102 protein-coding genes and 3 pseudogenes (1 of these 105 running past the window's edge) are annotated in these 115343 nt (G+C 56.8%); 50 read left to right on the forward strand and 55 right to left on the reverse strand.

The window, feature by feature from the left end; all coding sequences use genetic code 11:
• The 3 genes and pseudogenes from ACT3IC_RS20265 to ACT3IC_RS20275 form a co-directional block, all read left to right on the forward strand.
• Positions 1-378: pseudogene (locus ACT3IC_RS20265) on the forward strand (T6SS immunity protein Tli3 family protein); the annotation flags it as partial.
• A gap of 88 nt (positions 379-466) precedes the next feature.
• The gene (locus tag ACT3IC_RS20270; protein WP_409454962.1) at positions 467-649 is read left to right on the forward strand and encodes a PAAR domain-containing protein; all 183 of its coding nucleotides are present in this window, start codon (positions 467-469) and stop codon (positions 647-649) included.
• Complete coding sequence (locus ACT3IC_RS20275) at positions 649-2031, forward strand: hypothetical protein (RefSeq protein ID WP_168192018.1); 1383 nt, start codon at positions 649-651, stop codon at positions 2029-2031. The genes ACT3IC_RS20270 and ACT3IC_RS20275 overlap by 1 nt, the downstream gene beginning before the upstream one ends.
• 134 nt (positions 2032-2165) lie before the next feature.
• On the opposite strand, the gene ACT3IC_RS20280 is transcribed toward ACT3IC_RS20275, so the two are convergent.
• The gene (locus tag ACT3IC_RS20280) at positions 2166-3062 is read right to left on the reverse strand and encodes a LysR family transcriptional regulator (RefSeq protein WP_103179665.1); all 897 of its coding nucleotides are present in this window, start codon (positions 3060-3062) and stop codon (positions 2166-2168) included.
• A 129-nt stretch (positions 3063-3191) separates the two neighbouring features.
• Here ACT3IC_RS20280 and ACT3IC_RS20285 point away from each other — a divergent pair, with 129 nt between their 5' ends.
• The 4 genes from ACT3IC_RS20285 (at position 3192) to ACT3IC_RS20300 (ending at position 7687) form a co-directional block, all read left to right on the forward strand.
• On the forward strand, positions 3192-4499 hold the full coding sequence (locus ACT3IC_RS20285) for an MFS transporter (protein WP_156654522.1): 1308 nt from the start codon (positions 3192-3194) through the stop codon (positions 4497-4499).
• A 16-nt stretch (positions 4500-4515) separates the two neighbouring features.
• The gene (locus ACT3IC_RS20290; protein WP_473478988.1) at positions 4516-5583 is read left to right on the forward strand and encodes a tartrate dehydrogenase; all 1068 of its coding nucleotides are present in this window, start codon (positions 4516-4518) and stop codon (positions 5581-5583) included.
• 3 nt (positions 5584-5586) lie between these two features.
• Positions 5587-6849: a glycerate kinase type-2 family protein gene (locus ACT3IC_RS20295; protein ID WP_473478991.1), complete on the forward strand. Its 1263-nt coding sequence runs from the start codon at positions 5587-5589 to the stop codon at positions 6847-6849.
• 391 nt (positions 6850-7240) lie between these two features.
• The gene (locus ACT3IC_RS20300) at positions 7241-7687 is read left to right on the forward strand and encodes a hypothetical protein (RefSeq protein WP_263950811.1); all 447 of its coding nucleotides are present in this window, start codon (positions 7241-7243) and stop codon (positions 7685-7687) included.
• Positions 7688-7836: 149 nt separating this feature from the next.
• Here the strand turns inward: ACT3IC_RS20300 and ACT3IC_RS20305 are convergent, their stop codons facing one another.
• From ACT3IC_RS20305 to tssD, 3 genes are read right to left on the reverse strand one after another with little or no spacing between them, the layout of a single operon-like run.
• Positions 7837-8073 carry a hypothetical protein gene (locus tag ACT3IC_RS20305; RefSeq protein WP_103179660.1) on the reverse strand — a complete coding sequence of 79 codons (237 nt, stop codon included), beginning with the start codon at positions 8071-8073 and terminating at the stop codon, positions 7837-7839.
• A complete protein-coding gene (locus ACT3IC_RS20310) occupies positions 8073-8549 on the reverse strand; it encodes a DUF2778 domain-containing protein (protein ID WP_473478994.1) in 477 nt (158 codons plus the stop codon). The genes ACT3IC_RS20305 and ACT3IC_RS20310 overlap by 1 nt, the downstream gene beginning before the upstream one ends.
• Entirely contained in the window at positions 8546-8953 is a 408-nt protein-coding gene (tssD, locus tag ACT3IC_RS20315; protein WP_473478996.1) for a type VI secretion system tube protein TssD, read from the reverse strand. Before tssD ends, ACT3IC_RS20310 begins: the two co-directional genes overlap by 4 nt.
• 142 nt (positions 8954-9095) lie before the next feature.
• Between tssD and fusA the strand changes: the two genes are divergently transcribed.
• Positions 9096-11198, forward strand: coding sequence for an elongation factor G (fusA, locus tag ACT3IC_RS20320; RefSeq protein WP_473478999.1), 2103 nt, complete (start codon positions 9096-9098; stop codon positions 11196-11198).
• 16 nt (positions 11199-11214) lie between these two features.
• Positions 11215-11832 (forward strand): serine protease family protein, encoded by a 618-nt coding sequence (locus ACT3IC_RS20325; RefSeq protein WP_103179657.1) that lies wholly within the window; start codon positions 11215-11217, stop codon positions 11830-11832.
• Positions 11833-11973: 141 nt separating this feature from the next.
• On the opposite strand, the gene ACT3IC_RS20330 is transcribed toward ACT3IC_RS20325, so the two are convergent.
• On the reverse strand, positions 11974-12546 hold the full coding sequence (locus ACT3IC_RS20330) for a flavin reductase family protein (RefSeq protein WP_159338841.1): 573 nt from the start codon (positions 12544-12546) through the stop codon (positions 11974-11976).
• Positions 12547-12682: 136 nt separating this feature from the next.
• Between ACT3IC_RS20330 and ACT3IC_RS20335 the strand changes: the two genes are divergently transcribed.
• The 4 genes from ACT3IC_RS20335 to nhoA all read left to right on the forward strand — a co-directional run bounded on the left by ACT3IC_RS20335 (position 12683) and on the right by nhoA (position 16951).
• Positions 12683-13375 (forward strand): ABC transporter ATP-binding protein, encoded by a 693-nt coding sequence (locus tag ACT3IC_RS20335; protein WP_103179655.1) that lies wholly within the window; start codon positions 12683-12685, stop codon positions 13373-13375.
• A complete protein-coding gene (locus ACT3IC_RS20340) occupies positions 13372-14340 on the forward strand; it encodes an ABC transporter substrate-binding protein (protein ID WP_156654517.1) in 969 nt (322 codons plus the stop codon). The genes ACT3IC_RS20335 and ACT3IC_RS20340 overlap by 4 nt, the downstream gene beginning before the upstream one ends.
• Before the next feature lie 38 nt (positions 14341-14378).
• Positions 14379-16034: an ABC transporter permease gene (locus ACT3IC_RS20345; protein ID WP_159338846.1), complete on the forward strand. Its 1656-nt coding sequence runs from the start codon at positions 14379-14381 to the stop codon at positions 16032-16034.
• Positions 16035-16105: 71 nt separating this feature from the next.
• Positions 16106-16951, forward strand: a complete 846-nt coding sequence (gene nhoA / locus ACT3IC_RS20350) for an N-hydroxyarylamine O-acetyltransferase (RefSeq protein WP_159338848.1) — start codon at positions 16106-16108, stop codon at positions 16949-16951.
• A gap of 97 nt (positions 16952-17048) precedes the next feature.
• Here the strand turns inward: nhoA and narI are convergent, their stop codons facing one another.
• The 6 genes from narI to ACT3IC_RS20380 all read right to left on the reverse strand — a co-directional run bounded on the left by narI (position 17049) and on the right by ACT3IC_RS20380 (position 25932).
• Positions 17049-17729: a respiratory nitrate reductase subunit gamma gene (gene narI, locus ACT3IC_RS20355; protein WP_103179651.1), complete on the reverse strand. Its 681-nt coding sequence runs from the start codon at positions 17727-17729 to the stop codon at positions 17049-17051.
• Positions 17726-18421 carry a nitrate reductase molybdenum cofactor assembly chaperone gene (narW, locus tag ACT3IC_RS20360; RefSeq protein WP_473479002.1) on the reverse strand — a complete coding sequence of 232 codons (696 nt, stop codon included), beginning with the start codon at positions 18419-18421 and terminating at the stop codon, positions 17726-17728. The genes narI and narW overlap by 4 nt, the downstream gene beginning before the upstream one ends.
• Complete coding sequence (gene narH, locus ACT3IC_RS20365) at positions 18421-19965, reverse strand: nitrate reductase subunit beta (RefSeq protein WP_473479005.1); 1545 nt, start codon at positions 19963-19965, stop codon at positions 18421-18423. Before narH ends, narW begins: the two co-directional genes overlap by 1 nt.
• On the reverse strand, positions 19962-23702 hold the full coding sequence (locus ACT3IC_RS20370; protein ID WP_473479007.1) for a nitrate reductase subunit alpha: 3741 nt from the start codon (positions 23700-23702) through the stop codon (positions 19962-19964). The genes narH and ACT3IC_RS20370 overlap by 4 nt, the downstream gene beginning before the upstream one ends.
• 66 nt (positions 23703-23768) lie before the next feature.
• Complete coding sequence (locus ACT3IC_RS20375; protein WP_103179647.1) at positions 23769-25160, reverse strand: NarK family nitrate/nitrite MFS transporter; 1392 nt, start codon at positions 25158-25160, stop codon at positions 23769-23771.
• 196 nt (positions 25161-25356) lie between these two features.
• A complete protein-coding gene (locus tag ACT3IC_RS20380; RefSeq protein WP_473479010.1) occupies positions 25357-25932 on the reverse strand; it encodes a TetR family transcriptional regulator in 576 nt (191 codons plus the stop codon).
• Positions 25933-26047: 115 nt separating this feature from the next.
• Between ACT3IC_RS20380 and ACT3IC_RS20385 the strand changes: the two genes are divergently transcribed.
• Positions 26048-27541: an MFS transporter gene (locus ACT3IC_RS20385; RefSeq protein WP_103179645.1), complete on the forward strand. Its 1494-nt coding sequence runs from the start codon at positions 26048-26050 to the stop codon at positions 27539-27541.
• On the opposite strand, the gene ACT3IC_RS20390 is transcribed toward ACT3IC_RS20385, so the two are convergent.
• Together ACT3IC_RS20390 and ACT3IC_RS20395 are read right to left on the reverse strand one after the other, a co-directional pair.
• The gene (locus ACT3IC_RS20390) at positions 27538-28566 is read right to left on the reverse strand and encodes a LacI family DNA-binding transcriptional regulator (protein ID WP_159338855.1); all 1029 of its coding nucleotides are present in this window, start codon (positions 28564-28566) and stop codon (positions 27538-27540) included. The two genes, ACT3IC_RS20385 and ACT3IC_RS20390, sit on opposite strands and share 4 nt — an antisense overlap.
• Positions 28563-29321, reverse strand: coding sequence for an MBL fold metallo-hydrolase (locus tag ACT3IC_RS20395; RefSeq protein ID WP_159338857.1), 759 nt, complete (start codon positions 29319-29321; stop codon positions 28563-28565). Before ACT3IC_RS20395 ends, ACT3IC_RS20390 begins: the two co-directional genes overlap by 4 nt.
• A gap of 150 nt (positions 29322-29471) precedes the next feature.
• Between ACT3IC_RS20395 and ACT3IC_RS20400 the strand changes: the two genes are divergently transcribed.
• Genes ACT3IC_RS20400 through ACT3IC_RS20415 form a run of 4 tightly spaced genes read left to right on the forward strand, consistent with a single transcriptional unit; the run spans position 29472 to position 33337 of the window.
• Positions 29472-30455 (forward strand): ABC transporter ATP-binding protein, encoded by a 984-nt coding sequence (locus tag ACT3IC_RS20400; protein ID WP_103179642.1) that lies wholly within the window; start codon positions 29472-29474, stop codon positions 30453-30455.
• A 34-nt stretch (positions 30456-30489) separates the two neighbouring features.
• On the forward strand, positions 30490-31635 hold the full coding sequence (locus tag ACT3IC_RS20405) for an ABC transporter substrate-binding protein (protein ID WP_159338859.1): 1146 nt from the start codon (positions 30490-30492) through the stop codon (positions 31633-31635).
• A gap of 53 nt (positions 31636-31688) precedes the next feature.
• Positions 31689-32516, forward strand: a complete 828-nt coding sequence (locus ACT3IC_RS20410; protein WP_473479016.1) for an ABC transporter permease — start codon at positions 31689-31691, stop codon at positions 32514-32516.
• A complete protein-coding gene (locus tag ACT3IC_RS20415) occupies positions 32516-33337 on the forward strand; it encodes an ABC transporter permease (protein WP_473479018.1) in 822 nt (273 codons plus the stop codon). Before ACT3IC_RS20410 ends, ACT3IC_RS20415 begins: the two co-directional genes overlap by 1 nt.
• 75 nt (positions 33338-33412) lie before the next feature.
• Here ACT3IC_RS20415 and ACT3IC_RS20420 read toward each other — a convergent pair whose 3' ends face one another.
• The 7 genes from ACT3IC_RS20420 to ACT3IC_RS20450 are packed head-to-tail and all read right to left on the reverse strand — an operon-like array spanning position 33413 to position 39863.
• On the reverse strand, positions 33413-34639 hold the full coding sequence (locus tag ACT3IC_RS20420; protein ID WP_214421977.1) for a Zn-dependent hydrolase: 1227 nt from the start codon (positions 34637-34639) through the stop codon (positions 33413-33415).
• A complete protein-coding gene (locus ACT3IC_RS20425; RefSeq protein ID WP_473479023.1) occupies positions 34636-35118 on the reverse strand; it encodes an L-2-amino-thiazoline-4-carboxylic acid hydrolase in 483 nt (160 codons plus the stop codon). Before ACT3IC_RS20425 ends, ACT3IC_RS20420 begins: the two co-directional genes overlap by 4 nt.
• Positions 35119-35135: 17 nt before the next feature.
• Positions 35136-36293, reverse strand: coding sequence for a branched-chain amino acid ABC transporter substrate-binding protein (locus ACT3IC_RS20430; protein WP_473479026.1), 1158 nt, complete (start codon positions 36291-36293; stop codon positions 35136-35138).
• 27 nt (positions 36294-36320) lie between these two features.
• Positions 36321-37040 (reverse strand): ABC transporter ATP-binding protein, encoded by a 720-nt coding sequence (locus ACT3IC_RS20435; RefSeq protein ID WP_159338865.1) that lies wholly within the window; start codon positions 37038-37040, stop codon positions 36321-36323.
• Complete coding sequence (locus ACT3IC_RS20440) at positions 37033-37800, reverse strand: ABC transporter ATP-binding protein (protein WP_103179634.1); 768 nt, start codon at positions 37798-37800, stop codon at positions 37033-37035. The genes ACT3IC_RS20435 and ACT3IC_RS20440 overlap by 8 nt, the downstream gene beginning before the upstream one ends.
• Positions 37797-38903, reverse strand: coding sequence for a branched-chain amino acid ABC transporter permease (locus ACT3IC_RS20445; RefSeq protein WP_103179633.1), 1107 nt, complete (start codon positions 38901-38903; stop codon positions 37797-37799). The genes ACT3IC_RS20440 and ACT3IC_RS20445 overlap by 4 nt, the downstream gene beginning before the upstream one ends.
• Positions 38904-38912: 9 nt before the next feature.
• On the reverse strand, positions 38913-39863 hold the full coding sequence (locus ACT3IC_RS20450; protein WP_103179632.1) for a branched-chain amino acid ABC transporter permease: 951 nt from the start codon (positions 39861-39863) through the stop codon (positions 38913-38915).
• Positions 39864-40034: 171 nt separating this feature from the next.
• On the opposite strand from ACT3IC_RS20450, the gene ACT3IC_RS20455 reads away from it, so the two are divergent.
• A complete protein-coding gene (locus tag ACT3IC_RS20455) occupies positions 40035-40967 on the forward strand; it encodes a LysR substrate-binding domain-containing protein (protein ID WP_103179631.1) in 933 nt (310 codons plus the stop codon).
• Between the two features lie 42 nt (positions 40968-41009).
• On the opposite strand, the gene yddG is transcribed toward ACT3IC_RS20455, so the two are convergent.
• Positions 41010-41897: an aromatic amino acid DMT transporter YddG gene (gene yddG, locus ACT3IC_RS20460; RefSeq protein ID WP_420193429.1), complete on the reverse strand. Its 888-nt coding sequence runs from the start codon at positions 41895-41897 to the stop codon at positions 41010-41012.
• A gap of 221 nt (positions 41898-42118) precedes the next feature.
• Between yddG and fdnG the strand changes: the two genes are divergently transcribed.
• From fdnG to fdnI, 3 genes are read left to right on the forward strand one after another with little or no spacing between them, the layout of a single operon-like run.
• Positions 42119-45166, forward strand: coding sequence for a formate dehydrogenase-N subunit alpha (gene fdnG, locus ACT3IC_RS20465; protein WP_473479033.1), 3048 nt, complete (start codon positions 42119-42121; stop codon positions 45164-45166).
• Positions 45167-45177: 11 nt separating this feature from the next.
• Positions 45178-46062, forward strand: a complete 885-nt coding sequence (gene fdxH / locus ACT3IC_RS20470; protein ID WP_159338875.1) for a formate dehydrogenase subunit beta — start codon at positions 45178-45180, stop codon at positions 46060-46062.
• Positions 46055-46711 (forward strand): formate dehydrogenase-N subunit gamma, encoded by a 657-nt coding sequence (gene fdnI, locus ACT3IC_RS20475; RefSeq protein ID WP_159338876.1) that lies wholly within the window; start codon positions 46055-46057, stop codon positions 46709-46711. The genes fdxH and fdnI overlap by 8 nt, the downstream gene beginning before the upstream one ends.
• Positions 46712-46952: 241 nt before the next feature.
• On the opposite strand, the gene ppk2 is transcribed toward fdnI, so the two are convergent.
• Complete coding sequence (ppk2, locus tag ACT3IC_RS20480) at positions 46953-47771, reverse strand: polyphosphate kinase 2 (protein ID WP_156654500.1); 819 nt, start codon at positions 47769-47771, stop codon at positions 46953-46955.
• Between the two features lie 200 nt (positions 47772-47971).
• Here ppk2 and araJ point away from each other — a divergent pair, with 200 nt between their 5' ends.
• Positions 47972-49147: an MFS transporter AraJ gene (gene araJ, locus ACT3IC_RS20485; RefSeq protein ID WP_156654499.1), complete on the forward strand. Its 1176-nt coding sequence runs from the start codon at positions 47972-47974 to the stop codon at positions 49145-49147.
• A gap of 108 nt (positions 49148-49255) precedes the next feature.
• Here araJ and ACT3IC_RS20490 read toward each other — a convergent pair whose 3' ends face one another.
• The 3 genes from ACT3IC_RS20490 to adhP all read right to left on the reverse strand — a co-directional run bounded on the left by ACT3IC_RS20490 (position 49256) and on the right by adhP (position 51776).
• Positions 49256-49855, reverse strand: a complete 600-nt coding sequence (locus ACT3IC_RS20490) for an NAD(P)H-dependent oxidoreductase (RefSeq protein WP_103179624.1) — start codon at positions 49853-49855, stop codon at positions 49256-49258.
• 74 nt (positions 49856-49929) lie between these two features.
• Positions 49930-50523, reverse strand: coding sequence for a TetR/AcrR family transcriptional regulator (locus ACT3IC_RS20495; RefSeq protein ID WP_473479040.1), 594 nt, complete (start codon positions 50521-50523; stop codon positions 49930-49932).
• Between the two features lie 242 nt (positions 50524-50765).
• Positions 50766-51776, reverse strand: a complete 1011-nt coding sequence (gene adhP / locus ACT3IC_RS20500; protein WP_420193437.1) for an alcohol dehydrogenase AdhP — start codon at positions 51774-51776, stop codon at positions 50766-50768.
• Positions 51777-52043: 267 nt separating this feature from the next.
• Here adhP and ACT3IC_RS20505 point away from each other — a divergent pair, with 267 nt between their 5' ends.
• The gene (locus ACT3IC_RS20505; protein ID WP_159338881.1) at positions 52044-52643 is read left to right on the forward strand and encodes an inorganic diphosphatase; all 600 of its coding nucleotides are present in this window, start codon (positions 52044-52046) and stop codon (positions 52641-52643) included.
• A 36-nt stretch (positions 52644-52679) separates the two neighbouring features.
• Here ACT3IC_RS20505 and ACT3IC_RS20510 read toward each other — a convergent pair whose 3' ends face one another.
• On the reverse strand, positions 52680-54389 hold the full coding sequence (locus ACT3IC_RS20510) for an ABC-F family ATP-binding cassette domain-containing protein (protein ID WP_473479045.1): 1710 nt from the start codon (positions 54387-54389) through the stop codon (positions 52680-52682).
• Between the two features lie 349 nt (positions 54390-54738).
• On the opposite strand from ACT3IC_RS20510, the gene ACT3IC_RS20515 reads away from it, so the two are divergent.
• A complete protein-coding gene (locus ACT3IC_RS20515; RefSeq protein ID WP_473479048.1) occupies positions 54739-55941 on the forward strand; it encodes an MFS transporter in 1203 nt (400 codons plus the stop codon).
• A 52-nt stretch (positions 55942-55993) separates the two neighbouring features.
• On the opposite strand, the gene ACT3IC_RS20520 is transcribed toward ACT3IC_RS20515, so the two are convergent.
• From ACT3IC_RS20520 to bdm, 3 genes are all read right to left on the reverse strand, one after another.
• Entirely contained in the window at positions 55994-57691 is a 1698-nt protein-coding gene (locus ACT3IC_RS20520) for an NAD-dependent malic enzyme (protein ID WP_103179618.1), read from the reverse strand.
• Positions 57692-57868: 177 nt separating this feature from the next.
• Complete coding sequence (gene sra, locus ACT3IC_RS20525; protein ID WP_103179617.1) at positions 57869-58006, reverse strand: stationary-phase-induced ribosome-associated protein; 138 nt, start codon at positions 58004-58006, stop codon at positions 57869-57871.
• Between the two features lie 80 nt (positions 58007-58086).
• A complete protein-coding gene (gene bdm, locus ACT3IC_RS20530; RefSeq protein WP_139565102.1) occupies positions 58087-58302 on the reverse strand; it encodes a biofilm-dependent modulation protein in 216 nt (71 codons plus the stop codon).
• 364 nt (positions 58303-58666) lie between these two features.
• Between bdm and ACT3IC_RS20535 the strand changes: the two genes are divergently transcribed.
• Complete coding sequence (locus tag ACT3IC_RS20535; RefSeq protein WP_103179616.1) at positions 58667-59095, forward strand: OsmC family protein; 429 nt, start codon at positions 58667-58669, stop codon at positions 59093-59095.
• Positions 59096-59120: 25 nt separating this feature from the next.
• Here the strand turns inward: ACT3IC_RS20535 and ACT3IC_RS20540 are convergent, their stop codons facing one another.
• Positions 59121-60026 carry a LysR family transcriptional regulator gene (locus ACT3IC_RS20540; protein WP_473479051.1) on the reverse strand — a complete coding sequence of 302 codons (906 nt, stop codon included), beginning with the start codon at positions 60024-60026 and terminating at the stop codon, positions 59121-59123.
• A 125-nt stretch (positions 60027-60151) separates the two neighbouring features.
• Between ACT3IC_RS20540 and ACT3IC_RS20545 the strand changes: the two genes are divergently transcribed.
• From ACT3IC_RS20545 to glgX, 6 genes are all read left to right on the forward strand, one after another.
• On the forward strand, positions 60152-60901 hold the full coding sequence (locus ACT3IC_RS20545; RefSeq protein WP_159338888.1) for an SDR family oxidoreductase: 750 nt from the start codon (positions 60152-60154) through the stop codon (positions 60899-60901).
• A 217-nt stretch (positions 60902-61118) separates the two neighbouring features.
• Positions 61119-62351 (forward strand): diguanylate phosphodiesterase, encoded by a 1233-nt coding sequence (locus tag ACT3IC_RS20550; RefSeq protein WP_156654489.1) that lies wholly within the window; start codon positions 61119-61121, stop codon positions 62349-62351.
• A 198-nt stretch (positions 62352-62549) separates the two neighbouring features.
• Entirely contained in the window at positions 62550-64100 is a 1551-nt protein-coding gene (locus tag ACT3IC_RS20555; RefSeq protein WP_473479055.1) for a methyl-accepting chemotaxis protein, read from the forward strand.
• A gap of 263 nt (positions 64101-64363) precedes the next feature.
• Complete coding sequence (treZ, locus tag ACT3IC_RS20560; RefSeq protein WP_156654487.1) at positions 64364-66148, forward strand: malto-oligosyltrehalose trehalohydrolase; 1785 nt, start codon at positions 64364-64366, stop codon at positions 66146-66148.
• Positions 66148-68664: a malto-oligosyltrehalose synthase gene (treY, locus tag ACT3IC_RS20565; protein WP_473479058.1), complete on the forward strand. Its 2517-nt coding sequence runs from the start codon at positions 66148-66150 to the stop codon at positions 68662-68664. Before treZ ends, treY begins: the two co-directional genes overlap by 1 nt.
• 26 nt (positions 68665-68690) lie before the next feature.
• On the forward strand, positions 68691-70766 hold the full coding sequence (gene glgX / locus ACT3IC_RS20570; RefSeq protein WP_473479061.1) for a glycogen debranching protein GlgX: 2076 nt from the start codon (positions 68691-68693) through the stop codon (positions 70764-70766).
• On the opposite strand, the gene ACT3IC_RS20575 is transcribed toward glgX, so the two are convergent.
• The gene (locus tag ACT3IC_RS20575) at positions 70763-71047 is read right to left on the reverse strand and encodes a VF530 family protein (protein ID WP_103179608.1); all 285 of its coding nucleotides are present in this window, start codon (positions 71045-71047) and stop codon (positions 70763-70765) included. The genes glgX and ACT3IC_RS20575 overlap by 4 nt on opposite strands.
• 116 nt (positions 71048-71163) lie before the next feature.
• Entirely contained in the window at positions 71164-71391 is a 228-nt protein-coding gene (locus tag ACT3IC_RS20580; protein WP_103179607.1) for a hypothetical protein, read from the reverse strand.
• Between the two features lie 147 nt (positions 71392-71538).
• On the opposite strand from ACT3IC_RS20580, the gene ACT3IC_RS20585 reads away from it, so the two are divergent.
• Complete coding sequence (locus tag ACT3IC_RS20585) at positions 71539-72159, forward strand: LysE family translocator (protein WP_103179606.1); 621 nt, start codon at positions 71539-71541, stop codon at positions 72157-72159.
• Positions 72160-72225: 66 nt separating this feature from the next.
• Positions 72226-72636: an ASCH domain-containing protein gene (locus ACT3IC_RS20590; RefSeq protein ID WP_214421964.1), complete on the forward strand. Its 411-nt coding sequence runs from the start codon at positions 72226-72228 to the stop codon at positions 72634-72636.
• Positions 72637-72684: 48 nt separating this feature from the next.
• Here ACT3IC_RS20590 and ACT3IC_RS20595 read toward each other — a convergent pair whose 3' ends face one another.
• A complete protein-coding gene (locus ACT3IC_RS20595; protein ID WP_473479499.1) occupies positions 72685-74022 on the reverse strand; it encodes a glycoside hydrolase family 10-like protein in 1338 nt (445 codons plus the stop codon).
• A 267-nt stretch (positions 74023-74289) separates the two neighbouring features.
• Here ACT3IC_RS20595 and ACT3IC_RS20600 point away from each other — a divergent pair, with 267 nt between their 5' ends.
• The gene (locus ACT3IC_RS20600) at positions 74290-77547 is read left to right on the forward strand and encodes a DEAD/DEAH box helicase (protein WP_473479066.1); all 3258 of its coding nucleotides are present in this window, start codon (positions 74290-74292) and stop codon (positions 77545-77547) included.
• Positions 77548-77602: 55 nt separating this feature from the next.
• Here the strand turns inward: ACT3IC_RS20600 and ACT3IC_RS20605 are convergent, their stop codons facing one another.
• Positions 77603-81394 (reverse strand): NAD(P)-binding protein, encoded by a 3792-nt coding sequence (locus tag ACT3IC_RS20605; protein WP_156654483.1) that lies wholly within the window; start codon positions 81392-81394, stop codon positions 77603-77605.
• An 814-nt stretch (positions 81395-82208) separates the two neighbouring features.
• Here ACT3IC_RS20605 and ACT3IC_RS20610 point away from each other — a divergent pair.
• The 5 genes from ACT3IC_RS20610 (at position 82209) to ACT3IC_RS20630 (ending at position 88258) form a co-directional block, all read left to right on the forward strand.
• The gene (locus tag ACT3IC_RS20610) at positions 82209-82460 is read left to right on the forward strand and encodes a helix-turn-helix domain-containing protein (protein WP_103179602.1); all 252 of its coding nucleotides are present in this window, start codon (positions 82209-82211) and stop codon (positions 82458-82460) included.
• Between the two features lie 3 nt (positions 82461-82463).
• Positions 82464-83771, forward strand: coding sequence for a type II toxin-antitoxin system HipA family toxin (locus tag ACT3IC_RS20615; RefSeq protein ID WP_103179601.1), 1308 nt, complete (start codon positions 82464-82466; stop codon positions 83769-83771).
• A gap of 105 nt (positions 83772-83876) precedes the next feature.
• Entirely contained in the window at positions 83877-84938 is a 1062-nt protein-coding gene (yncE, locus tag ACT3IC_RS20620; protein WP_473479070.1) for a 7-bladed beta-propeller protein YncE, read from the forward strand.
• Positions 84939-84948: 10 nt separating this feature from the next.
• Positions 84949-86943: a TonB-dependent receptor domain-containing protein gene (locus ACT3IC_RS20625; RefSeq protein ID WP_473479073.1), complete on the forward strand. Its 1995-nt coding sequence runs from the start codon at positions 84949-84951 to the stop codon at positions 86941-86943.
• 133 nt (positions 86944-87076) lie between these two features.
• The gene (locus tag ACT3IC_RS20630) at positions 87077-88258 is read left to right on the forward strand and encodes an aminotransferase-like domain-containing protein (RefSeq protein WP_473479076.1); all 1182 of its coding nucleotides are present in this window, start codon (positions 87077-87079) and stop codon (positions 88256-88258) included.
• A 47-nt stretch (positions 88259-88305) separates the two neighbouring features.
• Here the strand turns inward: ACT3IC_RS20630 and ACT3IC_RS20635 are convergent, their stop codons facing one another.
• Both ACT3IC_RS20635 and ACT3IC_RS20640 read right to left on the reverse strand, forming a co-directional pair.
• Positions 88306-89142 (reverse strand): alpha/beta fold hydrolase, encoded by an 837-nt coding sequence (locus ACT3IC_RS20635; protein WP_156654477.1) that lies wholly within the window; start codon positions 89140-89142, stop codon positions 88306-88308.
• A 92-nt stretch (positions 89143-89234) separates the two neighbouring features.
• On the reverse strand, positions 89235-90644 hold the full coding sequence (locus ACT3IC_RS20640) for an MFS transporter (RefSeq protein ID WP_473479502.1): 1410 nt from the start codon (positions 90642-90644) through the stop codon (positions 89235-89237).
• 116 nt (positions 90645-90760) lie between these two features.
• On the opposite strand from ACT3IC_RS20640, the gene ACT3IC_RS20645 reads away from it, so the two are divergent.
• Together ACT3IC_RS20645 and ACT3IC_RS20650 are read left to right on the forward strand one after the other, a co-directional pair.
• Entirely contained in the window at positions 90761-91666 is a 906-nt protein-coding gene (locus ACT3IC_RS20645) for a LysR family transcriptional regulator (protein WP_159338909.1), read from the forward strand.
• Positions 91667-91847: 181 nt separating this feature from the next.
• Positions 91848-92133, forward strand: a pseudogene (locus tag ACT3IC_RS20650) (ISNCY family transposase); the annotation flags it as partial.
• Between the two features lie 86 nt (positions 92134-92219).
• On the opposite strand, the gene ACT3IC_RS20655 reads toward ACT3IC_RS20650, so the two are convergent.
• Positions 92220-92687 (reverse strand): MarR family winged helix-turn-helix transcriptional regulator, encoded by a 468-nt coding sequence (locus ACT3IC_RS20655; RefSeq protein WP_325939820.1) that lies wholly within the window; start codon positions 92685-92687, stop codon positions 92220-92222.
• 150 nt (positions 92688-92837) lie between these two features.
• Between ACT3IC_RS20655 and ACT3IC_RS20660 the strand changes: the two genes are divergently transcribed.
• The 4 genes from ACT3IC_RS20660 (at position 92838) to catA (ending at position 96629) form a co-directional block, all read left to right on the forward strand.
• Entirely contained in the window at positions 92838-93659 is an 822-nt protein-coding gene (locus ACT3IC_RS20660) for an alpha/beta fold hydrolase (RefSeq protein WP_156654474.1), read from the forward strand.
• 73 nt (positions 93660-93732) lie between these two features.
• Complete coding sequence (locus ACT3IC_RS20665) at positions 93733-94500, forward strand: alpha/beta fold hydrolase (RefSeq protein WP_159338912.1); 768 nt, start codon at positions 93733-93735, stop codon at positions 94498-94500.
• Positions 94501-94832: 332 nt separating this feature from the next.
• On the forward strand, positions 94833-95789 hold the full coding sequence (locus ACT3IC_RS20670) for a sensor domain-containing diguanylate cyclase (protein WP_159338915.1): 957 nt from the start codon (positions 94833-94835) through the stop codon (positions 95787-95789).
• Between the two features lie 177 nt (positions 95790-95966).
• Positions 95967-96629 (forward strand): type A chloramphenicol O-acetyltransferase, encoded by a 663-nt coding sequence (gene catA / locus ACT3IC_RS20675; protein WP_103179593.1) that lies wholly within the window; start codon positions 95967-95969, stop codon positions 96627-96629.
• Positions 96630-96803: 174 nt separating this feature from the next.
• On the opposite strand, the gene ACT3IC_RS20680 is transcribed toward catA, so the two are convergent.
• On the reverse strand, positions 96804-97121 hold the full coding sequence (locus ACT3IC_RS20680) for a YebG family protein (RefSeq protein WP_103179592.1): 318 nt from the start codon (positions 97119-97121) through the stop codon (positions 96804-96806).
• Between the two features lie 113 nt (positions 97122-97234).
• A complete protein-coding gene (grxB, locus tag ACT3IC_RS20685; protein ID WP_156654471.1) occupies positions 97235-97870 on the reverse strand; it encodes a glutaredoxin 2 in 636 nt (211 codons plus the stop codon).
• Between the two features lie 164 nt (positions 97871-98034).
• Between grxB and ACT3IC_RS20690 the strand changes: the two are divergent.
• Both ACT3IC_RS20690 and ACT3IC_RS20695 read left to right on the forward strand, forming a co-directional pair.
• A pseudogene (locus ACT3IC_RS20690) lies at positions 98035-98412 on the forward strand (GNAT family N-acetyltransferase); the annotation flags it as partial.
• Positions 98399-98593, forward strand: coding sequence for a hypothetical protein (locus ACT3IC_RS20695; RefSeq protein WP_473479526.1), 195 nt, complete (start codon positions 98399-98401; stop codon positions 98591-98593). The pseudogene ACT3IC_RS20690 and the gene ACT3IC_RS20695, both read left to right, overlap by 14 nt.
• A gap of 9 nt (positions 98594-98602) precedes the next feature.
• Here the strand turns inward: ACT3IC_RS20695 and ACT3IC_RS20700 are convergent, their stop codons facing one another.
• From ACT3IC_RS20700 to ACT3IC_RS20720, 5 genes are all read right to left on the reverse strand, one after another.
• On the reverse strand, positions 98603-99016 hold the full coding sequence (locus tag ACT3IC_RS20700; RefSeq protein WP_214421957.1) for a DUF6691 family protein: 414 nt from the start codon (positions 99014-99016) through the stop codon (positions 98603-98605).
• Positions 99017-99025: 9 nt separating this feature from the next.
• The gene (locus ACT3IC_RS20705) at positions 99026-99457 is read right to left on the reverse strand and encodes a YeeE/YedE family protein (RefSeq protein WP_420193457.1); all 432 of its coding nucleotides are present in this window, start codon (positions 99455-99457) and stop codon (positions 99026-99028) included.
• Entirely contained in the window at positions 99447-99749 is a 303-nt protein-coding gene (locus tag ACT3IC_RS20710) for a metalloregulator ArsR/SmtB family transcription factor (RefSeq protein WP_420193514.1), read from the reverse strand. The genes ACT3IC_RS20705 and ACT3IC_RS20710 overlap by 11 nt, the downstream gene beginning before the upstream one ends.
• A 153-nt stretch (positions 99750-99902) precedes the next feature.
• On the reverse strand, positions 99903-100262 hold the full coding sequence (locus tag ACT3IC_RS20715) for a hypothetical protein (RefSeq protein ID WP_139156342.1): 360 nt from the start codon (positions 100260-100262) through the stop codon (positions 99903-99905).
• Positions 100263-100326: 64 nt separating this feature from the next.
• Entirely contained in the window at positions 100327-101082 is a 756-nt protein-coding gene (locus ACT3IC_RS20720) for a DeoR/GlpR family DNA-binding transcription regulator (RefSeq protein ID WP_473479085.1), read from the reverse strand.
• 86 nt (positions 101083-101168) lie between these two features.
• Here ACT3IC_RS20720 and ACT3IC_RS20725 point away from each other — a divergent pair, with 86 nt between their 5' ends.
• On the forward strand, positions 101169-101753 hold the full coding sequence (locus tag ACT3IC_RS20725) for an NUDIX hydrolase (RefSeq protein WP_420193459.1): 585 nt from the start codon (positions 101169-101171) through the stop codon (positions 101751-101753).
• Between the two features lie 87 nt (positions 101754-101840).
• A complete protein-coding gene (gene tam / locus ACT3IC_RS20730) occupies positions 101841-102599 on the forward strand; it encodes a trans-aconitate 2-methyltransferase (protein WP_103179583.1) in 759 nt (252 codons plus the stop codon).
• Here the strand turns inward: tam and ACT3IC_RS20735 are convergent, their stop codons facing one another.
• From ACT3IC_RS20735 to ACT3IC_RS20785, 11 genes are all read right to left on the reverse strand, one after another.
• A complete protein-coding gene (locus ACT3IC_RS20735; RefSeq protein ID WP_156654467.1) occupies positions 102600-103790 on the reverse strand; it encodes a cytochrome c biogenesis protein/redoxin in 1191 nt (396 codons plus the stop codon).
• A 397-nt stretch (positions 103791-104187) separates the two neighbouring features.
• Positions 104188-105489, reverse strand: coding sequence for an ATP-binding protein (locus tag ACT3IC_RS20740; protein ID WP_473479088.1), 1302 nt, complete (start codon positions 105487-105489; stop codon positions 104188-104190).
• Positions 105486-106226, reverse strand: a complete 741-nt coding sequence (locus ACT3IC_RS20745) for a response regulator (RefSeq protein ID WP_114387091.1) — start codon at positions 106224-106226, stop codon at positions 105486-105488. Before ACT3IC_RS20745 ends, ACT3IC_RS20740 begins: the two co-directional genes overlap by 4 nt.
• Before the next feature lie 48 nt (positions 106227-106274).
• Positions 106275-107270, reverse strand: coding sequence for an alpha/beta fold hydrolase (locus ACT3IC_RS20750; protein WP_103179580.1), 996 nt, complete (start codon positions 107268-107270; stop codon positions 106275-106277).
• Positions 107271-107421: 151 nt separating this feature from the next.
• Positions 107422-108336: a bestrophin family protein gene (locus tag ACT3IC_RS20755; protein ID WP_103179579.1), complete on the reverse strand. Its 915-nt coding sequence runs from the start codon at positions 108334-108336 to the stop codon at positions 107422-107424.
• Between the two features lie 232 nt (positions 108337-108568).
• Positions 108569-110020 (reverse strand): tagaturonate reductase, encoded by a 1452-nt coding sequence (locus ACT3IC_RS20760; RefSeq protein WP_473479092.1) that lies wholly within the window; start codon positions 110018-110020, stop codon positions 108569-108571.
• 166 nt (positions 110021-110186) lie between these two features.
• Positions 110187-111152 (reverse strand): sensor domain-containing diguanylate cyclase, encoded by a 966-nt coding sequence (locus ACT3IC_RS20765; protein WP_103179577.1) that lies wholly within the window; start codon positions 111150-111152, stop codon positions 110187-110189.
• A gap of 51 nt (positions 111153-111203) precedes the next feature.
• Entirely contained in the window at positions 111204-112196 is a 993-nt protein-coding gene (locus tag ACT3IC_RS20770; RefSeq protein ID WP_156655470.1) for a sensor domain-containing diguanylate cyclase, read from the reverse strand.
• A gap of 181 nt (positions 112197-112377) precedes the next feature.
• Positions 112378-113829 carry a GGDEF domain-containing protein gene (locus ACT3IC_RS20775; protein WP_156654464.1) on the reverse strand — a complete coding sequence of 484 codons (1452 nt, stop codon included), beginning with the start codon at positions 113827-113829 and terminating at the stop codon, positions 112378-112380.
• A gap of 162 nt (positions 113830-113991) precedes the next feature.
• On the reverse strand, positions 113992-114918 hold the full coding sequence (glsB, locus tag ACT3IC_RS20780) for a glutaminase B (RefSeq protein WP_159338930.1): 927 nt from the start codon (positions 114916-114918) through the stop codon (positions 113992-113994).
• Between the two features lie 63 nt (positions 114919-114981).
• Positions 114982-115343, reverse strand: partial view of a methyl-accepting chemotaxis protein gene (locus tag ACT3IC_RS20785; protein WP_103179573.1) — the 3' end only. It continues 1216 nt past the right edge of the window; the window shows 362 of its 1578 coding nt (coding positions 1217-1578); its start codon lies beyond the right edge, outside the window; it ends in the stop codon at positions 114982-114984.

Genomic DNA, 115343 nt, shown 5'->3' on the forward strand with positions numbered 1-115343 from the left:
CATAATGAACCTAATGGTGATAACAGAGCGCCCGCAGAAGACGTGGTGTCTTTTACCGTCGTCAACGATCAGGGTTTTCTGCAGACCAAACACCGGCTGTATATGTCTTCAAAACCGTTTGAAGATCCGCGCATTCTGCCTGGTGGCCCAGGGATTGAATATACCGTGGATAACGGTATGGGAAGCAAAGTAAATGGGAAAATAGAACCCCGTTTCCCAGGGCCAGCCTGGGGGATGGATTACATCACCAAACAAGCACTGAAAGATAATACAGCCCAATTTAAAGCAAACTATCAGGATTTACCCGACAAAGTCCCCGAAGTGAAGGGTTACACCGGCTGGGATCGGATGCGCTGTGATATGGATGCAGGACGATAAGGAGATAGAAATAATGAAAGGTGTCATTCGATTAAACGACCCGCTGGTAAGCGGTGGAAAAGTAACGACAGCTTCCGGTGCGCCCTTTATGGGCAAACCCGTGGCCCTCAGGGCCGATCTGGTGACGTGCCCTTTGCACAGAGGGACATTTCCAATAAATGAATGTCATCCCACCTGGACTATGCGCGGCAGGGGGGTTGTGGTGGATGGTTGTCACGCGGCCTGTGGTTGCGAAATCAAAAGTACCTTGCCTGTCGCGGGGGCTGCGTGATGAAAGAGTGGTGGTTATTCAAGAAACAGCCAGATGCAGATACCGATGTGCCAGTCGCGGTTATTATTGTCCTGTATGTTGTCGCCATAGGAGCGAGCCTGCTGATCAGAGCTTTAACCTGGCCTGAAAAGGAACAGGTTACTGCCATTTTTTTTGTGCCTTCAGTTATTTTACCCTTTTGCCTTGTCTCTGTGATTGTTTATGTAGCGTTCATGTTTCATGACGCCAATATTCACTATTTTGAAACTCGTAAATTCATTGCAAAAGAGCGGGAAATTCATTTAAAAGCTTATGCTCGAAAAAATGTGGCTATTGCAGCATGGTCTGCCATCACTCCGCTGGAGCAACCGGCACTGAACATGTTGAAGCTGGAAGGGGAGTTTCCACTGGCGCCGAAAACACCGGTAAAAATTCTGCTGGAAGCGCTTTTCGACCAGACGCGCAATGAACAGGTATTTTGCCGCCTACTGGCTCCGATGGCCGAAAAGCTGAAGGGATACAATTACCGGGTTTTTGAAACCATTGTCTGGGTTCGCGGAGGGAATGAAAATTGTATAGAAGAGCTGAGGCGCTCGCTGGACCGATTAGGTGTGGTTCATGCCAGTACCTGCAAAATTGAATACAGCACTGAATGTCCCGATTATGCACTTATCAGCAAATGGACCAAACTGTCAGATTACAGGGTTGAAAACCGATTATTGGTTATCGTTGATTTACATGAAGAAGAAAATGAATCAAAGAACATGGAAAATGCTTGTGCATTCCTGCTGACCAACCATTATGTCCGGGAGGAAGGTGAAAAACCGGTTTATCTGTATCAGCCCATGGCCGGTGTGACAGATGTTGAGGCAAAAATGCCGATCTATCTGGAGGCAGGCTCGGTACTTACACCGAAAACGCTCTGGCATACCGGGCTGCCCCGTACTGAGAAATACCCGTTAATGCAGGTTCTGGATGAAAGGGGGCTGGCATCGGAGCGGCTGGATGTAGATGCCTCTTTCGGCGAAAAGAGTGCCGGGTATCGGTGGCTGGCGCTGGCTTTGGCGGCAGATGCGGTGAAATATGCCCAAGGGGAGCAGTTGGTGGCCTGTTCAGAAAAAAACAAATTTTGTATTACTGCACTCTCTTCCCAGAAAACCAGTATCCCGGCAAACCTTGAATGGGGAAGCTGGAGTAATCCACTTATGCCTTCGGTTATGGCTGCATTTTTCTGTGTAATTTCATTCTTTGCATATCAGATTACTTTCTCAGATAAAAATGCCCCGCTATCTCTTTGGGGGCTTATTGCGAGTATCTTTATCCCTTTCGTCGGGTTTATTAGCATAGGCTGCTTAGCGTTAGTTATAAAAACCAATGAAGCATATAGGGACATGGGATATTAGTGTGCAGCTGAATCAAAAGATCTGTTTCCCGAATTCAGACCGTCATCAGGATTTGCCGGGCGGCGCTGCGCTTGCCCGGCCTACGGCTTCTGTACCCTTGTAGGCCGGGTAAGGCGCAGCCGCCACCCGGCGATTCATACATACAGCTCCGGATGCGCTTCAAGCATCGCCAGCATATTATCCCGAATCTCATCCTGCGCCCCGGCCATCCACACCGCCTCCAGCGGCATCCCCATCTGCTCCGCACCGTTCAGCTGCACAAATTTCACGCCCGGCATCAGATAGCGGCTACTCCAGGCGGGCACAATCGCCAGACCAATACCCGCTGCCACCAGGTTGATAATGGTCTGCTTCTCGTCCGCCATCTGTGACACTGTCACTTCTATCCCGGCGTGATGGAAAAGATTCATGGTCAGGTCGTGGCTGTGCGGGCGCGAGCGCCGCTCCGGCAGGATCATCGGCATCCCTTCCAGCTCCGCGATATCGACCTTCTCCCGGTCAGCAAACGGATGGCTGGCGGGCAGGGCGAGAATTCCCGGCTCATTGCATAAAAATGCCCGGCCAAACTGGGCGTCGAGCTGGGCAGGCGGGCGGATAAAGACCAGATCCAGCCTGCCGCTTTTCAGCTTCGGCAGGAGGTGTACGGTCTTATCTTCGAAAAGCTGAATCTCCACATCCGGGTAGTGCTGGCGGAAGAGATGCAGCAGTCCGGGCAGCAAACCGATGGCCGCGCTGTCGATGGTGCCGACGCGCAAAAGCGGCTGCGCCCGGCGTGGATTTTGACGAAATTGCAACATAATCGCGTCGGCATGGGCGAGCAGCTTACGTGCCTCTTCCCGCAGCAAGACGCCATTCTCCGTCAGCGCCACCCGGCGGGTCGAGCGGGTAAACAGCCTCGTGCCAAGTGCCTCTTCTAAAAGACGAATATTTCTTCCCAGGGCGGAGGGCAGCATATCCAGGCGCTGGGCCGCCTGACCGAAATGCAGGGTTTCGGCTACCGCCAGGAAACAGCGCAGGTGTTGTAGTTCCATTCTGGCTCGCTCTCGATTATTGCATTTTTTTGTATAAACCGATGCGCATGATCATGCAAGAAATATCAGCATACTCATCAAGGCAGCCCGACTGCGTACCCTACAAAATAATTATGAGGAACACCTCACATGACCTGCACAATCGAACAACGGGTAATGCGCAAAATCACCTTGCGCATCGTACCCTTCATCATGCTGTTGTACTTCATCGCCTTCCTCGACCGCGTGAATATCGGTTTCGCGGCGCTCACCATGAACGCCGACCTCGGCTTCTCCCCGGCAGTGTTTGGTTTCGGTGCCGGGATCTTCTTTCTCGGCTACTTCCTGTTTGAGGTGCCCTCCAACCTGATCCTCCACAAGGTCGGGGCGCGTATCTGGATTGCCCGGGTGATGATCACCTGGGGGCTGGTCTCCGGCGCCATGGCTTTCGTGCAGGGTACGACCAGCTTCTACACCCTGCGTTTTCTGCTCGGCGTGGCGGAAGCGGGCTTCTTCCCGGGGATCATCCTCTACTTAAGCTACTGGTTCCCGGCGCAAAAGCGCGCCCAGGTGACGGCCATCTTTATGGCGGCAGCACCCATCTCCACCGCCCTCGGCTCGCCGATATCCGCGGCGCTGCTGGAGATGCACGGCATGATGGGCTTCGCCGGCTGGCAGTGGATGTTTGTTCTCGAAGCGGTGCCGGCGGTGATCCTCGGCGTGGTGGTGCTGTTCTGGCTCACCGATCGCCCGGAAAAGGCGAAATGGCTCAGCGAAGAGGAGCGTGGCTGGCTGATTGCCACCCTGCAACGCGAGCAGGCGGCGAAACAGGCCACGGCCCAGCACAGCGTCTGGAAAGGGTTGCTGGATAAACGCGTTCTCGCCCTGTCGCTGGTCTACTTCGGCACCTCCGCCGGACTCTATACCCTGGGCATCTGGTCCCCGCAGATCATCAAAACCCTCGGCGTCTCCTCCATGACCGTTGGCCTGCTGAATGCGATCCCGGCGGTGCTGGCGGTAGCGGCCATGGTGCTCTGGGCGCGTCATTCCGACAGAACCGGCGAACGCTCCTGGCACGTAATTGCCGCCTGCATTGTGGCTGCGGCAGGGCTGTTTATGGCGGGCAGCACGGCAAGCATCGTTGGGGTGATCCTCGCCCTGACCATCGTTAACTGCGGCATCAGCGCCTCCAAGCCACCGCTGTGGAGCATGCCAACCCTGTTTCTTTCCGGTTCGGCGGCGGCGGCGGGGATCGCCACCATCAACTCCCTCGGCAACCTGGGCGGCTTCGTCGGTCCGTTCATGATTGGCCTGATCAAGCAACAGACCGGCAGTTACGCCTGGGGGCTGTGGTTTGTCGCCGGGCTGCTGATCCTCTCTTCACTGGTTGTGCTGTGGCTCTCGGCATCCAGCCGTAAAACGCAGGCCAACGAAACATTAATTCAGTCAAAACATTAATTTTAGGAAAAAAACTATGAAAGATTACGCCATTGCAGCCATCCCCGCAGACGGTATCGGCCCGGAAGTGATCACCGCAGGGGTTGAGGTCTTACACGCCCTGGCCCAGCGTCAGGGAGATATGCGTTTCTCAGTACATACCTTCGAGTGGGGCTCGGACTACTACAAAGCCCACGGCGTGATGATGCCGGAGGACGGGCTGGAGCAGTTAAAAGCCTTTGATGCCATCTACTTTGGCGCGGTGGGTGCTCCGGACGTGCCGGATCACATCACCCTGTGGGGGCTGCGTCTGCCGATCTGCCAGGGCTTCGATCAGTATGCCAACGTGCGGCCAACCAAAATCCTGCCGGGCATTCAGTCCCCGCTGCGCAAGGCGGTACCCGGCACCCTCGACTGGGTGATCGTGCGTGAGAATTCGGAAGGAGAATATTCCGGCCACGGCGGTCGCGCGCACCGCGGCCTGCCGGAAGAGGTAGGCACAGAGGTGGCGATCTTCACCCGCACCGGGGTGACGCGCATTATGCGCTACGCCTTCCGCCTGGCGCAGTCGCGTCCGCGTAAGCTGTTAACCGTCGTCACCAAGTCCAACGCCCAGCGTCACGGGATGGTGATGTGGGATGAGATCGCCGCCGACGTCGCCCGCGAATTCCCGGACGTCACCTGGGACAAGATGCTGGTGGATGCCATGACCGTGCGCATGACCCTGCACCCGGCGTCGCTGGATACCATCGTGGCGACCAACCTGCACGCCGATATCCTCTCCGACCTGGCCGGGGCGCTGGCGGGCAGTCTGGGGGTCGCGCCGACCGCCAATATCGACCCGGAGCGTCGTTTCCCGTCGATGTTCGAACCGATCCACGGCTCGGCCTTTGATATTACCGGCAAGGGTATCGCCAACCCGGTCGCCAGCTTCTGGACCGCGGCGCAGATGCTGGAGCATCTGGGAGAAGGGGAAGCTGCCGCGCGCCTGATGGTGGCGGTGGAGCAGGTCTGCGCCGAAGGGATCATGACCCCGGACGTGGGCGGCACGGCCAACACCCGCGAGGTCACCCAGGCGGTGATCCGCGCCATTGCAGAAGGCTGATCTATGGCACAACACGACGATAGCGCCCTGCGAGGGGCGCTTACTGAGATCTTTATGGCGGCGGTGAAAAGCGCCGACCCCCATGAGGCGCTGATTAACGCCCTGCCGGCGAAACCGCGCGGGCGCTGCATTGTAGTCGGTGCCGGGAAAGCCAGCGCCGCCATGGCCGCCGCGCTGGAGGCCGCCTGGCCGGATGTCGATCTGCAGGGCGTGGTGGTGACCCGTTATGGCCATGCCGCCTCGACGCAAAAAATTCGTATCGTCGAGGCGGCGCACCCGGTCTCCGATGCCATGAGCGAAGTGGCCTCAATGCTGATGATGGAGCAGGTCAAGCACCTCACCGCCGACGACTGCGTGATCGCGCTGATCTCCGGCGGGGGATCGTCCCTGCTGGCCCTCCCGCGCCAGGGCATTACCCTGGCCGATAAGCAGGCGGTAAACAAAGCGCTGTTGAAGAGCGGGGCGACCATCAACGAGATGAACACCGTGCGCAAGCAGCTGTCGGACATCAAAGGCGGACGTCTGGCGCTGGCGGCGCTGCCTGCCAGGGTGATGACGCTTATCATCAGCGACGTACCGGGTGACGATCCCCAGAGCATTGCCTCCGGCCCGACGGTGGCGGACAGCTCCACGCCAGAAGAGGCGCTGGAGATTATCGCCCGCTATGGCCTGAAACTGCCGGAGCCGGTAATGCGGGTGCTACGCACCCCGCGTGCCCCGGTGACGACAGCAGAGATTGACGAGGATATCCGCCTGATCGCCACCCCCTCCGGCGCGCTGGCCGCTGCCGCAGCCGTGGCGCAGAAGATGGGATACACCCCGCTGATCCTGGGGGATGCCCTGGAAGGGGAAAGCGCGCAATTAGGTATCGTGATGGCCGGGATTGCGAAATCCGTGAAACAGCACGGCCTGCCGGTAAAAGGCCCGGCGGTGCTGCTGAGCGGTGGAGAGACCACGGTGACGATTGGCGATACGGGATGTGGCCGCGGCGGGCGCAACACCGAGTTCCTGCTGGCGCTGGCCTGTGCCCTGAAGGGCGAGGCGGGGATTTACGCCATCGCCGGGGACAGCGACGGGATTGACGGCACCGAGGATGCGGCGGGAGCGATAGTGACGCCGGATACGCTGGCTCGCACCGCCCTGGATGCTAAGGCGATGCTGCGCGGGCATGACAGCTATAGCTACTTTGCCGCCGCAGGCGATCTGGTGGTGACCGGCCCGACATTAACCAACGTGAATGATATCCGGGTGATAATGATCGCCTGACAGGAGCAGTGCCGGGCGGCGCTGCGCTTGCCCGGCCTACAACGGCACCGGCCCCGTAGGCCGGGTAAGGCGCAGCCACCACCCGGCGTTTTTTCAACAATTTGCGAGGCTGCTTCCGGGAATGCCTCTTGCCGTCTCGTCTGTATCGCAGTATCTTCTTGTTGCGCTTGCAAAATCAGGCGTCGGGATTAGCCTCCTGCAACCTTAGTGACGGCGCAAAGCTTCATTTGCGCCGTGCGACCTGCTACACCTCAATGGTGGGCTGGACGGGGGCGCTGCAAAGCGCGCCGGTGTCACTAAGGCCGGTAAGGCTAACTCCGTTCAGTTCACCACCAGCGAGATTAGCCTCTCCTGTGGTGATGTAAATTAATCACTTAGTGAGGTTGCCAATATGGCTACGACCCTAACCCCAATTCACGCATTAATTACCAGACCCTTCAACCATCTTACCGATTTCATCGAGCTTGCAGATAACTGCGAACGCTACGTTGAAGCGATGGCAGAAGCCGACGATCCCCGAGATAAACTGGCTCTGTGCGGACGGCTGTCTACCAGCCTCTCTCTGCTGATGCCGACGCTTAACGAGCCCATTCCTCCGGAAATGGTGGATGTGTTGACCATTGATACGCTGCCCACTCATCTCCCCGTGTTCGAGCCGGAAACCGATACTCTGTGCCGGTACTGTCAGGAACTCACTCAGTTGACAATGAGTGGCATGCTGACAAGCGAGCAGCAGCGCGTTATCGAAGATTTGCTGTTTGACCTAGTGAGTTATTTTACTTACAGGCTGAAAGCTCCGCGCTGGCTGAGGACAGAGCAGGGCGATGTATTACTTTGAAAACGATAAAATTTACTTCTTAATGCTTAGAGTATCTGGCATGAAAATGAATCTCTGAATTTAATTCGGCCAACATGTATATCGAAGAGTCGTTAGGTTGTGATATTCACGAAACACCCTTACAGTTATTATCTATAAGGGTGTTGATTTTATCTCTTTTTCAGTGATGCAGTTATATAAACGATGATGGCTACGATGAGTAATGATAAAATGCAGAGGGAAAGGAAATAATATTTATCCCATGTATCACCAGGGATGACATCTGTAAAGATTCTCACCAAACTATAGGCTTTCATTTCTGGTATCAGTAAAAATAAGGCCGCTAACACCAGGGTGTATAGCAGCGCTTCCCCAATCCATAATAACACGTAATGCAGTGGCTTCATTAATACACCTGTATAGTACCGAAAGCAGTTAATGAGGACGTTACTTGTATGGTTGGCGTTTTAAGCAAAGCATCGCGTAACAGCATAAAATCTGATAGACGCGGCAAGGTAATACAACCTTCGCTTACGCCTTTATAACCAGCGGGATGCAAGCGAAAGTGTCCTCTTTCTACCTGTCCTGTGAACGTAATATCATCAATCTGTGCGTCATGTCTGTACAAAGCAAACCATACAGACCTGTCCGAACCGGATACGAACGATGCAAAAGCATCACTCAACCCTGTTAGTGCACCACCTGTACCACGTGTAACAATGTAGTATAAACCTGGCGGTAGCGTTCCGATAGAAGGGATTGCAATATCCTTAGCATTGTTGCGTGATGTGCCTGTACCAGAATAAGCCGGAAAAAAACCTATCCCGGGGCAGCTCAGATTACTTAGTTGATTCCCATTTAGATGGAAAGTGCATTGGATCATCGTTCATTCCAGCTATCGGAGAAAATGACATTCCCATCACAATACTTCCATGTTATTTTCTCATATCGTAAGGATACTGCTTCCAGATGATTATGCTTTTCAGTTGCTGGATTTTTACAATCGTGCATCATGGGGCAAATTGAAATAACCTTAACGTTCTCAAGTAACATATTGAAGTACTCTTCCTCTTGTCCTGAGTGATTAATTTTATACCATTTCAATTCTACGCTTTTTAGTGTCTGCCCCTGAGCTACAGCCTTGTATATATATGGGCTTGAGGAATCAAATTCTTTCTGAAATGTTAATGGCGCATGTAAGCGCGTTCCGGTGATTTTGCCTGTGCTATTTAAATAAGGTTTTTTTATTCGTTTAAACAAAGTTGATTCATGCGGGCTAGCCTGCATCGAACTCCTGGAGTTGAAATGTTCTCAGTACATTCACCGCAGAATCACCCGTCCCCCCTTTGACAGGGCACTACACTGATCTACATACCTGCGCGCGCTAACCCAGCGCGTGTTTGTCATGTCCATTAAATAAGGATGCATCATGATCCGGCCTATTCCTCTCGAGCGTTATCGCAATATCGGTATCTCGGCGCATATTGATGCCGGTAAAACCACCACCACCGAGCGCATCCTCTTCTATACCGGGGTGAGCCATAAGATGGGGGAGGTCCACGATGGTGCGGCGATCACCGACTGGATGGCGCAGGAGCAGGAGCGGGGGATTACCATCACCTCGGCGGCGGTAAGCTGCTTCTGGTCCGGCATGGATCGCAGCTATGAGCCGCACCGGATCAATATCATCGACACCCCCGGCCACGTCGATTTTACCATCGAGGTGGAGCGCTCCATGCGGGTGCTCGACGGGGCGGTAATGGTCTATGACTCGGTAGGCGGGGTACAGCCGCAGTCGGAAACCGTCTGGCGGCAGGCCAATAAGTACCGGGTGCCGCGCATCGCCTTCGTCAACAAAATGGACCGTCCGGGGGCCGATTTCTTCCACGTGGTGCAGATGATGATCGACCGGCTCAAAGCCCACCCGGTACCGATTGTCATCCCCATCGGCGCGGAAGAGAATTTCACCGGGGTGGTGGACCTGATCCACATGCGGGCCATCATCTGGGATGACGCTACCCAGGGGATGAACTTTACCTATGCCCCGGTGCCGGATGATTTACAGGCCACTGCCCGGACCTGGCGGGATAAAATGGTCTCTGCGGCGGCGGAGGCCAGCGACGAGCTGATGGATAAATACCTCGACACCAATGAGCTCGACGAGGCAGAAATTATCCGCGGCTTACGTAAACGGACGGTGGCTGGAGAGATCCAGCCGATGCTCTGCGGCAGCGCCTTTAAAAACAAAGGGGTGCAGCGAATGCTCGATGCGGTGATCGAGCTGATGCCGTCCCCCCTCGACGTGCCCGCTATCGACGGCGTGGATGAAAAAGGCCAGCACGCCGAGCGCCACCCTAATGATGACGAACCCTTCTCGGCGCTGGCGTTCAAGCTGATGTCCGACCCCTACGTCGGGCAGCTGACCTTTATCCGCGTCTACTCCGGGGTGCTGAAAAAGGGCGACGCGGTCTTTAACCCGGTGAAAGGCAAGAAGGAGCGCATCGGGCGTATCGTCCTGATGCACGCCAACGACCGGCATGACGTGGAGGAGCTGCGCACCGGGGATATCGCCGCCTGCGTCGGGCTGAAAGATGTCACCACCGGCGACACCCTGACCGACCCCAACGCGGTGATCACCCTTGAGCGGATGGAGTTCCCGGACCCGGTGATCTCCCTCTCCATCGAGCCAAAAACCAAAACTGACCAGGAGAAGATGGGCATCGCCCTGCATCGTCTGGCGGCGGAAGATCCCTCCTTCCACCTGCATACCGATGAAGAGTCCGGTCAGACGATCATTTCCGGGATGGGCGAACTACACCTGGAGATCATCGTCGACCGCATGAAGCGGGAGTTTGGCGTCGAGGCCAACATTGGTCGCCCGCAGGTGACCTACCGGGAAACCATTCGCAAAGCGGTGAGCGACGTTGAGGGCAAGTTTGTCCGCCAGTCCGGTGGGAAAGGACAGTATGGCCACGTGGTGCTGAGCCTTGAGCCGCAGGCGCCGGGCAGCGGCTTTACGTTTGTCGATGCCACCAAGGGCGGGGTGGTGCCCCGGGAGTATATTCCGTCGGTTGAGAAAGGGCTGCGGGAAGCGATGAACAGCGGGGTGCTGGCGGGCTATCCGGTGGTGGATATCAAAGCGACCCTGACTTTCGGCTCTTATCACGATGTCGACTCCTCGGAGATGGCCTTCCGCATGGCGGCGATCTTTGGCTTTAAGGACGCAGCGCGCAAGGCCGACCCGGTGATCCTGGAGCCAATGATGCATGTGGAGGTGGAAACCCCGGAAGAGTATGCCGGGAACATTATGGGCGATCTCTCCTCCCGGCGCGGGCTGGTGCAGGGGATGGAGGAGCGGTTCGGCAGCCAGATTATTCGCGCCGACGTGCCGCTGGCGGAGATGTTCGGCTACGCCACCACGCTGCGCTCCATGTCCCAGGGGCGAGCCACCTACAGCATGGAGTTCCACCACTACGCCGAAGCGCCGCGTATCGTGGCCGATGAGATCATCGCCGGGCGGTCGAAAAAGTAGGCCCGTGGGGTGAACCATGAAGCGTCTGCATTATGCTCTCGCCGCACTCATGGCACCCCTGTTACTGCTGGGGTGTGTGGTGATGTCTGGCACCAGCAAAACCGACTTTGCCGCCACCCGGCAGGCGGATCTCGTTTTTATCGGCCTGCCGGCACCGCTGAACTGGCTTGCCGCCGGGATGCAGGGCACCACATTCCCGGTTTCAAGCCAGCTGTCGCTCACCGCCGCGCACGTCGCGGTGCCGCTGCTCAAGCCGGTCAGAGCCCAGCATCCCACCTGTGATGTCGCGGTAATTGGCGATAACAACCGCGGCAAGATCGTCCATCAACTGGCCTGGGCCCGGGCCGGACGCAACGTTACGCTGTTTGGCTATAGCGCCATCAACAGTTTGCCCAAATCCAGCCGGGGCAAAATCGACGGCTTTGTGAAGCGCAACGGCTGCTACTACGGCATCATTACCGGGGCGGGGGCGGTATCGGGCATGTCCGGCGGACCGGTAATAGACAGCCTGACCGGGGAGACGGTGGGGATCATCACCAACGTCATCCCCGGCAAGGGCGCGGTGGCCTTTGTGGCGGTGCAGGACTTTACCAACCTGCTGGACCGCATGCGGATCCCTTATAAGACCTATTAGACGATATTGACTACAGTGCAGGACCTGCGACGCCGGGTGGCGGCTGCGCCTTACCCGGCCTACGTGTCCCGTGCTCGTGTAGGCCCGTGCAAGCGAAGCGCCGCCGGGCAAAATCCGGCATCTGAATAAACACCGGTTATTTCACTCAGGCGCTTTCACCTGCTTCCCGCTGGTCACAAAGGTGCCTGCGCCCAGGTGGTGCAGGGTGTTGCGCTTATCGTCGTCAAACTGCCAGCGTCCGGCCGCGAACGCCCGTTCATCGGCGGCGGCTGAGACCACCTCGCCAAACAGGGTGTCATATTTTTCTGCCGCGGAGGTGGCGGGCAGCAGACGGCACTCCATCCACGCCAGGCACTTCTCTTCAATTACCGGCAGCCCCAGCACCGGGCCGTTAATCACCGGAATCCCGTAGCAGTTGAACTTATCCTCATCGCGCCCGCTAACGCTGCCCACGGCATAGGTCCAGTTGGTGGCCGCCACGCCGGGAATGACAATCCCGAACATGCCGCTGCGCTCAATCAGCTCCCGCGACCAGGCGCTTTTATCCACCACGATGGCGATCCGCGGCGGCTCGAACTCCACCGGCATCGACCAGGCGGCGGCCATGACGTTGCGGCGGTCCAGGGAGTCGTCGCGGCTGGTGATCAGGATGGTCGGGCCGTGATTTAACAGGCGGCTGGCGTGCATTAACTCAACGGGGCGGAAGTGGCTCATAGAAATTCCTCATCAATAGCATCAGAGCATTAAACGTCTGAAAGCCATCGGAAATCAATACGCAACAAAGGTGTCATGTTTTCGCAACACAAGCTGCCTACAGTGGCGGGCATCAAATCCCAAAGAGGATAACAAGATGCTCACTTCCATATCGCTCAAAGGCGTGTCGTACGCTTTTGGCGCGAATACCGTATTGAATCAAATCGATCTGCATATCGAGCCGGGTAGCGTGGTTGCGCTGCTGGGGCCGTCGGGCTGCGGCAAAAGCACCCTGCTGCGTCTGCTGGCGGGGTTAACCCAGCCTGCACAGGGTGAGATCCATTTTGGCGATCGCCTGGTGGCGAAAAGCGGATGGGCGCTGTCGCCGGAAGCCCGGGACATCGGCATGGTGTTCCAGGATTACGCCCTCTGGCCGCACATGACCGTGGCGCAGAATGTGATGTTCCCGCTGAAGATGCGCCATGTTCCGCGTCAGGAACGCGAAAGCCGCGTGGCGCAGGCACTGGATCGCGTCGGCTTAAGCGCTTTTGCCGATCGCAAGCCGGCGGGGCTCTCGGGCGGACAGCAACAGCGCGTGGCGCTGGCCCGGGCGATTGTCGCGGAACCGAGAGTGCTGCTGTTTGACGAACCGCTCTCTAACCTCGACAGCGAGCTGCGTAGCGCCTTATGTCACGAGATGGCGTCACTGCTGCGCCAGCTCGGCACCACCGCCGTCTATGTTACCCACGACCGCCGGGAGGCTGAAATCCTGGCCGATCGCATCGTGCATTTGTCTGCTGGCAGCGTCGCTGCCGATCGTTTGATTACCACCTCAGGGGAGTTCGCATGAAAGCTACAATGTCCGTTAGAAAAGGAGTGCTGTTAGCCATGGCGTTATCGTCCGTTATGATCTCCAGCGCCCACGCGCTGACCGTCTACACTGCCGGGCCCGGGTCGCTCGCCAAAAACCTGGCCAGCGGCTTTGAAAAGAAAACCGGCGTGAAGGTGGATATCTTCCAGGCCACCACCGGCAAAGTGATGGCCCGCCTCGAAGCGGAGCAGGCTAACCCGCAGGCCGATATTCTGATCTCCGCTTCCTGGGATACCGCGGAAGATCTGCACAACCGCGGCTGGCTGTTGCCGTACCAGAGCGCCAATGCGGCTAACGTGCCTGCGGATCTGAAATCAGAGGACTTTGTCGCCCAGGGCGTCTCGGCGCTGGGCATCGTCTGGAACACCAAAAGCGGCACCCCGGAACCGAAAGAGTGGCGCGATCTGACCACCGCCGCCTTTAAAGACAAAGTCACCACCCCGGACCCGGCGCTGTCCGGTGCTTCTCTCGATCTGCTGATCGGGTTGCAGAATGGTATGGGCGACAAGGCCTGGAGCCTGTTTGATGAGCTCAAAAAGAACGGCATGGTCGTCAGCGGCCCGAACGCGCAGGCGGTCACCCCGGTGATGCAGGGAGCCAAAGCGGCGGTGTTCGGCGCGGTGGATTATGTCTCGTATGGCAACATCAGCCAGGGCGAATCACTGAAGGTGATCTTCCCGGCCAGCGGCACGGTGATTGCCCCGCGTCCGATGATGATCCTCAAATCCACCCAGCATGCGGATGACGCTAAAGCCTTTGTGGATTACGTTCTCTCCCCGGAAGGTCAGGCGATGGTGGCCGACGCCTGGCTGATGCCCGCCCGCGGCGACGTGCAGGCCAAACGTCCGCTGCTTAACGACCTGAAAATTCTGCCGACCAAAAGCGATGGCAACAGCGAGCGCAGCGATATCCTCAAGCGTTTCAACACGCTCTTCACCTTATAATCAGGCGACGGGGGCAACCCCGTCTTCAGGACGGCTTCGTGAATCCTAAATATTTATCGGTAACGACGCTGGGATTATTGCTGATCCTGGTGGCGTTTCCGCTCACCTTTATTCTGCTCCAGGCGGTATTTCCGCACTTCAGCGCCGGACAGTTCTCCGGGGCGTTCAGCGGCATCAGCCAGCTACTGGCGGAGCCGCAACTGCCGGGCATGTTGGGCGGTACGCTACAAATTGCCCTTGGCGTCGCGCTGGTCAGTGCGCTCATCGGCTTTCCCCTCGGCGTGGCGCGCGGGCTGTTTAACCTGCCGCTGCCGAGGCTGTGGGATCTGCTGTTTCTGATCCCGTTTTTAACCCCGCCCTATATCGCCGCGCTCTCCTGGATGCTGGTCCTGCAAACCAACGGCTATCTGCAACAGATCACCGGAGTCAACCTCAACGACCTGCTGTTCAGCAGGAGCGGGATCGTGCTGGTGATGGCGCTGAATATCTTCCCGGTGGTCTATTTTGCGGTGTCGCGCAGCCTTCTGGCGAGCGGCCAGCGTCTGGCGCTGGTGGCCCGCGTTCACGGTGCCAGCCCCGGCCGGGCGTTCTGGCATATCACGCTGCCCATGCTTTCGCCGTCGCTGGCGGCGGGGATGCTGCTGGCCTTTACCCTGGCGATTGAAGAGTTTGGCGTGCCTGCCGCTCTCGGCACGCGCGCTGGCGTGGTGATGCTGACCACCGATATCGAGAAAAAGCTGGCGGACTGGCCGATCGATCTTTCGGGCGCATCGATGCTTTCCGTGGTGCTGGTAGTTATCGCCCTGAGTGCCTGGTGGCTGCAGAAAAAGCTGACCGGGCATCAGGATGTGACCAGCATTACCGGCAAACCGACCGAGAATATGGGCGCCAGCGCCGGGATTTTTACGCTGCCGGTTATCGCTGTTTTTGCGCTGACCGGGTTTATCGCGGTGATCCTGCCGGGGGCGTCGATGGCGCTGTCCGGGGTGCTGGGAACCCTGTCTGGCGGGGTGACGCTGGATAATCTGACCGGCGGGCACTATGCGGCGCTTTTCAGCCAGCAGGGGGATGCGCTGTCGGCGCTGGGCACCAGCCTGTCGCTGGCGCTGGGGGCGGCCTGTATTACCGGCGTGCTGGGCCTGCTGGCCGCGTGGCTGGTGGTGGTGCAGAAGATCAAAGGGCGCGGCGTTCTGGATGCGCTCTCCCTGATGCCTGCCGCCTTGCCGGGCGTGGTGGTCGGGGTGGGGCTGATCCTGCTGTGGAACCGTCCGTTCTGGCCGGTCTCGCCCTATAACAGCTGGGCGATATTGCTCCTGTCCTACTGCTGCCTGTTGTTGCCGTGGCCGGTGCGCTATGTCGGCAGTGCGCTGCGCCAGCTGGGAGGGAATCTTGAGCCTGCCGCGCGGGTGCATGGCGCCTCGGCGTTGCAGGCGCTGCGCTTTATCGTGTTGCCACTGGTCTCCCCGGCGATGCTGGCGGCGATGCTGATGGTGTTTGCCATCGCCTCACGCGAGCTGGTCACCTCGCTGCTGCTCGCCCCTGCGGGCACGCAAACCGTGTCGGTGTTCATCTGGCGGCAGTTCGAACAGGGATCGGTCGGGCAGGGAATGGCGATGGCGACCCTGACGCTGCTGACCGGGCTGGTGCTGATGTTAACGGCGCTGGGGATCATGCAGCGCTCGGCGCGGGGATAAAAAGCACGTTTCACACCGTGAGCGGGGAAAAATAGTTTATAAACAAGGAAACTGTAAAAAGGAAACTGATTATGACCCCGTTTTTGACCGCTTATCTCGCCCGTACCGGCTGGCAGCAGCCGGTTTCTGCGGACATCGCCACCCTGCGGGGCCTGCACCTGCATCACAACAGCGCCGTCCCGTTTGAGAATATCGATGTGGTGCTGCCGCGTGAAATCCAGCTCGACGAGCAATCCCTGGTGGATAAGCTGGTCACCGCCCGCCGCGGCGGGTATTGCTTTGAGCAGAATGGGTTATTCGAGCGGGCGCTGCGTGAGGTGGGATTCCATGTGCGCAGCCTGCTGGGGCGGGTGGTGCTGGCGAATCCGGCCCAGATGCCGCCGCGCACCCACCGTCTGCTGCTGGTGGAACTGGAGGGCGAACGCTGGATCGCCGATGTCGGTTTTGGCGGGCAGACCCTGACCGCGCCCATCCGTTTGGTCGCCGAAGAAGAGCAGGCGACGCCGCACAGCCTGTACCGGCTAATCAACGACGGTTGCGACTGGGTGCTACAGTTCCGCCACCATGAGCACTGGCAGTCGATGTATCACTTCGATCTCACCGCGCAATACCAGGCCGATTACGTGTTGGGCAACTTCTGGTCAGCGCACTGGCCGCAATCCCATTTCCGTCATCATCTGCTGATGTGCCGCCATCTGCCGGACGGCGGCAAACTGACCCTTACCAACTTCCACTTCACCCACTGGCAGGACGGCCACGCCCTGGAGCAGGTTAACCTGCCGGATGCAGAAGCACTTTATCAGGTGATGCAGGAGCGATTTGGGCTGGGGGTGGATGATCCGAAGCACGGCTTTACGCTAGCGGAACTCACGGCAGTGATGGCCGGGTTTGAAACCCATCCGCAGGCGGGGAAATAGCCTGCAACGCCGGGCGGCGCATGCGCTTGCCCGGCCTACGGTGTGGTGCGCTTTTCAGGCCGGGTAAGGCGCAGCTGCCACCCGGCGTGGCTGGGGGCTACCTTCGCGACCGCACCAGCTGATAACGCCGCGTAATGTACTCAAACGGCGCGCTCCAGACGTGTACCAGCCGGGTGAAGGGGAAGATCAGGAAAATGGTCATCCCCAGCACCAGATGGACGCGGAAAATAAAAGCCACGCCGCTCAGCATCTCCGATGAACCGCCGCGGAAGGTGACAATCCCCTGGGCCCATCCCACCAGCTTGAGCATCTCACTGCCGTCAGGGTACTGCGCCGAGAACGGAATGGTCGTCAGGCCGAGCACGCACTGGGTCAGCAATATACTCATAATGACGATATCCGGCGTGGTCGACGTGGCCCGCACCCGCTGGTTAAACAGGCGGCGGTAGAGCAGCATCGAGCCGCCAATCAGCGTCAGCACCCCGCAGATCCCCCCGGCGATCATCGCCAGCTGCTGTTTCACCGCCATCGGCAAAAACCAGGCGTACATCCAGTGCGGGGTTAACATACCGAACAGGTGGCCGAAGAAAATTCCCAGAATGCCGATGTGGAACAGATTAGAGCCCCAGTTCATGCCGCGCTTATCCAGCAGCTGGCTGGAGGAGGCGCGCCAGGTGTACTGGCCGTAGTCATACCGCAGCCAGCTGCCGAGGAAAAAGACCGCGGCGCAGATGTAGGGGTAAATATCGAAGAAAAAGACGTTCAGATGGTGTGTCATTTTGGGCCTCCGGCGCTGACGTCCACGTACTGAGGTGCGACGTCCTGGCTAAAGCGTCGTTGATACTGCTGCATCGGCGAGCTGTCGCAGGCCGTGGCGTTATCTTCAATAAACTTCACCTGTTCCTCTTCCCAGACCGCATCCAGTGCCTGGCGGGTGTCATCCCGTTTTTCGCCTGCCACCTGCTGCGTGACACTGTCACTTGATAGCTTGCTGCCTGCGAATTTCAGCAGGGCGTCGAACAGCTGATACTGCATCACCTCCCGCTGTTTTAATCGCCCGCCAATCAGCGCCAGGATCGGCGCCACGTTTTGCAGTCCCTCTTGCGCCTGCGCCTCGGGCAGGATGCTCAGATATTCCAGATAGAGCGGCAGATAGTCCGGCAGTTCGCGGCAGTCGAGCTGCAAGCCGGCCTGCTCGTACTGGTTCATCAGGTCGACCATCGCCTGGCCGCGATCCCGGGATTCAGCATGAACATGCTCGAACAGCAGCAGCGAGGTGGCACGCCCGCGCTCGAATACCTCGCACCACTCGGCCTGCCGGTCAAGCAGCGGGGCATCGAGATAGTGCTCTGCAAACGGCATCAGCCTCGGCGCGTCCTGCGCCACCAGGGCGAGGGCTTCGTCGCGGCTCTCCCACAGCGCCTCGTCCGGGTACTCAATCAGCAGGGCGATAATTTTGAGGATCTGCATTACTCTCCCTCCCCATGTTCGCGCACCTCGGTGATGTTGATAGCGTCGATGCGGCTGCTGTTGAACAGATTGAATTTGGTGTCGGAGCCGTGGCAGCCGTCACCGAAAGTAAAGCCGCAGCCGTTGCGCTCCGGGAAGGCGTCCCGGGCCATTTCCCGGTGGCTGGTCGGGATCACGAAGCGATCTTCGTAGTTGGCGATGGCGAGATAGCGGTACATCTCCTCCACCTGTTCCACGCTCAGACCCACCTCTTCGATAGCGCGGGTATCGGTCACCCCCTCTACGGTCTGGGAGCGCTTATAGTGGCGCATCGCCATCATGCGTTTCAGGGCGCGCAGTACCGGGCCCGTATCGCCCGCGCTGAGCATGTTCGCCAGGTACTGGACCGGAATGCGCAGGCTTTCCACCGCGGGGAGGATGCTGTCGGTCTGCGGCAGGCCACCGGCATCGGCGTAAGACTGGATCGGTGACAGCGGGGGAACATACCAGACCATCGGCAGGGTGCGGTATTCCGGGTGGAGCGGCAGGGCCAGCTTCCAGTCCATCGCCAGTTTGTAGACCGGGGAGCGCTGGGCAGCATCAATCACGTTCTGGGGGATGCCCTGTTTCAGCGCCTCTTCAATCACCGCCGGATCGTTCGGATTGAGGAACACGTCGCACTGACGTTCGTAAAGATCGGTTTCATGCTCGGTGCTGGCCGCCTCCTGGATACGGTCTGCGTCATAGAGCAGGACGCCGAGATAGCGGATGCGCCCGACGCAGGTCTCCGAGCAGACGGTCGGCTGGCCCGATTCGATACGCGGATAGCAGAAGATGCATTTTTCCGACTTGCCGCTCTTCCAGTTGAAGTAGATTTTTTTATACGGACAGCCGCTGATGCACAGGCGCCAGCCGCGGCATTTGTCCTGGTCGATCAGCACAATGCCGTCCTCTTCACGCTTGTAGATGGCGCCGCTCGGGCAGGTCGCCGCACAGCTTGGGTTCAGGCAGTGTTCGCACAGGCGGGGGAGATACATCATGAAGGTATTTTCGAACTGGCCGTACATCTCCTTCTGCATCCGGTCGAAGTTGCGATCCCGGGCGCGTTTCTCAAACTCGCCGCCCAGCAGCTCCTCCCAGTTTGGCCCCCACTTGATTTTATCCATGCGCTTGCCGTCAATCAGCGAGCGGGGACGGGCGGTAGGGAGATGTTCGCTCTCTTTGGCCCGATGCAGATCCTGGTAGTCGAAGGTAAAGGGCTCATAGTAATCGTCGATCTGCGGCATTTGCGGGTTAGCGAAGATTTTGGACAGCACCCCCAGCTTGCCGCCCAGCCGCGGGGTCAGCTTGCCGGAAATGCCGCGGATCCAGCCGCCTTGCCACACCCCCTGGTCCTCCCAGTTTTTCGGGTAGCCGATGCCCGGCTTGGTTTCGACGTTGTTAAACCAGGCGTACTCCATCCCTTCGCGCCCGGTCCAGACGTTTTTACAGGTCACCGAGCAGGTATGACAGCCAATACATTTATCGAGATTTAACACCATGCCGACCTGTGAGCGTATTTTCATTTTTTCGCCTCCTGTACCTGGTCGTTACCTTCGCCATCCAGCCAGTTAATGTTTTTCATTTTGCGGATCATGATGAACTCGTCGCGGTTAGAACCTACGGTGCCGTAGTAGTTAAAGCCGTAGGCGAGCTGGGCGTAGCCGCCAATCATATGGGTGGGTTTCGGGCAGACGCGGGTCACGGAGTTATGAATGCCGCCACGCCGTCCGGTCACTTCTGAGCCTGGAATGTTCAGAATGCGCTCCTGGGCGTGGTACATCATGGTCATGCCCGGCGGCACGCGCTGGCTGACCACCGCCCGGGCGGTGAGCGCCCCGTTGGCGTTGAAGGCTTCTATCCAGTCGTTATCCTCAATGCCCAGCTCCCGGGCGTCGGTTTCGCTCATCCAGACGATGGGCCCGCCGCGCGACAGGGTCTGCATCAGCAGGTTTTCGCTGTAGGTGGAGTGGATGCCCCATTTCTGGTGCGGCGTCAGGAAGTTGAGCGCCTTCTCCGGGAAGCCGTTCGGCGGGATCGCGCGCATATGGCTGACGCTGCGGGTATCAATCGGCGGACGATAGGCCACCAGGCTCTCGCCGAAGGCGCGCATCCAGAGATGATCCTGATACAGCTGCTGACGCCCGGAGAGGGTGCGCCACGGGATCAGCTCGTGGACGTTGGTGTACCCGGCGTTATAGGAGACATGCTCGCTCTCAATGCCGGACCAGGTCGGGCTGGAGATAATCTTGCGCGGCTGGGCCTGAATATCGCGGAAGCGGATCTTCTCGTCCTCCTTGTTCAGCGCCAGATGGCTGTGTTCGCGCCCGGTGAACTCCGCCAACGCTTCCCAGGCTTTGACCGCCACCTGGCCGTTGGTTTCCGGGGCGAGGGCGAGAATGACTTCCGAGGCGTCAATGGCCGTCTCAATGCGCGGCCGACCTTTCGCCGGGCCGTCGAGCTTGACGTAATTGAGCTTGCCGAGGAAATCGACCTCATCCTGGGTGTTCCAGGAGATGCCTTTCCCGCCGTTGCCGAGCTTGTCCAGCAGCGGGCCGAGGGCGGTAAAGCGCTCGTAAGTGTCCGGGTAGTTACGCTCCACCACGGCGATAGTCGGCGCGGTTTTGCCGGGGATCAGATCGCATTCACCTTTGCGCCAGTCGGCGATGTCAAACGGCTGGGAGAGCTCCGCCGGGGAGTCATGCTGTAACGGCTGCAACACCACGTCGGTTTCAGTGCCCAGGTGGCCGACACAGACCTCAGAGAAGACTTTGGCGATGCCCTTGTAGATCTCCCAGTCGCTGCGGGACTCCCATGCCGGGTCGACGGCGGCGGAAAGGGGATGAATAAACGGATGCATATCCGAGGTATTCATATCGTCTTTCTCATACCAGGTGGCGGTGGGCAGGACGATATCGGAGAAGAGGCAGGTGCTGGACATGCGGAAATCGAGCGTCACCAGCAGATCCAGCTTGCCCTCAATGGCGGCGGTCTGCCACTCCACCTCTTCCGGCTTCACCTCATCGGTGGTGCCCAGATCGTCGCCCTGAATGCCGTTTTCGGTGCCCAGCAGGTACTTGAGCATGTACTCATGCCCCTTGCCGGAGGAGCCGAGCAGGTTCGAGCGCCAGACAAACAGGTTGCGCGGGTGGTTATTGCCGTTGTCCGGCTGCTCGCAGGCCATACGGATATCGCCCGATTTCAGCGCCTGGGCGGTGTACTCCTGGGGCGACATGCCAACCGCATCGGCCTGAGCCTTGATGTGCAGCGGGTTGAGGTTGAGCTGGGGGGCGGAGGGCAGCCAGCCCATCCGCTCGGCCCGCACGTTAAAGTCGATCAGGTGGCCGGTGAACTTCGAGGCGTCCGCCAGGGGGGAGAGCAGCTCCCGGGCGGTGAGTTTCTCATAGCGCCACTGGCTGGCGTGGTTGTAGAAGAACGAGGTGCTGTTCATCTGCCGTGGCGGGCGGTTCCAGTCGAGGGCAAAGGCCAGCGGCAGCCAGCCGGTTTGCGGGCGCAGCTTCTCCTGGCCGACATAGTGCGACCAGCCGCCGCCGCTTTTACCCACGCAACCGCAGAAGACCAGCATGTTGATCATCCCGCGGTAGTTCATGTCCATGTGATACCAGTGGTTGACCCCGGCGCCGAGGATAATCATCGACCGGCCATGGGTTTTATGGGCGGTGTCGGCGAACTCCCGGGCGATCTGCTCGATATGACGACGCGGTACGCCGGTGATCTGCTCTCCCCACGCCGGGGTGTAGGCTTTGATCTCGGCGTAATCTTTGGCCGCGAGGTTATCCTCCAGCCCGCGGTCGAGGCCGTAATTCGCCAGGATCAGATCGTAGACGCTGGCGACCTGCAGCTGGCGGCCATCGGCAAGGGTCAACGTTTTCACCGGCAGCTGGCGCACCAGCACCGGCTCCTGCTTCACGCTGCGAAAATGCGGGTTCTCATTGCCGCCAAAGTAGGGGAAGGCTACCCCGGCGACGCTGTCGTGAGTGCCCAGCAGAGAGAGCGCCAGTTCGGTCTCCTGGCCTGCCGCCAGCGGCTCGAGGTTCCATTTGCCTTTTTCACCCCAGCGGAAGCCGATAGAGCCGTTCGGCACCACCAGATCGCCGGTGGTGGTATAGGCGACAGTTTTCCACTCCGGGTTGTTGGTTTCACCCAGCCCGTCGGCGAGGTCGGAGGCGCGCAGCATCCGACCCGGCACCAGGCTGCCATCCTCCCGCGGATCGAGCATCACCAGCATCGGCATGTCGGTGTAGCGGCGGCAGTAGTTAAGGAAGTAGTCGCTCGGGTTGTCGAGGTGGAACTCTTTCAGGATCACGTGGCCCATCGCCATGGCTAAGGCGCTGTCGGTGCCCTGTTTCGGCGCCAGCCACTGGTCGCTGAGTTTCGCCACTTCTGAGAAATCGGGGGTGATGGCGATGGTTTTGGTGCCCTTGTAGCGCACTTCGGTGAAGAAGTGGGCGTCCGGGGTTCGGGTCTGGGGCACGTTCGATCCCCAGGCGATGATATAGCTGGAATTGTACCAGTCGGCGGATTCCGGTACGTCGGTTTGCTCGCCCCAGGTCATGGGTGACGCAGGCGGCAGGTCGCAGTACCAGTCGTAGAAGCTCAGGCAGGTGCCGCCCAGCAGGGAGAGATAGCGGGTGCCTGCGGCGTAGGAGACCATCGACATCGCCGGGATGGGCGAGAAGCCCGCCACCCGGTCCGGGCCGTAGTGTTTGATGGTCCAGACGTTAGCGGCGGCGATAAGCTGGTTCAGCTCTTTCCAGTTTGAGCGGACAAACCCGCCGTGGCCGCGGGCCTGCCTGTAGCTCTGGCGCTTTTGCGGATCGTTCTGGATGGCGTTCCAGGCCAGCACCGGATCGCTGTGCTGCGCCAGCGCCTCGCGCCAGAGCTCAATCAGATTTTTGCGCACCAGCGGATACTTCAGGCGGTTGGCGCTGTAGAGATACCAGGAGTAGCTTGCCCCGCGCGGGCAGCCGCGCGGCTCGTGGTTCGGCAGGTCGGGGCGAGTGCGGGGATAGTCGGTCTGCTGCGTTTCCCAGGTCACCAGCCCGTTCTTGACGTAGATTTTCCAGCTACAGGAGCCGGTACAGTTTACGCCATGGGTGGATCGCACAATTTTGTCGTACTGCCATCGCTGGCGATAGCTGTCTTCCCAGTCGCGGTTGGTGTGCATCACCTGACCGTGTCCATCGGCGAAGGTGTCGCCTTTGAGTTTGAAATAACGAAAGCGATCCAACAATTTACTCATGACATTTCTCCTGACGGGGCGACGCACCACCCCGGGGTTACACTGCTCACAAAATATTGAATATCGTTATGATTTGACGTGCTTTTGCCGACGGCCATACACCAGCCAGGTGACGAACACGCAGACGATGTAGAACACCAGGAAGACCTTCATCGCCCCCACCGGGGAGCCGGTTAACGCCAGCGAGGTGCCAAAGGCTTTGGGAATGAAGAAGCCGCCCACGGCACCAATCGCCGAGATAAAGCCCAGCGCGGCCGCGGTGTCGGTAACAGCCTCTTTCTGCGCCTGTTCTTCCGTGCCGCCGCGCAGTTTCACTCTATAGACGGTGATTTGCCGGAAGATGACAGCGATCATCTGGAAGGTCGAGCCGCTGCCGAGCCCGGCGGTAAGGAACAGCCCCATAAACACCAGATAGAAGGCGGTAAAGCTGCCAGAACCGGAGCCTGGAAGGGTAAGGAAGAGCAGGGCGGTAAACACTGCCATAAAGATGAAGTTCACCAGCGTGACGCGCACGCCGCCGAGCTTGTCGGAGATCACCCCGCCAGCGGAGCGGGCCAGCGCGCCAATCAGCGGGCCGAAGAAGGCCAGATGCAGGATGTTAACGTCCGGGAACTGGGTTTTCGACAGCATGGCGAAGCCCGCAGAAAAGCCGATAAACGAGCCGAACGTCGCCAGATAGAGCAGGCTCAACAGCCACAGATGAAGGCGCTTGAGCACCGGCAGCTGGCTGGCGATGGTTGCTTTTGAACTGGCGATATCGTTCATGCCAAAAAAGGCAGCAACGGTTGCCAGCAGCAGCAGCGGGGCCCAGATCCAGGCGGCGTTCGCCAGAAACAGGGACGAGCCATCCTCCTGCGGCACGCCATGTACCCCGAGAAAGGTAAACATCGGCAGGAAGATCACCACCGGGGCCACCATCTGCATCACGCTGACGCCGAGGTTGCCCAGCCCGCCGTTAATACCCAGCGCGCTGCCCTGTTTCGATTTGGGAAAGAAAAAGCTGATGTTGCCCATGCTGGAGGCGAAGTTGGCGCCGGCAAAGCCGCACAGCAGGGCGATAATAATAAATACCGAATAGGGGGTAGCGGTATTTTGCACCGCAATACCCAGCCAGACGCAGGGAATAATCAGAATGACGGTACTTAATACCGTCCAGTAACGGCCACCGAATATAGGCACCATAAAGGAGTAGGGAACCCGTAATATTGCGCCGGAGAGAGATGGCAGGGCAGTTAACATAAAGAGCTGGTCGGTGGTGAAATTAAAACCGACCTTATTCAGATTGACCGCCACCGCGCTAAATAACATCCAGACGCAGAATGCCAGTAGCAAACAGGCCACGGAGATAACCAAATTTCGTCGCGCAATCGGCTTGCCTTTATTTTCCCAAAAAGCAGGATTTTCCGGTTTCCAGTTACTTAAAAGATAATGATTATTCTTCTCAGTTTGTTGCGACATATTATCCTCTTGCTTATCCGAACGGCAGAAAGAGAAGTACAATCAGACGGAAGTCTGAAATTTTGATGAAGGTTGTAGGAAGTTTTTGGGAGTCTTCTGAAAAGAATAGATAAAAAAAGCGAGCTACTGCCCTGGGAGGGGAAAAGTGGGCTCGCTTAATGTGTTACAAATCGTAACAGTTAAACGAAATTAATCATTAATAGAGTTCGAGGGTGATTAATTTTTCCAGATGCTGATTAAATGCGGTCTTATCCATCTCCGGCATGGATAACACGTAAAAGCTGTCCAGGCCGCAAACCAGGCCTATTAAGCGCCAGGCAATATTTTCGGGCCGATCTTTTAACGTAAAGGCTTGCGCTTCTGCCCCGGCGCGAATAATCGCCACCGTCTCCTGATGCCACATCTCCATAGTTAATACGTAAGCGCCTTTTATTTCCTCGTCCCGGGTGGCTAACAGCTGCGCCTCGCGCCACAGGCGAATATAGGGCTCAAAACTGCGATCGTCGCTGCCGAGCATGGAATGCAGGCGTTCGCGCCAGCTGGCGTTTTCTGCCACCACGTCGGCATCCAGCAGGGTGCGGATCAGGCGGATAAAAGCCTGCGCCTTAAGTTCGCCTGCGGAGGAAAAGTGGTGGTGGACCTGGCCGGTCGCCACCTGTGCCTCGGTCGCGATCCGCCTGACGGTCATCGCCGTAAAGCCTTCGCTCAGCGCCACGCGCATGGCCGCCTGCAGGATCGCTTCCCGCCGTTCATCCTTGCTCAGATAGCTCATTTTTTTCACTCTCAACTGGGGGATCACGAGTGTAACAAAAAGCTGGACATGCGTTCAACTTTCCGTAGGATCGCAATCTGGACATGTGTCCAGTTTTGGTCAAATAAGGAAAATTATGATTCGTCAGTGGGTAGCGTTAGTGATTATTGTGCTCGTTTATATCCCGGTCGCAATTGACGCCACGGTGCTGCACGTTGCCGCCCCGACGCTGAGTATGACCCTGGATGCCAGCGGCAATGAACTGCTGTGGATCATTGATATCTACTCGCTGGTGATGGCCGGGATGGTGCTGCCGATGGGGGCGCTCGGGGATCGTATCGGTTTTAAACGCCTGCTGATCCTGGGCAGTAGCCTGTTCGGCCTCTCGTCGCTGGCGGCGGCGTTTGCGCCCTCCGCCGGGTGGTTGATTGCGGCGCGGGCGCTGCTGGCCATCGGGGCGGCGATGATCATTCCCGCCACCCTCGCCGGGATCCGCACGCTCTTTGCCGATGCGCGCCAGCGCAATATTGCCCTCGGCGTCTGGGCGGCGGTGGGATCTGGCGGGGCGGCCTTCGGCCCGCTGATTGGCGGCATATTACTGGCGCACTTCTACTGGGGCGCGGTGTTTTTAATCAACGTTCCCATCGTGCTGCTGGTGGTCTCCCTGGCGGCGCGTTTTGTGCCCGCCCAGCAGGGCCGACCCGAGCAGCCGCTTAACATCACCCATGCCCTGATGCTGATTGTGGCGATTTTGCTGCTGGTCTACAGCGCCAAAACCGCGCTTAAAGGGGCGATATCGCCGTGGTTGGTGGCGGGGACACTGCTGACCGGGGCAATGATGCTATTGGCATTTATCCGCATTCAGCTTCGCGCCCGCACGCCGATGATCGACCTGCGGCTGTTCGGCCATCGAATTATTTTAAGCGGGGTGGTGATGGCGATGACGGCGATGATCGCCCTGGTGGGCTTTGAGCTGCTGATGGCCCAGGAGCTGCAGTTTGTCCACGGCTTCACCCCCTTTGACGCGGGCATGTTTATGCTGCCGGTAATGGTCGCCAGTGGATTCAGCGGGCCGATCGCCGGGGTGCTGGTCGGGCGTCTGGGGCTGCGGATCGTGGCGACCGGCGGCATGGGCCTGAGTGCGCTCAGCTTCATTGGCCTGTCGATGCTCGACTTCAGCACCCAGCAGTGGCAGGCCTGGAGCCTGATGGTGCTGTTGGGGTTTAGCGCCGCCAGCGCGCTGCTGGCCTCGACCTCGGCCATTATGGCCGCCGCGCCAAAAGAGAAAGCCGCCGCTGCCGGGGCGATTGAAACCATGTCCTATGAGCTGGGGGCCGGGCTGGGGATCGCGATCTTTGGCCTGCTCCTGACCCGCAGCTTCTCGGCGTCTATTGAATTGCCCCAGGGGCTGAATGCCAGCCTGGCGGATCACGCGTCCTCCTCCATCGGCGAGGCGGTGAAGGTCGCGCAAGATCTGCCGCCAGCCCTTGCTGAATCGGTGATTGAGGCAGCGAAAACAGCCTTTATCACCTCGCACAGCGTGGCGCTGGGCAGCGCAGGCGGGATGCTGCTGCTGCTGGCCGTCGGGATCTGGTTTAGCCTGGCGAAGGTACCGCGCGACGGGGGCTAAGCCCCTTCGGGCCGGGGGGAGGTGAGCCGGTAAACCAGCTCCACCTTCACCCACTCCACCTGCGAAGGCTGGTGCGGGTTTTGCGCCCGCGCCAGCAGCCGCGTCAGGGCGCGGCGCGCGATCCCGGCGACATCCTGATGCAGCGTGGTCAGTTGATAGCTTAACTGACCGCTTTGCGGCGTGTTATCGAAGCCAATCAGATGAAAATCATGCGGGGCCGATTTGCCCCGCTGGCGCATCCCATCCAGAAACCCGCAGGCCAGCTGCGCATTGGCGCAGAAAATTCCCTCCGGCAGCTCGGCCTGATAATCCAGGGCTGTGGCCAGCCCGCCATCGTAACCCTCCGTCGGGGCGGCGAGCCAGCTGAGCTGGCGCAGGGTGTCGACCCCCAGCTGTTGCAGCGCATGGACAAATGCCTCGCCCCGCATCACGCCCGCCCAGGTGGAGGCCGGGTGATTAAGCCAGCCGAAGCGACGGCACCCGGAGTGCCAGAGCTGTTCGGCAGCCAGCTGTGCGCCGCGCTGGTTATCCGAGCAGATAAAATCCACCCACGGCATGTCGGGAGGGCGGTTGATACCGACCACCGGGATCTGCTGGCTGACGCACTCATTCACGATAGCTTCCGGCGGCCTGCCTGAGGTGACTATCACCCCGGAGACGCGAAACTGGGTGAAGCGTCGCAGAGTGTTAACCAGATCCTCCTCGCCGGTGATCTCGCTCACCAGAGCCTGGTAGCCGCGCCGCTGGATCTCATGCAGTAATCCCTCCAGCAGACTGCTGCGAAAGGGATCGCCAATGCGGGCGACGATCACCCCAATCAGTTGGCTCCGCTGGCGGTTCAATCCCTGGGCGAGAAAATTCACCTGATAGCCGAGCTCCCGGGCGGCTTGTAATACCTTTTCCCGGGTGGCGGGGGAGATGCTGCCGTTGCTGCTCAGGGCGCGGGAGACCACGGCGCGGGAAACGCCCGCTCTTCTCGCCACATCCTCGGCGGTCACCGCCTGCTTGCGAGGGGCGTCGCTCACAGCGTTTCTCCCCGGCGAAGGGGCAGCTCGAAGGTCATGCCCTCTTCGCTGACGAACAGACCAGGGTGGGGCTGACAGGCCTGCGCCAGGATGGGGCGGGCGCTGTCGTGGCAATGATAGAGGCCCAGCGCAGGCAGTTTGAGCCGGGTAAAGAGCGCCAGGCAGTCGGGGAAATCGCCATGCGAGGCATCGCCGGGCAGCGCTGTTGCCGAGGCGCACTCCTGAAAGGCCAGATCGGCTCCCGCCATCAGGGCAATACTTTCCGGGGTCGGGCGGCCATCGCCGCTGTAAAACAGGGTGGCGCCCGGCGCCTCAATCCGCAGGGCCAGGTTCGGGATTTCGTGATGGGTAAAGGCGGTCCGCAGGAGCCAGTTCCGCCAGCGCCACTTCGGCGTGCTGTCGCGCCAGTCGATAGCAAAGCAGAGCCCGGTATCCGGCCAGTTCGCGAGGTTTGCCAGCTCAAGCAGTGCCGGGCGGTGGGCAGGCTGTGACCAGATAATCAGCGGTTTCGTTCGCTGAAAACTTTTCCAGTGGTTAAGGAGCGCCGTCAGCCCGGTGCAGTGATCCGGATGGATATGGGTGAAAAAGAGGGCATCAATGTCGTTTACGTCCAGTCCCCGTTGCCATAAGGCGCGGGGAATGGTTGGCCCGCAATCAATCAGCAGCTGATAGCCCGCGTTATCGATGACCCGGATTGCCGACGTATTATTCAGCAGGGAGAAAGCACTGCCGCAACCCAGAATATCTATTTTCATTTCGCCTCACCAAAATTTTTGCGGACTTAATCAAATTGTCACAAACAGACGACACAGTAGGCGCACATAATGGCGCTGGAACGTTGCGTTTTTTTTACAAAGAAATGAACACGTGTTCATCGGCGACGTGAAAGAATTAAGGGATCGTGCGTGAGTTATTTGCAAATAGATAAACTGAAAGTTGCCTACGGGAATAATATTGTCCTTCACGATATCCATCTGGCGGTCGGTAAGGGCGAGATGATCGCGCTTCTCGGCCCCTCTGGCTGCGGAAAGACGACACTGCTCAATGCGTTATGCGGTTTTTTACCCGTGCACTCCGGTACCGTGGCGATTAATGGCCGGGATATCACCCATAGCTCCCCGGAACAGCGAAATATCACCATGGTGTTTCAGAGTTATGCCTTGTGGCCGCATTTGACGGTCGCGCAAAATATCGGTTACGGATTAAAAGTCCGTCGCGTTAAAAAAGAGGAAATAACCCGTCGGGTGCAGGCGCTATTAAAAATAATTAACCTCGAAGGTTATGCGGAAATAAAGGTAACGGCCCTTTCTGGCGGTCAGCGTCAGCGGGTTGCCCTGGCCCGGGCGCTGGCAATTGAACCCGATGTGCTGGTGCTCGATGAGCCCCTGTCGAACCTGGATGCCAAAGTGCGCCTCAATGTGCGCCATGAGATCAAAGCGCTACAAAAGAGACTCGGCTTCACCTCGCTGATCGTCACTCACGACCAGCAGGAAGCGCTGGTGATGGCCGACAGAATTGCCGTGCTCAATAACGGTCGCATCGAACAGATCGGCACCCCGGAGGCAATTTACCACCGCCCGGCAACGCCTTTTGTCGCCGATTTTATGGGGGCGGATAACTGCATCACACCTGATGAGGGGCAGGGGAGAACGCTCTATTTTCGCAGCGCCGATATCGCCATGCATGCCGCACTGCCGTCCGCGCCGGGAGGATTAACCCTCGAAGGGATTGTTGAGGAGAGTGCCTTCTTAGGTCATCACTACCGGCACAGCGTGCGCTGTGGTGGAAAGATCTTACTCGCAGACTCAGCAACATGCTGGCCTGACCGTTCGCCAGTGGTGCTGCATGTGCCTGATGCTGCGCTCCATGCCTTTGAACCTGCTTTGTAATGCCAACCGACACACACTTTTCTGGGGATCAATCATGTCCGTAAAAACAAAAATGGCTATCACTGCCGCACTTTATCTGGGCTGCCTGCACGCTGCGCATGCCGAAACGGTACTTAACGTTGCCACCGCCGGGGACCAGAATATGGTGGATTACGTCAAAACCTGGCTGGGGCCGAAATTTGAAGCCACCCATCCGGGAGTAAAAGTGCAGGTGGTCGGCACCGGGCCCGGCGATGCCGGATCAAATAAGATCGTTGAAAAGCTGACGGCGCAGGCGCAGAGCAGCGCGAAAAGCTGGGATATAGATGTGGCGGTGGTCCATCAGGCCGCAGGCGGCCAGCTGGTAGAGAAAGGGCTGCTTGAGAATTACCGCCAGGCGGTGAAAACCGGCACCATGACCACCGCAGAGAACGCTAAAAACGCGCTGGGGGTCAACGTTGACGGCTACGTGATGCCTATGTTCCTGAGCCAGACGGCGATGGCTTACAACAGCGATCTCATCACCACTCCGCCGAAATCTTATGACGAGCTGGTGCAGTGGTCGGAAAAAAATCCCAAAGCCTTCGGCTATAACGGCATCAAAAACGGTATGTCAGGCGTGAGCTTTGTGGTGGGCTGGATCTACGCCTATGGCACGCCAGCCGAGCGCCTTACCGCGCTGCCGTATGATAAAGGGGTTGAAAAAGAGTGGGGCCCGGCCTGGACGAAGCTGAAAGCATTTAATAAAAACGTCACCTTTACCCCGGGCAATGCCGGGACGCTGGATATGCTCAGCCGGGGCGAAATCGCTATGGGGCCGGTATGGGTGGATATGTTCTACAGCTGGAAAGATCAGGGCAAGCTGCCGCCGTCCATCAAGCTTACCTTAATCGCACCCGGTATGCCGGGGCAGCCAATGTATTACGTCATCCCGGCCAAAGCCACCCAGGCAAAACTGGCGCAGGAGTTTATCGAGCTGGCTACCAGCCCGGAGATTCAGGCGGAGGGGATCGTGAAGCAATTTAACTGGTACCCGGGCATCGACGCGAAATATGTGAAGGGGGCGCTGGATGATGCGACGTGGCAGAAGCTGTTCGCGGAAATTTCGCCAGAAACCTTAGCGGAGAACGGCAAAAGTTTCCCTCTCAAACCCTACTTTGACGCTATCAAAGAAGGTTATGAGAGCCAGGTTTCGAACTGAGGGTATGGCGTGCCTGGCAGAATATTGCCAGGCACCTTTAGCGGTGATTATTCATGCGACAGACATTTAACGCTTTCCTGCTGGTTCTTCCGGCGACGCTGATGATTGGCATCTTCTTTCTCTGGCCGCTGGGCTATTCGCTTATTTCGGCTTTTACCCATGAAACAGGTTTGACGCTGGCGCACTTTGAAAAAGTGTTTAGCCTCTATTCGAACGATATTCTCTTTACCCTGATCATTGTGCTGGTTTCACTGGCGATCCTGGCGCTGCTCTCCATCATTATTTCCGCCGTGATTGTGCTCTCGCCCTGTCGTCGTCTCGTTAAAGCGCTGGCCTTTTTATACCGCCTGCCGCTGTTTATCCCATTCATCGTTGCCGCGCAGATGATGCGGACCTTCCTGGCAAAAAACGGCCTGATGAACAATACCCTGGTTGCCCTCGGCGTAATGACGCCGATGGAGACCACCTCGCTGCTGGGCTGGAGCGGGATCATTATTACCTTTGTCTGGAAACAGATGGCCTTTACCACGCTGCTGATTAGCGGCGCCATGGCGGCGGTGGAGTCTACCCATATTCTGGCGGCGAAAAACCTCGGTGCCTCCCGGGTGCGTATCCTGTTCGACATTATTTTGCCCCAGGTGTTGCCGACCATTGGCATCGCGATGGTGTTATCGACGGTCACCATGATGTCGGTGTTGTCAGTTCCTCTGATGATCGGCACTGGCGCCCCAACAATGATGACCGTTGATATGGCATTTCGCGTCAACTCCTATGGCGACTATCCGGTTGCCAATGCGATGGGGGTCATCTCGTACCTGATGTGCGCCGCGATGTCCTGGTTCTATCTGCGCCACAGCCTGAATGCAAAAGGAAACCCCTGATGAACACGCTGTTTAATAGAGTTCGCGGTAGCTTTATTCTGCAAACCCTGCTGCTCACCTTTCTGGTGCTGGCGCTGTTTGGCCCGCTGCTGAACCTGCTGATCTGGACGGTGGCGGAGAGCTGGTTTTTCCCGCACACCTTGCCCAGTCAGTGGGGGCTGAAGTACTGGGGGCAGGTTTTTAGCCCTTACAGTGACGTCTCCGGTTCGTTGTCCATCAGCGTCCTGATAGCCCTTCTGTCGGTGGTGGTGTGTCTGCTGATTTCAATCCCGGCAGGGTACGCACTTTCGCACCGGTCCATGCCGTGCCGCGCCTTCTTTATGCTGCTGTTTTTGATCCCGCAGGCTTTCCCGAACCTGACGGTCTATATGAACGTGGCGCGGCTGTTCTACCAGTGGGGGGTGAACGGGACGATTGCCGGGGTAGTGCTGGTGCACAGCGTGCACGGGCTGATGTACTCCATCTGGATAAGCGTCGCGGCGTTCTCGGCGCTCGATCCGCTGCTGGCGCGGGCGTCACGCAATCTGGGCGCCGGGCCGGTCTACACCTTTTTCCATATCATCCTGCCGCAGGCCGCCCCCGGGTTGATTGCCGCCAGTATCTTTGTCTTTCTTGAGTCGCTGGATGAGTTTACCGCCACGTTCTTTGTCGGCGCGCCGGAGATCAACACGCTGCCAATACTGCTCTATACCGCCAGCATGTCGGGAAATTATCAGATGTCCTCCATTACGGCGCTGATTCTGCTGGTGCCGTCGGTGATCTTTATGTTGGTGATCCATAAATTTATGCGCCCGGAGATGCTGTCGAAGCTGGGGAAATAACCGCAATTAGTTACAACATACTGCAAGCGTTTTCGATTAATGGTTCCCCGGCCGTTGGCCGGGGAAAGTGCCTGTTTATGACTCCTGCGCCGCACTCAACACGCTATGCAGCAACACATTGGCCCCTTTTTCTGACCATTCCGGATGAATCTTTTCCGCTTCGTTATGGCTAATGCCCTTCACGCAGGGGATAAAGATCATGCTGGCAGGCGCGATTTTGCTGACGTAACAGGTATCGTGCCCGGCGCCGGATACCATCGATTTTGATGAATAGCCCAGCGCGGCCACAGCCTGTTCCGTTCGGACAAGACAGGTTTCATCAAAGGCGACAGGTGCATAGTCGAAGATGCGCTCGACGCTGGCGCTCACGCCACGCGCCGAAAGACCTGCAGCCGCCTGATGCAGCGCGGTTTCCATCGCCTCCAGCGCCTCGCTGAGCGGATGGCGGAACTCTACGCTGCACACCACCCGGGACGGGACGACGTTTCGTGAATTCGGGGTCACGTTCGCCATGCCGATGGTGGCACGCCCGTCCGGGGCATGTTGATAACCGATCGCCTCCACCTTCAGCGCCAGCTCCGCAAAAGCGGTCAACGCATCGCGGCGGCTGTGCATTGGCGTAGTGCCCGCATGTGCGGCAAACCCGTCGAGAGTAAGGGTAAACCAGCGCTGGCCCATCGCCGCACGCACCAGGCCGATATCAATGGCTTCGTCTTCCAGAATAGGCCCCTGTTCGATATGCAGCTCATAGCAGGCGTGGATCGGGAAGGCGCGGGCAGGGCGTGGGCCACGATAGCCGATGGCCTCAAGGGCGTCGCGAACGGTGATCTGTTTGCTGTCCATCCTGGCGTAAGCAAAGGCTTCGGAAAGTTGACCCGCCCAGACCCCGGAGGCGAGCATCGCCGGGGCAAAGCGCGCGCCTTCTTCGTTGGTCCAGTTCACCAGCACGATATCGCGCTCGGTTTCTACCTGACGATCGTTCAGGGTGCGCAGCAGCTCCAGCCCGGCCAACACGCCGTAGATCCCGTCATAGTTGCCGCCGAGCGGCTGGGAATCCACGTGGGAACCAGTCATCACCGGGGGAAGCGCCGGGTTTTTACCGGCGCGGCGGATAAACATGTTGCCCATGCTGTCCACTTCGCAGCTAAAACCGGCCTCCAGTGCCCACTCGCGCAGCAGGTTGCGGGCAATACGGTCTTCCTCGCTTAGCGCCAGGCGGGTCACCCCGCCGGCGGGGGTGCCGCCGATCTGCGCCATCGTCTCGAGCGTAGACCATAAACGGTCTGCATTAACGCGGATCATGCTTTGTCCTTCGTGCTGCGGTAGCGGAAGTCGCAGCATGCGCCGCCCTGCATAATGGTGGTGGTGCGGGTCAGCTCCACGTCCGGCGCGTAGCCGACGATGAATTTCTCATCCCGGGCGCACGACAGCAGATGGCCGATCTCGCCGAGGCCCATCTCGTGATACATCTCGGCATAGCGGCAGCGGGTCACGTTGTAGTTGTACTGCTGGTCGTCGGCGTCGATCACCTTCACGTCGAGAGCGTTATCCTTCTCCCACAGATACTGCAGAGCAATAAAGCTCTTCACGTCCGCGCCGTTTGGCTCCTTGCGGGCAAATTCTTTGCCCGCATTAATGGCGGCCTGCCCAATGGCCTCGCCAATCACCGCCTGGGCGCGGGACTTGCCGATCTCACGCACCAGGATTTCATAAATTGGTTTAATAATTTCTGCTTCAATTTTGCGGCGGGCAAGAATGCCCAGCTCATTATTATCACTCATCACATTGCCTCACTGCGTTACTTAGCTTTTGCGCCGCCGAGCACGGTCTGCGGCTGCCATTTGCCATCGACCACTTTATAGACGGTGAAAGACGGGGCCTGCAGGTTGCCCTGATCGTCAAAGGCGATCTGCCCGGTGACGCCGGAGTAGCTGATGGCGCGCAGGGCAGGCAGGTACTCTGCCGGATCAACCGAGTCGGCTTTTTCCATCGCGGCAACCAGTACGCGGGTGGCGTCATAGGCGAACGGGGCATGCAGTTCAATATGGGTGTGGTAGCGGGACTGGTATGCCTGCTCGAAGGTCTTGCCGCCCGGCATCTGATCCACCGGCAGGCCCGGCTCCAGCGCGACAACGCCTTCACCCTCTTTCTGCGCCAGCTGCAGGAAGGTCTGGCTGACAAAGCCGCCAGCGCCCATCAGGGTCGTCTTCATACCCAGCTGTTTGATACGACGTGCCAGCGGTGCCGCCTGGCTGTCCACGCCGCCGAAGAAGATCAGATCGGCGTTCTTACTGCGAATGGCGGTCAGTACGGCGCTAAAGTCGACGGTTTTGTCGTCCACGTACTGACGGTCAACAATCTTCACGCCCTGGGCTTCCAGCGATTTAATAAACTCATCCGCCAGGCCCTGACCAAAGGCGGTACGATCGTCGATGACCGCGATGCGTTTGGCTTTAAGGGTATTTACCGCGTACTGTCCGGCAAACTGGCCGCCGTCATCGTCGTGGCCCATCACGCGGAAGCTGGTGTCGAACCCCTGTCTGGTATAGGCATGACCGGTAGCAACGGGGGCCACCTGAGCGATACCGGCATCGTGATAGACGCGGGCCGCCGGGATGCTGGTGCCGGTGTTCCAGTGGCCGACTACGCCTGCCACGCCGGTATCCACCAGACGCTGAGCCACAGCCACGGCGGTGCGCGGATCCGACTGGTCATCTTCCGACTGCAGCTTAAAAGTCACCGCCTTGCCGCCGATGGTCGGGTGCTGTTTGTTGATATCGTCAATCGCCAGCTGCGCGCCATTCTCCAGATCTTTACCGATACGGGCAGACGGGCCGGTCAGCGGACCCGCCAGGCCGATCACCACGATTTCGCTGTCGGCGGCCCAGGCGCCGGTAGAGGCAAATCCGCTGAGCACAATGGCCGCGCTGAGCGCGCTGATTTTAATGGTTTTCATTATTTTTCCCTGATATTGGTTGGTGTGTTAAGCGGGCATTTCGCCCAAATAAATCTGTGCAATCTGGTCGTCGTCGAGCATCGCCCTGGACTCGCCGTGATGAACGATGCTGCCGCTGTCCATCACCCAGGCCCGATCGGTCACCTCCAGCGCCAGCCGGGCGTTTTGCTCGATCAGCAACAACGCCACGCCGCGCTCGCGCAGTCCGGCGATGACGGCGAAAATGTTCTCGACCATTTTGGGCGCCAGGCCCATCGAGGGTTCGTCGAGGATCAGCAGGCGCGGGCGGCTGAGCAGGGCGCGGTTCAGGGCTAAGAGCTGCTGTTCCCCGCCTGAGAGCAGTCCGGCCAGCTGGTGCTGGCGTTCGCCCAGACGCGGGAAACGTTCGAAAATCGCGTTCATCTCCTGCCGGACGGTGACAGTGTCACGGCGGAGCCAGGCGCCCATCTGCAGGTTTTCCAGCACCGTCATGCGGGCGAAGATGCCCCGGCCTTCCGGAACCATCACCAGCCCGTCGCGCAGCAGCGCTTCGGCTTTCTGTTTGCGGATCGGTTTGCCATTAAATTCGATGTTGCCGCCAAAACGCTCCAGTCCGGTGATGGCCCGCACGGTGGAACTTTTGCCTGCGCCGTTAGCCCCAATGAGCGTGGCTTGTTCGCCTTCACCCAGGCTAAAGGAGACATCCCGTACTGCCTGGATACCACCGTAATGCACGTCCAGACGTTCCACTTTCAGTAATTCAGACATGGGCATTGCCTCCAAGCCAGGCGGCGATCACCGCCGGGTCGCGACGCACGCTGTCAGGGGTACCGCTGGCCAGCGTTTTGCCGTAATCTAGCACCGTGAGCCGATCGCAAATCCCCATCACCAGCTTGACGTCGTGTTCAATCATTAGCAGGGTTTTGCCGTCGTCACGAATACGGGTCAGCAGCTCACCCAGCGCCACTTTTTCCGCCGCGTTCATCCCGGCGGCGGGTTCATCCAGCGCCAGCAGCAGCGGATCGGTCGCCAGCGCGCGAGCTATCTCCAGCCGCCGCTGATGGCCGTAAGCCAGATCGCAGGCGCGGTAGTGGGCAAACTTCGCAATGCCGGTGTAGGCCAGCCAGTGCCAGGCCTGCTCGAGGGTCTGAGCTTCTTCTGCCCGGGCGCGTTTGTGACGGCTCAACGCCGCCCAGAGTCCGTTGTGGGTGCGCACGTGGCGACCCACCATCACGTTCTCCAGCACCGACATCTCGTTAAACAGACGCACGTTCTGGAAGGTACGGGCGATGCCCGCGGCAGTTACCTTTTCGATCTGGTTCGGGAAGTAGGGCTTATCGGCAATGGCGAACTCACCGCTGTCAGCGGGATACAGGCCGGTGATGAGGTTAAAGCAGGTGGTTTTTCCCGCGCCGTTGGGGCCAATCAGGCCGTAGATCTCGCCCTTATTAATCGACAGCGAGACGTTATCCACGGCGGTAAGGCCGCCAAAGCGTTTGGACATATTGCGCACGGTTAACAGGCTCATGCTTTTACCTCCTTGTGGCGCTTCGGCCAGATGCCCGACGGGCGAACCAGCATCACCAGCACCAGCGCCAGGCCGTAAAACAGCTGACGCAGGATCTCCGGATCAATCAGTACCGAACCAAACAGCGCCTGCTGCACCGGGGCCGCCTGGCTGCGCAGCAGCTCCGGCAGGGCGGTGAGCAGTACCGCGCCGAGGATCACCCCCGGGATATGGCCCATCCCACCCAGCACCACCATCGCCAGTACGGCTATGGACTCCTGCAGGGTGAAGGATTCCGGCGAGACAAAGCCCTGGAAGGCGCCGAACAGCGCTCCGGCCACACCGCCAAAGGAGGCACCCATGGCAAAGGCCAGCAGCTTAAAGTTGCGCACGTTGATACCCATTGCCCGGGCGACATCTTCGTCTTCACGGATAGCGTGCCACGCCCGGCCAATACGTGAGTGTTGCAGGCGAAGGCAGACAAAAATGATCCCGACAATCACCAGCATCAGCAGGTAGTACCAGAGCCACAGGGCGGGCACTTTGACGCCGAACCAGTGGTAAACGCCGCTGAACTTCAGGCCGAACAGGTTGAGGGTGTCAACGCCGGTAATGCCTTTTGCGCCGTTGGTGATGTTCACCGGGCGGTCGAGGTTACGCATCAGAATGCGGATGATCTCCCCGAAGCCGAGGGTCACAATCGCCAGGTAATCCCCGCGCAGCTTCAGCGTCGGGGCACCCAGCAGAATGCCGCATACCGCCGCGACCAGCGCTGCAATCGGGATAATCAGCAGGTACGAGGTGTGCAGCCCGTGCGGGAACCAGAGGTTCAGGATCGGGAACACGTCTGCGAGATGCGGTGACGCCATAAGCGCCGCCAGATAGGCGCCAACGGCATAGAAGGCGATAAAGCCCATATCCAGCAGGCCGGTGTAGCCGACAACGATATTCAGCCCCAGCGCCAGCATGATGTAGAGCAGGGCGAAGTCGATCACCCGCACCCAGTAGTTGCCGCCCAGCTGGGTAGCCACAACCGGCGCAAGCAGGAGGGCAAGCACGAAGAGGGTCATGCCGGACCAGAATTTACCGCTGGCCGCCGGGGTTTTGATTTCAATGGCAGTCATGATTTCTCCTTACGCCCTGTGCGCCACGCGCTCGCCCAACAGACCAGCCGGACGGAAGACCAGCACCAGAATCAGAACGATAAAGGCGAATACGTCCTGGTAGTTACTGCCGAACACGCCGTGAGTCAGTTCGCCGAGATAACCGGCGCCCAGCGCTTCGATAATCCCGAGCAGGATCCCGCCAATCATCGCCCCGCGAATGTTGCCGATGCCGCCGAGCACCGCCGCGGTAAAGGCTTTAATGCCGGGCAGGAAGCCCATCGAGAAGCTGGCGTTGCCGTAATTGCTGGCCATCATCACCCCGGCGAGTGCGGCAAAAACGCCGCCGATGGCAAAGGTCAGAGTGATGATGGCGTTCGGATTAACGCCCATCAGGGTGGCGACGCGTGGGTTTTCAGCCACCGCCCGCATACCCCGGCCAAGGCGGGTATACTCCACCAACAGCCACAGGCCGGTCATGACGATCAGTGCCAGCGCCACGGTGACGATGCCGGTGACCGTGACAATCGCCGGGGGATGCGCCTCGCTGCCCGCCGTGATAGCAATCGGGTCCATCGGCAGGATCTGCGGGAACATCAGCGGATTACGCGACCAGATAATCATCGCCACGGTTTGCAGCAGCACCGATACGCCAATCCCGGAGATCAGCGGTGCCAGCCGCGGCGCATTTCGCAGGCGGCGGTAGGCAAAGCGCTCAACGGACATCGCCAGCAGGGCGCAGACCGTCATGGCGATCAGCAGCGCAAAGCCGAGCTGTAACAGCTGCGGCATGGCGGGGAAATAGCCGGTCAGGAGATTCAGCGCCGACAGAGTGGTCAGCGCGCCGACCATCAAAATATCGCCATGGGCGAAGTTAATAATGCGCAAAATGCCATACACCATGGTATAGCCCAGCGCGATCAGCGCGTAGATGCTGCCCAGCATCACGCCGTTGATCAGTTGTTGTATGAGTGTGTCCAACGTTGTTACCCGACAAATTGCTCTTTTCAGCGGCTAACATCTAATAATTGAATTAAATTGTGAAATACACATATATTCTTTCTTATGATTTTTGGAGCTTGCTTTATCTGATTGATTTTAATGATGATGATAAATGGCTGATTAACCGGATTATCCATAACAGATCAATATATGAATAAAACAGAACAATCCCTGGCGTTGTCGGCCTTTGCCGAGAGCCGACTGGCGAACGATCCGCCGCTGCGGGCGGTGCGGGCCTTCGAGGCGATAGCGCGGCTGGGAAGCGTGACGCAGGCGGCTCAGGAGCTGGACATATCGCCCTCGGCGGTGAGTCACCAGCTGAAAGTGCTGGAAGGATACTTACAGATGCCGCTCACCGAGCGTCAGGGGCGCGGGCTGATCCTGAGCCAGCAGGGGCGGGATTATTACCGTTCCATCCGCGCGGCCTTTAACGTGCTGCGCCAGGCCACCGGGCATCTGCTGGAGCAGGTGCAGACCCGCCAGGTGACCATCAGCCTGATCCCGCTTTTCGGCATGGGGTGGTTTATCCCGCGTCTGCCCGGGTTTATGCGCGCTAACCCACAGACCGAGATCAACGTGGTCTACGCCAACCACCGCAACTACCTGAGTGACGCGTCGGATATGTCCATCCGCTTCGGCAACGGCCAGTGGGCGGGCTACCAGAGTGAAAAGCTGATCTCCGGGCAGATGGTGCCAGTCTGTAGCCGGGCATTTTTGCGCCTTCACGGGCATGTTGATACTCCCGAACAGCTATTACAGATGCCGCTGTTGCATGATGAAGAGCGCGCCACCTGGCAGCAGTGGTTTATCCAGCAGGGGGTGAAACGCCCGCTGCGGCGCAGTGGCCCGATGTTTGAAGACGGGCTGTTAACCCTGGCGGGCGTGCAGGCAGGGCTGGGCTGCGCGTTGATGCGCGAACCGTTGATTGCGCCCTATCTGGAGAGCGGTGAGCTGGTGAAGATCTTCGATCTCCCTATCGACGATGGCCGGGATTACTACCTGTGCGTGCGTCAGGATGGAGAGATGAGTCAGGACGGGAAGTTGTTGCAGAGCTGGTTGCGGCGGGCGGCTGGGCAGGAATAGTCTTCGCCGGGTGGCGGCTTCGCCTTACCCGGCCTACAAAACTCACTCCCTACGTGCCCGGGTGGCGTACCAGCACAATAGCGATCCGGCGCACACCATCATCGCTCCCTGCCAGAAGCTGAACGACAGCGGCGCATTCAGCAGCACCGCTGCCAGTGCCGCTGACAGTACCGGGGTGAAATAGGATGCTGCCGCCAGCAGCGTTACGTTGCCGTGCAAGATACCGATATTCCACGACGCGTAGCCAAACCCCAGCGCCACGCCGCACATCAAAAGTTTGATCACCACCGGCACGCTAAACACCATCTCCGGCTGCGGGCTGAAAGCATATTTCAGCCACAGGGTCAGGGCGGTGAGCAATACAAACAGGGTGATCCCGTTCTGGCCGTTGGCGTATTTACTGGTCACGGTGCAGTAGGCTGCCCAGATGAAAGCGCCAACGAACGCCAGGCCGTAACTTAGCGGGTTGGAGGTGATGTTACGGGCGATATCCGTTGGGTTCAGCCCATTTTCGCCGCCTAATACCCAGCTTACCCCCAGCAGGGCGATGATCAGGCCCGGGATCACCCATAGGGTGGTTTTCTGGCTATTGAACAGGATGGCGAACAGAATGGTCAGGCTCGGCCAGAGATAATTCACCATTCCCACCTCAATCGCCTGGTGGCGAGTGGCGGCATAGCCTAACGAGAGGGCAAGACAGATTTCATAGCTGACAAACAGCACGCTGCCGGCAATGAGATAGCGGGGCGAGAAACGTCGCAGCCTGGGGAAACCCACCGTAACCAGACAGAGTAAACCGCTTAGCGTATAGATTGCCGCCGCCCCCCCAACCGGACCTAATCCCTCGCTAACGCCCCTAATCAGACCCACCATCGTGCTCCAGAGCACGATCGCGGCCAGACCGACCAGGGTGGCTTTTTTTCTCTCCATCGCATTTCCACCGGCTATCAATTTAAGGGGCAAATTTATAGCACTGTTTCAGTACCTTCCGCGAATTTATCTGTGCCGAAGTAACCCTTTAGCATTAGCAAAAGCCGCCAGCGCTGACTATTAAGAGGGCTAATTTCAGGGATATTGATTTGCCGCAAAAAAAACAGGGGCTTTGCTGTTAGTTTTCCGCCGGACTTCTCAATGATCTAACGAGGACAACGATGGACGTCAGTCGCAGACAGTTTTTTAAAATCTGCGCGGGCGGTATGGCCGGGACAACAGTAGCCGCTCTGGGGTTTGCCCCCAAAATGGCGCTGGCTCAGGCGCGCAACTATAAGTTGCTGCGCGCCAAAGAGATCCGCAACACCTGCACATACTGCTCCGTGGGATGCGGGCTATTGATGTATAGCCTGGGTGATGGCGCGAAGAACGCTAAAGCGTCGATTTATCATATTGAAGGCGATGCGGATCATCCGGTCAGCCGCGGGGCACTCTGCCCGAAAGGGGCAGGTCTGCTGGACTATGTCCACAGCGACAACCGTCTGCGTTACCCGGAATACCGCGCGCCGGGTTCCAATAAATGGCAGCGCATCTCCTGGGATGAGGCTTTCACCCGCATTGCAAAATTGATGAAAGCCGACCGCGACGCCAACTTCGTTGAGACGAACGAACAGGGTGTAACGGTCAACCGCTGGCTCTCCACCGGGATGCTCTGCGCCTCGGCGGCGAGCAATGAAACCGGCATGCTGACGCAAAAATTTGTGCGCTCACTCGGCATGCTGGCGGTAGACAACCAGGCGCGCGTCTGACACGGACCAACGGTAGCAAGTCTTGCTCCAACATTTGGTCGCGGTGCGATGACCAACCACTGGGTTGATATCAAAAACGCTAACGTTGTGGTGGTGATGGGCGGTAACGCCGCCGAAGCCCATCCGGTGGGTTTCCGCTGGGCGATGGAAGCGAAAAACAACAACGATGCGACGCTGATCGTCGTCGATCCGCGCTTTACGCGGACGGCATCGGTGGCCGATATCTATGCGCCGATCCGCTCCGGTACGGACATTACGTTCCTCTCCGGCGTGCTGCTGTACCTGATCGAAAACAACAAAATTAACGCCGAGTACGTTAAGCACTACACCAACGCTAATCTGCTGGTGCGGGAAGACTTTGCCTTTGAAGACGGGCTGTTCAGCGGCTATGACGCCGAAAAACGCCAGTACGACAAATCCTCCTGGAACTATCAGTTCGATGAAAACGGCTATGCGAAGCGCGATGAAACCCTGACCGATCCGCGCTGCGTGTGGAACCTGCTGAAGCAGCACGTCTCCCGCTATACGCCGGAGGTGGTGGAGAACATCTGCGGTACGCCGAAAGCGGACTTCCTGAAAGTGTGTGAAGTGCTGGCCTCCACCAGTGCTGCGGACAGAACCACCACATTCCTCTACGCGCTGGGCTGGACGCAGCATACCGTCGGGGCGCAGAACATCCGTACCATGGCGATGATCCAGCTGCTGCTCGGCAACATGGGCATGGCCGGAGGCGGCGTAAACGCATTACGCGGTCACTCTAACATTCAGGGGCTCACCGATCTGGGGCTGCTCTCCACCAGTCTGCCGGGTTATCTGACCCTGCCGTCGGAAAAACAGACCGATCTGCAAACCTATCTGACGGCGAACACCCCAAAAGCGACCCTGCCGGACCAGGTGAACTACTGGAGCAACTATCCGAAGTTCTTCGTCAGCCTGATGAAATCGTTCTACGGCGATGCGGCGCAGGAGGAGAACGACTGGGGCTTTAACTGGCTGCCAAAATGGGACCAGGCTTACGACGTCATCAAGTATTTCAACATGATGGCGAAGGGCGACGTCACGGGGTACATCTGCCAGGGCTTCAACCCGGTGGCGTCGTTCCCGGACAAAAACAAGATTGTCGCCAGCCTCAGCAAGCTGAAGTACATGGTGGTGATCGATCCGCTGGTGACCGAGACCTCGAACTTCTGGCAGAACCACGGCGAGATGAACGATGTGGATACCGCGTCGATTCAGACCGAGGTGTTCCGCCTGCCGTCTACCTGTTTTGCAGAAGAAGACGGCTCCATCGCCAACTCCGGGCGCTGGTTACAGTGGCACTGGAAGGGGCAGGATGCGCCGGGTGAAGCGCGTAACGACGGTGAAATTCTGGCCGGGATTTACCATCGCCTGCGTGAGATGTACCGCACCGAAGGCGGGAAGGGCGTTGAGCCGCTGCTACGGATGAACTGGCACTACAAACAGCCGGATCACCCGGAATCGGAAGAGGTGGCGAAAGAGAACAACGGCGTTGCACTGGCGGATCTCTATGATGCCAATGGCGTGCTGATTGCGAAGAAAGGCCAGCTGCTGAGCAGCTTTGCTCATCTACGTGATGACGGCACCACGGCATCGTCGTGCTGGATCTATACCGGCAGCTGGACCGAGCAGGGCAACCAGATGGCTAACCGCGATAACGCCGATCCGTCTGGGCTGGGCAATACGCTGGGCTGGGCCTGGGCGTGGCCGCTTAACCGTCGCGTGCTCTATAACCGCGCCTCGGCGGACATTAACGGCAAGCCGTGGGATCCAAAACGGATGCTGATCCAGTGGAACGGCACGAAGTGGACCGGGAACGATATTCCGGACTTCAACACCGCCGCGCCGGGCAGCAACACCGGGCCGTTTATCATGCAGCCGGAGGGGCTGGGACGTCTGTTTGCCATCGACAAGCTGGCGGAAGGGCCATTCCCGGAACACTACGAACCGATGGAAACGCCGCTCGGCACCAACCCGCTGCACCCGAACGTGGTCTCCAGTCCGGTGGTGCGTGTCTATCAGGAAGATGTTGTGCGCATGGGCAAGAAAGACAAGTTCCCGTACGTCGGCACAACCTATCGCCTGACCGAGCATTTCCACACCTGGACCAAGCATGCGCGACTGAACGCCATCGCCCAGCCGGAGCAGTTTGTGGAGATCAGCGAAACCCTGGCGAAGGCCAAAGGGATTGCCAACGGCGATCGCATTAAGGTCAGCAGCCAGCGCGGGTTCATTCGCGCCGTGGCGGTGGTCACCCGTCGTCTGCAGGCCCTGAACGTTCACGGTCAGCAGGTGGAAACCGTGGGTATTCCGCTGCACTGGGGCTTTGAAGGGGTGGCGCAGAAAGGCTATATCGCCAACACCCTGACGCCATCGGTGGGGGATTCCAACTCGCAAACGCCAGAGTACAAGGCGTTCCTGGTCAACATCGAGAAAGCATAAGGAGCGAATAAATGTCGATGGAAACACAAGACGTCATCAAACGCTCCGCCACTAACGGCTTTACCCCCGCGCCTCGTGCGCGGGATTACAAAGCGGAAGTGGCAAAGCTTATCGATGTCTCCTCCTGCGTGGGCTGCAAAGCCTGCCAGGTGGCCTGTTCCGAGTGGAACGATATCCGCGACGAGGTAGGGCATTGCGTTGGGGTTTACGATAACCCGGCGGATCTGAGCGCCAAATCCTGGACGGTGATGCGCTTTAGCGAAACCGATCAGAACGGCAAGCTGGAGTGGCTGATCCGTAAAGACGGCTGTATGCACTGCGAGGATCCGGGCTGTCTGAAGGCCTGTCCGTCTGCCGGGGCGATCATTCAGTACGCCAACGGTATCGTCGATTTTCAGCAAGAGAACTGCATCGGCTGCGGATACTGTATCGCCGGGTGTCCGTTCAACGTGCCGCGCCTCAATAAAGAGGATAACCGGGTCTACAAATGCACCCTGTGCGTGGATCGCGTCAGCGTCGGCCAGGAGCCCGCCTGCGTGAAGACCTGTCCGACCGGGGCCATCCACTTTGGCACCAAGAAGGAGATGCTGGAGGTGGCGCAGCAGCGGGTCGATAAGCTGAAAGCGCGCGGCTATCCCAACGCGGGCATTTACAACCCGCAAGGGGTGGGCGGGACGCACGTGATGTATGTTCTGCACCATCTCGACCAGCCGGCGCTGTATCACAACCTGCCGAAGGACCCGGCGATCGATACCTCCATCAATCTGTGGAAAGGGGCGCTGAAGCCGCTCTCTGCGGCGGGCTTTATCGCCACCTTTGCCGGGTTGATTTATCACTACGTGGGTATCGGGCCGAATAAAGAGGTGGATGACGATGAGGAGGAACATCATGACTAAATCGAAAATGATTGTGCGCACGAAGTTTATCGACCGCGCCTGTCACTGGACGGTGGTGATCTGTTTCTTCCTGGTGTCATTGTCGGGGATTTCGTTCTTCTTCCCAACCCTGCAATGGCTGACGGAGACCTTCGGCACCCCGCAGATGGGCCGTATTCTGCATCCGTTCTTCGGGGTGCTGATCTTCGTGGCGCTGATGTTTATGTTTGTGCGTTTTGTGCATCACAACATCCCGGACAAGCAGGATATTCCCTGGCTGAAGGGTATTGTTGAGGTGCTGAAGGGCAACGAGCATAAAGTTGCGCGAGTGAGTAAATACAATGCCGGGCAGAAGATGATGTTCTGGACCATCATGAGCATGATTTTTGTGCTGCTGGTGACCGGCGTCATTATCTGGCGTCCGTACTTTGCCCAGTATTTCCCGATGCAGGTGGTGCGCTATAGCCTGCTGATCCATGCGACCTCGGCCATTATTTTGATCCACGCCATTCTGATCCATATGTATATGGCGTTCTGGGTTAAAGGCTCGATTAAAGGGATGATCGAAGGGAAGGTGAGCCGCCGCTGGGCGCAGAAACACCATCCTCGCTGGTATCGGGATGTAGAGCGTATGGAAGCGCAAAAAGATGTGAGTGAAGGGATGAAGTAAGGTGCTCTGTTGCCCGGCGGCGCTGCGCTTGCGCGGGCCTACGGGGAAGAACCCCGCTCCGGACGGTTTTCCGGAGCGGGTTTAATGCTCCTTACCGGCGTTCTTTTCCTTAATACTTGTTTCCATGAGTTAGTTCTTCTTTACGGGCAATGTCATATCCATCCTGAAGAATAAAGACAATTTAGCTTCGTCTGTAATAATTAAATTGCATCCTCCCGATAAAGAACCGGGAGGGCGATAATCAGAACTTCTCTTTAATATAACGGAACGGATAAGCGGTCGGCTTAATTTTGCCAATTTTTCGTTTCGGTAATTTCACCGGTTCTTCTGGAATATCTTTATAGGGAATCTGCGACAGCAGATGCGAGATAATATTCAGCCGCACGCGCTTTTTATCTTCGGAGCGGGCGACAAACCACGGGGCCCAGGCGGTGTCGGTGGCGGCGAACATCGCATCGCGCGCTTCGGTGTAATCATCCCAGCGGGTGAAGGATTTAATGTCCATTGGGGAGAGCTTCCAGGTTTTCCGCCCGTCGTTAATGCGGTCGCGCAGACGACGCTCCTGCTCTTTAGGCGTCACTTCCAGCCAGTATTTAATGAGAATAATGCCCGCATCGACCATCGCTTTTTCAATGATGGGCGCACCGTCGAGGAATTTCTCTACCTGCTCTTCCGTACAGAACCCCATTACCCGTTCCACCCCCGCGCGGTTGTACCAGCTGCGGTCGAAAATCACGATTTCCCCCGCCGAGGGCAGATGCGGGACGTAGCGCTGGAAGTAGAGCTGGCTTTTCTCTTTTTCCGTCGGGGCGGGCAGCGCCACCACCCGGAATACGCGCGGGCTGACGCGCTCTGTCAGAGCTTTGATCGTGCCCCCTTTGCCGGCGCCGTCGCGGCCTTCAAAGACGACGCACACCTTCAGGCCCTTACTCACTACCCAGCGCTGAAGCGTTACCAGCTCCTCATGCAGGCGATGCAGCTCTTTTTCATACTCCTTGCGTTTAAGGGGGACGGGAGGCGTGTTAGTCGCAACGGGTTTGCTTTTCTTTTTATCTGCCATGATGCGTTCCTTTCAGGGATTCTGCCGGGACGGAGTGACATAACACTTTGAAGTGTAATCACCGACAGGGGGATTGGTGGAAAATATTCACACCCCACCCGAAATAATGGATGAAGCTGCCAGCGGCGCGATTTGAACTGGCTCACCATACAAGATTGTTCAATAATGTCTGTCGCAATTTTTTAACAAGTGGCTGTGGTATGAAAAAGACGGTGTTTTCGTTAGCGCTTGGCACGTTCGGTCTGGGGATGGCCGAATTTGGCATTATGGGTGTATTAACCGAGCTGGCGCGGGATGTGGGCATTACCATTCCCTCTGCCGGGAATATGATCTCATTTTATGCCTTCGGGGTAGTGATTGGCGCGCCGATTATCGCGCTCTTTTCCAGCAAGTTTTCGCTTAAAACCATTCTGTTGTTTCTGGTAACACTCTGTCTGATCGGCAATGCGATTTTTACTTTCTCCAGCTCATACACCATGCTGGCGATCGGACGGCTGGTCTCCGGCTTTCCACACGGTGCGTTCTTCGGCGTCGGCACCATTCTTCTCTCCCGCATTGCGCCCCCGGGCAAAGTGACGCTGGCGGTAGCGGGGATGATTGCCGGGATGACGGTCGCCAATCTTGCCGGCGTACCGCTTGGCACCTGGCTTGGGCACCAGTTCAGCTGGCGCTATACCTTCTTTCTGATTGCTGCATTCAATCTGCTGGTGCTGCTCTCTGTCGCCCTGTGGGTGCCGCAAACGTTCGATAAGACGCAGACCCGTCTACGGGAGCAGTTTCTCTTTCTGAAAAAGCCGGAGCCCTGGTTTATCTTTGCCGCCACCATGTTCGGCAACGCTGGGGTCTTCGCCTGGTTCAGCTTCGTTAAGCCGTTCATGATCAACGTGTCGGGCTTTTCCGAAGGGGTCATGACCGCGATCATGATGCTGATGGGGCTCGGCATGGTGCTGGGGAATCTCTTTAGCGGCAAACTGTCCGGGCGCTACAGCCCGCTGCGGATTGCAGCCTTCACCGATCTGGTCATTGTTCTCTCCCTGCTGCTGCTGTTTGCCTTCGGTGCATTCCCTGCGGCCTCGCTGGTGATGGGCTTTATCTGCTGTGCCGGGCTGTTTGCGTTGTCGGCACCGTTGCAGATCCTCCTTCTGCAGAATGCGCAGGGCGGGGAGATGCTCGGTGCGGCAGGCGGGCAGGTGGCGTTTAATCTCGGTAGCGCCATTGGGGCGTACTTTGGCGGGATGATGATTACCCTGGGCTATAGCTGGAGTTACGTCACATTACCGGCGGCGCTGCTTTCATTCTGCGCCATGTCGTCGCTATTGATTTATGGCCGTCTGAAATCGCGGCGGGGAGAGGCTAACGCACAGGCGATAGCCTAAGCAACGTGCGCGCAGCTGCCCGGCGGCGCTGCGCTTGCACGGGCCTACGTTTTCCCCGGTCTGGCTTTTGTAGGCCGGGGAAGCGAAGCGCCACCCGGCAAAAAGCATTCACATCACGCTTTCGAGGTTTTTCAGGAAATCTTCAACCTGCTCTGACGAGGCAGTGTCTGCCTCGTAAAGAATATCCAGCGTGACATCCTTCAGGCCGCAAAAACCGAAAACGCCTTCAACCAACTGGGTTCGTATCGCCGTCGAATATCCGTGTTTATCAAAGCCCTTGAGATCGCTGCCCGCCGTCGCGACAAGGCGTACCGGTACATCACGTAAGTTACCCACAATCCGACCATCTTCCCCCACCTTGTACGCCCAGTTCAGGGTGAGTACCCGATCAAACCAGCCTTTCAGCAGACCCGGAACGGACCACCAGTAGATCGGGAAGACAAACACCAGCATATCTGCCCGCTCCACGCGCTGTTGTTCACGCCGGATATCGGCAGGCGGGGCGCTGGTCTCCCGGTGATACAGCGCAAGATCGGGACGCAGCATTGCCGGTGTAAAGGCTTCAGCGTGGAGATCGGCAATCTCGACCTGCGTACCTTGTTCACGTAAGCGGGCAGCAATTCGCGCCGCCAGTGTGTGGGATAACGAATTTTCGACAGGATGAGCCGTCACGATCAGCGCATTATCTATGACATGTGTTACAGACATAACCACCTCAGCACGCAGTTAACCTGTAACTTATATTACTATTGGTAACTTACATGTCAATCCGGCAACACCATTCATTTTGTGCTGTCGGCACAGGTGTTCAGTACGCCAAACATCACGCCGCAGAGCATATCTTCTGCGACGTTACGGGCCAGTGCCCCGTTGCTCGCGGCGGTACTAAGCGCCTCCGCCGCACCGATAATGGCCGTTAGCGCCGCTTCACCCTGCACCCCTTTCAGGGTGATATAGGGGGAGAGCGCCATGCGCAGGCAGTCTGCACATTCGGCAACGCAGGCTTCCCGAAATGTCAGCAGCGCCCGGGAGCCGGACAGGGCAGCAGCGATAGGGCCTGTCTCTGGCCCGGCGCTGATGGCGCAATCAATATAGGCGGCACTGAAAAAACTGACGGTGTTTTCCAGGGTTTTATTATCGACATTCAGCGTTTCACGGAATTTTTTTAACTGCCGATCGCTGTAATCCTGATACAGCGCCATCAACAATCCTTCACGATCGCCGAAGTGATCGTAGGGAATGGGCTTGGTGACGTTTGCCCGCTCGGCCAGATAGCCCAGCGTCAGTGCCTCGGTGCCTTGCTGACGCACGATCCCACGTGCCACTTCCAGCAACTGTACCCGTCGATCCTCTTTTCTTAACCGTTTAACGACCATATTGTCCTCGCGCCAGTGTCTACTAAAGGTAGTTTACACGGTTTATTCGCGAGGCTGTATGCTTTGCAATAATATCGCCGTCTCGTTGCTCCATACCAAATGGTTCCCTGGGTTAACATCAAACGGTTAACGCTCGCGAGGACCGCGGCGGCAGGATATGTTTCATATTACGGTGCAGAAGTGGATAGCGGGGTGTTGTGGCCGTAGGCCCGGCAAGCGAAGCGCCGCCGGGCATGCGAGAGTTATGAACGGAAATCAATCACCATACGGCCACGGATCTGGCCTTGCTCCATCTCTTTAAAGATGGCGTTGATATCCCCCAGCGGACGCAGCGCCACTTTCGGCACCACTTTGCCTTCGGCGGCGAACTGGAAGGCTTCGGTCAGATCCTGACGGGTGCCCACCAGCGAGCCCACCACCTGAATGCCATCCAGTACCAGACGTGGAATATCAAGGCTCATTGAATCCGGCGGCAGGCCAACGGCCACCACGCGACCACCGGCACGAACGGCATCTACCGCCGAGTTAAAGGCCACTTTCGCCACCGCCGTTACCACCGCAGCGTGGGCGCCGCCGGTTTTTTCCTGGATGAATTTCGCGGCATCCTCCGTGCGGGAGTTAACCACCAGATCGGCGCCCATGCTCTCGGCCAGTTTCAGCTGTTCATCATTGATATCAACCGCAATCACTTTGGCGTTGAACACATTTTTGGCGTACTGCAGCGCAAGGTTCCCCAGCCCGCCGAGGCCATAGATAGCGATCCACTGGCCAGGCTTAATCTCAGAGACTTTTACCGCTTTATAGGTGGTTACCCCGGCGCAGGTGATACTGCTGGCGGCGGCGGAGTCCAGGCCGTCCGGCACTTTTACCGCATAATCGGCGGTGACGATGCACTCTTCCGCCATCCCACCGTCCACAGAGTAACCGGCGTTCTTCACGTTTCGGCACAGGGTTTCGTTACCGGAGTTACAGTATTCGCAGTGGCCACAGCCTTCGAAAAACCATGCCACGCTGGCACGATCCCCTGGTTTGAGCGAGGTGACGCCCGGGCCAATCTCTTGTACCACACCAATGCCTTCATGCCCGAGGATCACCCCGGTTTTATCCCCAAAATCGCCGTTTTTGACGTGAAGATCGGTATGGCAGACGCCGCAGCAGTCCATCTTCAGCAGCGCTTCCCCATGTTTCAGCGGGCGCAGGGTTTTCTCGGTCACTTCTACCTGATGGTCTTTGGTCACGACAGCAGCTTTCATATGTTTCTCCATTTTCATATTGCGGATCTGCGGGGCAGGTTCGACAGAACGAAATACCCATTAAGGATTAGGTTATTTAATGATTGTGACAAGGCCATAGCAACATAATGTAATAATTTAATTGATTTTTTGCGGCCCGGGTCGCGCAAAATGAGTAATGGGCATAATAATAGAGTGGTTATTATTTCTGCAGTAAATGTGTAATGTTTCTGACATAACCAGACCGTAAGGTGTTGTCTTCTCAATAACCGAAGAGTTAAAAAGACAATGCATCTGGTAAAAAAACTTCTCGCAGTGAGCGTTCTTTTGTCCGCTTCCGTACAGGCGCAAAACATCCTCGAATTCCCTCAGCCTGACAACAACCCGGAAGAGTTCTACGCCGTCACCGAAATTCCGGCGGGCGGGATCATTAAGTATGAAACCGACGCCAAAACCGGCTTTATCATCGCCGACCGTTTCCAGTCGATGCCGGTGGCTTACCCGGCAAACTACGGCTCGCTGACCCAGTCGCTGGCGGGGGATGGCGATCCGCTGGATGTGATTTTCTACACCCGCGCGCCGATGGCCCCGGGCACCCTGATTAAACTCCGCGCCATTGGCGTGCTGAAGATGATCGATGGCGGCGAGAAAGATGACAAAATCGTGGCGGTGCCAGCCAGCAAAATTGACCCGACCTATGACGACATCAAAGAGCTGAGCGATCTGCCGAAGATTGAGCAGCAGCGCCTGGAGTCGTTCTTCCGCGTCTACAAGCAGTTGCCGGAAGGGCGCAAGTCGGTGGAACTGAACGGCTTTAACGATGCCGCCACCGCGAAGCAGGAGATCAAACAGGCATGGGATGCCTGGAAAACCCGTCAGCCGAAGTAAAAATTGCCCGGCGGCGGCTACCCGCCGGGCGATCTCCTACAGCTGCGCCGTCAGCGCGGCAATCTCCTCCAACCACTGCGCCTGAAGCTGCGGCTTCTGATGTTTAGGCTTACGCAGCAGATCCTCTTCCAGCAGTCTCTCCAGCATTATCAGCCGCTCCAACAGATCGTCAGCGGGTTCAGCCTGGCTGACGCACGGGGTAGCGGGGACCGGTTGGGCTTGTAATCCGCTCTCCTCACGCAGCCGGGCAAACACCGCGTCGGCATCGTGCCATTCGCTGAGTTGGCCCTTTTCTATCAGCCAGAAGCGGTTACAACTCTGACTGATTAACTGCCGATCGTGGCTGACCAGCAGCACGCCGCCTTCAAACTGTTGTAGCGTCTCCGCCAGCGCCTCTTTGCCTTCCATATCCAGATGGTTGGTTGGCTCATCAAGCATCAGCAGACTGAAGCGGGCCAGCGTCAGGCCAATAAAGAGCAGGCGCGAACGCTCTCCGCCGCTGAGGGTGCTGACCTTTTGCCCGTGACGCGCCCAGGCGAACCCGGCGGAGATCAGCGCCATCTTGCGATCCTGGATGTTCGGTGCGAAGGGCTCCAGAGCATCAATCAGCGTGGCGTCATCCGCCAGCTGATGCAGGGTCTGGTCGTAATAGCCCAGCGTCACGCGCGGATGGATAGTCAATCCGGCGTGGCTTGCACTGGCGATAATCTGCTGCCAGATAAGCCGCATTAACGAGGATTTACCGCAGCCGTTACGCCCGACAATGGCGACCCGATCGCCGCTTTTTAAGCGGACGTTTTCTACCGAGAAGAGCGTCGGCAGCCCTGGAGCAGGCGCCACACCCAGCCTGTCGATCTCCAGCAGACGGTCGGCCCGCAGGGCATCGCCGCGCAGGGTTAAGGTCCAGGGGCTGCCCGAGGTCAGCGCCGTCTGGCTCTCCTTCAGCCGCTCTACCTGGCGCTCCATCTGTTTGGCTTTGCGAGCCAGATCTTCGTTGTCGTAGACCTTGCCCCAGGTCGCCAGCCGTTTCGCGCTGGCGGTGACCCGGTCGATCTCCTTTTGTACCGCTTTATGGCGCAGGGCGTCGCTCTCGTCTTTCTCTGCCAGCGCCTGACGCGCGCGGGTGCAGGGAAGGGCGAAGTAGTGCAGCGTTTTGTCGCGCAGGATCCAACTGCCGTTGGTAACGGCATCCAGGAGCTGTCTGTCGTGAGACACCAGCACAAAGCTGCCGGACCAGCGCTGGAGGAACTGTTCCAGCCACAGCAGCGTAGGCAGATCCAGGTGGTTGCTGGGTTCATCGAGCAGGAGCAGATCCGGCTCGCTAATCAGCGCCCGCGCCAGCAGCAGACGGGTATGCTGGCCGCCGCTGAGGGTCGCCGAGGGCAACGCCATATCGTCCGGGGTAAAGCCCATGCTCGCCAGCAGCGTTTCTGCCCGCCAGCGCAGGCTTTCACGCTCGGCTACCGGCAGCTGCGCCAGCACCGCATCCAGCATGGTTAACGGATAGATCGTCTCCGGAAGATGCTGTTCCACCCGCGCCATCAGGCAGTGGCCGGCCAGCGCCACCGTGCCGGAAAGCGGCGTTTCGGTGCCATCGAGGATCTTCAGCAGGGTACTTTTGCCGCAGCCGTTATCGCCCAGCAGACCAATGCGGTCGCCTTTTTTCAGGCTAAAGGTGAGGTCGTTAAACAGCGTGTCAAAGGCGGTATCAACACGAAGAGAAAGTGCAGTCAGTAATGTGCTCATTTGCTTACTCAAGAGTTACAGGCATGGAAATGCCTCGTCAATCAACGCTGACGATAACCCGGTAAGCCCGAGAGAAGGGATGTCTTAGGTGTCTTCGCTCAAGCCGAAGTTATCGCAGCACGAAACCGATAACGCTTGAGCAGGTGCGATCACCAAGGTGGAATGAAATATCAAAGATTTCATTGCACAGCATAATTAGCCTCCTTTTTATTCAGTGGGTTGATGGATGAAGCGAGTGTAGCGGGGAAGGTGTCTTTCAGCAAGGAATGTTAGTTGGTTGCATTTTAAAACCACATCATCTAGCCTTTATTTGGTTTTACTTTAAAACCAATTGAGAGGATGTGAGAGCATGAAAGTGGAAATGGCGTTATCGACAGGGGAGGCGAAACCTGCGGGTCTGTCGCGTAGCCTGGTATGGCTCTTCGCAATCGCCAGCGGAATGAGCGTGGCGAATGTCTATTTCGCACAACCGCTGCTGGATGCGCTGGCGCAGGATTTTGCTATCAGCCAGGCGGCGGTCGGCGGCGTTGTCACTGCTACCCAGGCCGGTTGTGCGCTGGCGCTGCTCTTTCTGGTGCCGTTGGGCGACGGGATGGATCGCCGTCGATTGATGATGATCCAGCTTCTGGCACTGGTGGCCGTGCTGGTGGCGGTGGGGATGGCACAATCCGCGCCTGTGCTGCTGACGGCGATGCTGGCTGTCGGCCTGCTCGGTACGGCGATGACCCAGGGGTTGATCGCTTATGCGGCGAATGCGGCTGCGTCTCACGAGCAGGGGCGTGTGGTGGGGGCGGCGCAGGGCGGGGTATTTATCGGTTTACTGTTGGCGAGGGTTTTCGCCGGAGGGGTGAGTGACCTCGCAGGCTGGCGCGGGGTCTATTTCTGCGCAGCGGGCCTGATGCTAATGCTTGCGATCCCCCTGCTGCGAGGGCTACCTGCCACACCCGCGGTTAGCGGTACGCTCAGCTATCCGCGTCTGCTCGCCTCAATGGTGACGCTGCTTCGTCAGGAAAAGGTCTTACAGGTCAGGGGCATTCTGGCGCTGCTGATGTTTGCAGCGTTCAACATTTTCTGGAGCGCGTTGGTATTGCCCCTGAGCGCGCCACCCTTTAATTTCTCCCATACCGCCGTTGGCGCGTTTGGGCTGGTTGGGGTAATTGGTGCCCTTGCCGCAGCGCGGGCCGGGCAGTGGGCCGACCGGGGACTGGCGCAACGCACCAGCGCGATGGCGCTTCTGGCGCTGCTGCTTGCCTGGTGGCCGCTGTCGCTGATGGAGGTGTCGCTGTGGGCGCTGGTGATCGGCATCGTGTTGCTCGATCTGGGCGGTCAGGCATTGCATGTCACCAATCAGAGCCTGATCTTTCGCACCCGGCCAGAGGCGCACAGTCGGCTGGTTGGCCTCTATATGCTGTTTTACGCCGTCGGCAGCGGGCTGGGGGCGATTGGCACCACTTTTACCTGGGCTCTTCTGGGCTGGCAGGGGGTCTGTTTGCTGGGGGCGATGGTCAGCCTGCTGGCGCTGGTGTTCTGGTGGGTGACGCGGGGCAGGTAAGGTGCGGTCGGTTCGCCGGGCAAGCGTAAGCGCCGCCCGGCGATGCAGGAGGTTAGATCGAAGTCCGACGGTAGCTGCGGTATTCCGGCTTCCAGAAGTTCTCGTCAATCGCCTGCTGCAGGGCGTCAGCAGAGGTTTTCACCGCCACCCCTTGCTGCTGCGCCATCTTACCCACCGCAAAAGCGATCGCTTTCGACACCACGTGAATATCCTTCAGTTCCGGCAGAACCAGCCCTTCACCGTTATTGACCAGCGGAGAGTGCTTCGCCAGGGTTTCGCTGGCGGACATCAGCATCTCATCGGTGATGCGCGAGGCACCCGAGGCGATAACGCCAAGGCCAATCCCCGGGAAGATATAGGAGTTGTTGCACTGGGCGATGGGGTAGATTTTGTCCTTCCAGACCACTGGCGCAAACGGGCTGCCGGTGGCGACCAGCGCATTGCCTTCGGTCCAGGCGATGATGTCCTGCGGGGTGGCTTCCACGCGCGAGGTCGGGTTCGACAGCGGCATCACGATTGGGCGGGCGCAGTATTTATGCATCTCGCGGATGATCTCTTCCGTGAAGAGCCCGGTCTGGCCGGAAACGCCGATCAGAATGTCCGGCTTCACGTTGCGGACCACATCCAGCAGTGAAAGCACTTCGTTATCGGTATCCCAGTTTTTGAGGTTCTCGCGCTTTTGCACCAGCTTGGTCTGGAACGGCAACAGGTTCGGCATGGCGTCGGTCAGCAGGCCGAAGCGGTCGACCATAAAGACGCGGGAACGCGCCAGCTCTTCGCTGAGCCCTTCGCGCTGGGTCTGGGCGATGATCTGCTCGGCGATGCCGCACCCGGCGGAACCGGCGCCGAGGAAGACGATTTTCTGGTAGCTGAGCTGATTGCCCGCCGCGCGGCTGGCCGCAATCAGCGTACCGACCGTTACCGCTGCGGTGCCCTGAATATCATCATTAAAGGAGCAGATTTCGTCGCGATAGCGATTCAGCAGCGGCATGGCGTTTTTCTGGGCGAAATCTTCAAATTGAAGCAGTACGTCCGGCCAGCGGTGTTTTACCGCCTGGATGAAATCATCCACGAACTGATAGTACTCGTCGTCGGTGATGCGCGGGTGGCGCCAGCCCATATAGAGCGGATCGTTGAGCAGCTGCTGGTTATTGGTACCCACATCCAGTACCACTGGCAGGGTGTAGGCCGGGCTGATGCCGCCGCAGGCGGTGTAGAGCGACAGCTTACCGATCGGAATGCCCATTCCGCCGATCCCCTGGTCGCCGAGTCCCAGAATACGTTCCCCGTCGGTTACGACGATCACTTTGATGTTGTGGTTGGAGACGTTCTGCAGAATGTCATCCATGTTGTGACGGTTCTGATAGGAGATAAACACGCCCCGTGAGCGGCGATAGATTTCCGAGAAACGTTCGCAGGCGGCGCCGACGGTTGGGGTGTAGATCACCGGCATCATCTCGTCGAGATGGTTTTGCACCAGGCGGTAGAAGAGGGTTTCGTTGGTGTCCTGGATATTGCGCAGGTAGATATGTTTATCGATCTCGGTTTTGAATCCCTGGTACTGGATCCACGCGCGTTCGGCCTGTTCTTCAATGGTTTCGACCACTTCCGGCAGCAGGCCCAGCAGGTTGAAGTTGCTGCGCTCTTCCATGCTGAAGGCGCTGCCCTTGTTCAGGAGGGGAAACTCCAGCAGTACCGGACCGGCGTAAGGAATATAGAGGGAGCGATTTTTTTTGGCTTTGTTGTCCATGTTACTCACTTAATTTTTTGGAAATCCGTCCCTGGCACTGGTGTTGATCATTGTCGCTGTCGTGCCCGCAGGGGATGTCAGGCGCATAGTATAGAGGAGGTGAATGTTAAAAACTGCAACATACAAATAAAAACACCATCGGTTTTGCCGATGGTGTCGGGGATCTTTAGGGAGAACTTACTTTGGTTGCTGGCGTTTTCTGCCGGTGGCGTGGGTGACCTGCGTTTCGCTGCCTCCCTCAATGACCACTTTGCGCTGGTTAGACACCTTGTAGTTCATTCCCAGAATATGGCGTGCCTGACGGTTCGATTTCATATTGACTCCTCCATCCTGTTGATAGTGATAAGGTGATCGAAATATAACCCTTAAGGTTGCCTCTCCAGCATAGCAGGTTTTCAGAAACTGTCGTGCTGGCCGCTTACGACGTAGTTAATGGTTTGCTGGTAGATATCACTGAGGATGTCATTGTCTGAGGCTTCTACCCACTTTGTCAGTTCCATTAAAATGTCATCTTCAGTGACCGCGCCCATTTCAGCGCGTAAACCCTGTGCGATAGCGTTAACCAATTCCGGCTGTGCGGATGTCGTATTTGCAGAATAATAATTAAACATGTTGCCTCCGTGTCGTTTTCTGTTTAATGGTCCGGCTCGCAAAAACATCGTGATATTCAGAATGACAAATATTTTTGCCGCTGTGTTTAAGAATCCTCTCAGAAATATTGCTGTCATAAAATCATGCTTTTTCATGATCTTAGAAAATAGAATATATTCTTTAGACTCCTTAAAAATAATCCTGTGTCAGTTGGCCCCGAATTAAATATTATTGTAGACAGATTTAAATTACACGGAAAAATCCTGGTTGCAATAGTCATAACCTCTCCGACTTCACAGATTAATCCTGATATATCACACTTTCGGGCTCTCTCTTCAGCGTGGTCTATACTGAAGGCTTTGTAAGCCAACAAGGAGAGCAAGAATGACAATTCATAAGCACGGTTCAGCACACTGGTCTGGTGATATTAAACGCGGCAAGGGGACGGTTTCGACTGAGAGCGGCGTTCTTAATCAGCAACCTTACGGCTTCAACACCCGCTTTGAAGGGGAAAAAGGCACCAACCCGGAAGAGTTGATTGGTGCTGCGCATGCGGCCTGTTTCTCTATGGCCCTGTCGTTGATGCTGGGTGAGGCGGGCTATACTGCGGATTCCATTGATACCAATGCAGATGTCTCTCTGGATAAAACCGACAGCGGTTTTACCATCAGCAAAGTCGCTCTGCAGAGCAAAGTAACCGTTCCGGGCATCGACCCGCAGCAGTTTGACGGCATTATCCAGAAAGCGAAAGCGGGATGCCCGGTTTCACAGCTGCTGAAAGCGGAAATCACCCTCGACTATCAGCTGAATTGATTGTCCTGCCGGGCGTTGCGCCCGGCTATCCCTTCACCGCGGCGGGAAAGACCTCCGCCAGCCACGCGATAAATACCCTCAGACGATGCGTCATATGCCGGTTTTGCGGATAAACCACGTAAAACGGGTAGTGCGGCGGACGCCACCTGTCGAGGATCTCTACCAGCGTGCCCGCTTCCAGCAGTGCGCCTGCTGAGTAACGAAACGTCTGTATTATCCCCATCCCGGCCACCGCTGCCGCCAGATGACCGTTGCTCTCGTTCACACCTATATGATGCACCAGATTAATGTCGCGGATCTCATTCTCATGGGTAAAGCGAAACGGCACGGCGCGTCCGGTTACTGGCGACAGGTAACTTACCAACTTATGGCCGTTGCGCAGCTCCTCCGGATAAGCGGGGATCCCGTACTGCTTCAGATAGCCCGGTGTGGCACAGGTGACCATCTCTGCATTGCCAATATGCCGGGCAATAAGCGAAGAGTCCTCCAGCGCGCCGCCGCGGATAACGCAGTCCACGTTGCCGCTGATCAGATCCACTGGCCGGTCGGCCACACCAAGATCGATACGGATAGCGGGGTAGCGGCGTATAAAATCCGGCAGCGCAGGGATCAGCACGTCTCGCGCCGTAGAGCCGCCCACATCGATGCGGAGGTGCCCCTGGGGCTGCTGTTTCGCCTGGCTGAAAGAAGTGTCTATCTCTTCGATATCAATCAGCACCCGGCGGGCTTTTTCGTAATAGTCCTGGCCCTCTGGCGTCGCCGTCACCCGGCGGGTTGTGCGTTGCAGCAGCCGCACGTCCAGATGGGCCTCCAGCGCTTTCACCAGCTTGCTGAGGCTGGCGATGGGCATATTCAGTGAGTCCGCCGCCCGGGTAAAGCTGCCGGTTTCTACCACGCGCGTAAAGGCGCGCATGGCCTGTAATTGATCCATAGAGGGGCGCTCCGCCACAGAGATTATTCCCACAGGGAAAAAGTGATTTCCATTTTTGCTAATTTTTCACTAATGCCGCAAGGGCTACAGTGCTTCCACACCAACAATGTGGAAGGAAAAGCAAAATGAACACAGCATTAACAGGTAAAATCGCACTCGTCACCGGCGGCACCAGCGGCATCGGTCTGGCAACGGCAAAAGAGCTGCAAGCCCAGGGGGCGAAGGTCTATATCACCGGTCGCCGCCAGGCGGAGCTGGACAACGCCATCGCCACCCTCGGCGGGCAGGTCACCGGCATTCGCGCCGACGCCTCCGTACTCGCCGATCTTGATACCGTTTATGCCCAAATCGCCGAACAGTCCGGGCGGCTGGATGTGCTGTTCGCGAACGCCGGCGGGGGCGATATGCTGCCTCTGGGGGCGATAACCGAAGAACAGTTCGACCGCATTTTTGCCACCAACGTCCGCGGCGTACTGTTTACCGTTCAAAAAGCGCTGCCGCTGCTGACCGACAAAGCCTCGGTGATCCTGACCGGCTCCACGGTCTCCATTAAAGGTACCGCTAACTTCAGCGTCTATAGCGCCAGCAAGGCGGCGGTAAGAAACTTCGCCCGCTCCTGGGCGCTGGATTTGCAGGGGCGCGGTATCCGGGTGAACGTGGTCAGCCCGGGCCCGATTAAAACCCCGGGGCTGGGAGAACTGGTGCCAGAAGATCAGCGGCAGGGGCTGTTTGATGCCTTAGCCGCTACGGTACCGATGGGGCGTATTGGCGAGCCGGAAGAGGTGGGGAAAGCGGTGGCGTTCCTCGCCTCCGATGCCGCCAGCTTCATCAACGCCGTCGAGCTGTTTGTGGACGGCGGGATGGCGCAAATCTGACGCAAACAGGACTGACTGAACGTGCCGCGGACGGCATGTCTGTCTGCAACAACAAGGATGTTTCTCTACTTTATGGCACCAATAAGCATTCACACTGATTATTTTTGAGCCGAATCGATCTTTTCTGAATATATCCTCGTAATACTATTAGGCCACGAATGTAATTTATGCTAAACAATAGCTTAAAAGCCCTAACATTCGACCAGGAACACTAGCTGTGCTGACGACTCTTATTTATAAAAGCCAGTTAAATCCATCCTGCCAATCATTATCTCTTATTTCACTTGTTGAAAAAGCCAGGCAGCGGAATTCCGCCCTGGATGTGACGGGCATTTTGCTGTTTAACGGCGTCGACTTTTTGCAGATCCTTGAAGGATCGGAAGAGGTCATTGAAAAACTGTTTTGTAAGATCCGTAGCGACAAACGCCATCACAGCGTGGTAGAGCTGATGCGCGATTATGGCCCGCACAGACGCTTCGAAAATGTCGGCATGCTACTCTTCGACCTGCTGGTTGATAGCCAGAAATCGGTGCTCTCATCGGTGCTGCGCTACAGCAAGCTGGACTACTATCTGGCAGCGCAGGATCGGGTGTTCAAGTTTATTCAGTCGTTTATTACCCGGGAACAGCCCACCCGCGACCGGACGGTCTTCCTGCCGGAGAGATGGAGACTGGCCCCGGAGCATGCCCCGTTTGGGCAAGGCATCAACGCGCTCATCGAAAATCAGGTCTGCCAGTTTGCCCTGCAACCCATTATTGAACCCACCGAGGGGAAAATCTCCTCGCTGGAGGCGTTAATTCGCGGTAACGACGGAGGAAGTCCGGAACGCTTCTTTAGCGCCATCGATCAGGACAAAATGTACGAAGTGGATCTCCAGACGAAGGCATATGCTTTTGCCCTGGCGGAGAAAATCGGCATCGGCAATCATAAAATCGCCGTCAATCTGCTGCCGATGTCGCTGGTGAATGTCCCTGGTGCTGTTGATTTTCTGATGGACCAGATCCTCATCCACGGCCTGCAGCCGGAGCAGGTGGTGATTGAAGTCACCGAAAACGAAATGATCTCCGGGTTCAACCAGTTTAATAGCGCCATTAAGCAGCTTCGGGCGGCAGGTATTGGCCTGGCGATCGATGATTTTGGCTCCGGGTATGCCGGGCTGTCGCTGTTAACCCGTTTCCAGCCGGATAAGCTCAAAATCGACCGTGAGATTGTCAGCGACATCCATTTGAGCGGCCCGAAGCAGGCAATTGTGAAGTCGATTATCAGCTGTTGTACAGACCTTGAAATTGCGCTGGTGGCCGAGGGCATTGAGAAGATCGACGAGTGGTGCTGGCTGGAGTCGGCTGGCATTAAGCGTTTTCAGGGCTTTCTCTTCTCCCGGCCAAAATTAAACGGGGTAGGAGAGATCCACTGGCCGCAGTTGTCCAGCACACCTTTCCTGAGCGATTAAATATTCAGCAATAAGGATTGGGTAAATAGTTGAATATTTACAATGCTTCGCAGGTTAAATTATTAGCAAATATTTTGTAATGCAGTGATTTTAATAAATTTAATGTTTTTTCGGCTTTTTTATTAATAAATAACTTTAACTCAATGTTAATTTTGCGCTGCCGATAATACCTCAGACCGTATTGTTTCTGAGGTATTTATGTCATTAAAAAAGTCGTCTCTTGCCATCCTGCTTGCCCTGCTGTTTTTCTTTGTCGCCAGTGCCGCAACTAACGTCTGGCTGGCCATTAAAAGCAACAACTCCCTGGATAACGTGAATAAAGAGATTCAGGTGGTGTTATCCATTATCGATCCCATTAACCATAGCCGTACCCTGCGCGTGCGGGTTATGGAGTATATGAAACAGGTGGAAAGTGGCGACACCACCGGTCTCGATGAGAAGCTGGCCTCCGTTAAGCTGGCTCTGACCAAAGCCGATGGCGCCTTCGCCGCGTTTAATGACGCCCCCCGCCTGGCGGACGAAGCGCCGCTGGTGAAAAACTATAATGACGGCTGGCTGGCCTACCGCGATCGTGGCCTGGTGCCGCTGATTGAGGCGGCTTCCGCCCATGACAAGGCAAAGTTTGATGCGCTGATCCCGCAGATTTCTGGCCTCGACCGCCAGTACGAAATTGTCCTCGATCAGGTGCTGTCGGTGCACCAGAAATACGCGAAACAGTTAAATGATGATGCGCGGACGCAGTTTTCATCCGGCTTAACCATCATTATTGCTTTTGCCGCCCTGTTTGTGGTGGTCATTATCGGGGTGAGCGTGCTGATGAAGCGGTTTGTCTTCGCGCCGATTCATCTTGCCCGTGAGCACTGCAGCCAGATCGCCGCCGGTAAATTAACGGAAGCGGTACCGCAGAAAACCGGATCGAACAATGAGATCGACCTGCTGATGGGCTCGATGGAGGAGATGCGTCTGGCCCTGCTGGATACCGTCTCTCAGGTACGTGCCGCCTGCCATACCGTTAACCACGCCTCGCAGGAGATTGCCTCCGGCAATATCGACCTGGCTTCCCGTACCGAGCAGCAGGCTGCCGCCCTGACGGAAACGGCCGCCAGCATGGAGCAACTGAGCGCGACGGTTGCCAATAATACCGAGAACGTCAACCAGGCAGGTAAGCTGGTGCAGGATGCGGTAAACAACGCCCGTACCGGGGAGGCCGTGACCCGCGAGGTGATCGAAACCATGAACACCATCGCCGCCAACTCTCAGCGCATCGAAGATATCACCAGCGTCATTAACAGCATCGCCTTCCAGACCAACATTCTGGCGCTGAATGCCGCCGTTGAAGCGGCGCGCGCCGGAACTCAGGGGCGTGGATTTGCAGTGGTGGCGACTGAAGTGCGCACTCTGGCGCAGAAAAGCGCCGTGGCGGCGAAGGATATTGAGAACCTCATCGCCCAGTCGGTTTCCAGCGTGAAAAACGGTTCGCAGCTGGTGAATCGCTCGGGTGAGGTCATTCATGCCATCATCACCTCGGTGAACAAAGTCAACGCGCTGATGGAACAGATTCAGGTGGCGTCCGAAGAGCAGAGCCGCGGCATTGGTCAGGTAGGGCAGGCCGTGACCGAAATGGATGGCGTGACCCAGCAGAACGCCGCGCTGGTGCAGGAGTCTGCGGCGGCAGCGGCTTCGCTGGAAGAGCAAGCCAGACACCTCACCCAAAGTATTGCCAGCTTCCGCCTTCCGGAACCAGCATAAGGCAATGTCTGATTGCCCGGCAGCGCTGCGCTTGCCGGGCCTGCAGTTTTATCGTTCGTAGGCCGGGTAAGGCGCAGCCGCCACCCGGCGATACCCTGACCACACCTTTTCCTGCCGCTTCGTCGTGACCCATCTCACATTAATTTCCTGGTCTATGCTTGATGTGCATGCGCGGCGGATTGCCGCCGCACTTTCTCTTTTTCCCTCTGCGTAACGATAAACGTTAAGCACCCTGAGGAACACGGGTCAAACGAGGTGGTGGAATGACAGCTAAATCTATTACGTATTGGGGTTGTGAACACATTGATGCTAACACGGTTCGCTTCCATCTATGGGCCAGCGGTCAGGAGCAGGTCTCCCTGCGCCTCAACGACGAAACGCTGGCGATGCACCCGACCGGTGACGGCGGATTTGAACTGACGGTTGACTACGTCAAACCCGGTTCACCCTACAGTTATATTCTGGCAGACGGCACTGCGGTGCCGGATCCCGCCTCCCGCGCCCAGCAAGGGGATGTCAACGGTCCTTCGCTGGTGTGCGATCCCGACAGCTATGTCTGGCGCAATACTGAATGGCAGGGCCGACGCTGGGAAGAGAGCGTGGTCTATGAGCTGCATATCGGTACCTTTACCCCGGAAGGCACCTTCCGCGCGGCAGCCGACAAGCTGCCGTATCTGGCCTCGCTGGGCATCACAATGATTGAACTGATGCCCGTATCGCAGGCCGGAGGCAATCGCAACTGGGGCTATGACGGAGTGCTGCTCTATGCCCCGCACAGCGCCTACGGTACGCCAGATGAGCTGAAAGCCTTTGTGGATACCGCTCACGGACTGGGGCTGTCGGTGGTGCTGGATATTGTGCTGAACCATTTTGGTCCGGAGGGGAACTACCTCCCGCGCCTCTCCCCGGACTTTTTCCATCCGGAGCGAATGACCCCCTGGGGAAATGGCATCGCCTACGATGTAGCCCCCGTGCGTCAGTTTATGATCGGCGTGCCGCTTTACTGGCTGGAGGAGTTCCGCTTCGATGGATTGCGCTTCGACGCCATCGATCACATTGCAGATTCGTCTGAAAAACATATCTTGGTTGAAATTGCTGAACGCATCCGGGCGCAGATAACCGATCGCCCGATCCATCTCACCACCGAAGACAACCGCAACATTATCTCGTTGCATCCTTACGGTGAGGATGGCTCCCCGTCGCTTTACACCGCCGAATGGAATGACGATCTGCACAATGCCATTCACGTCCTGGCCAGTGGGGAAACCCACGCCTGGTACCGGGACTTTGCGCATCAGCCGGAAAAATGGGTCGCCCGGGCGCTGGCGGAAGGGTTTGCCTATCAGGGCGAAATCACTCCCCGGGACCGGGAGCCACGCGGGGTTAAAAGCATCGACCAGCCGCCGGTGGCCTTTGTCGACTTTATCCAGAATCACGACCAGGTGGGGAACCGGGCGCAGGGGGATCGTCTGCTCTCCCTTATCGGAGAGGATCGCACCCGGGTGCTGCTGGCCGCGCTGCTGCTGTCGCCGCATATCCCGCTCATGTTTATGGGCGAGGAGTTCGGCGAAACCCGGCCATTCCTCTTCTTTACCGATTTTCACGGTGATCTTGCGCGGGCGGTACGGGAAGGACGGGCGAAGGAGTTCGCCGACCATGCCAGCCACCAGGAGGAGGGCGTGCCCGATCCGAACGCGCTGGAGACCTTTACACGATCGAAACTCGACTGGGACAAAGTTAACCAGCCGGAGGGGGAAAGCTGGTTGAGCTTTACCCGTCACCTGTTGCAGCTGCGTCAGCAGGTGATTGTGCCGCTGCTGGCAACCGCCCGCAACGGTGGGGGCAAGGTGCTGGACCTGGCACCCGGCTGCGTGGCAGTCACCTGGACGTTTCCACGGGGAACCCTGTCGCTGGCGTTTAACGTCGGTGGCCATACGGAGGCGTTGCCCGATCTGCCGGGTGAAACCCTCTTTGCCTGGCCTGAGATCCATACCGAATTACGGCCCGACACCCTTATTGTCCGCTTTGCCCCTGGAGAACCAACCTGATGATCCCCACAGCGACCTGGCGTATCCAGTTTCGTAATGGCATGACGTTCGATCGTGCCGCCAGTCTGGTGCCCTATCTGCAACAACTTGGCATCAGCCATCTGTATGCCTCGCCGATTTTTACCGCTGCCCGTGATTCGACCCACGGTTATGACGTGACCGACGCCAATGAGATCGACCCGGCCATTGGTGGCCGCGCCGGATTTGAACGGCTGGTCAGTGCCCTTAAGGCGGCTGGCCTGGGGCTGATTCTCGATATCGTCCCGAACCATATGTCCACCTCGCTGGAAAACGCCTGGTGGCGTGATGTGATTGAACATGGCGAGAAGAGCCGCTATGCCCGTCACTTTGATATCGACTGGTCCCGCCGCCTGACGCTGCCGTTTCTGGGCGATGACTTTGACGTGGTACTGGCAAACGGGGAGATCAGCATCCAGCGCGATCCCAACACCGGTAAACCGGCGCTGGCCGTTTATGACAACTTCTATCCGCTCACCCCGGAGAGCTGGATGGGGCGCGAGGAAGAGGTTCTGAACCTGCGCGAGCCTGAGGCGATTGCACGCCTGCATGACCAGCAGCCGTGGCGGCTCAGCAGCTGGCGCGACGCCCCGCGGGATCTCTCCTGGCGGCGCTTCTTCGAGATCACCGGTCTGGTGGGTGTGCGCGTTGAGGACGACGCGGTCTTTGATGACAGCCATGCCCTGATCCTGGCCCTGGTGCGGTCGGGGGCGGTGGACGGGCTGCGCATCGATCATGTGGATGGTCTGGCCGACCCGCGCGCTTACCTGCAACGTTTGCGGCAGGAGGCGGGAGCCGATTGCTACATCACGGTAGAGAAGATCCTCAGTAAAGGGGAGAACCTCCCCGCAGACTGGCCCATCTCCGGCACGACCGGGTATGAATTCATCGCCTCGCTCTCGGAAGTGCTGGTGGATGACGACAAAATCGACAGCCTGCGTCAGGCTTACGACGCGGTGGTGGGTAGCCCGGTGGACATGCACGCTGAACTGCGTGCGGCGCGCCTGCTGATGGTGGATCGCAATTTCGCCGGGGAGTTCTCCACGCTGCTGACGCTGGCCAAAAAACTGGCGCAGGTGGAGGGCGTGGCGATTGATGAAGAGCTGCTGCGCCTGGCGCTGCGGGAGCTGCTGGTGGCCTTCCCTGTCTATCGCACCTATGGCACCGCGCAGGGGATGTCCGGCGCGGATATCCGGCTGCTACAAAACGTGCTGACCCACGTTAACGCCGACCCGGGCGCGCTCACGCTGTTAACCCGTATCCTGACCGGCGAGGTCAGCGATGAGGCCCGCGACACCGCCAGCCAGTTCCGCACCCGCTTCCAGCAGCTGACCGGGCCGCTGATGGCGAAATCCGTTGAAGACACGCTCTTTTTCCGCCAGCACATGGATCTGGCGCTTAACGAAGTCGGGGCCGAACCGGTGCCGCGCGCCTTCTCGCTGACGCGTTTCCATACCGAAATGACGGCGCGACGTGAGCGCCAGCCGGATGCGCTCTCGGGCACCTCAACCCACGACACCAAGCGCGGGGAAGATGCCCGCGCCAGGCTCTATACCCTGACCGAAGCGCCGGAGGTATGGGCCGAGTGCGTGGCTCGCTGGCAGCAACTCAACCAGACCCATGTCCGCTTTCTGAACGATGGCACCGCGCCGCGAGCCGCTGACACCTGGATGTTATATCAGGCGCTGGCGGGGGTCTGGCCACCCGCACTCGATCCCCAGGATGCGGCGGGTCTGAATGCGCTGGAAGCGCGCTTCCTGGCTTTTGTGGAGAAAGCCCTGCGCGAGGCCAAGCTGCGTACCGACTGGGTAGACAGCAACGAAGCCTATGAGACGGTGGTGCTGGAGTATGCCCGCCATCTGCTCTCGCCGGACAATCAGGATTTTCTGCGCGACTTCAGCACCTCGTTACGCCCGTTTATCCGCGCCGGGCTGGTAAACAGCCTGAGCCAGACGGTGATCAAACTGACCGCTCCGGGCGTACCGGATGTTTATCAGGGCAGCGAGGGGCTTAACTTTAGCCTCGTCGACCCCGATAACCGCCGCGAGCCGGATTTCGCGCAGCTCAGCCAGCAGCTCAACAGCGCCGATCTGCATACCGCCTCCCGTGAGGCGAGCTGGCTCGACGGCCAGCTTAAGGTGTATGTCACCAGCACGCTGCTGAATCTGCGCCAGCGTAAACCGGCGCTGTTCCGCTTGGGCAGCTATGTCGCGTTGCTGAGCCGGGGGGAAAGGGCGGATAAAGCCATCGCCTTTGCTCGCGTGGATGACGACGACGTATTGATCGTGGTCGCCCCACGGCTGGCGTTTGCCAGCGCCGCACAGACGTTTCCACTGACCGGCGCGGCACTGTGGGGCGATACGGAGGTTGTCTTGCCTGCTGAACTGGCCGGGCGTCGCTATCAGGACTGTTTCAGCGGTGAAATCTTTATACCGGGCGAAAGCCTGAAGTTACATGATGCACAGGATTGCTGGCGGGTGTTACTGGCCTGCGGCTAATGATGATGGTTCGAGGGAGAGATGTTATGGCAAATAATAAGATCTATCAGATTGAGGCGGGGCAGAGTTACCCGCTCGGCGCAAACTATGACGACAAAGGCGTCAATTTTGCGCTCTTTTCGGCCTGTGCCGAACGCGTTGAGCTATGTCTGTTTGATCCGACGGGCCAGCATGAAATTGCCCGCCTGGAGCTACCGGAATACACTCACGAAGTGTGGCACGGCTACGTTCCGGATCTGCAGCCGGGCGCGTTGTATGGCTATCGTGTGTATGGTCCTTACGATCCCGAAAATGGCCACCGCTTTAACCCGCATAAACTGCTGCTCGATCCCTATGCCCGGGCATTAACCGGCGAGCTGAACTGGAACGCCGCCCATTTTGGCTATGAGCTGGGGCATGACGATCTCGATCTCAGCTTTGATACCCGCGACAGCGCGCCGTTTACGCCGAAATGCCGGGTTATCGACCCCCGGGTATTTGACGGGCAGGATCCGCATCGCCCGGCGGTGCCGTGGTCTGAAACCATTCTGTACGAAACCCACGTGAAGGGCTTTACCCAGCTTCACCCGGCCGTTCCGCCTGAGCTGCGCGGCACCTTTGAAGGGATGGGGCATAAAGCGATTGTCGATTACATCAAAAGCCTCGGCATTACTTCGGTGGAGTTGCTGCCGGTGCACGCCTTCCCGGACGATCAACATCTGCTGGACAGGGGGCTGAAAAACTTCTGGGGTTATAACACCCTGAACTTCTTCTCCCCGGCATCCCGCTATTACGGTCCGAACGGCATCCAGGGATTCCGCGATATGGTGCGCGCCTTCCACGATGCGGGTATCGAAGTGATCCTGGATGTGGTCTATAACCACACCGCCGAGGGCAACGAGCTGGGCCCGACGCTCTCTTTCAAGGGGATCGACAACTTTTCCTACTACCGGACCATTGCAGGCCAGCATCGTTACTATGTGAATGACACGGGGACTGGCAACACGGTGAATACCTCCCATCCCCGTGTGCTGCAGATGATCATGGACTCTCTGCGCTACTGGGCCGAATCGATGCATATCGACGGTTTCCGTTTTGACCTCGGTACCATTCTGGGTCGCGAGCCGGAAGGGTTCGACCAGCGCGGGGGCTTTTTCGATGCCATGATGCAGGATCCGCTGCTCTCGCGGCTGAAACTGATTGGTGAGCCGTGGGATATCGGTCCTGGCGGGTATCAGGTAGGGGGATTCCCGCCAGGCTGGGGCGAGTGGAATGACAAGTATCGTGATACCGTGCGCGAATACTGGCGCGGGGATAACGTCTCCTCGGACTTTGCCGCACGTCTGCTCGGTTCCGGCGATCTCTACGACCAGCGCGGGCGCCGTCCGTGGGCGAGCATCAACTTTATCACTGCCCATGACGGCTTTACCCTGAACGACCTGGTCTCTTATAACGAGAAGCACAACGAGGCGAACGGGGAAGATAATAACGACGGCCACAATGATAACCGGTCATCGAATTATGGCGCCGAAGGGCCTACCGACGACGAGCAGATTAACGCCCTGCGCGAACAGCAGAAGCGCAACTTCCTCACCACGCTGCTCTTTTCTCACGGTACGCCGATGCTGCTGGCGGGGGATGAGTTTGGCCGCAGCCAGATGGGGAACAACAACGGCTACTGTCAGGACAGCGAGATCAGCTGGGTGCACTGGGAGGATCTGCCGGAAAGCGCCGAGATGCTGCGTAATTTTACCCGGCATCTTATTGAGCTGCGTACCCGCCAGCCGCTGTTACGCCGCGAGAACTGGCGTGATGGGATGGAGATCCTGTGGTACAACGCGGGTGGCGGCCTGCAATTGCCAGAACACTGGGATGAAGGCACTACCCTTGGGCTCTATCTGACCCGGGCCGATTTAGAGGCTGCAAACGGGATCTGGCAGGAGGTGCTGCTGCTGATCAATCCATACGAGGCTGCGGTACCGTTCCGTATCCCGGATTGCGGCGAGGGTGGCTGGGTGCTGGAGCTAAGTACCGTACAGGATGACAACCTGGGCCAGGCTATCACCCCGGATAGTGACTTCCCGCTGGCGGGCCGCAGTATCGTGCTGTTGCGTCGACCTTAACGGTTAGCCCGGGCTCTCTCCCAGGGGCTGGAGGTATCGTCGTCGGCTTTGGCCGGCGCGGTATCTTCCAGCGAATCCAGATAGAGCGCTTCGACTTCGGCGCGAGCCCAGGGCGTGCGGCGCAAAAATTTGAGGCTGGACTTGACGCTGGGGTCGCTGTTAAAGCAGTTGATTTTAATCAGCTTGCCCAGCTGCGCCCAGCCATAGCGCGCCACGAGGGCGTTAACCATCATCTCAAGGGTGACGCCGTGCAGCGGATCTCTGGAAGGGTGAGCGGTCATATGCGTCCGGTTATTATTAAAGGTCTGAAAGCGGGGAAGGGTACAAGAAAAGCGGGAAACCAGCAACGTTACCCGTCGACATTACAGACCGATTATTGCCTCAATCTTACTGGAATTTATGCCAGTAAAAACTGGAGCAATAATGTGAAGAGATAAACCATTGCTGCAATCTGAATTGCCCGGAAGCCCCATATTAAATAACGCCATGCGTTGCGTTCTCTGGCATCTGCTTCTGCAATGGCAGGATCAGAATGCTGTTTTTTGGCTTTAGCCCTGAATTCACTCACAACCCACAGCACAAGAATAAAGGCAACGATCGCTTTCTGAAGTAAGGGATTATCCATAGTGCATTATTCCCGACGGGTTGTTATGACCTTCACAATAGACCAACGGTCGTTCTGTGGCTACTACCTGATATGAACTCTCCCCAAATCTAAGAGGTTGATCGCAAGGCGTAAAGTGGATAGCATCCACTCTTTCGGATAAACAACATGTCTGTCACCGATTCACTTCTCGCTTTCTCTTTCGCTGCGCTTTTACTTACCCTGACGCCTGGCCTGGATACGGCACTCATTCTGCGCACCGCCTGCGCGGAAGGCGGTAAAAAAGCCTTTCAGGCTGCGCTGGGTATTGATGTGGGTTGTTTCATCTGGGGTGCGCTTGTCGCATTCGGTCTGGGTGCGCTGCTGGCAGTGTCTGTGCTGGCTTATACCTTACTCAAATTCTGTGGCGCCGCGTACCTGTGCTGGCTGGGCGTACAGTTGCTGAGGCGTCCTCGCTCAACGTTCAGTCATGGCGAGAACAATATCGCTGCCAGTGGGAACTGGTTTATCAAAGGCATGCTGGGAAATGTGCTAAACCCCAAAATGGGCATTTTCTATCTCTCTTTCTTACCGCAATTTATTCCAGCCGGGCATTCTCCTGTAATATGGACCTTTATTCTTGTCACTATTCACGTAGCAATCGGTACGCTCTGGTCGGTCACGCTGATTTTAACCACCCACTTTGCCTCGGCCATCCTGAGAAAAAGCGGCGTCGTTAAAGCGATGGACAGGGCGACAGGATGTCTGTTTTTAGCCTTCGCCGCTAAACTTGCGCTCAGCTCGCGATAGTGCCGTTACAGGCCGGGCAAGCGCAGCGCCCCCGGCATTATGTTCATAGGCGATTAAGAGGATTTTATGACCGCAGTTGATGAATTAACGGTGAAGTATCCAGGTGCGGCTGTCTGGCAGATGGGTGACAGCCCGGCACTGGCCAGCGAGCTTGCAGACCTGATCAGAAAGGGGATAAAAACAGCCACCTGTGGCTCCCTGGCCTCTTATCAGCAAGAAGGCGCGAGCTCCACCATTGGTGGTTACATCATTATCGTGGATGGGCAAGCGCGACCAGCCTGCGTTGTCAGGCTGGTTTCAGCGCGTCTGGTGCGTTTTTGTGATGTCACCGCAGAGTTTGCCTGTAAAGAGGGCGAAGGCGATTTAAGTCTCGAGTACTGGCGCAAAGAGCATCAGCGCTTCTTTACGCAGGAAGGTTCTTTTTCGGAGGATATGGCGCTGATTGCTGAAGAGTTTGAGGTTGTTGAACGCCTGTAACTTAAGCGCTCAGTCTCTTTGTAGCAGAGGCGGACAACCGCCTCTGCATCACGATCCCCAACGCGTCCGCAAATACCGCACCGCATCCTGTGCCTGGGGCTGATTCAGATTGTCCTCGCGGAACAAAATCGTGCCGTCGATATTCGGCTCGGATTCATTCAAATCGAGCTGTTTTTTCAGCTCCGGCACGCCGCCTTTCACCGTCCAGTCGGGCTCTTTGCTCGAGGGTTCGCCCACTTTATAGAGCGCCACCCCAATATAGAGCCGCGTATGGGTCGGTTTCACCACGCCGGCCCACCACTTTGCCAGCACGTCATAACGCGCCGCATCCCGGGCAAAAGGCCAGTAGAGCTGGGGAGCGATGTAGTCCAGCAGACCCTGCTGCACCCAGCGGCGGGTGTCGGCGAAAGACTCGTCATAGGCTGCCGCACCCCGGGTGTCGGACCCGGCCGGATCGTGGGAGCGGTTACGCCATACGCCTGCCGGGCTGACGCCAAACTCCACGTTCGGGTTTAGCTGTTTAATGGTCCGCGACACCTGGGTAATCAGCTGCTGGGTATTGTTGCGCCGCCAGTCGGCTTTTGAGTCAAAACCCTGACCATACTGGCGATAGGTCTGGCTGTCATTCAGCTTCGAGCCTGCGGACTCGGCATAGAAGTAATCATCAAACTGCACGCCGTCGACCGGATAGCGCGACACCACTTCCGCCACGATGCTGGTGATCCAGTCCCGGACTTCCGGGATGCCGGGGTCGAGGACAAAGCGATCGCCCGCGGTGCGGATCCACTCCCGATGCAGGACAAAGACGCTGGGTGGATTCAGCTTCAGGGTTTGGTTCAACTCGGCGACCGTACCCGGGCGAATATTGGTCGAGACGCGGTAAGGGTTAAACCAGGCATGCACTTTCATCCCACGCTTGTGGGCTTCATCCAGCATAAACTGCAGGGGATCGTACCCGGGATCTTCTCCTATATTGCCGGTCAGCATATCGGACCACGGCAATATTTTAGAGGGCCACAGGGCTGTGCCGTCCGGTTTCACCTGGAAAAAAACGGTGTTGATCCCGAGGTTTTTCAGGTTATCCAGCTTATCGGTCAGGGCCTTCTGCTGCATGGCGTTCCGCGACTCTGCGCTGCGGCCATTCACTGACGCCTGGGGCGGCCAGTCGAGACGGGAGACGGTAGCCAGCCAGACGCCGCGCACCGGCTCGTGGCGCGCAGTTTTATCGGGCAGGGGCTGTTTCGCCACCGGCGGTAGCGGCGTCACCAGAGATTTGGGGGGAGTTGAGCTGCAACTGACCAGTAAAAGCGCGGCGATGAGCGCACCGGAGCGCTTAAGGTGAGTGGCAAGCTGAGAACGACGTGAACAGGCGATGATAAGCTCCAGTTATACGAATGTCGCCGGGTACGTTTATTGTCGTTCTATTCGGAGGGAAGTCAATGCTGTGACCCTGTTGTCTGTCCCCCTGGGTTTCAATTGTTCAGCGAAAAATGTGTTAGGGTTCAGTTGACTATAGCGTTCTTCTGTTGTCTGCAAGGTTGACCCATTTGTTACCAGGGGTATTATTTGTTCGCGTAAGTATTTTACTCTTGCTGCTTAGCAATGCGCCAAACAGCCGAACGATCACCTCCTACTCAGGTATTTCAACAGCAGATGCAGGCACAACACATTTTTCAGTTCTGGAAAGCGGTCGAGGCGCTCACGCCTCAGAAACTCGACAAAGATAATCCCGACGATCTGTTCCGGCCAGCCTATAAAATTGCGCAAGGTGGCAATCTCCCCTGGCGTGATACCAGACACACCGATAAACCTCTTAAGGATGACAAAGTCTGGCTCTATACCGCGCAATGCGGTGTTTATGATGCCACGGCGCTTTCTCAGCAACTGGAAGAGAAGATTGGCGCGCATGATGATGTCGTTGAAGAGAGGGGACGTGTCAACAGTCGGCTTTTTGATATTAGCTTCAATGAGCAGGGCATACCGCTATATCAGACATTTATGCTGTCGCTCTCCGCATGGGCTGCCGGTCAAATCCTGCATCATAAGGATGGCGTGGCGGCGCTTGAGAACAACGTTCCCGTGGATTTCTCCGACTTACCCCTTCCAGGCGATACCCTTCCTCTTGTTGATAGTGGGTTCGCCGGTTTCGATGCCTTAACCCTGCGTCTTATGCAATGGATAGCCGATGAAGCCTCGCTTTTAGAGGCTAACGGGTACAGCCCGGATATCGACTGGATCCAGAAGCTGGTGGCGCTGGTGGTTGATAAAACGCTTTTCCCGCACTCAACCCTGGAATCTGAGTTTGTCTGTCTTGTGAAATGTATCCAGGTTAAGGCACCGAAGCCCGCCGGGGAGGAGCCAACACCGGATAACAAAGATAAAGAAAAGAGGGTTGATCCCGTTCAGGATGGTTTATTAAACAGTTTTTATATCAGCGAGCTGCGTAATCTTGGTCACGCCTGGCAGCAAAACGATGCAGGACCGGGATTCGTTGAGTATATGCGTGCTGTCTCTGAACCTGACAGAGCGCGTATCGATCTACGTTCTCCTGAGGGTTTACGGCTCGCCTTTCAGCGATTGCTTCCCACGCAACCGCCTGCGGGCGCCTGGCCTTCGCCTTATCCTCTGGCTTTCAGCCAACAGTTGGCGGTTAACGAGATCTGGCGCCGCCACGCCGATCAAGCCGGTATCTTTGCCGTGAATGGTCCTCCCGGGACAGGGAAAACCACCTTATTGCGGGATGTGGTTGCCGCGGTGGTGACGCACCGGGCCGGGAGGTTGATTCGCCATGAAGATGAGGTCTTCGCGGGCAAAAATATGCTCATCCTTGGGGACGACAGATACCCTTACTATCCTCTGCATCCTGCAATAAAGGGGTCTTCGATTGTCGTTGCCTCCGCAAATAACGGCGCAGTGGAAAATATTTCACTTGAACTGCCCGGCGCAGACGCCGTGCCGGAAAGCGTGCATCGCGAAAGTGATTATTTTGCCGATCTGGTTTCTGAACTGATCGGTAAGCCGGGTTGGGGTTTGCTGGCGGCCAGACTGGGCAACAAAGGCAACAGGAACACCTTTATGAAGGTGTTCTGGTGGAGAAAACCGGAAGAGAATAAGAATACGCCGTTATTGCCTCCTGATACGTTCACGCCTCAGCGGGGAGAAGGGCTGGCTTACCATCTCAGACTGATAAAAGCCGGGAAAAGAAAACCGGCCATCTCCTGGGATAAGGCGAAATTGAATTATAAACAGGCGCAGGAGCGGGAAGAGGCCATACGTAAGCAGCTGATCGACTACGCAACGTTGGATCAACAGATCGATAAGATTCATCAGCGCATTCTGCAAAAGCGCGACGCCCGGACACTGTCGGCAGACCAACTGACAGAGGCTCAGGAGTCGCTGGCGAAGATCCAGGTTGAAAAAATCGAGCATCAGGCCAGTTTTGCAGAATGGAGCGGGCAGCTTGAGGCTGCCGGCAAGCGCCTGGAACAGCATGGTTCCCATAAGCCCACCTTCCTGGACTGGATCTCCACATGGGGACGCGCCCATCGTGAATGGCGGGAGCGTTATCATCGTTTAACCCAGGAGAGCGATCACCTTCGCGCAAAGATGGAGATATACCAGACCGAACGGGATGCCCTCGAACGCAAAGAGAAGGAGGCAGAGAAGAGCGTTACGGACCAGACGCGGCAGTTGCAGGAGATTGATCGTGCTCTGAGCGAGATGCACCTGGAGCTTATCTCAACGCAAGCGCGGTCAGAAGAGGCAAAATCGGCACTGGGTGATGTCTGGCCCGATCCGCATGCCAGCGATGAGGTGCGAGAGAAGTCCGCGCCCTGGGCGGACGGCGCGTGGCAAAAAGCCCGACAGGCGTTGTTCCTGGCCGCACTGGATGTTCACAGGGCCTTTATTGAGCATCACCCGGAGCCGTTTATCAGCAACATCAATCTGGTGAGCAACTGGCTACAAGGCAAGAATTTGTCAGAGGAGCAGGCTGAGCTGGCGCTTAATTCCCTCACGCTTGTCGTTCCCGTTATTTCAACGACCTTTGCTTCCGTCCCGCGCATGTTTAAACGGATCGGCAGGGAAGCGATTGGCTGGCTGCTTATTGATGAAGCGGGTCAGGCGTTACCCCAGCAGGCCGCAGGCGCCATCTGGCGTGCAACCCGAACGGTTGTCGTAGGCGATCCAAAGCAGCTGGAACCGGTTAGCGGGATCGCTAAAGTCGTGGAAGGGGCGCTGGCGCAGCATTATGGCGTTTCAGCGTGCTGGTGGCCGGGAATGGTGTCGGCACAAATCCTGGCCGATCACACGATGGATCTGGGCACGCTTTTACCTGACCCGGATAATGGGCAGGTCTGGGTTGGCTGTCCGCTTCGCGTTCATCGCCGCTGTGACGATCCGATGTTCACCGTCAGTAATGCGGTTGCTTATGACGGTCTCATGGTTCATGGGAAAAAGTCGGTACCCTTGCCCTTGCCGGAAAGTTGCTGGATTGATGTCGAAGGCAAGGCATGTGAAGGTAACTGGATTGCAGAGGAAGGTGAAGCGGTCAGAAGGTTGTTATCGGGCCTGCGGGATAGTCATGGCGTAAAGCCAGACAATATTTTCCTGGTTTCACCGTTTAAAGATTGTGCGCAGAAATTATCCCAGCTGGCGTCTGAACTTGGGTTTGACACTCAAAAGACCGGCACAGTGCATACCACTCAGGGTAAAGAGGCCAGCATTGTGATATTTGTCCTGGGGGGAAATGTTCAGCGGCCCGGCGCCAAATCATGGGCGGCCAGCCGGCCTAATCTGCTCAATGTTGCAGTCAGCCGGGCGAAACAACGCTTGTACGTCATCGGTAATCGTGCGGAGTGGCAGAAACAGCGCTACTTCTCCACGCTGGCGAACGGGTTACCGGCTGAGTAAACGGAAAGAGGGCACATTTTGTGCCCTCTTATTACGTTTCGTGACACTGTCACCACTATGAAACGGAGTGGCGGTACGCAGACTGGCGAACTTTCTCAACCGCCGCCTTTCCGGCGATAAACGCATGGTCCGAATTGTAGTATTCCCACTCGCTGTAACGTCCGGCCAGCGTGATGCCGTGCAGCAACAGCCATTTTCTGATCATCTCAACGTTCTCTTTACGCTGCTGGTCATAGATGACATAGGCGTAAGGAATATCGATTTGGTTGCTGGTGAGGATCTCATCGGTTTCCGAGATGATCCCCACCTCGATGCACTCCTGAATACATCTGTCGATCAGCGCCTGGCCGTCAGCGGGCAGTGGTTTGTCCGGGGAGTAGCTTATCTCACAGGTGAGGCCGCACGCACCCGGCGGACTGCAGAACGGGCTGGCGTTGCCCTGCACGAAAATACGGTGGAATACGGTTTTGCCAGCGTAGTAGATCCAGTGTTTATCCGTCAGGGTGTCACGATTAACGCCCAGATTGACGCAGCGGACGGAGACATGGCGCAGGGCTTTTGCGGCTTTACGAATTTCTGGCGGTACTTCGTCGCCCATCAGGCGGATAAGCTCCGGCAGCACCAGCGTGCTGATCATCTGCTCATAGCGGTACTGCCTGCCGTCAGAGAGCACGACAATATGCTGATTAACGTAGATTTTACTGACCTCGGCGCCGGTCTCAATGCGGCCCTTTATGTGCGGCACAAAGCCGGACATCAGCGCCTGAAAACCGCCTTTCAGGGGGTAGCCGAAACGCGCGTTGGGTCCCATAGGCTTCGCCGTTTCGCCCAGCGCACCTTCGATGATCTGGTCCAGATCGGGCAAGGGGACGCGTCCGCCCAGCCATGAGGTCTCCATCTCTGAGAGTGGCACCGTCCATAATTTTTTATTGTAGGGAATGGCAAAATGACGGGCGATCCCTTTGCCCCATGTTTCATAGATGAAGGCTTCAAAACTGCCTTCCGGCGGTAGGTTCTGGCCTGTGCTGGTGTAGTCCGGCACCGCGCCATCGGCGCAGCAGTCATGATGATGGCGGCGATGCGTCTCGGCATTATTGCCACAGGTCGAGGCCATGCTTTTCACCTCTGACCCGGTACCGTAACGCGCCTCGATGGCCCCCAGGATACACTCCTTGATCACCGGGGCCGGCAAGCCGTAAAGCGATCCCTGGAAGGGATAACGGGTATAGACGCCGTCGGTATAGACCCAGGCTTCGCGGATCTGCCAGTGAATATTGTCTCCCAGTAAGATGTTGTATAACGCCAGCACCTCTTCATCGGCGGAAAACATAATGTGTCCCGCATAATCGAAGGTAAATCCCTTGTCCTGAACCGAGCGGCACAAGCCTCCCACCGTCTCATTACGCTCCAGTAAGGTTGCCCCTTCGCCAAAATGATAGGCCGCGCTCAGGCCGGTTGGCCCGGCACCCAGAATTAAGCATGGCTCTACTTCTGAACCCGTTCTGGCAGGGGGAATGAGGCGTAAAACTGCCTGAGGTGAGACATCCTCGCCTCCGGCATCCGTTGTCGCCGTCTCCTGCGCCTGATGACGAGAGAGCGCCTGCCCAATCAGCTCATGCATTTTTTGCACGGTTGTGTCCCAGGAGGTGCTGGCGACGATGTTTTGCATGATCTGCCGCTGCGAAGCGCGTTCTTCCTCAGACAATGCCAGCGCCTCTTCGCAGGCGGCCACAAAGGCGGCATGATCCCTGGCGACCGCCACAATGTGGCCATAGGGTTTTTCAACATCAGCGATGGCGGTACTCACCACAGGAAGCTGCGCGGCCATGTATTCCAGCACTTTCGTCGGACTGATAAAGCGGGTGGATTCATTCAGCGCAAACGGCATCAGGCAGACGTCCCACCCGGCAAGGAAATGGGGCAGGGCCTGATAAGGCTGCATGCCAGGGTAATGGATATTGCTTCGTTGCGGCAGGGTTGACGGGTCTATTTTCACCACCGGACCAACCATCACGATTTGCCACTCCGGGTGCGCATCGGCAAGGGCGGCGATCAGCGACAAATCCATACGTTCATCAATTACGCCGTAATAGCCCAGGCGCGGGTGCGGAATAGTGTCCTGCAGAGGATGGTGATTGGCCCGATCCAGCGCTTGTTCAAAATGCACCGCATCCACGCTACTGGCAAAGCAGTGAATGTTCGGGTGGCGTCCTTTTCTTGCCGCATACAGGCTTGGCCCGCCGGTAAAGACAATATCCGCCCGCGTCAGCAGGGCTGACTCACGTTGCAACAGCTGGCGGGGCGCTTTTTCAAAGGCGGCCAGTTCATCCATGCAGTCATACACCACAACGGCGGGGGCAAAGACCTTCAGCAGAGGGAGGGCCATCGGCGTGTAGAACCAGACGACCGGGGTTTCATCCTCTTCGCGTATCTCCGCCAGCAGTGTTTCCAGCCAGGCGATCTGTCCATCATGGAAACCCGGCTCTGTTGACGGTGTCTGCGGCTGAATGACCGTCACATTCGGCGCGGGTTGGGAAATCTTCAGCTCTGGTTTTCCAACGGAATGCAGCGGCTCTTCGATAAAGACGATCTGATAGTGCTGAGCAAGCCGTGTCATCAGATGCTGCGGGCGCTGAAAAACAAAATCCCAGCGCAGATGACTAAAAACATAGATTTTTTTCATGCCTGATACCTCTGTGCTGGTGCAGGTAGTGACGCCAGTTAGTTGGTGAAAGTGTTCCAGCCGGGTCTGGACATGTTTAAGAGCCCGGGCGTAAACGGCATTCAGCTCTCGCTCTTTGTCGGGCCTCACATCCCATAAGCCAGAGTGATGCCAGTTTGCGTTATTCTCCCAGTCGGGGCGGTCGATAATCGGGTAAAGGCAAATGCCCGCAACCTCTACGCCGGCCAGCTGCGCCTGAGCCACCTCTGAGACGACATCGTTAATCCAGGCGCCGCGCCCGCTACCTACATGGCTGGTTTCGGCAAGCAGAATAGGGCGGCGATAACGCTCCCAGGTCTCCTGCAACATTCCGTGCAATCGCCGTCGCCGACCGTCACCCAGATGCCACGGCAGGCGCTGGTTGTTGCCCATCATCCATTGATTGTCGTGGTAGTAATTGGCGCCCAGCAGATCCAGATAGCGCGGATGGCCACCCAGCTCAGGCTCATGCTTGCCCGTCAGCATGTCCCACGCCTGAAACTGCGCGGTACGAAACGCCTCGGTTTGCTCAATATTTGCAGGATCGTCATCCGGTGAAATCAGATGGATTAACGGGTCGCAATGTAAAATTCGCGCTCTGGGATCGGCCGCCAGAATGGCGTCGCAGGCGGCTATGGCGGCACGAACGAGTTGTCGCTTGACCCGCTCGCTTTCGCCCACGCCTGGAGGGGAGGTAGGAAACAATCCTTCCGCAATGCCCCAGGCTGTGAATGAGATTTCGTTGACGGGTGAGTAGACCGGCGGCTCCTCATACCAGGGGCGCAAAAACGTCGCCAGCGAGCCACACAAGTGGGCGAAGCGAGAGACAAACTCTGTTGAGAAAAAATCGAGATGAGGGGGAAAGCCGTAATGACAGATTGTCCAGCAAATCTGGATACCGCTCTCTTTTGCCGACATCATTTTTTTTGCGACGGTAGTAAAGTCGTAACCACCTGATTTATCGACAAGTCGCCAGCCGACGCTCTCTCTTACCGTGTGCATGTTGAAGGGCTTAAGCGCGCGGTAATCCTCGGCATGCCGTACGTCATGCGCCGTTGCGTTATCCATTGAAAGGGGATGACCCGCCCGGGTGATAAAATCAGCGCCTTCGAATCCTGCCTGCCAGAATGACCTGAATATCGCCATATACATTGCTCCCTTATGGGCCTTTTTAAATATACCTGGCCAGCGCGTTTAAATTCATTGGCCTTTTTTTAATTACCCACACCTATGGCAGAAAATAAATTTTTAGAAAATAGCGAGTATTATTTTTTGTATAACATTCAACCATAATCATCCTCCCTACATATTTTGTAAGCAGCGAAACAGGGCAACAGGAATACCCCGGAGTTCACCCGTTATATTTTGACATCCTGGTCTTCAATGAGAAAAAATCACTGTCTTATTCATCAATGATAGCCTGAGTTTCCGGCGCTACGCGGCGTTTTTCAGCAATGTCCGGCTTCGGCAGTTAAAAAGATGAACAAAATCATTGTCTGCTGGTGGCGCTTTTTTTATGGGATCCGTTTCGGTTAAACGATAATAATGCTTAACCGGGCCTTTAAATAAGCCTTGCCCGTTTCGTTAGTTTGCTGGATTGCTCTCTTCATGATCTCTGTTGTTTTCTGGCACTTTTGTCTTAGTGTCATTGGCGTGTTAATTAGTGATTCGGATATTTAATTCCGATAGCTTCTCGCTGCGGGAATATAAATAATGGAGTATTAGTTTCCTCTCCTAGGGTATATTGTAAACAGAACTCAATAGTTACAACATACAATGTGCCTTTACTTTTAAACAAACCTAAACATTGTGCCCTGAATCATCGCTTATCAGAAAAAAGAGGTAGCCGTCCCTTTTTTATCCCCTAAAGGGAGTAAATTGAATTTAACCGCCAGAGGGGTTATTCTTGTTTTATCCCCTGTAGGGGATTTTCCTTGAATATCCGCTATAGGGGGTAAGCATGAAAGTGACCTCGGCAGGCGCACTGGCGCAGGCTGTCAAAGATCAGCGTAAGGTCAATAAGTTAACGCAATCGGAGACCGCTGAACAGGTTGGCATTAAACAAACCACGGTATCGGATTTCGAGAACAAACCTGAATCCACCAAGCTGGAAACCCTGTTCAAAATTCTCTCAGCGCTGGATCTGGAACTTCATGTGGTGAAAAGAGGCTCGACGCTGCCCGATCATGCCAACTGGACAAAGGAGTGGTAAACGATGCGCGCTCAACGTCTGACTGTTGCCATGAATGGCGAAGTGGTGGGTACGCTGCATCGTGATGGCAGCGGCGCGATGTCATTTCAGTATGCGCCCGAGTGGCTGGCAGAGCCTGGCGCACGTGCCATTTCGCTCTCTTTGCCGCTCCAGCACGGGAGGATCCGCGGAAAGCAGGTCTTCAATTTTTTCAGCAACCTGTTGCCAGACTCAGAGGCGATAATCGCCCGCATGCAGGCCCGTTTTCAGGTTGAGACGGCACATCCCTTTGATCTGCTCGCCAGTGTCGGACGAGACTGCGTGGGTGCCATTCAGCTCTATCCACCGGGGCTGGAGATCCCGTCGGTGATGGATATCGTCGCCGAACCGCTGGATGACGAGCAGATTGCTTCCTTGCTGGAGGGTTACCAGATGGCCCCGTTAGGGATGAGCGAAGAGGGGGCCGATTTTCGCATTTCGCTGGCCGGGGCGCAGGAGAAAACGGCGTTGCTATGGTATCAGGATCGCTGGCAGCGGCCTCAGGGTAGTACACCAACCAGCCATATATTCAAATTACCGATCGGCAGAATAGAGCAGAACAATATCGATCTCAGCGAGAGCTGTGAAAACGAGTGGCTCTGCTTACGGATCGCAAAAGCCTTTGGATTTCCGGTAGCGCATGCCGAAATGGCCACCTTTAGTCGCAAAAAAGTGCTGATTATTGAACGCTTCGATCGCCGTTGGGCCCGCAGCGGGTGGCTGATGCGCCTGCCGCAGGAAGATTTTTGTCAGGCGCTGGGCATCGCTCCGGCACTGAAGTATGAGTCCCACGGCGGGCCGGGCATCGCCGATGCCATGAAACTGCTGCTCGGTTCCCGCCTGGCAGCGCAGGATCGGGAGATGTTCTTCAAAGCGCAGATCCTGTTCTGGATGCTGGCCGCGATTGATGGTCACGGTAAGAATTTCAGCCTGTTTATCGAAGCGGACTCTTCGTTTCGCATGGCCCCGTTATACGATGTGATTTCGGCCTTTCCGCTGTTTGAGGCAGGGAGTATCCCGGCCAAAAAAGCGAAGATGGCCATGGCATTGCAGGGCAAAAACCGCCAGTACCATTTCGCGATGATCCAGCCTCGTCACTTTATCAGTACCGCTGCGCACGCAGGCTTTTCGCAGGAGATCGCCCGGAGGCTGATGAAAGAGATGGCCGACCGGACAGATGAGGCGATCGCCACCGTCAGGGCGGAATTGCCAGCGGATTTTCCGGAACAGATAAGCGAGGCGATTTTCCGCGGTCTGGTAAGCCAGGCGGCGAGAATAAGCCGCTTTGATTAAATCGGTACAAAAATTGGTAGGGTATCAAACTCCATTTGCAATTGTTAATGATATTTATTTTCATTATCATTTGTCTTTACGTAAGCAACTGTAAAGAAAAATGACATGCATATTACCTCTGCCCTAATACAGCAAACTCTGTGTGCCGTCGCCATTTCCCTGGCAATGCACTCTGGCGCTGCACTCGCTAAAACCTTTACCGAGAAAGATTTCGTCACCCAACCACTTGGGCACGGCGTGTACGAGCTGGCCTACGATAAGGGCCAGCAGGCCCTTTATGCCGCGTCAGCGCCTTCCTTTGATAAAGACAAAACGGACGGACTGGTCTTTAAGCTGGCGGCGCAGACGCTGCAAATTGAAGCGAAGATCCCCACGGAACGTCGCACATTCGCCGTCGCGCTGGACGAAGAAAATCATCGCCTTTATCTGGGTAATTCGCTGGAAGGGTCGGTCACGCTGCTCGATACCCGTACTGATAAAGCCATTAAAACTATTCAGCTGAGCGACACGTCAGATCCAGAAAATCGTGTGCACGTGCGTGAAGTGGTGCTGGATAAAAAGCATCAGCGTCTTTATGTCTCCGGGATAGGGCGTAAGGATAAAGGGTTACTCTGGGTTGTGGATACCCAGAAGCAGGCCCTGGCCCAAACCCTTGAAAAACTTGAGCCGGTCGGGTTTGCAGTAGATGAAGCGGGCGACAAGGTGTATGTCGTGTCTGGCGTCGGGGAGCTGATCGCGCTGGATGCTAAAACATCCAGGCTGCTCAGCCGCGTGAAGGTCGATCCTGCCGATCCGGAGCACTATTTCCTGAATATCGCACTAAACAGTGGCAAAGGGATGGGGTATATCGCCGACACCAACACCAAAGATCTGCTGGTTGTGCAGTTGGACACCGGCAAGCTGCTTCATCGTGTACCGACTCCTAATTCCGTTGGCGTGCTGTATAACCCGGCGCGGGAAGAGGTCTACGTCACCCATCGTAACGATCGCCAGATTAGCGTGATCGATGCGACCACTTATCACCTGAAACACACCATTAAAACCACGGCGATGCCAAACAGCCTGGTGCTGTCTGCCGATGCCAGCACGCTCTATGCCAGCGTCAAGCAGGATGAGAAAGCTCACAAAGCTGACTACGTGCTCAAGATTGATTTAACCCAGCTCTAAGGATCCTGTTGTGATAAAGCAGACACGCATGGCCGTGGCGGTTTCGCTCGCCCTGGCAAATCTTCCTGCGGCCGTTTTCGCCGCGGAATCCACCGCCGTCAACGAAGATGAGCTGGTCGTGACCGCGACCGGCTTCAGCCAGGAGCGTCGCGAGGCACCAGCAACCATCTCGGTGGTGAATGAAAAGGAGCTGAACACCCGCTCTAACCAGAACGTCACCGAAGCCCTGCGCGAGATGCCGGGTCTTCTGGTGGGTAACGGCCACGGCAGCCTGGCGACTGGCGATGTCCAGATGCGCGGGATGGACTCCACCTATACCTCCTACATGGTGAACGGCATCAAACAGGCCACCCGCGAATCCCGCCCGTACGGCCACCATATCGGTACCGAGGCCGCCTTTATGCCACCGCTGGCCGCCATCGAGCGCATCGAAGTGATCCGTGGGCCGATGTCATCCCTGTATGGTTCTGACGCCATCGGCGGCGTGGTCAACGTCATCACTAAAAAAGCGTACAACCTGGAGAAGTGGACCGGCGTCCTGGAGGATAACTACTTCCTGCAAGAGAAGAGCGAGTACGGCAACACCAACCAGACCAATGCCTTTGTGATGGGCCCGGTGATCCCCGGTAAACTGGGGGTGAGCGTGGCCGCGGATTATCTCGACCGTCGCGACGATGACAGCGTCAACGACGAGCGTTTTGTAAAGCATCAGTCCGGCAACCTGGACGCGACGATCGCCCTGTCGCCAACGGAGACCCAGCTCTGGGATCTGAATGCTACGAAAGGGAATCAGGAGAAAACGCATAACGATAAACAGTGGTACTGGGGCTTCGACCGCGACGCGGCTTCGCTGTCGCAGCACGCCTGGTATGGCGACATACTGGAGGTGAAGAACTTCGTCAGCTACGAGAAAGCGAAAACCGAGTACCGCGTGCCGGGAATGGCATCACAGTTTATTACCCAGAAAAACTACGAGGCGAACAGCGCCAACACCTTTACCCTCGGCGACCACAAGCTGACGCTGGGCATCAACTTTACCCGCAATGAGCTGGATGATGAGTTCGGCATTAAAGATAAAGAGGCGCCGGGCGTAACGCCGGTGAGCGAAATATCGCGCAACGGCTGGGCGGTATTCGCCGAAGATGCGTGGATGATCGTCCCGGATTTCACCTTAACGACCTCGGCGCGTCTGGATCACGACAGCTACTTTGGTTATCACGTCACGCCTAAGCTCTACGGCAACTGGACCCTTGATGAAAACTGGGCGCTGAAGGGCGGTGTGTCGGCGGGCTATAAAAAACCGGATCTGCGCCAGAATAATGCCGGCTTTACCAGCGTGTATGGGGCTTATCCTTATTCGGAAATAGGCATCGGTAATGACGATCTGAAACCGGAGGAGAGCGTCAACACCGAGCTTGGGGTCTACTGGCAGCAGGATGCGCTGGCGCTGGACGCGACCGTCTTCTACACCAAATTCAAGGACAAAATCAGCGACCGGGTCATTTGCACCGCGTCGGTCTCGCAGCAGTGCAGGTATAATGGTTACGTCGCTGACTCTGTCTTCCAGTATTTCAACGTCAGCGATGCCGAAATCTACGGTGTGGAGCTGAACGGCGACTGGCAGGTCACCTCATCGTTGAGAGCCAATGCCAACTATACCTGGACTCACAGCGAACAGCAGAGCGGCGAGTATAAGGGTTACGCCCTGAGCGACTTCCCGGAAAGCATGGCTAACGTCTCTCTGACATGGCAGGCGCTAAACGACCTGGAGTTATGGAGCAAAGCGAGCTGGCGCAGCACCTCACCGGACATCGGTAAATCCAGCGAAACAGAAGCCTACGCGCTGGTCGATTTAGGGGCACGTTACCATCTGAACAAGAACGTTACGTTAATGACCGGCATCTATAACCTGTTTGACGCAAACCCGATTTACCGCACCTCGTACAACCAGTCTTCGATGCTGGAAGGCCGCCGCTATAACTTCGGCGCCCGTATCGAGTTCTGAACCTTACTGCCGGAGCCGTCGTGCTCCGGCTTCTGCAATTGTTATTCCTCGCTTTTCTGCCACAGAAAGTGATTATCAAACCCGCCGACATGTGATACTTAGATTGGGAGACAACAAACCAGGATAACGAGAGATGTCGCAGAACAAAATTGCCCACAAAGTACAAAACCTCCAGTCATCGGCGATCAGAGAACTATTAAAACACAGCAAGATGGAAGGGGTGATTTCACTCGGCGGGGGCATTCCCAATCCGGATCTTTTCGATCGCGAAGGGCTGGAAATGGCAATGGAAAAGGTGCTCTCCAGCACCTGGAAGGATGCTTTTCAGTACGGTCTGAGCGAAGGTAGCCCGGAACTGCGCGGCGAAATCTGCCAGCTGCTGAGCGGCAGGGGGATCCGCTGCGGTATCGACGAGGTGGTTGTCACATCCGGTTCCCAGCAGTCACTGGATATTCTGGCGCGCGCGCTGATCAATCCGGGCGACATTGTTGTCGTTGAACGTCCAACCTATCTCGCGGCCCTGCAGGTTCTGCAGTTAGCCGAGGCTAACCTGATGTCGGTGGGTACCGACGGCGAAGGGATGATCGTTGATGAGCTCGAAGCGCTGGTTAAGACCACGCCGATTAAGGCGGTCTACATCGTACCGACGTTTGGCAACCCAGGCGGCGTAACGCTGACAGAGCAGCGCCGCAAGCAGTTGGTGGAGTTAGCGCAGCGCTACGATTTTGTGATTATCGAAGACGATCCCTACGGCGAAATCAATTTTACCGACAACACCTTCACGCCATTAAAAGCCTGGGCGGCAGAGATGGGGTGCAGCGATAACGTGATTTACACCTCGACCTTTTCAAAAATCCTCGCGCCGGGGGCAAGGGTAGGCTGGTTAGTGCTGCCGGACTGGGTGAAGCGTCAGGTGGTGATCCTCAAGCAAGCCACCGATTTACACACCAGCACATTGTCGCAGTCGCTCACTTATCACTATCTCACCACGGGACGACTGGCGGGACAAATCGCGCTGATCCGTGACGCCTATAAACACAAATGCGAGATCCTCTGCCAGGCGGTGGAGCGCGAAATGGGCGATCACCTGACGTTCCACAAACCGATGGGCGGCATGTTCCTGTGGGCGAAATTTAAATATGAGATGAATACTACCGAGTGGCTGAAAAAGACCCTCAACAACGGCGTGGTCTACGTGCCAGGGGAGTTCTTCTACTGTAACGAGCCGGATCACAACACGCTGCGCATGTCATACGTCAGCGTCACGGATGAAAATCTGCAAGAGGCGGTCGCACGGTTAAAAGCCTCCTTATAAGGGGCGCGGAAGTAAAACGGGTGGCGAAGGCCACCCGAATCATTGACTTAGCTGCGGATAAAATCGAGTAAGTCTTTGTTGATCGTATCAGGGTGCGTGGTGTGCATCCCGTGAGGATAGCCTGGATAAACTTTCAGCGTGCTGTTGCTGATAAGTTCATCCTGAAGCAGGCTGGCATTCTTATAAGGCACCACCTGATCGTCATCACCCTGCAAAATAAGCACCGGCACGGTGATCGCTTTCAGATCGTCGGTCTGGTCCGTCTCGGAAAAGGCTTTAATACCCTCATAGTGCGCTTTCGCGCTGCCAATCATCCCTTGCCGCCACCAGTTCTGAATAGTCCCCTGGGATATTTCAGCCCCCGTTCGGTTGAAGCCGTAGAAGGGGCCCGTCGCCACGTCGAGATAAAATTGCGCCCGGTTTGCGGCCAGCGCTTTACGGAATCCATCAAAAACCTCCAACGGTGTACCGCCTGGATTTTCCGGCGTTTTCACCATTAACGGCGGTACGGCGCTGATTAAAACCGCTTTCGCCACGCGACCCTGCGGTTGACCGTATTTCGCCACATAGCGCGCAACCTGTCCGCCGCCGGTGGAGTGACCAACATGGACAACGTTACGCAGATCCAGATGTTCCACAACGGCAGACACATCGGCGGCGTAGTGATCCATATCGTGTCCATCGCTGACCTGACTTGAGCGGCCATGACCACGACGGTCGGAGGCAATAACGCGGAAACCTTCAGCTAAAAAGAACAACAGCTGGTTATCCCAGTCGTCAGCGCTTAATGGCCAGCCGTGGTGGAAGAAAATGGGCTGTGCATCTTTAGGACCCCAATCTTTATAGAAGATACTGACATCATCGTTGGTGGTAACAAATGACATGATAGACCTCTCGGGGAATAAAAGAACCTGAGTGAAGTGGGCTGCGTCCGCAGTTAAAGACGTACAGCCGCTAAGAAGTCTAGTTGAGAAGATTAACGATTGCTTCCTCCCAACGAAAACGCATGCGTTCTGCGCAGTCGGCTGAGGCTAAACAACACTGAAGCGACAGACGCAGCAACTGCGACCCACAGGGCGAAATGGACAGCCCGTTCATTTAACGTCTGGCCGGTTACCGGCGAGATGAGGGTCAGCAGGATACCTACAACAGCGGCGCCCAGGCACTGCCCGAAAGTTCGGGCAATGGATAATACCCCGGATGCATAGCTTGCCTGTTCGCGAGCAACATTCGACAACATTTCCCGGTTGTTAGGACTTTGAAAACATCCAAATCCGATGCCGCAAACCAGGCTACGCAGGCAGATATCCCATACGGAAGGCGAGGCGGGCAGCATCGCCAGCAGAATCAACCCCACAACAAAGATGGCCAGCCCAAGAGTCGAGATCAGCGGCGCAGAAACCGTGTCTGCCCAGCGGCCGGCGTGGGGCGCGATCAGCACAATACCTATAGGCCAGGGCACGAACAGCAGCGCGGATACAACGGGGCTGTAGCCATATACGCTCTGAAACAGGAAAGGCAACGCAACAAAGGTGATCCCCTGGCTGACAAAAGAGGCCAGTGACGTTAATGCCGCGAGGGTGAAACGTCCGTTCTTGAATATAACGGGCGGCAGTATGGGTGACCTGGCGCGGCGAATATGCCAGATAAACAGCATCGTGCTGAACAGGGCGAGAAGCCCCCAGCAGACCGCCACCTGGTGAAGGCTGTTCGCCGCCATAATCATTGCCCCCAAAAGGGTCGCTGACAGCAGCGCGCCAGGAAGGTCAAACGCAGTTTTGCCGGACGTTGTTTTTCCGGGTAGCGCCCTGAAAGCCAGCAACAAGGCTAAGGTTCCCGGAAATATGTTAATGGCAAACAACCATTGCCAGCTCAGGGTATCCAGTATCGTGCCGCCCAGCACCGGGCCAATGGCGGTGCTGGATGCTATAAGCAGGGCATGCAGACCCAGCACGCGGCCAAGCAGTCGTCCCGGGAAAACGCCGCGCAGGATCGCCGGAGCAATACTTAACGTCGCCGCGCCGCCGATCCCCTGCAGGATACGCATTGCTACAAGCATTTCTGGGGTAGTTGCCAGTGCGCAGCCCAGTGAGGTCAGCGTAAAGGTGGCGAGCCCTGACAGAAAAATGGGGCGAGTGCCATAGATCGTCGCGAGGGAGGCGAAAATCATCAACGTCATTGCCGCAGAGAGCAGATAACCGTTGGCGAACCAGACCGCGTAGCTTGCAGGCACCTGCATCGCTTGCGCCATAGAGGGCAGGGCAATGTTGATCATGGTGCCATCAAACACCCCCATCAGGGTGGTCATCATTACGGCGATCATCACCCGGGCGCGCGCCGGGCCAGGCAGCCCCTCATCACCGGGTTGGTTTGAAAATAGCGTCATCATCTGAACTCCTTAAGGGGGGTTTAATGACGAAACTATAAGCACGAGGTATATAAGGCGGAAGACGCATGGTTTACACTTAATCATTGCACCGAACGCCTTATCTGAGGTTTATTATGTCCGATCCCGATTTTAATCTGTTGGTCGCCCTCGACATTCTGCTGGCAGAAGCGAGCGTGGCCGGTGCTGCACGGCGCTTAAACCTGAGTGCATCTGCCATGAGCCGCACGCTCAACAGGCTGCGCGAGGTGACAGGCGATCCGATTCTGGTGCGGGCCGGACGAAATATGGTGCTGACCCCCTGGGCAGAAGCCTCCCGGGATCGCGCCAGAAATGCGGTTCAGGAGGCGAGGGCAGTGTTGCAGCCGTCAATGGAGACGCTCAGGCTGGAAAGTCTGGCGCGCCTGTTCACTATCCGGGCCAACGATGGATTTGTCGTCGCGTTTGGCCCGGCGCTGATTGCCGCGGTGGCGGAGGCCGCCCCGGATGTCTGTCTCCGTTTTGCGCCCAAGCCTGAAAAAACGTCGCGCTATCTGCGCGAGGGGCTGGTCGATCTGGAAATTGGCGTCCAGGGCAATATGGGGCCGGAAATTCGCCTGCAGCGACTTTTTCAGGACCGGTTTGTCGGCGCCGTGCGTAAGACGCATCCGCTGGCATCGTTACCGGAAATCAGCGTAAAGGATTATGTTGCCTGGGGCCATGTGGTGGCCGCGCCCAATGGATCATTACATGGGTTTGTGGATGATGCACTGGCGGAGTCAGGTCTGTCGCGTAAGGTAGCAAGCGTGGTGCCTGGCTTTCCGACGGCGTTGTCCGTGGCGCTGGCATCGGATCTTATCGCCATGGTTCCGGCGTTGTATTTGCAAAACCCGCAGATGACAGAGCAACTGCATGTATTCGAACTGCCGTTCAAGACCCGTGCCATCACGGTGTCGCAGATGTGGCATCCGAGAATGGAAAAAGATCCCGGTCATCGATGGCTAAGAGAAAAAGTGCTTGAGGTGTGTCGGAGTGTACGGTGATGAATGAGAAGTTGAGGCGAGGGGATAAAGCTGGGCGCGTAATACGAGGCCCGGTACGTCTGCGTTGCTGCCATAGATCGCATTTAACATAATATACATTATGCGCACTAACATGGTGATAGCAAAATTATAATGTCCGGTCTGGGCAGTTCACAGTAAGATTCAGCATCGATGGATTCCGATGATGGCACATTCAGCTGTGTTTTTCGTTTTGGATTTTGTCGACCGGCGTTTGACCACTCAGATGGTCGCGCAGCGGCTGGGTATCTCCGATCGTCAGTGCAGATGCCTTCTGTCGCGTTACCGTGAAACTGGCCCACCAGGTATGGCTAACGCCTGATGGTCTTGCCCGGTACGCACTCAATATTATCCGAGAACGCTATACCGACTTCGGGCCGACGCTTGCAGGTGAAAAACTCGCAGAACTGCACGATGTTCACCTGTCCAAAGAAACGGTCCGGTCGCTATTCAGGGTTTATCCCCCGGATGAATACCAGAAGATATCCCCCTACAACTTCATGTTATACAGGACCCTATTGCCTTTATCGCATCATCAGTTGTCCGGTCTCTGTGCCCGGTGTAGCCGATCGCGGATCTTATCGACTGATGATTTAATGTCAGCAACTGCATCCGCATCCATTCCAAGGGTATCCACAATACAGCGCGTGATATTGCTGGCCTCAATTTTCAGTGTATCCCCCTTCTCTGTCAGATGAATAAGCACTTCACGTTCATCCTTCGGATTGCGTGTCCGGGTGATCAACCCCGCGCTCTCCAGCCGCTTAAGTAAAGGCGTGAGCGTGCTGGACTCAAGGAAGAGTATTCCACTCAGCTCCTTCACTGTGCGTCCATCCTGATTCCACAACGTGATCATCACCAGGTACTGGGGATAGGTTAATCCCAGCTTATCGAGCATTGGGCGATAGAGCTGCGTAAACGCATGTCCCGCGGAGTATAGCGAGAAGCAGAGCATGCCGTGCACATCCGGGAGTAAATCCCCGGTATTTATCTCTTTAGTCATATGTCCTCCAGTCCTTCTAAAATAATTTGTGTACGATTTAATTGCAAGCGATTGACAACAACAAAAAGTAATGCCAGATTAATTCACACACAAACAAGTCGTGCACAAATCAATTGCGCAGCAACATACAATTCATAACAGGAGAACGATATGTCCACATTCACAACGACAGACGGGACTGGCATTTTCTATAAAGACTGGGGTTCAGGTCAGCCAGTCCTCTTTGCTCACGGATGGCCGTTATCGTCAGACGCCTGGGATCAGCAGATGCTCTTCTTCAGCCAGAATGGCTTCAGAGTCATCGCTCATGACCGGCGCAGCCACGGGCGTTCGGACCAGACATTCCATGGCAACAATATGGATCGGTATGCTGACGATCTGGCCGAACTTATTGAAGCACTGGATCTGAAGGACCTGATTTTAGTAGGCCATTCCACAGGGGGTGGCGAAGTTGCACATTATATCGGTCGTCATGGTACTTCCCGTGTAGCTAAAGTTGTTTTGGTTGGCGCAGTACCTCCTCAGATGCTCCGGACGGATGCTAACCCCGACGGCACTCCGCTGGAGGTATTTGATGCCATTCGCGAAGGAACGGCTAAAAACCGTGCTCAGTTCTTCTTTGACCTGACCATTCCATTCTATGGCTTCAATCGCGACCATGTACCAACCAATGACGGGCTGCGGGAAAACTTTCGCAGGATCGGGCTGCAGGGAGGTATTAAAGGACAATATGACTGCATCCATGAGTTCTCCGAGGTCGACTACACACGCGATCTGCAGCAGATTGATCGCCCTACTCTGATTATTCATGGTGACGATGACCAGATTGTGCCCATTAAGGCATCAGCACACCGCGCCGCTGAGATCGTTGCGCACGCCACACTGAAGATATATGCCGGCGGCTCACATGGTCTGGCTGAGACAGAGGCCGACCGCTTTAATGCTGACGTACTGGGCTTTATTCGCGGCTAACGAGGTGGCCTGTTCCATACAGGCCACATCCATCATACGCATACCTCATCAACTGAGTTAAAGGGAAACTATCATGTCTAAATTTGCTGCCTCCCTCGCTATTGCTACCGCTCTGCTGTCTGCCAGTGCTTTCGCCGAAACCGCAAAGCCGACTGTTGTCCTGGTTCATGGAGCCTTTGCTGACTCATCTAGCTGGAATGATGTCACCCGTATCCTGCAAAAAGATGGGTATAACGTCGTTGCAGCGGCTAATCCGCTGCGCAGTGTTTCGACTGATGCGGCTTACGTCTCTTCTGTTGTGAGCAATATTAAAGGACCTGTGGTACTTGTCGGACATTCCTATGGCGGCCAGGTAATAACGAACGCAGCCCGGGAAACGAAAAATGTTAAATCACTGGTTTATGTCGCCGCATTTGCTCCTGACGCGGGTGAAGCTGCCGCTGAACTGGCGGGGAAATTCCCCGGAGGCACGCTTGGCGAGGCGCTTTCCACGCCGGTTAAGCTGGCTGATGGTAATGTCGATCTGTCCATTGAGCAGTCGAAGTTCCACCAGCAATTCGCTCATGACGTGTCAGCTGAAAAAGCTGCGCTGATGGCGGCAGGACAACGACCCGTGACCGAAGCAGCATTAACTGAAAAATCGGGAGCCCCCGCCTGGAAAACAGTGCCCTCTTACTTCATTTATGGTGATGGCGATAAAAATATCCCTGCCCAAAGTTTGCGTTTTATGGCTGAACGCGCGGGATCAAAGCACACCGTGGTGATCAAAGGGGCATCTCATGTCGTGATGGTTTCTCATCCTCAGGACGTAGCCACACTTATTGAGGAAGCCGCGAAATAAATGTCTCTGTCCTCTCTTTGACGCCCTTCCCCGTCAGAGGCACTGTCCCGGACTTTTTTCTGCGGTGCAACCGCCGGGGTATACAGTGTCTGCTGCCTTCGAAATAAACAGAAGAGAGATCGTCCGCCTGCGGTAAAGGCGGGCGTTTTCTCTATCTTCGCGAACGAGTCCCCATTTTTAAAAATGGATACGGTTCTTTATCTGACAAGCCCCGACAGAAACAGATATCAGTGTCCAGACAGGCGGGTAATTTCTGCTTATCCTATACTCAGCTAAAGAATATTGTGGTGTAGATGAAAATATCAAAAACGCGCATAAGTCGTTGAGGTTCTATGAAATTCCCCGGCATACCGGAAAATGAAGAAGAAAGACTAAAGTCGCTTTATCTCGCAGACCTGCTTGATACCAGAGACGATGAGCGTTTTGATCGTCTTACCCGGCTTGCCAGGCGAATCTTTCAGGTACCTGTGGTCCTGATAAGCCTGCTGGATCGCGAGCGACAATGGTTGATTGCATGCGAGGGTCTCGGTGTCCGGGAAACGCCACGTAATATCTCATTCTGTGGGCATGCCATTTTGCAGGATGGCGCTTTTATCGTTAACGATGCATCTGTTGATGAGCGTTTTCATGATAATCCCCTGGTCACCGGTGAACCTTACATCAGATTTTACGCTGGCTATCCGGTGCATCTCCCTGACGGAGAAGTGGCAGGTACGCTTTGCCTCATTCATACCATCCCCCGCAGCTTTAACGACGAGGATATTGCTTCACTCAAGGATCTGGCTTTCATTGTTGAGGATGAATTTCAGGTCATCGGCATGGCGATGACCGACAGTCTGACCGGAATAGCGAATCGGCGGGGTTTTTACCGGACAGGAGAAAAACGGTTCCGCGCCCTCACTGAGCGTAATACACCGTTCAGTCTTATCTTTTTTGATCTGGATAAATTCAAACCTATCAATGATCTTTGGGGACATGCTGAAGGCGATGAGGTTCTGAAAGTCTTCTCAGGACTGTTGTTTCAGTTCCTCAATCCCGGCGATATTGCCGGTCGGCTGGGTGGGGACGAATTCGCCGTGCTCATTACCACCCGGAGTGCTACGGAAGCTTTTTTGCATGCGCTTCGTCGGGGAGTGGACGATTACAACGAAAAATCAGGTAAACCCTATAACATCAATTACTCTTCTGGCGTTCTGCACAATGATCAGGGCCACTATTCGTCGCTTGACGAAATGATCAAAAAGAGTGACGAAGTGATGTACTCAGTGAAGCGCAGAAGACAGCTTTAAAAGGAGCGCTTTGCGCAGCAATCTTTAAGGTACCGTCGCAGCCACCGCTCTTCTTAACGTAACTGGCAATCAGCCTCACTTTACCGATGCATATCAGAGTGATAATGAGATATGCTGGTTTATCATGGAAAAATCTTAGCTGAACGCTGAATTACATCGCTAATCAAAGGGTGAAAAATGAAAAAAACAATCCCAGAATATACGCCTGTTGACTTATCTCGTTGGGCCAGGAAGGAACATTTTGCGGTATTTCAGTCTTTTGCTCAGAGCACCATTAACCAGACCGTTAATTTAGACATCACCGATCTGCTGAAACATATTAAAGATGTTGGCTGGAAGTTTTACCCTACTATCATCTCCATCATTTCTGAGGTGGTAAACAGGCATACCGAGTTTCGTATGGCTATGAAGGACGATGAACTGGTTATATGGAAGGAAGTTTATCCGAGCTACACCATTTTCCATAATGAAACGGAGACATTCTCATCAATATGGAGTTATTACGATGGCAATATGGCGCACTTCCAAAAAACCTATTCTGAGGACGTTGCACGCTACGGGAATAACCTTTCTTACTGGCCTAAGGGCGAGTCACCGGACAATATATTTTTCGTATCGGCTATTCCTTGGGCAACGTTTACCAGTTTCAATGTCAACGTTGCAAACATGAAGAACTTTTTCGCGCCCATGTTCACCTTTGGCAAATACTACGAACAGGATGGAAAGACCTTGTTGCCGCTCGCCGTTCAGGTCCATCATTCCGTTTGCGATGGTTTCCATCTGGCAAGACTGTTCAATGAAATACAAGAGATAATGAGCGACTTACCGCACCGCGCTTAAACTGGCCGCTTCTGTAGTTAAGCGAGAAACGGGTCCAGGCGATGACGATTATGTTAATGCTCTGCCCGCTTCCTGCCTTCCTCACCACATTTACCCATCTGTGCCTGGCATATGACAAAAAAAACCGCAAGCAGTTACCCGCTTGCGGCGACAGGCTCAGCGATGATGTGTTGATCAGGCAGCTTTAACTGCTCTGATTTTTTTACTGCCACCTTCATCTGACGCTGCTTTCTCTGCTGCTGTTGCGGCATTAAGATCGGGAAGTTTGCTGGTACGCAGAATATGCTGCACGGCCTCTTTCTGCTCGGCGAGATAGAGCCCCAGATTTTCAGCCTGCGTTTCATCCATCTGCATGTCACTTTGCAACAGCCAGTCGGTGAACGCTTCTGCGAGGTCGAGCAGTTTGTCGTGAGCGTCAGCCTCTTTCTTACTGGCAAATGTCATTTTCTCTTCACCTTTTCTTACGACAACATATTTTGTTTCAACAGCCATTATGCACCCCCTATACTGTAATTATATACAGTATAACACTTCCCGGTTTGTGTTGCAGCCAAAAATGCGCTGGGTAAACCTGCTTAATATGTTCGGGGGCGGCCCCCCTTCAATTACAACGCCTTATCGGTAAACAGCGGTACGTTACAGGACGTCGCAACGTGGTCCAGATAGCCGCTCAGGTAGTCCGGATACGGGAACGCTTTCACAATTGTCAGCGAGTTCAGCACCGGGAAAAGGTAAAAATCGGTGATGCTTATCGGGTGTCTGGCACGCAGATAAGGCTCGATTTTAGCCAGTTCATCCACCAGCGTATCGATACAGGCCTGACTATTGGCCAATAATGCCTCCAGATCGCCAAACGCTTTTATCTCACGCTGGGTATAGGCTTCGCGCGCGGCTGGGGTGGACAACTCTTGAAAATCTGCCCGGGTAAAACGTGGGATCGCCAGGTTAAAGACGGTGCGCGTGTTCTCTTTGCACCAGGCCTCAATCAGGGGATCGCATTCACCTTTAATCACCGGCGTGCCGTCAAGCTGATCGACATAATGGACGATATCCATGCTTTCCGGCATGTAAGCGCCCTCTTCTTTTTGCAGGATCGGCACGACCTTTCTGCCCACCATACGGGTTGGCGTTTCGACATCCCCTTCCATTATTACGCCCAGCTCGAAGGGCACCTTTTTAAGACCAAAGATCATTCTCGCGCGGATACAGAACGGGCAATGCTCATATACATAGAGTTTCATAGCGCTCTCTTTCTTTATACAGTTGGATGAGGGAGGAATGACCTGACAGGATCGGGCAAATCGGGTCAGGGTTACCAGTCTAACTTTAGTAGGTTGAAGTCAGCTGAAAATCAATCTTGTAATCAGTACAATAGATGTAACCACAATGTTAATTAGATATACATATGAAGTTATTTTCCACTCAACGTACAGATGTCTGGCTACTGACGCCCGACCGGGCAGAAAGATTCCAGCTTTTCCTGCTGGAAAATCGCTCACATTTCGCGCCCTTTGAGCCATTGCGTAATGAAGACTATTTCACACTGGATAGCGTGTCCCAACGGATTGCGAGTGCGCAGAAAGATTATGAAGCAAGAAAATGTCTGCAAATCGTTTTCACGTTAAAAGGTGAAAATAACATCATCGGCAGCATTAATTTCACCAATTTTATCTTTGGGGTTTTCCAGGCGTGCTATCTCGGTTTCTCTCTCGACCACGCTCATCAGGGGAAAGGACTCATGCAAGAGGCGCTTAAAGACTCTCTGGATTATGTACAGATGCATTACGGCTTTCACCGGATTATGGCAAACCATCTTCCTGATAACGCGCGCAGCAGTAGAACTGCTTGCCAGCCTCGGGTTTGTCAAAGAGGGCTATGCCCACTCCTACCTCAAGATAAACGGGATCTGGCAGGACCATGTCCTCAATTCCCTTGTTCTGCCAGAAGCGGAGTCAATGTCCTGAATCGCGGTGTTACGCTGGCCGGACCTTGTTCACGAACCACATTCCGGCCAGCATCGACAACACAAACAGCACTCCCTTCCCTGCGCCCGTACCCAGTAAGACCAGCGCCGGTCCGGGACAAATACCCGCCAGCCCCCAACCCAGGCCGAACAGAACAGCGCCCATCAGCAGCGCGCGGTCTACGGTGTTATTCTCCGGCAGCCGGATCGGCGCCCCGCAAAACGACGTTTGTTTGCCTTTAGCTAACCTGAAGCCGACTGTCCCCACCGCAATCGCCCCGAGCATCACGAAGGCAAGAGAGGGATCCCAGGGCTGAGAGAGATCCAGAAAGCCAAGCACCTTCTCCGGATTTGCCATCCCGCTTATCAGCAAACCCACGCCAAAAATCAGGCCACACAGAAACGCGGCAATGACCATTAACATATCTCCTCCTTAACCGAGCCAGAAACCGGTCAGCGTTGCGGTAATAATACCGACCGCCATAAAGGTCAGCGTGGCCGCCAGGGAACGTCTGGAAAAACGCGACAGTCCGCAGACGCCGTGCCCACTGGTACACCCGGATCCCAGACGCGTCCCGGCGCCCACCAGCAGGCCCGCCACAATAATCAGTGGCCACGAGGTTTGAACCGTTATCTCAGGTAAGGGAAAGAAAAGGCTGAACAGCAGAGGTGAACCGATAAGACCGGCTAAAAAGGCTATCCGCCACCCCTCGTTACGGGTCTGTTTCGTCAGCATCCCCGCCATAATGCCGCTGATCCCGGCGATTCGTCCGCAGAAATGAATCAGCAGTATGGCGGCAAGCCCGATTAACATCCCCCCCGCGAGGCTACTCAACGGCGTAAAGTGAGCGAAATCAACGATCATGATCGGTACCTTTCTGTGGGCAATAGAGGTCATATAAGGTGTTGAGCAGCGTGAAGATCCGCGGATCCTCAATCCGGTAGAAAATCTGTTTACCTGTACGTCGGGTCTCCACCAGCTTTAAACGCCGCAATACGCCCAGCTGCTGGGACAGGGTGGGCTGACGGATCCCCACCGCCTCTTCAAGCTGCGCGACGTTCGCTTCCCCCTGGCTTAACTGACACATCAACAGCAGTCTGTCGGCATTGGACAAACCGCGCAAAAGCTCCGCAGCCCCCAGTGCCGCCTGTTTCATTGCATCCTGAATATCGCTATTCGTAGTCACGATATGCACCCATAAATATACATATTTATATAATGTATTTTAGTATATTGTAAGCCGGGCCGCATAGCAAAAAAAACCGGCAGATGGCTGCCGGCATTTTTTTCTCCCCCATCTGGCCTGACCTTATAATTTCAGCTCAGGCACCAGCGCTTTTTTATCCGACATACAGCTTTGCCACGCTCTGCCCGGTTCGCCATTATCCAGCACTGACGAGGTACGATATTCTACGGTGCGGGTACGCTGATCGGGCCCCACATAGTCGAGGGTCGTCCAGCGGGTGTCGGCGTCTTTGCCCTCGGCGGTGAGTTCGATAGTCTGGTTTTTCACAATCTCGGCGCACTCTTTCGCCGCGGCCTCGACTTTACGAAACTTCTTCTCTTCGGGTGAAGTGCCCTCACCGGACATGGACATACAGCCGGTGAAGAGTAAACAGGCAAGGGTTAGAAGGCTGATTTTTTGCAGCATCACGCAGTCCTTAGTCATGAACAGGTTACTGCAAAAGCGTAGCTTATACGGCTACGCTCTTCCTGCGATCAGCATTTCCGTATCACGCTTTAACAACCGACACGCCCTGCCCAACCACCGCCTCAACCCAGCGACTGTCGGTATCCGGTTCAACTACTACGGTGTTAATGAGTGAAAGCTCGCCAATCAGGAAGGGTGAAGCGGTATTTATCTTCTCCGGCGACGCCAGCACCACCGTTTCGGCGGCCCTGCCGGAAAATGCACGCTTGATGCACGCTTCTTCATAATCACCGGTGGTTAACCCTGCTTCCGGGTGAATACCGGTTACTCCCATGAAAAAGAGATCTGCATGGATACGTTCGATACCCTCAATCGCGGCGGCTCCCACCGTGACGATAGAGTGGCGAAACAAACGCCCGCCAATCAGGATCACCTCAACCCGGGGATGGTCCACCAGCGCCAGCGCAATACCGGGACTGTGGGTGACCGCCGTAAAGGAGAGATCCGCCGGCAAGCAGCGAACCAGCTCGGTCGTGGTCGTCCCGCCATCAATCATCACCACCTGTCCCGGCGAGATAAGCTCAACCCCCTTCTGCGCCACCCGCTTTTTGGCGTCGATGCCAAGGTGGCTGCGCTCGGCAAAGCTGGATACCGCCTTAGATGCCGGCAGCGCGCCGCCATGCACCCGCTGTAAACGCCCCTCGGCTGCCAGCTCGCGCAGATCCCGGCGAATGGTATCTTCGGACACCTGAAATTCGATGCTGAGGGTTTTAGAGAGCACCTCCCCTTCGGTATTCAGTTTTTCAAGGATCAGTTGTTTGCGTTGACGGGTGAGCATGAGAGATTCCTGAGGCTGCATGTTTGATCTTGATATTGCACGAATGTGCAGACTATGATGGTCAATCTACCTATTCAGGAGGCATCGTGCAATCAACTCGTGCAGAAGTACGCATTCTCGACAGCAAAACGCTGTCAGATGACTGGTACACACTCAAAAAATATACCTTCGATTTGCGTCGTCGCAACGGGGAGTGGCAGCGTCAGAACCGCGAAGCCTACGACCGGGGAAACGGCGCAACCATCCTGCTCTATAACCGCGAAAAAAAAACGGTGATCCTCACCCGCCAGTTTCGCTTTCCGGTCTATATAAATGGTCACGACGGTTATCTGATCGAAACCGCCGCAGGCCTGCTTGATAACATGGCCCCGGAAAAGCGCATCAAAGCCGAAGTGGAAGAAGAGACTGGCTACCAGATTGACCAGGTGGAGAAGGTGTTCGAAGCCTTTATGAGCCCCGGCTCCGTCACCGAGAAGCTCTACTTCTACATCGCGGAATATCACTCTGGGGATCGCACCGGCGCAGGGGGCGGTATCGAGGCCGAAGGTGAAGATATCGAAGTGCTGGAATGGCCGATAGAACAGGCGCTCCAGGCCATTGATGATGGCACTATCGTCGACGGCAAAACCATCATGCTGCTCTACCACGTCGCTCTGAAGAAGATCGTCTAACATCCGCGCACCGACAGAAAGGGATTTCTGTCATGTCTGAAACCTCATCATCTACACTTCAGAAAAGAGCAAACTGGAGATGCCCGCATGACCGACTGGAACCCTGGCCTGTATCTGCAATATGGCGCGGAGCGCACCCGCCCCGCCTTAGAGTTGCTGTCCCGGATTGCGCTGGATAACGTTACCGATGTGGTCGATCTCGGCTGCGGACCGGGCAACAGCACGGCGCTGTTGCAGCAGCGCTGGCCCACGGCGCAGATAACCGGCGTCGATACCTCGCCCGCCATGCTCGCAGAAGCCAGAGCCACCCTGCCAGGCTGTCGGTTTATTGAGGCGGATATTCGCCACTACCGTCCCGAACGCACCCTGAGCGTGGTTTACGCCAATGCTTCCTTGCAGTGGGTAGAGAATCACTATGAGCTGCTGCCGCATCTGGTCTCAATGCTGAAACTGCACGGCGTACTGGCTATCCAGATGCCGGATAACGACCTGGAGCCCACCCACGTGCTGATGCGTGAGGTGGCGTTTGAACAGGATTATCCGGATCGCGGCCGGGCAGCGCTCCCCGGCGTCCATGCCTATTACGATATCCTGACCGAGGCGGGCTGCGAGGTGGATATCTGGCGTACGACCTATTATCACCAGATGGCCTCCCACCAGGCGATCGTCGACTGGGTAAGCGCCACCGGCCTGCGTCCGTGGCTTCAGGATCTCAATGAGAGTGAGCAGCAGCGCTATCTGCATCGCTATCATCAGCTGCTGGAGGAGCAGTATCCACTTCAGGAAAACGGGCAGATACTGCTGGCCTTTCCGCGGCTGTTTATCATCGCCCGACGCGCACCGTAGCTACGCTTTTGCCTCTTTCAGCAGCTGCTGGATCACCTGCTCCTGCTTGTCAGTATTCCCTTCGCCGAAAGAGGCGTAACGCAGTTGCCCTTTGGCATCGAAGAAGTAGTGTGCAGGCCAGTAGCGATTGCCAAAGGCGGTCCAGATTTTATAGTTATTGTCAGTCACCACCCGGTACGGCAGCTGCCATTTGTTAATGGCTTTTTGCACCGAGGCCAGCGGTTTCTCCCACGGGTACTCCGGGGTATGGACGCCGATCACCACCAGACCCTGTGACGAATATTTGTTGGCCCAGTCGCGAACGTACGGCAGCGAGTGCTGACAGTTAATGCAGTCCCAGGTCCAGAAGTCGATCAGCACCACTTTGCCTTTTAACGACGCCGGGCTGACCGGCTCGCCGTTGAGCCAGCCTGTACCACCTTCCAGAGAGGGCATCGCGCTGGTGGTGACCGGCTGTGCCACCGGCTGAAGGGTCGGCGGAGTCTGGCTCCCTGGCGCCAGTTGCAGCAGCGTTTTCTCCAGCCGGTCGGCCAGCCCGTTTGCCCCCTGAAAGAGGCTGTTCAGACCAAACGCCGTAAACGCAACGGACATCAGCATCATCACCCCCGCGGTTTTTCGCAGCCCCTCCATCAGACCCGATTTGGCTTTCAGGCGGGCGATAAGCGCCTGCCCACTGAAGCCAAGCAGCGCGAGCATTACTGCACAGCCGCTGCCATACGCTGCCAGCAGGCTGCCGGTGGCAATCGGGCTATGACCCGCGAGACTCAGGCTGAGAATGGCCCCTAACACCGGTCCGGCGCAGGGCGACCACAGCAGCCCGACCGCCAGCCCGGCGAGCACCGCCGAGGCTAAGCCGCGGGTAGAGTTGCTCCGGGAATTGATCATATTGCCGAGGCGTAACGCTGGCCCGGCGATACGCTGCGCTAAAGATGGGAAGATCAACGCCAGGGCGGCGAGACTCAGCAGCACCAGCGCCACCCAGCGTCCCACGATGGTGGCGCTCACCACCCAGTCGCTGGCGACGGCGATCAGGCTGGCGACCAGGGTAAACATCATCACCATACCGCACAGCATAGCGACAAGCTGACGCCGCTGGCCGCGGAATCCGGCGAACAGCAGAGGAATAACGGGAAGCGTGCAGGGGCTGAGCAGACTGACCATGCCGCCTAAAAATGCGATCACAAGAAACATAAACACCTCACTTACCAGTTGATAGTGAGGCCATTACAGCGTGGGGATGTGTTTGCGGTGTGTTGAGGGATAGGGTTTTTTGACAGGTGATGTATGGGCGTTGAGCGGAGATACATTGCGGTACAATTGGCGTGATGAAGGGTACGGGTATACATGTGGCTACCGAGGTGGTTCCGTTCACCTTACGTTCCTTGCTCCTCTGGTACAAAGGAACCGGTGAACGTGCCAGGGGGGCTCGCCGCCTCGCCCCGGCCTGCGGTCAACGCCTCAGCGATTTTCAGCCGGACACGAGCGTCGCTGTATGTCTTTTAACCTACTGTAATGATTCGATTGCTTTAGCATCGCTATGTTGTAGGCCGGGTAAGGCAACGCCGCCACCCGGCGATAGGGTACAAAATCAAACCATCGGCAACGTTATCCGTGCGCAAAGCCCCCCTTCAGCCCGGTTCACCAACTGCAACTCCCCGTTCAACTGCCCCGTAAGCTGTGCCGCTATCGCCAGCCCCAGCCCCGTCCCCCCGGTTTCCCGGTTACGGGAAGACTCCACCCGGTAAAAGGGCTGCAACACCGCCGCCAGCTCATGCTCCGGAATACCCGGCCCGTTATCCTCCACGGCAATCTGCACTCTGTTATCACCTGTCGTCAGCGTCACCTCTGCCTTATCGCCAAACTTCAGGGCATTATCCAGCAGATTGGTGAGGATCCGGTGCAGCGCCTGCGGACGGGTTGCAAAGGGCATGTGGTTTCTCGCCGCCGAGAACTGCACGTTTTTGCCGGTATCGCTGTAGTCACAGACCAGCGTATCAATAAAGGTATAAAGATCGACATTACGAACCGGTTCAGGCGCCACGCCGGACGAGCGCGCGTAGTCTATTCCCTCGCGCACCAGGCGCGTCATGCTGTCCAGGTCCTGGGTGAGCTTGTCGCGCAGATCCGGCTGATCGGCCATCTCCACGCGCAGCCGCATACGGGTAATGGGCGTCTGGAGATCGTGGGAAATAGCAGCCAGGATCTGCGCCCTCTCCTTCAGCGACGCCTGGATCCGCGCCTGCATGGCATTAAAGGCGCGCGCCGCCTGACGAACCTCCAGCGGCCCCTGCTCAGTGAGCGTCAGCGGATTGGGGCTGGTGGGTTCGAGCGTGTCCACTGCCCGGGTAAAGTGGGTAAAGGGCCGCACCACCTGGCGCACCGCCAGCCAGGCGCAGATCACCACCAACAAAAGCTGGATCACAAAGACCACCGGCAGCCAGCGGGCGACCGGGGGCATGCGGGGGGTGAGATCCAGCGTCAGCGGCGAGCCGTCGCTTAGCGTCAGGTGGGCCTGAATGTGCGAAACCGGCCCCGGCACCGCCGTGAAGCGCAGCGGATAGTGGGTTGCGAGCGTCTCCGTCAGGGTCCGGACTGCATCCCGTGAACGGGCATCGGCCGGAGGTGCCCCCGGCTCCCCTGGCCCCAATAGATAACGATAGTTTCCCCTCTCAAGACGCGGGAGCCATTGCGCCCGCTCATTGGCCGGCAGCCTGTCCAGAATCGCCACGCTGGTGGAAACATCATCTTCCAGATTGCCGAGCATCACGTGCCGGGCGCTGCTCATCCGCTCGGCCAGCACCAGCGTCAGGCTCAGACCATTGGCGAGCAGCAACCCCAGCAGGACAATCAGCAGCAGGCGGTAATGAAGCGAGCGCGGCCAGAGCCTCATTCTTTGGCCTCAATAATGCTGACGGGCATCGAAAAGACATAGCCTTCACTACGTACTGTTTTTATATACAGTGGTGTGCGCGCATCCTCATTTAAGCGCTGGCGCACCCGGCTGACCAGGAGATCGATTGAACGTTCAAACAGCTCTGCATCCCGCCCCTGGGTGAAGTTAAGCAGCTGATCGCGGGTTAATACGCGCTGAGGATGATCGACAAATACCCGCAGCAGACGGTACTCCGCCCCGCTCAACGCCACGATGGTCCCGGTAGCGTCAAGCAGATGACGGGCGCTGGTGTCGAGCTGCCAGTCGCCAAAGGCGATGATCCGTCCGGCTTCGGTCACCTGCAGATTGGGCGGCAGCGTGCGAAACCGGCGCAGTATCGCTTTGATCCGCGCCAGCAGCTCACGCGCCACAAAGGGTTTAACCACATAGTCGTCTGCGCCCATCTCGAGGCCCAGAATGCGATCCATATCGTCATGGCGCGCGGTCAGCATCAAAATCGGCAGATCCTTATGTTGACCGCTGCGCAGCTGGCGACAGAGCGTGAGGCCATCGTCCCCCGGCATCATGATATCCAGCACCACCATATCCACGGCCTGCCTGTCGAGCACGGCGCGCATCTCCTTGCCGTTGGCCGCACCCGTGGCGCGATAGCCGGACTTCACCAGGTAATCGACGATCAGCTCGCGTATATCTCTGTCATCATCCACGACAAGAATGTGATCGGTTGTCTCCACCCTAAGCTCCTGTTTTTCAGCGATGGGCAAAAAAATAGCATAGCTGGCTTATAACTTGTCCGCATCCACCACCGCTTTGACGAAATCCTGCGGATCTTCCTGGGCCGGATTGTGGCCGATATTGCCGGTAAAGGTGCGATGCTGATACTTGCCGGTAAATTTTGCCGCATACGCCGCAGGCTCCGGATGCGGTGCGCCGTTGTTATCACCTTCGATGGTGATGGTGGGCACGCTGATGGTCGGTGCGGCCGCCAGCTTCTGCTCATCGCTGTCGTAACGGCTTTCACCCCGCTCCAGCCCAAGACGCCAGCGATAGTTGCTGATGGTCACCGCCACGTGATCCGGGTTATCCAGCGCTTTGGCGCTGACGTTAAAGGTCGCATCGCTGAATTTCCAGCCGGGGGATGCCAGGGTCCAGATCAGTTTCGCAAAGTCGTGGGTGTTGGCCGCATACCCCTTCTCACCGCGCTCGGTGGCGAAGTAGAACTGATACCACCACTGCAGTTCGGCCTTCGGCGGCAACGGTTTCGCCCCCGCCTGCTGATTGCCAATCAGATACCCGCTCACCGAAACCAGCGATTTCACGCGCTCCGGCCACAGCGCCGCCACAATATCCGCCGTTCTCGCGCCCCAGTCGTAACCGGCAAAGACCGCGCGTTTGATTTTCAGGGCGTCCATCAGGTTAATCACATCTTTCGCCATGGCCGCCGGTTGGCCATTACGTGGGGTGGTAGAGGAGAGGAAACGCGTGGTGCCAAAACCGCGGTTGTACGGGACGATCACTCTGTAGCCTTTTGCCGCCAGCGCGGGAGCCACCTGGGCATAGCTCTGAATATCGTACGGCCATCCGTGCAGCAGGATCACCGGTTCGCCGTTTTTCGGCCCGATATCGACATAGCCAATATTCAGATCGCCTGCGTCAATCTGGTGGATCTGCTTAAAGGCCGCGTGATAATCGCTGCCTGCCGCCTCGGCCTGACAGGCGGATACGGTGGCAAATGAGAGGGTTAAGGCCAGGGTTGAGTAAGCCAGTTTGTTCATCATGGTGATTTCTCCGGGTCAGCTATTCGACCCGCTTATCTCATCACCCTGATGTATGGCGAATATGTGCAGATTTGGCCGTTTTGCAAGGCGGTGTATCGCGCTCGCGCGCAGATACACTGCGATACAAAAGGCGGCCCGATGACCCGGGAAATTACGTCAGCTGGTAATACTTGTCCGGCAGTTTGCGCGCCGGGATCTCCTGCTCGTCGTTCATCTGTAGCAAATCAATCTCCATCGCATTGCAGATGGCATCCAGCGGCAGGTCATTATTCTCGACGCCGAACGGCTCTTCCAGCTCTTCCGCCAGGGTATCGAGCGAGATAAAGGTATAGGAAATCAATACCGAGACGAACGGCGTCATGTAGTGCAGATCGCTGACCAGCGCGAACGGCAGCATGATGCAGAACAGGTAGACCGTACGGTGCAGGATCAGCGTGTAGGCGAACGGCACCGGGGTATTGGCGATCCGCTCGCAGCCCGCCAGCACCGTGGACATATCATTCAGGCGAATATTCAGGCTGTGAAACAGGATATCCGACAGTTCACCATTGCGGCGTCTTACCGCCAGCCACTCCCCCATGATCAGCAGGATGCGGTTCGCCGGGGAGCTGGAGTCCATCGCGGCCCGCAGGTTCTCTGCTGACAGGTATTTTGAGAGCTGCCCGGCCTGGGGCTGTTTGCGCAGGGTCATGCGCAGACAGTGGGCAAAGGCGATCTGCAGGCGGACAAACTCCCCTAACGCCGGATCGTCCGGCAGCGTGTTCTTCACTTCCCGGAACAGGGAGCGCGAGGCAATCATCAGCTGCCCCCACAGCTGTCGCGCCTCAACATAGCGGGCGTAACAGGCGTTGTTTCGAAAACCGAGGAAGATTGCGATGGCGACCCCAAGAATGCTGAACGGCGCGACCGTCAGCCGGATGCCCAGCGAGGTATACCAGGGCAACATCAGGATCACCACGATGGAGAGCAAAAAATTGAGGAACAGGCGGGAAAAGATTTTGGTCAGCACGGAACCGTGCCAGACAAATATAAGACGCAACCAGTGCTGTTGGGGTCGAACGATCATAGTCAGCTTCATCGGGAAAAAAGAGCGGTGACTATTAAACGTGATCGTTATCACGGTTGCAAGTTTGTTAAAAAATGCTGTCGTTTTGCTAAGCCTGTTCAGACCGCACGGTGTTTCATCCTGCTCGAATAAAAAGAGATTAAAGTATGTTGTAACTAAAAAAGGTAACCGGTCAGGATAACCTATGCGGGCGCTCCCCCTCTCCCGTCAGGAGAGAGGGAGGCTCCATGGCTTAGCAGAGCGGTTTGACGGCGGCGCGCATGCCCTGATGCAGAATGGCATCCAGATCCTGCGCAACCTGTTCTACCAGCCCGCTCACCTGGGTCAGGTCCTGTTCCCAATGCTCGCTGACGCTCAGTACCGCGGTCACCAGCTCGCGGGTGTTGATCTGCTGGTCATGATGCTGCGTCCACAGCTGCTGGAAACGGGTTAACCAGTGCGCGTCATCCTGCACCGGATAACTTTCGCCGTTACGTTCCGCACGGTAAAAGGCGATCAGGGCCGCCAGCGCAAAGGTCAGACGGGCCGGGAGTTTGCCGCTGGCCTGCTGCCCCGCCAGAAGCTGCGGCAGAATGCGGGTCCGGTACTTGGTCATGCCGTTCAGGGCAATCGACAGCAGCTGATGTTTGATATACGGATTGCGGAAACGGCCCGTTACCGCGCTGGCAAACGAGGCCAGCTCATCGCGCGGCAGATCCAGCACCGGAATAATCTCTTCATGAATCGCTTTTTCGACAAAGGCGCAGATTTCGGTGTCGTTCATCGCTTCACCCACGGTATCCAGCCCCGCCTGGTATGCCACCGGCACCAGCGCGGTATGTGCGCCGTTGAGGATCGCCACTTTGCGCTCTTTGTATGGCTTGATGTCGTCAACAATCAGCACGTTCAGCGCCAGCTTATCGAGACGCAGCTCCTGTGCCAGCGATTTTGGCCCCTGGATCACAAACAGATAGAAGTGTTCAGCGGTATCGAGGAAGGCATCGTGATAGCCCAGAGAGGCTTCAAGCTCTGCCACTTCATCGCGCGGATAGCCGGTGACGATACGGTCAACCAGGGTGGAACAGAAGGTATTGGCGTCATTGATCCACTGGATAAAGGCCGCAGGCAGCGCCCACTCCTGAGCATAGCGCAGCACCAGCTCACGCAGGGCGTCACCGTTGTAGTCAATTAATTCGCACGGCACGATAACCCAGCCTTTATCGGCGGCCCCGTTGAAATGGCTGAAACGCTCGAACAGCAGGCGGGTCAGTTTTGCCGGATAGCTGACCGCAGGCGCATCCTCAAACTTATCCCCGGCGTGATAGCTGATCCCCGCTTCCGTGGTGTTAGAGAAGACAAAGCGCATCTCTGGATTATGCGCCAGCTTCAGGAATTCATCGTACTGATCGTAAACGCTGATCTCACGGTTCACCGAGCGGATAAGGCGCGCGTCGCTGACCGCTTCGCCCTGCTCGTTCAGGCCGCGAATGATGGTGGTATACAGGCCGTCCTGGGTGCTCAGCGAAGGCGGAAAATCGCTTTTGATGGGGCGCACAATCGCAATACCGGCGTTCAGGTCGGTATGCTCGTTAAGCAGATCGATCTGCCAGTCAACAAACGCACGCAGGAAGTTGCCCTCACCAAACTGGATGATACGTTCAGGATAGAGAGCTCCGGGAAAATCACGACGGTTTAGTGTGTTCACAATGGGGTCCTTGTAATGATTAGTCATACAGCCTGATAAGATTGGTACGATAACTTATCAAACTTTACGACCACGAACCCCGGTTTTGATCAATTCCAGTGTGAATTGTGACAGGATCTATATGAATTTGTAGACCAGAACACCTGCGGGGTTTACTTCTCCCTTCTCAACATCCGGTACCTCGCTGCTGTTTCATGGAGTACATCATCTGGTCGGCAGTGGTCAGCCAGCTCTTGAGATCGTCGCGGTCGTGATCGAACTCGCGCACGCCCCAGGAAAAGGATAGCGCCCACGGATATTCGGCATGCTCGTTCCAGTTCGCCGCCTGTTCGGTTAAAAACTGCATGGCGATCCATGCCCCCTTTTCGTCGCTGTTGGCAAACAGGATGGCAAACTCATCCCCGCCGTAGCGCGACAGCACGTCGGCTTCACGAAAGGTGGAGCTCAGCAGACCGGCCATCGCCTTCAGGGCGTTGTCGCCATCTGTGCGGCCATACCGGGCGTTTATCTGCTTAAAACGATCGAGATCCAGCCAGGCCAGGGTTAAAGGCTCAGCCCGACGGCGGGCAGCGCGAATGGCATAGGTCGCCAGATGATGAAAGCCCCGGCGGTTGTAGAGCCCGGTCAGCGGGTCGGTGATACTGGCGCTGGCGGCGGCAAACTCCGCTTCCACCAGTGCCGCCAGGTCGGCCAGCGCCTCAATGTCAGAAGGCGAAAAAGGGCGTGGATAGTGATCGATAATACAGAGCGACCCCACCGCGGCCCCACCGGGCAGACGCAGCGGATAACCCGCGTAAAAGCGGATAGGATCATCGTCGGTAACCAGGGGGTTATCGGCAAAGCGGGTATCGTCAAGGGTATCGGGGATCACCAGCGGTGCATCGCTAAGGACGGTATGGCCGCAAAAAGAGAGATTTCGCGGCAGGCTGGTCGGGTCGCCACCATCGGTGGATTTAACGACCACAACGTGCTCGTCAACCAGATTGATCATCGCCACCGGCACGCCAAACACGCGTCTTGCCAGCCGGGTTATACGCGCGTAGGTCGGGTGATCTTCTGGTTCAAGCAGCCCGGATTCACGCAAGGCACTGAGACGCTTTGCTTCATTGTTGGGTAGTGAGGGTGATTTCATACAGACTCCGGACGTCAGGCTTTTTAAAAGCTTAGCGCATACTGAGGCCAGTTAGTGGGCAAATATGCGGTTTTTACCATCGCGTTTCGCCTGATACAGTGCGGCGTCGGCAGCCTGTAACCAGTCCGTAACATTTCCCATCTCCCGGGTGGCGCAGGCAATGCCAATACTCATTGTGCAATGGACCGCCTCTTCCGCGACGTCACTGATAATCGCTGCCGCATCCATAATGCGGGTAGCGACTATCCGCGCTTCGTCGAGGGTGGTATCGGGCAGCAGGATCACAAACTCGTCCCCACCCAGTCGCGCCGGGGTGTCGCTCTGACGGCTGGCGATATGCAAAATTTGTGACACTGTCACCAACAGCATATCTCCCACCTTGTGGCCGTAGCGATCGTTGACCTCTTTAAAGTTATCGATATCGATAAACATCAGCGCCGAATCGTGGCAGGTTTGCTGCAATTTATGCAGCTCATGATCGATACGCTCCTCCAGCAGACGCCGGTTGGCAATGTCCAGCAGCGGATCCATCATCGCAATACGCTCCAGCTCGCGTGATTTAAAGCGCAGCCGCACGGCGATAGTGTTGGTGAGCACGCTGAGCGCCACGGTATAGATAGCAATCAACGGCAGCGTGGCATAGAGAGTGCGCTGCGACACCCACGGCACCAGCGCCATTCCCTGCGCCAGCCAGCTCCCCATAAAGACCGCCACCATCACCGCCCCGGCCTTTTTCATCAACGGGAAGCCACCCGCCGCCAGCCGGTCGGCAAGTAAGATAGTGGCAATGGCGACGGAAGGCAGCGGATTGACCGCCATCATGGCGATCCAGAAGCCGCCTGCCCCGGCGTCTAAAACCAGGTTCTGATGTTCGGTAAAGAGCGGCGTCGGAGAACGCCGGGCGCGCCACCAGGCCAGGGTTGGCCAGACAAAGGCGTTGATAGCCAGCAATCCCATAAGCCAGACGGAACGTTGCTGTTCCAGCAGGACGGAGAGAATAGGGATAAAGCAGAGAAAGGTTCCAAGCATTCGCATCAGATACATGCGTTTGATAAACCGACTGCCAGGCACGCGAGGGGATTTACTGAGTCTGTCAGTTCCGTTCATCACACGATTTTTCCGATATAATCACCCTTTTATATTATTGACGTTGAAATTTTGTATCAAGGCATTTATCAGTTTCGTGAATATATGGTGAAGGGCGTGGTCACGCCCTGGCAAACGATTACAGCTGTTCCGAAGGCGCTACCGCCTGTTCGGTAGTTTTTATCTCTGTCATTCGGGCGCTGGTACGATTTCGGCCTGCTTTTTTCGAGCGATACAGATAATCATCCGCTTCTGTCATCAGACGATTAAACACCTCTGTGAGCTGTGACAGCTCCGACCTTCCGCTGCCCAGACCAATACTGACGGTTAAAAACAGCGTCTGCCCCCGCCAGTTAAAGGGATGTTGTTCAACCGTGGTACGAATACGCTCCGCCAGAGCATATGCCTGCCCGGCTGAAGCGGAGTTCACCACCACGGCAAACTCTTCGCCGCCCATTCGCGCCACCAGCCCTGCGTTGCCCACCGTCTCCTGCACTTTGCGCGCAAAAGCGGCCAGGACGGTATCGCCACATTCGTGACCATAGTTGTCGTTGATGCTTTTGAAATAGTCGATATCCAGCAGCATGACGGTCAGCCGCGGGCTTTTGCGCTTCCCTTCAACATTTTTAAGCGCCTCATACAGTCCGGAGCGGGAGTAAACCTGAGTCAGATAGTCGTAATCGGCACGCAGGGAAACCTGGCGGATCAGGGAATTGATCGCCGCCATGCTGACCGAGACCATAACCGGGCAGATTGCGAGGGTAGCGATCCCCAGACGGGCAGAGAACATCATCGGGGTGGTGAGCGGCGTGGTTGCCACGATGGTGATGATGGAGTTGCCAATCAGGGTGATCTCCACCGTCCCGGTGACAAAGGTCAACAGGCAGGTTGCCGGCAGCGAATAGCGCACCGCACACCAGATCAGCGCCGGCAGCGGAAACGCCAGCGCACCGGCCCCGCCGATTGCGACCGAGGCCATCACCGAGATAATCAGCAACACCACCGGCATCAAATGGCTGGCACCTATGGCCCGGTTGAACGTGGGCCAGGTCATGGTCAGCATACAGGGAACAATTAATACCCCGGTAGAAAACTGTTCGCTAAACCAGTCGGCGACCAGCGGCCAGAAGGCGCGACTGTCCACCCCGCCCGCCACCGCCGCTCCGAGCAGGGCGCTGAGCAGCGCAGCCACCAGACAATAGTTAAACAGCCGCAGGGCATTCACCGGATCCGGGGTGCGATTTTTCAGTCGCTTGTCGCGCTGGACCAACAGGGCTACGGTGACAATAAACACCATATTCGAGAGGTTAATACCCAGCGAGGAGATGCCCCAGTCGGTGGTGATGGCGTCGTATACCAGCATGGCGATATAGGACATCACGTAATAGCGAGGCCGGTTCAGGTAAGCGTAGCGGGCAAACACCCCTGCCATCACGCCATTCAGCGGCCAGAACATCGACAGCGACTCCATCAGACGAAGCTGCGCGCCGATAAAATAGAACAGCGTGGTCAATACCACTATTCCCGCCGCGTTTCGGAACGGACTGTGCGGCTGAAAAAGTGTGAATGTTCTGGCGTAAGCAGAAGACATGCAATATCAATCCATAGGGTTGCTTTTAACATTGAATACACATCCACGCGGATGAATGTTAAAAGTTTGGTATTAATGTATATCACATTAAGGGGATAACTATCATCATCCAGTTAGCAGTGCTTATCAGTTGTGCCGTCAGCCAGACGGCACAGGCAGTGCTTAATAGACTGAACGCCCCAGCTGCTGAGTCAGGTGTTCCAGCGCCGTGACGCCCGCCAGGGAGTTCCCCGCGTCGTCCAGTTCAGGGCTCCAGACCGCAATCGCCATCTCGTGAGGCACGATCGCCACTACCCCGCCACCAACCCCCGATTTCGCAGGCAGCCCCACCCGCCAGGCAAACTCACCGGCATTCTGATACATCCCGCTTGTCGCCATCAACGCATTGACCTGCCGGGCCTGCATCGGCGTGACAACGGGCTCGGACAGATGCGGGGCATAACCCTGAGCAGCCAGAAAAAGAAACGTATTTGCCAGTTCGACACAGCTCATCTTCAGGGCGCAGTAGTGGAAGTAGTTTTGCAGCACCGTTGACACATCGTTATGGAAATTGCCGAACGACTTCATCAGCCAGGCGATCGCCGCATTGCGCGCCGAGTGTTCAAACTCCGAGCGGGCAACGGCGGAATCGTAGCCGATATCACTGACGCCGGAGAGCTGACGCACGATCTCCAGCATTCTCTGGCGCGGTGCGCTCAGGCGGCTTTGCAGCATGTCGCATACCACCAGCGCCCCGGCGTTAATAAACGGATTACGCGGTTTGCCCTGTTCGATCTCCAGCTGCAACAGCGAATTGAACGGCTGACCGGAGGGATCTTTCCCCACCCGCTGCCAGATCTCATCCTCGTCATACTGACGCATCGCCGCCACCAGGCTCAGGACTTTCGAAATCGACTGAATGGAGAAACGCTCTGTGGCATCACCGGCCTGAAAGTGCTGCCCGTCCACCGTAGTGATGGCAATGCCGAGTTTGTTGCCATTGACCGAGGCCAGCGCCGGGATGTAATCGGCGACTTTACCCTTGCCCAACAGGGGACGTACTTGCGCCAGAATGGCGTCCAGCATCTGATTATTGATGTTCGCAGCCATCGGTTGCTCCTTGCTCACAGGCCAAAAACGGCCTGCGAGTATAACAGAGGCTGATGGATGGCGTCAGGCAGGCAGTCGGAACCGCGAGACAGCCTGCAACAGCAGGCCCGATTCATCATGGAGCCGTTGGGAGGCTTCGGAGGCGGTGTTGACGAGCGCATCGGTCTGGCGAGCCACCTGGTTCAGCGCCTGGAGCTGGCTGGTCATACGGTGAATACTCTCGCCCTGGCTGAGGGTGGCAACGGAGATCTCATTCAGCAGACTACAGAGATTACCCACCAGGCCAATCACCTGCTGGAGGTTATCCTCCAGCCGGGTGACGGCTTTCGAGCCATCCTCAATGCCCTGCAACGAGTGGTTAATTAACTGCTGGATGGTCTGGGTCGAGTGACTGCTTTTACGCGCCAGCAGCCCCACCTCCCGCG

The sequence above is a fragment of the Leclercia sp. GHBNCSD genome, from assembly GCF_055805075.1.

Excerpts from the sequence above, each read along its gene's own strand:
- ACT3IC_RS20405 (WP_159338859.1), top strand. The coding sequence starts at position 30,490 with ATGTCCGTAAAAACAAAAATGGCTATCACTGCCGCACTTTATCTGGGC.
- ACT3IC_RS20280 (WP_103179665.1), bottom strand. The coding sequence starts at position 3,062 with ATGGAACTACAACACCTGCGCTGTTTCCTGGCGGTAGCCGAAACCCTG.
- ACT3IC_RS20340 (WP_156654517.1), top strand. The coding sequence starts at position 13,372 with ATGAAAGCTACAATGTCCGTTAGAAAAGGAGTGCTGTTAGCCATGGCG.
- ACT3IC_RS20580 (WP_103179607.1), bottom strand. The coding sequence starts at position 71,391 with ATGGATAATCCCTTACTTCAGAAAGCGATCGTTGCCTTTATTCTTGTG.
- ACT3IC_RS20575 (WP_103179608.1), bottom strand. The coding sequence starts at position 71,047 with ATGACCGCTCACCCTTCCAGAGATCCGCTGCACGGCGTCACCCTTGAG.
- ACT3IC_RS20630 (WP_473479076.1), top strand. The coding sequence starts at position 87,077 with ATGTCGCAGAACAAAATTGCCCACAAAGTACAAAACCTCCAGTCATCG.
- treZ (WP_156654487.1), top strand. The coding sequence starts at position 64,364 with ATGACAGCTAAATCTATTACGTATTGGGGTTGTGAACACATTGATGCT.
- ACT3IC_RS20740 (WP_473479088.1), bottom strand. The coding sequence starts at position 105,489 with ATGAGGCTCTGGCCGCGCTCGCTTCATTACCGCCTGCTGCTGATTGTC.
- ACT3IC_RS20290 (WP_473478988.1), top strand. The coding sequence starts at position 4,516 with ATGAAAGATTACGCCATTGCAGCCATCCCCGCAGACGGTATCGGCCCG.
- ACT3IC_RS20660 (WP_156654474.1), top strand. The coding sequence starts at position 92,838 with ATGTCCACATTCACAACGACAGACGGGACTGGCATTTTCTATAAAGAC.
- ACT3IC_RS20670 (WP_159338915.1), top strand. The coding sequence starts at position 94,833 with ATGAAATTCCCCGGCATACCGGAAAATGAAGAAGAAAGACTAAAGTCG.
- ACT3IC_RS20545 (WP_159338888.1), top strand. The coding sequence starts at position 60,152 with ATGAACACAGCATTAACAGGTAAAATCGCACTCGTCACCGGCGGCACC.
- ppk2 (WP_156654500.1), bottom strand. The coding sequence starts at position 47,771 with ATGGCAGATAAAAAGAAAAGCAAACCCGTTGCGACTAACACGCCTCCC.
- ACT3IC_RS20590 (WP_214421964.1), top strand. The coding sequence starts at position 72,226 with ATGACCGCAGTTGATGAATTAACGGTGAAGTATCCAGGTGCGGCTGTC.
- fdxH (WP_159338875.1), top strand. The coding sequence starts at position 45,178 with ATGTCGATGGAAACACAAGACGTCATCAAACGCTCCGCCACTAACGGC.
- ACT3IC_RS20305 (WP_103179660.1), bottom strand. The coding sequence starts at position 8,073 with ATGAAGCCACTGCATTACGTGTTATTATGGATTGGGGAAGCGCTGCTA.
- ACT3IC_RS20445 (WP_103179633.1), bottom strand. The coding sequence starts at position 38,903 with ATGACTGCCATTGAAATCAAAACCCCGGCGGCCAGCGGTAAATTCTGG.
- tssD (WP_473478996.1), bottom strand. The coding sequence starts at position 8,953 with ATGCAGGCTAGCCCGCATGAATCAACTTTGTTTAAACGAATAAAAAAA.
- ACT3IC_RS20455 (WP_103179631.1), top strand. The coding sequence starts at position 40,035 with ATGAATAAAACAGAACAATCCCTGGCGTTGTCGGCCTTTGCCGAGAGC.
- ACT3IC_RS20435 (WP_159338865.1), bottom strand. The coding sequence starts at position 37,040 with ATGTCTGAATTACTGAAAGTGGAACGTCTGGACGTGCATTACGGTGGT.
- ACT3IC_RS20605 (WP_156654483.1), bottom strand. The coding sequence starts at position 81,394 with ATGGCGATATTCAGGTCATTCTGGCAGGCAGGATTCGAAGGCGCTGAT.
- ACT3IC_RS20600 (WP_473479066.1), top strand. The coding sequence starts at position 74,290 with ATGCAGGCACAACACATTTTTCAGTTCTGGAAAGCGGTCGAGGCGCTC.
- ACT3IC_RS20385 (WP_103179645.1), top strand. The coding sequence starts at position 26,048 with ATGATTCGTCAGTGGGTAGCGTTAGTGATTATTGTGCTCGTTTATATC.
- ACT3IC_RS20395 (WP_159338857.1), bottom strand. The coding sequence starts at position 29,321 with ATGAAAATAGATATTCTGGGTTGCGGCAGTGCTTTCTCCCTGCTGAAT.
- glgX (WP_473479061.1), top strand. The coding sequence starts at position 68,691 with ATGGCAAATAATAAGATCTATCAGATTGAGGCGGGGCAGAGTTACCCG.
- narW (WP_473479002.1), bottom strand. The coding sequence starts at position 18,421 with ATGCAGATCCTCAAAATTATCGCCCTGCTGATTGAGTACCCGGACGAG.
- catA (WP_103179593.1), top strand. The coding sequence starts at position 95,967 with ATGAAAAAAACAATCCCAGAATATACGCCTGTTGACTTATCTCGTTGG.
- ACT3IC_RS20325 (WP_103179657.1), top strand. The coding sequence starts at position 11,215 with ATGAAGCGTCTGCATTATGCTCTCGCCGCACTCATGGCACCCCTGTTA.
- ACT3IC_RS20615 (WP_103179601.1), top strand. The coding sequence starts at position 82,464 with ATGCGCGCTCAACGTCTGACTGTTGCCATGAATGGCGAAGTGGTGGGT.
- ACT3IC_RS20610 (WP_103179602.1), top strand. The coding sequence starts at position 82,209 with ATGAAAGTGACCTCGGCAGGCGCACTGGCGCAGGCTGTCAAAGATCAG.
- ACT3IC_RS20375 (WP_103179647.1), bottom strand. The coding sequence starts at position 25,160 with ATGTCGCAACAAACTGAGAAGAATAATCATTATCTTTTAAGTAACTGG.
- ACT3IC_RS20645 (WP_159338909.1), top strand. The coding sequence starts at position 90,761 with ATGTCCGATCCCGATTTTAATCTGTTGGTCGCCCTCGACATTCTGCTG.
- narH (WP_473479005.1), bottom strand. The coding sequence starts at position 19,965 with ATGAAAATACGCTCACAGGTCGGCATGGTGTTAAATCTCGATAAATGT.
- ACT3IC_RS20715 (WP_139156342.1), bottom strand. The coding sequence starts at position 100,262 with ATGACTAAGGACTGCGTGATGCTGCAAAAAATCAGCCTTCTAACCCTT.
- ACT3IC_RS20370 (WP_473479007.1), bottom strand. The coding sequence starts at position 23,702 with ATGAGTAAATTGTTGGATCGCTTTCGTTATTTCAAACTCAAAGGCGAC.
- ACT3IC_RS20700 (WP_214421957.1), bottom strand. The coding sequence starts at position 99,016 with ATGTTAATGGTCATTGCCGCGTTTCTGTGTGGCCTGATTTTTGGCGTG.
- ACT3IC_RS20735 (WP_156654467.1), bottom strand. The coding sequence starts at position 103,790 with ATGTTTCTTGTGATCGCATTTTTAGGCGGCATGGTCAGTCTGCTCAGC.
- ACT3IC_RS20720 (WP_473479085.1), bottom strand. The coding sequence starts at position 101,082 with ATGCTCACCCGTCAACGCAAACAACTGATCCTTGAAAAACTGAATACC.
- ACT3IC_RS20270 (WP_409454962.1), top strand. The coding sequence starts at position 467 with ATGGGCAAACCCGTGGCCCTCAGGGCCGATCTGGTGACGTGCCCTTTG.
- ACT3IC_RS20635 (WP_156654477.1), bottom strand. The coding sequence starts at position 89,142 with ATGTCATTTGTTACCACCAACGATGATGTCAGTATCTTCTATAAAGAT.
- ACT3IC_RS20295 (WP_473478991.1), top strand. The coding sequence starts at position 5,587 with ATGGCACAACACGACGATAGCGCCCTGCGAGGGGCGCTTACTGAGATC.
- ACT3IC_RS20555 (WP_473479055.1), top strand. The coding sequence starts at position 62,550 with ATGTCATTAAAAAAGTCGTCTCTTGCCATCCTGCTTGCCCTGCTGTTT.
- ACT3IC_RS20540 (WP_473479051.1), bottom strand. The coding sequence starts at position 60,026 with ATGGATCAATTACAGGCCATGCGCGCCTTTACGCGCGTGGTAGAAACC.
- grxB (WP_156654471.1), bottom strand. The coding sequence starts at position 97,870 with ATGAAACTCTATGTATATGAGCATTGCCCGTTCTGTATCCGCGCGAGA.
- ACT3IC_RS20335 (WP_103179655.1), top strand. The coding sequence starts at position 12,683 with ATGCTCACTTCCATATCGCTCAAAGGCGTGTCGTACGCTTTTGGCGCG.
- ACT3IC_RS20380 (WP_473479010.1), bottom strand. The coding sequence starts at position 25,932 with ATGAGCTATCTGAGCAAGGATGAACGGCGGGAAGCGATCCTGCAGGCG.
- glsB (WP_159338930.1), bottom strand. The coding sequence starts at position 114,918 with ATGGCTGCGAACATCAATAATCAGATGCTGGACGCCATTCTGGCGCAA.
- ACT3IC_RS20505 (WP_159338881.1), top strand. The coding sequence starts at position 52,044 with ATGCATCTGGTAAAAAAACTTCTCGCAGTGAGCGTTCTTTTGTCCGCT.
- ACT3IC_RS20490 (WP_103179624.1), bottom strand. The coding sequence starts at position 49,855 with ATGTCTGTAACACATGTCATAGATAATGCGCTGATCGTGACGGCTCAT.
- ACT3IC_RS20440 (WP_103179634.1), bottom strand. The coding sequence starts at position 37,800 with ATGAGCCTGTTAACCGTGCGCAATATGTCCAAACGCTTTGGCGGCCTT.
- tam (WP_103179583.1), top strand. The coding sequence starts at position 101,841 with ATGACCGACTGGAACCCTGGCCTGTATCTGCAATATGGCGCGGAGCGC.
- adhP (WP_420193437.1), bottom strand. The coding sequence starts at position 51,776 with ATGAAAGCTGCTGTCGTGACCAAAGACCATCAGGTAGAAGTGACCGAG.
- ACT3IC_RS20330 (WP_159338841.1), bottom strand. The coding sequence starts at position 12,546 with ATGAGCCACTTCCGCCCCGTTGAGTTAATGCACGCCAGCCGCCTGTTA.
- fdnI (WP_159338876.1), top strand. The coding sequence starts at position 46,055 with ATGACTAAATCGAAAATGATTGTGCGCACGAAGTTTATCGACCGCGCC.
- ACT3IC_RS20310 (WP_473478994.1), bottom strand. The coding sequence starts at position 8,549 with ATGATCCAATGCACTTTCCATCTAAATGGGAATCAACTAAGTAATCTG.
- fusA (WP_473478999.1), top strand. The coding sequence starts at position 9,096 with ATGATCCGGCCTATTCCTCTCGAGCGTTATCGCAATATCGGTATCTCG.
- ACT3IC_RS20510 (WP_473479045.1), bottom strand. The coding sequence starts at position 54,389 with ATGAGCACATTACTGACTGCACTTTCTCTTCGTGTTGATACCGCCTTT.
- araJ (WP_156654499.1), top strand. The coding sequence starts at position 47,972 with ATGAAAAAGACGGTGTTTTCGTTAGCGCTTGGCACGTTCGGTCTGGGG.
- ACT3IC_RS20695 (WP_473479526.1), top strand. The coding sequence starts at position 98,399 with ATGTACAGATGCATTACGGCTTTCACCGGATTATGGCAAACCATCTTC.
- ACT3IC_RS20430 (WP_473479026.1), bottom strand. The coding sequence starts at position 36,293 with ATGAAAACCATTAAAATCAGCGCGCTCAGCGCGGCCATTGTGCTCAGC.
- ACT3IC_RS20410 (WP_473479016.1), top strand. The coding sequence starts at position 31,689 with ATGCGACAGACATTTAACGCTTTCCTGCTGGTTCTTCCGGCGACGCTG.
- ACT3IC_RS20710 (WP_420193514.1), bottom strand. The coding sequence starts at position 99,749 with ATGAAACAGGCGGCACTGGGGGCTGCGGAGCTTTTGCGCGGTTTGTCC.
- ACT3IC_RS20640 (WP_473479502.1), bottom strand. The coding sequence starts at position 90,644 with ATGACGCTATTTTCAAACCAACCCGGTGATGAGGGGCTGCCTGGCCCG.
- sra (WP_103179617.1), bottom strand. The coding sequence starts at position 58,006 with ATGAAATCGAACCGTCAGGCACGCCATATTCTGGGAATGAACTACAAG.
- ACT3IC_RS20300 (WP_263950811.1), top strand. The coding sequence starts at position 7,241 with ATGGCTACGACCCTAACCCCAATTCACGCATTAATTACCAGACCCTTC.
- ACT3IC_RS20750 (WP_103179580.1), bottom strand. The coding sequence starts at position 107,270 with ATGATGAACAAACTGGCTTACTCAACCCTGGCCTTAACCCTCTCATTT.
- narI (WP_103179651.1), bottom strand. The coding sequence starts at position 17,729 with ATGACACACCATCTGAACGTCTTTTTCTTCGATATTTACCCCTACATC.
- bdm (WP_139565102.1), bottom strand. The coding sequence starts at position 58,302 with ATGTTTAATTATTATTCTGCAAATACGACATCCGCACAGCCGGAATTG.
- treY (WP_473479058.1), top strand. The coding sequence starts at position 66,148 with ATGATCCCCACAGCGACCTGGCGTATCCAGTTTCGTAATGGCATGACG.
- ACT3IC_RS20420 (WP_214421977.1), bottom strand. The coding sequence starts at position 34,639 with ATGATCCGCGTTAATGCAGACCGTTTATGGTCTACGCTCGAGACGATG.
- ACT3IC_RS20415 (WP_473479018.1), top strand. The coding sequence starts at position 32,516 with ATGAACACGCTGTTTAATAGAGTTCGCGGTAGCTTTATTCTGCAAACC.
- ACT3IC_RS20765 (WP_103179577.1), bottom strand. The coding sequence starts at position 111,152 with ATGAAATCACCCTCACTACCCAACAATGAAGCAAAGCGTCTCAGTGCC.
- ACT3IC_RS20770 (WP_156655470.1), bottom strand. The coding sequence starts at position 112,196 with ATGTATCTGATGCGAATGCTTGGAACCTTTCTCTGCTTTATCCCTATT.
- ACT3IC_RS20655 (WP_325939820.1), bottom strand. The coding sequence starts at position 92,687 with ATGACTAAAGAGATAAATACCGGGGATTTACTCCCGGATGTGCACGGC.
- ACT3IC_RS20665 (WP_159338912.1), top strand. The coding sequence starts at position 93,733 with ATGTCTAAATTTGCTGCCTCCCTCGCTATTGCTACCGCTCTGCTGTCT.
- ACT3IC_RS20705 (WP_420193457.1), bottom strand. The coding sequence starts at position 99,457 with ATGATCGTTGATTTCGCTCACTTTACGCCGTTGAGTAGCCTCGCGGGG.
- ACT3IC_RS20520 (WP_103179618.1), bottom strand. The coding sequence starts at position 57,691 with ATGGACAACAAAGCCAAAAAAAATCGCTCCCTCTATATTCCTTACGCC.
- nhoA (WP_159338848.1), top strand. The coding sequence starts at position 16,106 with ATGACCCCGTTTTTGACCGCTTATCTCGCCCGTACCGGCTGGCAGCAG.
- ACT3IC_RS20425 (WP_473479023.1), bottom strand. The coding sequence starts at position 35,118 with ATGAGTGATAATAATGAGCTGGGCATTCTTGCCCGCCGCAAAATTGAA.
- ACT3IC_RS20680 (WP_103179592.1), bottom strand. The coding sequence starts at position 97,121 with ATGGCTGTTGAAACAAAATATGTTGTCGTAAGAAAAGGTGAAGAGAAA.
- ACT3IC_RS20275 (WP_168192018.1), top strand. The coding sequence starts at position 649 with ATGAAAGAGTGGTGGTTATTCAAGAAACAGCCAGATGCAGATACCGAT.
- ACT3IC_RS20495 (WP_473479040.1), bottom strand. The coding sequence starts at position 50,523 with ATGGTCGTTAAACGGTTAAGAAAAGAGGATCGACGGGTACAGTTGCTG.
- ACT3IC_RS20515 (WP_473479048.1), top strand. The coding sequence starts at position 54,739 with ATGAAAGTGGAAATGGCGTTATCGACAGGGGAGGCGAAACCTGCGGGT.
- ACT3IC_RS20535 (WP_103179616.1), top strand. The coding sequence starts at position 58,667 with ATGACAATTCATAAGCACGGTTCAGCACACTGGTCTGGTGATATTAAA.
- ACT3IC_RS20755 (WP_103179579.1), bottom strand. The coding sequence starts at position 108,336 with ATGATCGTTCGACCCCAACAGCACTGGTTGCGTCTTATATTTGTCTGG.
- yddG (WP_420193429.1), bottom strand. The coding sequence starts at position 41,897 with ATGGAGAGAAAAAAAGCCACCCTGGTCGGTCTGGCCGCGATCGTGCTC.
- ACT3IC_RS20585 (WP_103179606.1), top strand. The coding sequence starts at position 71,539 with ATGTCTGTCACCGATTCACTTCTCGCTTTCTCTTTCGCTGCGCTTTTA.
- yncE (WP_473479070.1), top strand. The coding sequence starts at position 83,877 with ATGCATATTACCTCTGCCCTAATACAGCAAACTCTGTGTGCCGTCGCC.
- ACT3IC_RS20775 (WP_156654464.1), bottom strand. The coding sequence starts at position 113,829 with ATGTCTTCTGCTTACGCCAGAACATTCACACTTTTTCAGCCGCACAGT.
- ACT3IC_RS20285 (WP_156654522.1), top strand. The coding sequence starts at position 3,192 with ATGACCTGCACAATCGAACAACGGGTAATGCGCAAAATCACCTTGCGC.